The sequence below is a fragment of the Streptomyces sp. NBC_00647 genome, from assembly GCF_045207245.1.
Lineage (GTDB): Bacteria > Actinomycetota > Actinomycetes > Streptomycetales > Streptomycetaceae > Streptomyces.
Genome location: NZ_CP109040.1, coordinates 5041717 through 5157059, shown reverse-complemented (window position 1 = coordinate 5157059; position 115343 = coordinate 5041717). Strand labels below are relative to the sequence as shown.

At 70.3% G+C, this 115343-nt stretch carries 89 protein-coding genes, 10 tRNA genes, 3 rRNA genes, 1 other RNA gene, 3 pseudogenes and 1 riboswitch (1 of these 107 running past the window's edge); of the genes and pseudogenes, 52 read left to right on the top strand and 54 right to left on the bottom strand.

Translation table 11 applies throughout. The features are described 5' to 3' along the window. Positions 1 to 7: 7 nt before the first annotated feature. Positions 8 to 139, top strand: a pseudogene (locus OG788_RS22590) (GNAT family N-acetyltransferase); the annotation flags it as partial. 13 nt (positions 140 to 152) lie between these two features. On the opposite strand, the pseudogene OG788_RS22585 reads toward OG788_RS22590, so the two are convergent. Further along, positions 153 to 650 (bottom strand): annotated as a pseudogene (locus tag OG788_RS22585) (IS630 family transposase); the annotation flags it as partial. Between OG788_RS22585 and OG788_RS22580 the strand changes: the two are divergent. Further along, a pseudogene (locus tag OG788_RS22580) lies at positions 644 to 1603 on the top strand (site-specific integrase); the annotation flags it as partial. The pseudogenes OG788_RS22585 and OG788_RS22580 overlap by 7 nt on opposite strands. A 62-nt stretch (positions 1604 to 1665) precedes the next feature. Here OG788_RS22580 and OG788_RS22575 read toward each other — a convergent pair. Then, positions 1666 to 1753 (bottom strand) — tRNA-Ser (locus OG788_RS22575). 72 nt (positions 1754 to 1825) lie between these two features. Here OG788_RS22575 and ffs point away from each other — a divergent pair. From ffs to OG788_RS22545, 6 genes are all read left to right on the top strand, one after another. Continuing rightward, positions 1826 to 1924, top strand: an RNA gene (gene ffs, locus OG788_RS22570) — signal recognition particle sRNA small type. A gap of 107 nt (positions 1925 to 2031) precedes the next feature. Next, positions 2032 to 4377 carry a DNA polymerase III subunit gamma and tau gene (locus OG788_RS22565; protein ID WP_406373029.1) on the top strand — a complete coding sequence of 782 codons (2346 nt, stop codon included), beginning with the start codon at positions 2032 to 2034 and terminating at the stop codon, positions 4375 to 4377. A 642-nt stretch (positions 4378 to 5019) separates the two neighbouring features. Next, the gene (purD, locus tag OG788_RS22560; RefSeq protein WP_406373027.1) at positions 5020 to 6273 is read left to right on the top strand and encodes a phosphoribosylamine--glycine ligase; all 1254 of its coding nucleotides are present in this window, start codon (positions 5020 to 5022) and stop codon (positions 6271 to 6273) included. Positions 6274 to 6636: 363 nt separating this feature from the next. Then, entirely contained in the window at positions 6637 to 8505 is a 1869-nt protein-coding gene (locus tag OG788_RS22555) for a hypothetical protein (protein WP_406376817.1), read from the top strand. Positions 8506 to 8689: 184 nt separating this feature from the next. Beyond that, entirely contained in the window at positions 8690 to 10219 is a 1530-nt protein-coding gene (locus tag OG788_RS22550; protein WP_406373025.1) for a N,N-dimethylformamidase beta subunit family domain-containing protein, read from the top strand. A gap of 133 nt (positions 10220 to 10352) precedes the next feature. Further along, positions 10353 to 11252 carry a phosphoribosylaminoimidazolesuccinocarboxamide synthase gene (locus tag OG788_RS22545; protein ID WP_266760335.1) on the top strand — a complete coding sequence of 300 codons (900 nt, stop codon included), beginning with the start codon at positions 10353 to 10355 and terminating at the stop codon, positions 11250 to 11252. A gap of 126 nt (positions 11253 to 11378) precedes the next feature. On the opposite strand, the gene OG788_RS22540 is transcribed toward OG788_RS22545, so the two are convergent. The 8 genes from OG788_RS22540 to OG788_RS22505 all read right to left on the bottom strand — a co-directional run bounded on the left by OG788_RS22540 (position 11379) and on the right by OG788_RS22505 (position 16154). Next, positions 11379 to 11451, bottom strand: a tRNA-Gly gene (locus OG788_RS22540). Between the two features lie 22 nt (positions 11452 to 11473). Further along, entirely contained in the window at positions 11474 to 12118 is a 645-nt protein-coding gene (locus OG788_RS22535) for a response regulator (protein WP_406373023.1), read from the bottom strand. Then, on the bottom strand, positions 12115 to 13413 hold the full coding sequence (locus OG788_RS22530; protein ID WP_406376816.1) for a sensor histidine kinase: 1299 nt from the start codon (positions 13411 to 13413) through the stop codon (positions 12115 to 12117). The genes OG788_RS22535 and OG788_RS22530 overlap by 4 nt, the downstream gene beginning before the upstream one ends. 20 nt (positions 13414 to 13433) lie before the next feature. Further along, a complete protein-coding gene (locus OG788_RS22525) occupies positions 13434 to 14237 on the bottom strand; it encodes an ABC transporter permease (RefSeq protein WP_406373021.1) in 804 nt (267 codons plus the stop codon). Next, positions 14234 to 15265: an ABC transporter ATP-binding protein gene (locus OG788_RS22520; protein WP_406373019.1), complete on the bottom strand. Its 1032-nt coding sequence runs from the start codon at positions 15263 to 15265 to the stop codon at positions 14234 to 14236. Before OG788_RS22520 ends, OG788_RS22525 begins: the two co-directional genes overlap by 4 nt. 205 nt (positions 15266 to 15470) lie before the next feature. After that, positions 15471 to 15546, bottom strand: a tRNA-Gly gene (locus OG788_RS22515). Positions 15547 to 15625: 79 nt separating this feature from the next. Next, positions 15626 to 15697, bottom strand: a tRNA-Gly gene (locus tag OG788_RS22510). A 139-nt stretch (positions 15698 to 15836) separates the two neighbouring features. Beyond that, entirely contained in the window at positions 15837 to 16154 is a 318-nt protein-coding gene (locus OG788_RS22505; RefSeq protein WP_351548671.1) for an Lsr2 family protein, read from the bottom strand. 361 nt (positions 16155 to 16515) lie between these two features. On the opposite strand from OG788_RS22505, the gene purS reads away from it, so the two are divergent. The 7 genes from purS to purM all read left to right on the top strand — a co-directional run bounded on the left by purS (position 16516) and on the right by purM (position 24279). Beyond that, the gene (gene purS, locus OG788_RS22500) at positions 16516 to 16779 is read left to right on the top strand and encodes a phosphoribosylformylglycinamidine synthase subunit PurS (protein ID WP_005482678.1); all 264 of its coding nucleotides are present in this window, start codon (positions 16516 to 16518) and stop codon (positions 16777 to 16779) included. Further along, complete coding sequence (gene purQ / locus OG788_RS22495; RefSeq protein WP_406373018.1) at positions 16776 to 17456, top strand: phosphoribosylformylglycinamidine synthase subunit PurQ; 681 nt, start codon at positions 16776 to 16778, stop codon at positions 17454 to 17456. Before purS ends, purQ begins: the two co-directional genes overlap by 4 nt. After that, on the top strand, positions 17453 to 19729 hold the full coding sequence (gene purL, locus OG788_RS22490) for a phosphoribosylformylglycinamidine synthase subunit PurL (protein ID WP_406373017.1): 2277 nt from the start codon (positions 17453 to 17455) through the stop codon (positions 19727 to 19729). The genes purQ and purL overlap by 4 nt, the downstream gene beginning before the upstream one ends. Positions 19730 to 19879: 150 nt before the next feature. Beyond that, positions 19880 to 20677, top strand: coding sequence for a sterol carrier family protein (locus OG788_RS22485; RefSeq protein WP_406373015.1), 798 nt, complete (start codon positions 19880 to 19882; stop codon positions 20675 to 20677). 106 nt (positions 20678 to 20783) lie between these two features. Then, positions 20784 to 21575 (top strand): META domain-containing protein, encoded by a 792-nt coding sequence (locus OG788_RS22480; protein ID WP_406373014.1) that lies wholly within the window; start codon positions 20784 to 20786, stop codon positions 21573 to 21575. Positions 21576 to 21636: 61 nt separating this feature from the next. Next, positions 21637 to 23163 carry an amidophosphoribosyltransferase gene (gene purF, locus OG788_RS22475; protein WP_356753173.1) on the top strand — a complete coding sequence of 509 codons (1527 nt, stop codon included), beginning with the start codon at positions 21637 to 21639 and terminating at the stop codon, positions 23161 to 23163. A gap of 42 nt (positions 23164 to 23205) precedes the next feature. Continuing rightward, on the top strand, positions 23206 to 24279 hold the full coding sequence (gene purM, locus OG788_RS22470) for a phosphoribosylformylglycinamidine cyclo-ligase (protein ID WP_351548688.1): 1074 nt from the start codon (positions 23206 to 23208) through the stop codon (positions 24277 to 24279). Positions 24280 to 24439: 160 nt separating this feature from the next. Here purM and OG788_RS22465 read toward each other — a convergent pair whose 3' ends face one another. Further along, a complete protein-coding gene (locus OG788_RS22465; protein ID WP_037615441.1) occupies positions 24440 to 24694 on the bottom strand; it encodes a DUF3073 domain-containing protein in 255 nt (84 codons plus the stop codon). 301 nt (positions 24695 to 24995) lie between these two features. Then, a complete protein-coding gene (locus OG788_RS22460) occupies positions 24996 to 26090 on the bottom strand; it encodes a Glu/Leu/Phe/Val dehydrogenase dimerization domain-containing protein (RefSeq protein WP_351548691.1) in 1095 nt (364 codons plus the stop codon). 222 nt (positions 26091 to 26312) lie between these two features. Between OG788_RS22460 and OG788_RS22455 the strand changes: the two genes are divergently transcribed. Then, on the top strand, positions 26313 to 27161 hold the full coding sequence (locus OG788_RS22455) for a hypothetical protein (protein ID WP_406373013.1): 849 nt from the start codon (positions 26313 to 26315) through the stop codon (positions 27159 to 27161). Positions 27162 to 27773: 612 nt separating this feature from the next. Next, positions 27774 to 27980: a developmental transcriptional regulator BldC gene (gene bldC, locus OG788_RS22450; RefSeq protein WP_003949541.1), complete on the top strand. Its 207-nt coding sequence runs from the start codon at positions 27774 to 27776 to the stop codon at positions 27978 to 27980. Positions 27981 to 28447: 467 nt separating this feature from the next. Here the strand turns inward: bldC and OG788_RS22445 are convergent, their stop codons facing one another. From OG788_RS22445 to OG788_RS22405, 9 genes are all read right to left on the bottom strand, one after another. After that, a complete protein-coding gene (locus OG788_RS22445; RefSeq protein ID WP_351548697.1) occupies positions 28448 to 28639 on the bottom strand; it encodes a DUF6274 family protein in 192 nt (63 codons plus the stop codon). Positions 28640 to 28915: 276 nt separating this feature from the next. After that, positions 28916 to 28990, bottom strand: a tRNA-Asp gene (locus OG788_RS22440). A gap of 95 nt (positions 28991 to 29085) precedes the next feature. Continuing rightward, positions 29086 to 33063: an ATP-dependent RNA helicase HrpA gene (gene hrpA / locus OG788_RS22435; protein ID WP_406373012.1), complete on the bottom strand. Its 3978-nt coding sequence runs from the start codon at positions 33061 to 33063 to the stop codon at positions 29086 to 29088. 161 nt (positions 33064 to 33224) lie between these two features. Beyond that, the gene (locus OG788_RS22430) at positions 33225 to 33476 is read right to left on the bottom strand and encodes a hypothetical protein (protein ID WP_351548702.1); all 252 of its coding nucleotides are present in this window, start codon (positions 33474 to 33476) and stop codon (positions 33225 to 33227) included. 166 nt (positions 33477 to 33642) lie between these two features. Beyond that, positions 33643 to 33716, bottom strand: a tRNA-Phe gene (locus OG788_RS22425). A 24-nt stretch (positions 33717 to 33740) separates the two neighbouring features. After that, a tRNA-Asp gene (locus OG788_RS22420) sits at positions 33741 to 33815 on the bottom strand. Positions 33816 to 33861: 46 nt separating this feature from the next. After that, a tRNA-Glu gene (locus tag OG788_RS22415) sits at positions 33862 to 33934 on the bottom strand. Between the two features lie 199 nt (positions 33935 to 34133). Further along, a complete protein-coding gene (locus OG788_RS22410; protein ID WP_406373010.1) occupies positions 34134 to 35666 on the bottom strand; it encodes a metallophosphoesterase in 1533 nt (510 codons plus the stop codon). 68 nt (positions 35667 to 35734) lie between these two features. After that, positions 35735 to 36085 carry a metallopeptidase family protein gene (locus OG788_RS22405; RefSeq protein WP_356753162.1) on the bottom strand — a complete coding sequence of 117 codons (351 nt, stop codon included), beginning with the start codon at positions 36083 to 36085 and terminating at the stop codon, positions 35735 to 35737. Between the two features lie 185 nt (positions 36086 to 36270). Here OG788_RS22405 and OG788_RS22400 point away from each other — a divergent pair, with 185 nt between their 5' ends. The 6 genes from OG788_RS22400 to OG788_RS22375 all read left to right on the top strand — a co-directional run bounded on the left by OG788_RS22400 (position 36271) and on the right by OG788_RS22375 (position 43011). Further along, positions 36271 to 37518, top strand: a complete 1248-nt coding sequence (locus OG788_RS22400; RefSeq protein WP_406373009.1) for a serine hydrolase domain-containing protein — start codon at positions 36271 to 36273, stop codon at positions 37516 to 37518. Between the two features lie 192 nt (positions 37519 to 37710). Next, the gene (locus OG788_RS22395) at positions 37711 to 38223 is read left to right on the top strand and encodes a hypothetical protein (RefSeq protein ID WP_351548713.1); all 513 of its coding nucleotides are present in this window, start codon (positions 37711 to 37713) and stop codon (positions 38221 to 38223) included. Positions 38224 to 38712: 489 nt separating this feature from the next. Next, positions 38713 to 40941: a DEAD/DEAH box helicase gene (locus tag OG788_RS22390; protein WP_406373007.1), complete on the top strand. Its 2229-nt coding sequence runs from the start codon at positions 38713 to 38715 to the stop codon at positions 40939 to 40941. 90 nt (positions 40942 to 41031) lie between these two features. After that, positions 41032 to 41292 carry an FG-GAP repeat domain-containing protein gene (locus OG788_RS22385; RefSeq protein ID WP_406373005.1) on the top strand — a complete coding sequence of 87 codons (261 nt, stop codon included), beginning with the start codon at positions 41032 to 41034 and terminating at the stop codon, positions 41290 to 41292. Beyond that, positions 41282 to 42817 carry an amino acid permease gene (locus OG788_RS22380; protein WP_406373003.1) on the top strand — a complete coding sequence of 512 codons (1536 nt, stop codon included), beginning with the start codon at positions 41282 to 41284 and terminating at the stop codon, positions 42815 to 42817. The genes OG788_RS22385 and OG788_RS22380 overlap by 11 nt, the downstream gene beginning before the upstream one ends. Before the next feature lie 121 nt (positions 42818 to 42938). Continuing rightward, positions 42939 to 43011: transfer RNA gene (locus OG788_RS22375), tRNA-Lys, on the top strand. Between the two features lie 115 nt (positions 43012 to 43126). On the opposite strand, the gene ribA is transcribed toward OG788_RS22375, so the two are convergent. Continuing rightward, positions 43127 to 43771 (bottom strand): GTP cyclohydrolase II, encoded by a 645-nt coding sequence (ribA, locus tag OG788_RS22370; protein WP_351548729.1) that lies wholly within the window; start codon positions 43769 to 43771, stop codon positions 43127 to 43129. A gap of 123 nt (positions 43772 to 43894) precedes the next feature. Further along, on the bottom strand, positions 43895 to 44404 hold the full coding sequence (locus OG788_RS22365; protein WP_356753148.1) for a MarR family transcriptional regulator: 510 nt from the start codon (positions 44402 to 44404) through the stop codon (positions 43895 to 43897). Between the two features lie 66 nt (positions 44405 to 44470). Here OG788_RS22365 and OG788_RS22360 point away from each other — a divergent pair, with 66 nt between their 5' ends. The 5 genes from OG788_RS22360 to OG788_RS22340 all read left to right on the top strand — a co-directional run bounded on the left by OG788_RS22360 (position 44471) and on the right by OG788_RS22340 (position 49891). Beyond that, complete coding sequence (locus OG788_RS22360; RefSeq protein ID WP_406373001.1) at positions 44471 to 45610, top strand: dihydrofolate reductase family protein; 1140 nt, start codon at positions 44471 to 44473, stop codon at positions 45608 to 45610. A gap of 81 nt (positions 45611 to 45691) precedes the next feature. Then, positions 45692 to 45765: transfer RNA gene (locus tag OG788_RS22355), tRNA-Met, on the top strand. Between the two features lie 190 nt (positions 45766 to 45955). Continuing rightward, on the top strand, positions 45956 to 47131 hold the full coding sequence (locus tag OG788_RS22350; protein WP_406372999.1) for a PP2C family protein-serine/threonine phosphatase: 1176 nt from the start codon (positions 45956 to 45958) through the stop codon (positions 47129 to 47131). 302 nt (positions 47132 to 47433) lie between these two features. Then, a riboswitch (cyclic di-AMP (ydaO/yuaA leader) is annotated at positions 47434 to 47591 on the top strand. A gap of 11 nt (positions 47592 to 47602) precedes the next feature. Continuing rightward, positions 47603 to 48643, top strand: a complete 1041-nt coding sequence (locus OG788_RS22345; protein WP_351548738.1) for a M23 family metallopeptidase — start codon at positions 47603 to 47605, stop codon at positions 48641 to 48643. 303 nt (positions 48644 to 48946) lie between these two features. After that, positions 48947 to 49891, top strand: coding sequence for an aldo/keto reductase (locus OG788_RS22340; RefSeq protein WP_406372998.1), 945 nt, complete (start codon positions 48947 to 48949; stop codon positions 49889 to 49891). 142 nt (positions 49892 to 50033) lie between these two features. Here OG788_RS22340 and OG788_RS22335 read toward each other — a convergent pair whose 3' ends face one another. The 4 genes from OG788_RS22335 to OG788_RS22320 form a co-directional block, all read right to left on the bottom strand. Continuing rightward, on the bottom strand, positions 50034 to 51374 hold the full coding sequence (locus OG788_RS22335) for a PrsW family intramembrane metalloprotease (protein ID WP_406372996.1): 1341 nt from the start codon (positions 51372 to 51374) through the stop codon (positions 50034 to 50036). A 91-nt stretch (positions 51375 to 51465) separates the two neighbouring features. Next, the gene (gene trmB / locus OG788_RS22330; RefSeq protein WP_406372994.1) at positions 51466 to 52302 is read right to left on the bottom strand and encodes a tRNA (guanosine(46)-N7)-methyltransferase TrmB; all 837 of its coding nucleotides are present in this window, start codon (positions 52300 to 52302) and stop codon (positions 51466 to 51468) included. 43 nt (positions 52303 to 52345) lie between these two features. Continuing rightward, positions 52346 to 53560: an L-2-hydroxyglutarate oxidase gene (lhgO, locus tag OG788_RS22325; protein ID WP_406376815.1), complete on the bottom strand. Its 1215-nt coding sequence runs from the start codon at positions 53558 to 53560 to the stop codon at positions 52346 to 52348. 98 nt (positions 53561 to 53658) lie between these two features. Next, positions 53659 to 55083 (bottom strand): MFS transporter, encoded by a 1425-nt coding sequence (locus OG788_RS22320; RefSeq protein ID WP_266760283.1) that lies wholly within the window; start codon positions 55081 to 55083, stop codon positions 53659 to 53661. A 1213-nt stretch (positions 55084 to 56296) separates the two neighbouring features. On the opposite strand from OG788_RS22320, the gene OG788_RS22315 reads away from it, so the two are divergent. Together OG788_RS22315 and OG788_RS22310 are read left to right on the top strand one after the other, a co-directional pair. Next, complete coding sequence (locus OG788_RS22315; RefSeq protein ID WP_406372992.1) at positions 56297 to 58396, top strand: asparagine synthase-related protein; 2100 nt, start codon at positions 56297 to 56299, stop codon at positions 58394 to 58396. A gap of 515 nt (positions 58397 to 58911) precedes the next feature. Further along, positions 58912 to 62565 carry a BTAD domain-containing putative transcriptional regulator gene (locus OG788_RS22310; protein ID WP_406372991.1) on the top strand — a complete coding sequence of 1218 codons (3654 nt, stop codon included), beginning with the start codon at positions 58912 to 58914 and terminating at the stop codon, positions 62563 to 62565. Positions 62566 to 62575: 10 nt separating this feature from the next. Here OG788_RS22310 and OG788_RS22305 read toward each other — a convergent pair whose 3' ends face one another. Next, entirely contained in the window at positions 62576 to 64657 is a 2082-nt protein-coding gene (locus OG788_RS22305; protein WP_406372989.1) for a sigma-70 family RNA polymerase sigma factor, read from the bottom strand. 381 nt (positions 64658 to 65038) lie between these two features. Then, on the bottom strand, positions 65039 to 65818 hold the full coding sequence (locus tag OG788_RS22300) for a helix-turn-helix domain-containing protein (protein WP_356759356.1): 780 nt from the start codon (positions 65816 to 65818) through the stop codon (positions 65039 to 65041). Positions 65819 to 66191: 373 nt separating this feature from the next. On the opposite strand from OG788_RS22300, the gene OG788_RS22295 reads away from it, so the two are divergent. The 3 genes from OG788_RS22295 to OG788_RS22285 all read left to right on the top strand — a co-directional run bounded on the left by OG788_RS22295 (position 66192) and on the right by OG788_RS22285 (position 70256). Continuing rightward, positions 66192 to 67556 (top strand): NAD(P)/FAD-dependent oxidoreductase, encoded by a 1365-nt coding sequence (locus tag OG788_RS22295; protein WP_406372987.1) that lies wholly within the window; start codon positions 66192 to 66194, stop codon positions 67554 to 67556. A 130-nt stretch (positions 67557 to 67686) separates the two neighbouring features. Continuing rightward, the gene (locus OG788_RS22290; RefSeq protein WP_351556565.1) at positions 67687 to 69354 is read left to right on the top strand and encodes a SpoIIE family protein phosphatase; all 1668 of its coding nucleotides are present in this window, start codon (positions 67687 to 67689) and stop codon (positions 69352 to 69354) included. A gap of 86 nt (positions 69355 to 69440) precedes the next feature. Next, positions 69441 to 70256 carry a class I SAM-dependent methyltransferase gene (locus OG788_RS22285; protein ID WP_406372985.1) on the top strand — a complete coding sequence of 272 codons (816 nt, stop codon included), beginning with the start codon at positions 69441 to 69443 and terminating at the stop codon, positions 70254 to 70256. A gap of 101 nt (positions 70257 to 70357) precedes the next feature. On the opposite strand, the gene OG788_RS22280 is transcribed toward OG788_RS22285, so the two are convergent. Next, complete coding sequence (locus OG788_RS22280) at positions 70358 to 71632, bottom strand: MFS transporter (protein ID WP_406372984.1); 1275 nt, start codon at positions 71630 to 71632, stop codon at positions 70358 to 70360. Between the two features lie 185 nt (positions 71633 to 71817). Between OG788_RS22280 and OG788_RS22275 the strand changes: the two genes are divergently transcribed. The 4 genes from OG788_RS22275 (at position 71818) to rrf (ending at position 78190) form a co-directional block, all read left to right on the top strand. Beyond that, a complete protein-coding gene (locus tag OG788_RS22275) occupies positions 71818 to 72366 on the top strand; it encodes a MarR family winged helix-turn-helix transcriptional regulator (RefSeq protein ID WP_266760269.1) in 549 nt (182 codons plus the stop codon). A gap of 655 nt (positions 72367 to 73021) precedes the next feature. After that, a 16S ribosomal RNA gene (locus OG788_RS22270) occupies positions 73022 to 74547 on the top strand. Between the two features lie 317 nt (positions 74548 to 74864). Beyond that, a 23S ribosomal RNA gene (locus OG788_RS22265) occupies positions 74865 to 77987 on the top strand. A gap of 86 nt (positions 77988 to 78073) precedes the next feature. Further along, positions 78074 to 78190: ribosomal RNA gene (gene rrf / locus OG788_RS22260) — 5S ribosomal RNA — on the top strand. Together the 16S, 23S and 5S rRNA genes form the textbook arrangement of a ribosomal RNA operon. 261 nt (positions 78191 to 78451) lie before the next feature. Here the strand turns inward: rrf and OG788_RS22255 are convergent. Continuing rightward, positions 78452 to 79366, bottom strand: a complete 915-nt coding sequence (locus tag OG788_RS22255) for a CDP-alcohol phosphatidyltransferase family protein (RefSeq protein ID WP_406372982.1) — start codon at positions 79364 to 79366, stop codon at positions 78452 to 78454. On the opposite strand from OG788_RS22255, the gene OG788_RS22250 reads away from it, so the two are divergent. Further along, positions 79365 to 79916 carry a GNAT family N-acetyltransferase gene (locus OG788_RS22250; RefSeq protein ID WP_406372980.1) on the top strand — a complete coding sequence of 184 codons (552 nt, stop codon included), beginning with the start codon at positions 79365 to 79367 and terminating at the stop codon, positions 79914 to 79916. The genes OG788_RS22255 and OG788_RS22250 overlap by 2 nt on opposite strands. 63 nt (positions 79917 to 79979) lie before the next feature. On the opposite strand, the gene OG788_RS22245 is transcribed toward OG788_RS22250, so the two are convergent. The 6 genes from OG788_RS22245 to OG788_RS22220 all read right to left on the bottom strand — a co-directional run bounded on the left by OG788_RS22245 (position 79980) and on the right by OG788_RS22220 (position 87246). Beyond that, positions 79980 to 81563, bottom strand: a complete 1584-nt coding sequence (locus tag OG788_RS22245; protein ID WP_406372978.1) for a type IV secretory system conjugative DNA transfer family protein — start codon at positions 81561 to 81563, stop codon at positions 79980 to 79982. 1 nt (position 81564) lies between these two features. Continuing rightward, complete coding sequence (locus OG788_RS22240) at positions 81565 to 82992, bottom strand: ATP-binding protein (RefSeq protein ID WP_406372977.1); 1428 nt, start codon at positions 82990 to 82992, stop codon at positions 81565 to 81567. A 14-nt stretch (positions 82993 to 83006) separates the two neighbouring features. Beyond that, positions 83007 to 84566: an SCO6880 family protein gene (locus OG788_RS22235; protein WP_351536918.1), complete on the bottom strand. Its 1560-nt coding sequence runs from the start codon at positions 84564 to 84566 to the stop codon at positions 83007 to 83009. Beyond that, the gene (locus OG788_RS22230; RefSeq protein WP_406372975.1) at positions 84563 to 85888 is read right to left on the bottom strand and encodes a hypothetical protein; all 1326 of its coding nucleotides are present in this window, start codon (positions 85886 to 85888) and stop codon (positions 84563 to 84565) included. The genes OG788_RS22235 and OG788_RS22230 overlap by 4 nt, the downstream gene beginning before the upstream one ends. After that, positions 85878 to 86729 (bottom strand): hypothetical protein, encoded by an 852-nt coding sequence (locus OG788_RS22225; RefSeq protein ID WP_406372973.1) that lies wholly within the window; start codon positions 86727 to 86729, stop codon positions 85878 to 85880. The genes OG788_RS22230 and OG788_RS22225 overlap by 11 nt, the downstream gene beginning before the upstream one ends. 208 nt (positions 86730 to 86937) lie before the next feature. After that, on the bottom strand, positions 86938 to 87246 hold the full coding sequence (locus OG788_RS22220) for a hypothetical protein (RefSeq protein ID WP_037622434.1): 309 nt from the start codon (positions 87244 to 87246) through the stop codon (positions 86938 to 86940). Between the two features lie 497 nt (positions 87247 to 87743). On the opposite strand from OG788_RS22220, the gene OG788_RS22215 reads away from it, so the two are divergent. Both OG788_RS22215 and OG788_RS22210 read left to right on the top strand, forming a co-directional pair. Beyond that, a complete protein-coding gene (locus OG788_RS22215; protein WP_351536927.1) occupies positions 87744 to 88118 on the top strand; it encodes a metalloregulator ArsR/SmtB family transcription factor in 375 nt (124 codons plus the stop codon). Next, the gene (locus tag OG788_RS22210) at positions 88115 to 88753 is read left to right on the top strand and encodes an SRPBCC family protein (RefSeq protein ID WP_406372972.1); all 639 of its coding nucleotides are present in this window, start codon (positions 88115 to 88117) and stop codon (positions 88751 to 88753) included. The genes OG788_RS22215 and OG788_RS22210 overlap by 4 nt, the downstream gene beginning before the upstream one ends. Before the next feature lie 17 nt (positions 88754 to 88770). On the opposite strand, the gene OG788_RS22205 is transcribed toward OG788_RS22210, so the two are convergent. Genes OG788_RS22205 through OG788_RS22195 form a run of 3 tightly spaced genes read right to left on the bottom strand, consistent with a single transcriptional unit; the run spans position 88771 to position 90084 of the window. Further along, positions 88771 to 89031 (bottom strand): DUF397 domain-containing protein, encoded by a 261-nt coding sequence (locus OG788_RS22205; RefSeq protein ID WP_406372970.1) that lies wholly within the window; start codon positions 89029 to 89031, stop codon positions 88771 to 88773. Further along, positions 89024 to 89227 (bottom strand): DUF397 domain-containing protein, encoded by a 204-nt coding sequence (locus OG788_RS22200; RefSeq protein WP_351536934.1) that lies wholly within the window; start codon positions 89225 to 89227, stop codon positions 89024 to 89026. The genes OG788_RS22205 and OG788_RS22200 overlap by 8 nt, the downstream gene beginning before the upstream one ends. An 11-nt stretch (positions 89228 to 89238) precedes the next feature. After that, positions 89239 to 90084, bottom strand: a complete 846-nt coding sequence (locus OG788_RS22195; protein ID WP_406372968.1) for a helix-turn-helix domain-containing protein — start codon at positions 90082 to 90084, stop codon at positions 89239 to 89241. Between the two features lie 209 nt (positions 90085 to 90293). Here OG788_RS22195 and OG788_RS22190 point away from each other — a divergent pair, with 209 nt between their 5' ends. The 4 genes from OG788_RS22190 to OG788_RS22175 all read left to right on the top strand — a co-directional run bounded on the left by OG788_RS22190 (position 90294) and on the right by OG788_RS22175 (position 93641). After that, entirely contained in the window at positions 90294 to 90743 is a 450-nt protein-coding gene (locus OG788_RS22190) for an ATP-binding protein (RefSeq protein ID WP_406372967.1), read from the top strand. Between the two features lie 113 nt (positions 90744 to 90856). Beyond that, on the top strand, positions 90857 to 91636 hold the full coding sequence (locus OG788_RS22185) for a trypsin-like serine peptidase (RefSeq protein WP_406372966.1): 780 nt from the start codon (positions 90857 to 90859) through the stop codon (positions 91634 to 91636). A gap of 104 nt (positions 91637 to 91740) precedes the next feature. Beyond that, positions 91741 to 92748 (top strand): NlpC/P60 family protein, encoded by a 1008-nt coding sequence (locus OG788_RS22180; RefSeq protein ID WP_406372964.1) that lies wholly within the window; start codon positions 91741 to 91743, stop codon positions 92746 to 92748. Positions 92749 to 92939: 191 nt separating this feature from the next. After that, a complete protein-coding gene (locus OG788_RS22175; RefSeq protein ID WP_406372962.1) occupies positions 92940 to 93641 on the top strand; it encodes a phosphatase PAP2 family protein in 702 nt (233 codons plus the stop codon). A gap of 158 nt (positions 93642 to 93799) precedes the next feature. Here OG788_RS22175 and OG788_RS22170 read toward each other — a convergent pair whose 3' ends face one another. Further along, the gene (locus tag OG788_RS22170; protein WP_406372960.1) at positions 93800 to 95371 is read right to left on the bottom strand and encodes an FAD-binding oxidoreductase; all 1572 of its coding nucleotides are present in this window, start codon (positions 95369 to 95371) and stop codon (positions 93800 to 93802) included. 178 nt (positions 95372 to 95549) lie between these two features. Beyond that, on the bottom strand, positions 95550 to 95720 hold the full coding sequence (locus OG788_RS22165; protein WP_351536953.1) for a hypothetical protein: 171 nt from the start codon (positions 95718 to 95720) through the stop codon (positions 95550 to 95552). 118 nt (positions 95721 to 95838) lie between these two features. Here OG788_RS22165 and OG788_RS22160 point away from each other — a divergent pair, with 118 nt between their 5' ends. After that, positions 95839 to 96669 (top strand): hypothetical protein, encoded by an 831-nt coding sequence (locus OG788_RS22160; RefSeq protein WP_406372959.1) that lies wholly within the window; start codon positions 95839 to 95841, stop codon positions 96667 to 96669. Positions 96670 to 96802: 133 nt separating this feature from the next. Continuing rightward, the gene (locus OG788_RS22155) at positions 96803 to 96988 is read left to right on the top strand and encodes a hypothetical protein (RefSeq protein WP_266760236.1); all 186 of its coding nucleotides are present in this window, start codon (positions 96803 to 96805) and stop codon (positions 96986 to 96988) included. Between the two features lie 312 nt (positions 96989 to 97300). Here the strand turns inward: OG788_RS22155 and OG788_RS22150 are convergent, their stop codons facing one another. Further along, on the bottom strand, positions 97301 to 97657 hold the full coding sequence (locus tag OG788_RS22150) for a metal-sensitive transcriptional regulator (protein ID WP_261702111.1): 357 nt from the start codon (positions 97655 to 97657) through the stop codon (positions 97301 to 97303). Between the two features lie 237 nt (positions 97658 to 97894). On the opposite strand from OG788_RS22150, the gene OG788_RS22145 reads away from it, so the two are divergent. Further along, a complete protein-coding gene (locus tag OG788_RS22145) occupies positions 97895 to 98515 on the top strand; it encodes a DUF47 domain-containing protein (protein ID WP_266760234.1) in 621 nt (206 codons plus the stop codon). A 7-nt stretch (positions 98516 to 98522) separates the two neighbouring features. After that, positions 98523 to 99521, top strand: coding sequence for an inorganic phosphate transporter (locus OG788_RS22140; protein ID WP_351536960.1), 999 nt, complete (start codon positions 98523 to 98525; stop codon positions 99519 to 99521). Positions 99522 to 99983: 462 nt separating this feature from the next. Here OG788_RS22140 and pstB read toward each other — a convergent pair whose 3' ends face one another. The 11 genes from pstB to OG788_RS22085 all read right to left on the bottom strand — a co-directional run bounded on the left by pstB (position 99984) and on the right by OG788_RS22085 (position 111731). Then, on the bottom strand, positions 99984 to 100760 hold the full coding sequence (pstB, locus tag OG788_RS22135; protein WP_351536965.1) for a phosphate ABC transporter ATP-binding protein PstB: 777 nt from the start codon (positions 100758 to 100760) through the stop codon (positions 99984 to 99986). 48 nt (positions 100761 to 100808) lie between these two features. Continuing rightward, positions 100809 to 101867, bottom strand: coding sequence for a phosphate ABC transporter permease PstA (pstA, locus tag OG788_RS22130; RefSeq protein WP_406372957.1), 1059 nt, complete (start codon positions 101865 to 101867; stop codon positions 100809 to 100811). Next, the gene (gene pstC / locus OG788_RS22125; RefSeq protein ID WP_351536971.1) at positions 101864 to 102871 is read right to left on the bottom strand and encodes a phosphate ABC transporter permease subunit PstC; all 1008 of its coding nucleotides are present in this window, start codon (positions 102869 to 102871) and stop codon (positions 101864 to 101866) included. The genes pstA and pstC overlap by 4 nt, the downstream gene beginning before the upstream one ends. Positions 102872 to 102971: 100 nt before the next feature. Next, a complete protein-coding gene (pstS, locus tag OG788_RS22120; protein WP_351536974.1) occupies positions 102972 to 104102 on the bottom strand; it encodes a phosphate ABC transporter substrate-binding protein PstS in 1131 nt (376 codons plus the stop codon). 382 nt (positions 104103 to 104484) lie between these two features. Further along, the gene (locus OG788_RS22115) at positions 104485 to 104898 is read right to left on the bottom strand and encodes an NUDIX hydrolase (RefSeq protein ID WP_356758094.1); all 414 of its coding nucleotides are present in this window, start codon (positions 104896 to 104898) and stop codon (positions 104485 to 104487) included. A gap of 10 nt (positions 104899 to 104908) precedes the next feature. Beyond that, positions 104909 to 105976 (bottom strand): CHAD domain-containing protein, encoded by a 1068-nt coding sequence (locus tag OG788_RS22110; protein WP_351536980.1) that lies wholly within the window; start codon positions 105974 to 105976, stop codon positions 104909 to 104911. Next, positions 105957 to 108188 carry an RNA degradosome polyphosphate kinase gene (locus tag OG788_RS22105; protein ID WP_351536983.1) on the bottom strand — a complete coding sequence of 744 codons (2232 nt, stop codon included), beginning with the start codon at positions 108186 to 108188 and terminating at the stop codon, positions 105957 to 105959. The genes OG788_RS22110 and OG788_RS22105 overlap by 20 nt, the downstream gene beginning before the upstream one ends. Positions 108189 to 108503: 315 nt before the next feature. Further along, a complete protein-coding gene (locus OG788_RS22100; protein ID WP_406372953.1) occupies positions 108504 to 109478 on the bottom strand; it encodes a hypothetical protein in 975 nt (324 codons plus the stop codon). After that, a complete protein-coding gene (locus OG788_RS22095; protein ID WP_406372951.1) occupies positions 109475 to 110428 on the bottom strand; it encodes a hypothetical protein in 954 nt (317 codons plus the stop codon). Before OG788_RS22095 ends, OG788_RS22100 begins: the two co-directional genes overlap by 4 nt. After that, positions 110425 to 111348 (bottom strand): ABC transporter ATP-binding protein, encoded by a 924-nt coding sequence (locus OG788_RS22090; RefSeq protein WP_406372950.1) that lies wholly within the window; start codon positions 111346 to 111348, stop codon positions 110425 to 110427. Before OG788_RS22090 ends, OG788_RS22095 begins: the two co-directional genes overlap by 4 nt. Further along, complete coding sequence (locus tag OG788_RS22085) at positions 111345 to 111731, bottom strand: GntR family transcriptional regulator (RefSeq protein WP_351536997.1); 387 nt, start codon at positions 111729 to 111731, stop codon at positions 111345 to 111347. The genes OG788_RS22090 and OG788_RS22085 overlap by 4 nt, the downstream gene beginning before the upstream one ends. A gap of 189 nt (positions 111732 to 111920) precedes the next feature. Here OG788_RS22085 and OG788_RS22080 point away from each other — a divergent pair, with 189 nt between their 5' ends. The 4 genes in view from OG788_RS22080 to OG788_RS22065 are tightly spaced (each overlapping or abutting the next) and all read left to right on the top strand, a layout consistent with a single transcriptional unit that may run on beyond the window. Next, positions 111921 to 112463 (top strand): RNA polymerase sigma factor, encoded by a 543-nt coding sequence (locus OG788_RS22080; protein WP_406372948.1) that lies wholly within the window; start codon positions 111921 to 111923, stop codon positions 112461 to 112463. Continuing rightward, on the top strand, positions 112460 to 113371 hold the full coding sequence (locus tag OG788_RS22075; RefSeq protein WP_406372946.1) for a zf-HC2 domain-containing protein: 912 nt from the start codon (positions 112460 to 112462) through the stop codon (positions 113369 to 113371). Before OG788_RS22080 ends, OG788_RS22075 begins: the two co-directional genes overlap by 4 nt. Then, on the top strand, positions 113368 to 114228 hold the full coding sequence (locus tag OG788_RS22070; RefSeq protein ID WP_406372945.1) for an ABC transporter ATP-binding protein: 861 nt from the start codon (positions 113368 to 113370) through the stop codon (positions 114226 to 114228). Before OG788_RS22075 ends, OG788_RS22070 begins: the two co-directional genes overlap by 4 nt. Continuing rightward, positions 114225 to 115343, top strand: the 5' portion of a protein-coding gene (locus OG788_RS22065) for an ABC transporter permease (protein ID WP_406372943.1). Its footprint extends 453 nt past the window's final position; the window shows 1119 of its 1572 coding nt (coding positions 1–1119); its start codon is at positions 114225 to 114227; the stop codon falls past the right edge of the window. The genes OG788_RS22070 and OG788_RS22065 overlap by 4 nt, the downstream gene beginning before the upstream one ends.

Genomic DNA, 115343 nt, shown 5'->3' with positions numbered 1-115343 from the left:
GTCGTAGGCCAACCCGGCATCGTGCCGAGTGGCGACCAAGGCCGGCTTCTCCGTCGAAGGCACTATGCGCAGCGCGCTACTGCATGAAGACGGATGGCACGACCAGCATTTGCACGCCCTGGTCCAGGGCGACATCTGACTAATCCGGGTAGTCAGGCCACGGCCTGAAGCGGACGTCCGCCCCAGCGGATGCCCTTCTCGCTTCGGATGCGGGCGCGTTCCTTGCGTTCGGCGGCCAGGACGTCGCGTTGGCGTTACGCCAGCGTAAGCAGGCGTGCAGGGCCCGGGTCTGCGCGGTGTGGTTGCGGTGGTGGGAGTTGGCGATGGTGACTGCCGCAGCGGTCCGAAGTGGGCCCCGGGAAGCGGTCCACTGCTTCCTCGATGCGGTCGAGTTTGGCGTCGTGGTCGGGGTCCGGGGATTCCTTCCAGGCCTTGGTGCGCTGGAAGGTGATGCCGCGGCGGGCGAGCAGGCAACGTAATGCTTCGCGGCCGATCCGGAGGACCCGGTCGTGGACCTTGCGCAGGTAGGCGACGAGTTTCCGCAGCGACCAGCGGGTGAAGGGTTGTCCGAGCTTGGCCGGTCGGGTGGTGGCCGTCTGGATGACGAAGTCTTCGTCGTCAGAGCTGAGTTGGCGGGGACGGCCGCTCGCTGGAGAAGCAGCGCGACGAGGGTTCGGCGCAGCAGCCCGGCAAGCCGTTGACGGTCGAGAAGTGGCTCCTGCACTGGGTCGGGAACATCGCCAGGCCGGTCATCAGCGAGAACACCTACGACGGCTACGAGGTAGCGGTTCGCGTCCACCTCGTGCCAGGTCTCGGCAAGCACCGCATCGACCGCTTGGAGCCCGAACACCTGGAAAGCCTGTACCGCCGGACGCAGAGCAGCGGGAGCAAGGCCGGTACAGCTCACCAAGCACACCGCACCATCCGGACCGCCCTCGGTGAAGCGGCGCGGCGCGGTCACGTGGCGAAGAACGCCGCTGCGTTGGCGAAGCCGCCACGGATGGGAGAGGCGGAAGACGAGGTCGAGCCCAGGTCGAGCCCTACTCGCTGGAAGAGGTGCAGAGCCCGCTGCTCGAAGTAGACAAGCGCCGGAACAGCGCTCGCTGGATGCTGGCCCTGGCGCTCGGTCTGCGGCAGGGCGAGACGCTCGGTCTGCGCCGGTCCGACGTCGACCTGGACAACGAGTACCTCAAACTGCGCCGGAACCGTCTGCGCCCCAGGTACGAGCACGGATGCCCGGACGCCTCACCTGCGGCCGGAAGCCGGGGTACTGCCGGACCGGGTTCAGGTCCGGCGCGAGACCAAGAACACCAAATCCCGAGCGGGCCGCCGCGCGGTATCGCTGCCCGGCCCGCTGGTCGCCATGCTCCGCTCGCACGCGGAGTCACAAGCGCGCGAGCGCAAGACCGCGGGCCTCGGTGTCCCCGGCCCGGGTCATCGACCAGATCACGGGATGGGAGCCGGGCACGTCGGCCCGCATGCGGGCCGACGTGATCTCCACGTTCCGGACGCCATGCTCAAGGACGTCGCCCAGAAGATCGCCGATGCCATCTGGGGGCCCTCGGAACCTCTTGTGGACAAAAACCAGGACAACGAGGGCTGAGGACAACGAAGCAGGGCCCCACCTTGCGGTGGGGCCCTGCGACATCGTGCCCGGTGAGGCACTGGCGGAGGATACGAGATTCGAACTCGTGAGGGGTTGCCCCCAACACGCTTTCCAAGCGTGCGCCCTAGGCCACTAGGCGAATCCTCCGGGGCAAACAATACAAGACGTTGAGGAGTGCTCGCGAACTCGTTCCCACCCCCCACGATCCTGTACTCTTTGCGGAGCCCCTCACGTGGCGCTATCTGACTGAACTCCCCCAGGGCCGGAAGGCAGCAAGGGTAGGTTGGCTCTGGCGGGTGCGTGGGGGGCGCTTGCGTTTCCGGGACGGCCGCGGGGCCGGCCGGGGACGGGATACCGCCGGGGTCGCGCCCGGGATGCGCTCAGGGCGGTCCTTGATGTCAGTGGGCGCCTATAACCTCGTAAGCGTGTCGTCTCTCGCGCTGTACCGCCGCTATCGCCCGGAGTCGTTCGCCGAGGTCATCGGGCAGGAGCATGTCACCGACCCGTTGCAGCAGGCGCTGCGGAACAACCGGGTCAATCACGCGTACCTGTTCAGCGGTCCGCGCGGGTGCGGCAAGACCACGAGCGCGCGCATCCTTGCCCGCTGTCTGAACTGCGAGCAGGGGCCCACACCGACCCCCTGCGGGGAGTGCCAGTCCTGTCAGGACCTCGCCCGCAACGGCCGGGGCTCCATCGACGTCATCGAGATCGACGCGGCTTCGCACGGCGGTGTGGACGACGCCCGTGACCTGCGGGAAAAGGCCTTCTTCGGGCCCGCGAGCAGCCGGTACAAGATCTACATCATCGACGAGGCCCACATGGTCACGCCGGCCGGATTCAACGCGCTGCTGAAGGTCGTCGAGGAACCCCCGGAGCACCTCAAGTTCATCTTCGCCACGACCGAGCCCGAGAAGGTCATCGGGACGATCCGGTCGCGGACCCACCACTACCCGTTCCGGCTGGTGCCGCCCGGGACCCTGCGTGAATACCTGGGCGAGGTCTGCGGGCAGGAGGGCATTCCCGTCGCGGACGGCGTGCTTCCCCTGGTCGTACGGGCGGGAGCGGGCTCCGTGCGTGACTCCATGTCCGTGATGGACCAGCTGCTCGCGGGTGCCGCCGACGCCGGTGTGACGTACGCCATGGCGACCTCGCTGCTCGGGTACACGGACGGCTCGCTGCTGGACGCCGTCGTCGAGGCGTTCGCGGCGGGGGACGGCGCCGCCGCCTTCGAGGTGGTGGACACCGTCATCGAAGGCGGAAACGACCCGCGGCGGTTCGTCGCCGACCTGCTGGAGCGGTTGCGGGACCTGGTCATCCTGGCGGCCGTTCCGGACGCGGCGGAGAAGGGGCTCATCGACGCCCCGGTCAACGTGGTGGAGCGCATGCAGGCGCAGGCCGGGGTGTTCGGCGCCGCCGAGCTGAGCCGCGCCGCCGACCTCGTCAACGACGGGCTGACGGAGATGCGGGGAGCCACCTCACCGCGCCTCCAGCTCGAACTCATCTGCGCGCGCGTCCTGCTGCCCGCCGCCTATGGGGACGAGCGCTCCGTCATGGCCCGGCTCGACCGTATCGAGCGCGGGGTGCACTTCTCCGGCGGCGGAGCGGCGCCCGCCATGGGCTACGTGCCCGGGCCCGAGGCGCACGGCGCGGCGCCGGTCCCGCAGCCCGGACCGGCGGTTCCTCCGGGAGGCGGCCCCGCGGCGGCCCGTGCCGCGGCTCGCGGAGCAGGACAGGGAGCGGTGCAAGGGGGAGCCGGCGCGAGTGCCGGGGCCGTGCCGGGAGAGACACCCGGGACAGCCGCCCCCGTCGCGCCTGCGGCACCAGTCGTCCCCGTGGCACCCGCGGCGTCCGTGACTCCTCAGGCCGCTCCGGCGGGCCCGCCTGCCCACGCTCCCGCGGCGCCCGAGCAGCCCGCGGCCCCGGCCGGTGCTCCCACGGGGGCCGCGCCCGGTGCCTGGCCCACCGCGACGGCCGCCGGCAGCGGCCGGCGCCCCGGCGGCTGGCCGACGGCGACACCCGCGGGCGGCGGCCAGGCTCCGGCCCAGTCCGCTCCGGCCCCGGCCACCCCCCCTGCCCCGCCCGCCGCCGCCCCGGGAGCGCCCCAGACCCCGGCCGGGCCACCGGCGGCAGGTGGCCTCGACCCCCGCACGCTGTGGCCGAACATCCTGGAGGCGGTGAAGAACCGCCGCCGGTTCACCTGGATCCTGCTCAGCCAGAACGCCCAGGTGACGGCGTTCGACGGCACGACCCTCCAGATCGGCTTCGTGAACGCCGGTGCGCGGGACAACTTCGCGAGCAGCGGCAGCGAGGACGTGCTGCGGCAGGCGCTCGCGGAGCAGTTCAACGTGCAGTGGAAGGTCGAGGCGATCGTGGACGCCTCGGGCGGTCCGGTACCGCCGGCCGCTCCGGCGGGCTCCGGATTCGGCGGTGGAGCTGGTCACGGCGGCGGAGGAGGTGGCTACGGAGGCGGTGGCGCCGGTGGCTACGGCGGGTCTCCGGCCGGCCAGCGCCCCGCGCCCCAGCAGTCCTCGGCTCCGGCCTCGCAGCCCCCGGCCCCGCAGTCCGGCCCGTCCGCGGGCCACACCCAGGGCCGGGGCATGTCCGCGCCCGCGTCGGCCCCGCCCGCGGCATACGACCCGCCGCCGGTCGCCCCCGAGGACGACACCCCGGAGGACGACGACCCAGACCTGGACGAGTCCGCCCTCTCGGGCCACGACCTGATCGTCCGCGAGCTGGGGGCGACGGTGGTGGAGGAGTTCTCGAACGAGTGAGGGAGCGGGACCGGGACGCCGCTTCCCGACACGTCGGACCCCCGGGAAGCACCCTCGCGTGACGGGTCCCACCCCTCCGCCCGGCCCTTGCGGCCGTTCCTCGGGCCGCGGCTCCGGGAGGTCCGGGAGCCGCGCCGGGCGGGACGACCGGGCCGACCCGGGACCCGCTCACTCGACCAGGACCCGCTTACCCGACTGGGACCCGCTCACTCGACCAGGACCCGCTTACCCGACTGGGACCCGCTCACTCGACCGGGACCGCTCTCGGTACCGGACTCTGCCTTCAGGAACGGACTCCCCTTTGGGGTCGGGCCCCGCACCCGCCTTGGGACCGCCTCGCCTTCCGGATCGGACCTGCTCGGGATCGGACCTGCTCGGGATCTGACCTGCTCGGGTTCAGACCCGCTCGGGATCTGACTCGCTCGGGACCGGACCCGCCGTCGGGGAAGGGCACGCCCTCGGCCTGGGGCCGCGCTTCCAGGAGCGGCCTCGGCCGAGAGATGCCGCCCACGGGAGGGCCCCTCGGTGACGGTTCCCGGCGCCTCGGAGGCGGCCCGGTTTGGAGGATCGCACCAGCTCCGCGCCCCCCTCTCTTCGGAAGCCCCCACAAGGGCACCCTCGTGCGGCGGTTAGGCTGACCCCGTGAAGGTCCTTGTCATCGGTGGCGGCGCCCGCGAACACGCCCTGTGCCGCTCCCTGTCCCTCGACCCCGACGTCACCGCCCTGTACTGCGCCCCCGGTAACGCGGGGATCGCGGAGGTGGCGGAGCTGCACGCGGTCGACGCTCTCGACGGCACCGCCGTGGCCGCGCTGGCCACGGAGCTCGGCGCCGAGCTGGTGATCGTGGGCCCGGAGGCCCCGCTGGTCGCCGGTGTCGCCGACGCCGTGCGCGCGGCGGGCATCCCCTGCTTCGGCCCCTCCGAGGAGGCCGCGCAGCTGGAGGGCTCCAAGGCGTTCGCGAAGGACGTGATGGCGGGTGCCGGCGTCCCCACGGCACGCTCGTACGTCTGCGTGACGCCGGCGGAGGTCGAGGAGGCGCTCGACGCGTTCGGAGCGCCGTATGTCGTGAAGGACGACGGGCTGGCCGCCGGCAAGGGTGTCGTCGTGACCGACGACCTCGACGCGGCGCGCGCGCACGCCAACGCCTGCGACCGCGTCGTCATCGAGGAGTTCCTCGACGGCCCCGAGGTCTCCCTCTTCGCGATCACCGACGGCACGACCGTCGTCCCGCTCCAGCCCGCCCAGGACTTCAAGCGCGCGCTGGACGGCGACGAAGGCCCGAACACCGGCGGCATGGGCGCCTACTCGCCGCTGCCCTGGGCGGACCCGAAGCTCGTCGACGAGGTCATGGAGACCGTCCTCCAGCCGACCGTCGACGAACTGCGCCGCCGCGGCACACCGTTCGCCGGACTGCTGTACGCCGGTCTGGCGATCACCAGCCGTGGCGTGCGGGTCATCGAGTTCAACGCCCGCTTCGGCGACCCCGAGACCCAGGTCGTCCTCGCCCGTCTGAAGACCCCGCTCGCCGGTGTCCTGCTGGCGTCCGCGAACGGCACCCTCGCCGATCTCGAACCGCTGCGCTGGAGCGAGAAGGCCGCGGTCACCGTGGTCGTGGCCTCGCACAACTACCCGGACACCCCGCGCACCGGCGACCCGATCACCGGGCTCGACGACGTGGCCGCCGAGGACGCCCCGCACGCGTACGTCCTGCACGCCGGCACCCGGCACGAGGGCGGAGCGGTGGTGAGCGCGGGCGGTCGCGTGCTGTCCGTCACGGCGATCGGATCTGACCTCACCGAGGCCCGTGAGCGCGCCTACACGGCGGTCGCCCGCATCGGCCTCGAGGGTGCGCAGCACCGCACGGACATCGCCGCGAAGGCGGCGGCGGAGGCGTAGCCGGTCCCCATAGCATCACCGGGCCCCGGATTCCGTACGGAATCCGGGGCTCTGTCGTGAGGGAACCGGCCCCTTCCACCTGCGGGTTTCTGTACGGAACCGGGGGCCTGATCATGGCCCACCGTCATCCACCTTTCCCCAGAGCCATTCCATCGAGTGACCGATGCCCCAACCGGCTGACTAGGGCCGAGGCCCCAACTAGGGTGCGGCGAAAGCATTCCGGCACTTGGCCCACCGGCATTGCGATGTCGGTGGCGGGTGCCACAGTGGGGGAGTGAGCAACGCCAGGGCATCCGTCGGCACCGGCAGTGGAAAGGCCGGGGCCCGGCGGACAACAGGGGGTGACGTCCGGTCGTGACCGGTATGGGTGTGGGTGTGGAGGCGGGCGCGCAGACCGCGCGCTCCCGGGCTCTCGCTGTGCTGCGCATCCGCAGCAGGGCGCTGGCCGTCGCCCTGCTGCCCGCGGCCGCGGCCGTCGTGCTGCTCGTCGGTGGCTCCACCGGCCGTATCACCGGCGAGCCCTGGGGGACCGCGCGGTGGATCGTGACGGTCGTCGCCGTCGTCGTCCTTCTGGCGGCGGCGGGCATCGCGCTCGTCGTGGCCCGCGCCCGGCCCGCGATGAGCCCCACGGTCGCCGTCACCGAGGCATCGGCCCCCGATCTCTACCGGATGGTCCGTGACCTGGCCGACCGTCTCGACGTGCCGGCCCCCTCGGCGATAGCGCTCACCCCGGACTGCGACAGCTGGCTGGAGGACCGCACCCACCGGGCCCACGGCCGGTCCGCGTCGGGCAGCGGGGACGTGTCGGACCCCGCGGACGGCGGGCGGGGCGGCCTGGGAGTGCCCGGACTGACGAACCGTGCCCGCCGAGTCCCCGTCGCCCCCGTCCTCGTCATCGGCTCCCCCTTCCTGTGGTGGATGAGGGTCGGTGAGCTGCGGGCGGTCCTCGCCCCGGTCGTCGCCGGTACGGGCCCGTCGGCGCACCCGGACATAGCCGCGGCCCGCCGTTTCGTACGGGGCCTGGACGCGGCGGTTGCCGTGGCCTCGGCACCCGGCCGCGGCCCGCTGTCCCGCACGGTCCTGGCCGGTGTGGGCTGGGTGACCCGTCTCATGCTGCGCAGCTGCCGGGGCCATGCCGCCGAGATGGAGCGGGGGGTGGCGTCCGCGGCGGCCGAGCGCGCACAGGCTGTGGACTACGGCGTGCGTATCGTCGCCCAGGAACAGGTGGGTCTGGCGTACGCGGGCTGGGACCGTCTGCTGACCCGTGTCGCGCTGCCCGCCTGGCGCATGGGCCGCTGGCCCTCCCGGCTGGACGTGGGCGTCGTCGCGGCACTGACCGAGCTGTCCCGCCGCGACCGTCTGGCCGAGGGCTTCACCTCCCGCCTCGGCGAACGCCCCGCCTGCGACCTGCTCGAAGAGCCCGGCACCGTGGACGAGGCGGCTTCGCTGCTCGCCGCCCGCCTCTTCCACGGCGGTCCCGCCGAGGCCGGCCCCGACTGGGCGCCGGTCGACTGGCAGGACTACCCGGACGAGGTCGTCGACCGCAAGTGGCGTACGGACGCGGCCCGCCTCCACCGTGTCCTGGACGCGCTCGGCGTCCGGCACCCCGCCGACCCCGCGCTGCCCGAGGCGGACGGTCCGACGCTGGCCCGGGTGATGGACCATCTGACCTCGCCGACGGCGCACCTGCCCGCGCCGGCGGACGACAGGCTCGCCCCGGCCCCGGCTCCCGACCCGGATGCCGCCCTCGCCGCGCACCGCACGGAGGCGTACGGCGAGATGGGCATCGCCGAGAGCGACGACCCGGACCTCGCCGTGGGGAACGAAAGGTCGGCCGCTCTCGCGGCCCGGCTCACCGCGGAACTGGCCCGTGAGGAGGCGTCCGCCCCGGCGCCGCATCCGCCCGCCGGGGGCGCCGAGCAGCAGGGCCCCGACCACGCCCTCTGGGACGACGGGGTGCTTCCGCTGTTCCCCCTCCAACCGCCCCGGACCGGTCGCGAGCTGCTGGCCGACCACGTCACGGCGATGGTCTGCTGCGCGGCGATGGACACCGCAGGGGCGACCCCCGGACTCGACTGGCTGGACGGCCCGTCCCTCCTCGTCGCGGGGGAACGAGCCGCCGACCTCGGGCCCCGGGTCCTCACCCTGATAGAGACCGGTGATCCGGCACCCCTGCGGGACTGGCTCCGTCACCTCGGCGTCCGCCCGGAGAAACCGGTCCGCCTGGTCTGACGCCCTTCCGGCGGCCACCCCCCACTGTTCGCCGCTGCCTCCGCCCGGCGGAGGCAGCCGTTCCACTCACGTCAATTCGCGACGAACGGTGACGGACTGCGTGCGTAATGTGATGTGCTGGGACCGATCGCGCACGGCGCAAGGGCTTACCAGAACGACGGGGGCACCAGGGAGGGGAGCAGCCATGGGATCGGAGCAGATCCGCCGCTGGGAGTCGGGAGCACTCGCGCACGCCGTCACGGATCCCTTCGGCCAGGGTCCCGTTCCCTGGCTCCGCGGCAGTGAGACCTATTTCGACGACACCGGGCATGTCGTCCCCTGGTACCTGGACACCGACGCGGCCCAGCCGCCGCACCCGGCGACCGGTGCGTCCAGGATCCCGGGCCCGCGCTCCACCCCCGGCACCCGCGCGCGCTCCGGCACCGGAGGCCCCCGCTCCGCGGACGACGTCCACCGCCAGATCAAGGGCTTCACCGCCACGGGTGCCGCCGCTCCCGGCGAGTCCATCGACTTCCATGTCACCGTGGACCCGCCGCAGGAGTTCAGCGTCGACATCTACCGCATCGGCCACTACGGCGGGGACGGCGCCTGCAAGATCACCACGAGCCCCCGTCTCTCCGGCATCGTCCAGCCGCCGCCGCTCACGGCCGACCGCACGGTCTCCTGCCATCACTGGTGGCTGTCCTGGCGCCTCCAGATCCCGTCCTACTGGAGCGTCGGCGCCTATGTCGCCGTCCTCACCACCGCCGACGGCTACCGCTCGCACGTCCCCTTCACCGTCCGCAATCACCAGACGGCCGACCTCCTCCTGCTGCTCCCGGACATCACCTGGCAGGCGTACAACCTGTATCCGGAGGACGGCCACACCGGCGCCAGCCTCTACCACGCCTGGGACGAGAACGGCCGGCTGCTCGGCGAGGCCGACGCCGCGACGACCGTCTCCTTCGACCGCCCGTACGCGGGCGCGGGTCTCCCCCTCCATGTGGGCCACGCCTACGACTTCATCCGCTGGGCGGAGCGTTACGGCTACGACCTCGCGTACGCCGACGCCCGCGACCTGCACGCCGGACGCGTCGACCCCACCCGCTACCGCGGCCTGGTCTTCCCGGGCCACGACGAGTACTGGTCGCCGCAGATGCGCCGCACCACGGAACTCGCCCGCGAGCACGGCACCTCGCTCGTCTTCCTCTCCGCCAACACCATGTACTGGCAGGTGGAGTTGGGACCGTCCCCCTCGGGTGTCGCCGACCGGCTGCTGACCTGCCGGAAGCGCCGGGGTCCGGGCAGGCCCGCCCTGTGGCGCGAGATCGACCGTCCGGAGCAGCAGCTCATCGGCATCCAGTACGCGGGACGGGTTCCCGAGCCGCACCCCCTGATCGTCCGCAACGCCGACCACTGGCTGTGGGAGGCGACCGGCGCGCACGAGGGCGACGAAGTGGAGGGCATGGTCGCCGGCGAGGCGGACCGTTACTTCCCGCGCACCCCACTGCCGGAGCACCAGGGCCGGATCCTGCTCGCGCACTCCCCGTACCCGGACAGCGAGGGCACGCCCCGGCATCAGGAGACCTCGCTCTACCGGGCCCCGTCCGGCGCCCTGGTCTTCGCGTCCGGGACGTTCGCGTGGTCCCCGGCCCTCGATCGCCCCGGCCACGTGGATCCGCGTATCCAGCGGGCGACCGCCAATCTCCTCGACCGCATCTGCAAACACGACTGAGGAAGCTCCGCCGGGAGTTCCGCGACACACCGGTACTGCGGGCACCCGGGCCCGCTCGCCACGCCCCCTGTCCAAAGGTGCTCGGCCCGTACGGGAGAATCGAGCCATTCAGACAGAACCACGGGGAGGAACCGTGTCCGGATTCGTCGAAAAGCCCGAGCCCCTTCAGGTGCCGGGTCTGGTACATCTGCACACCGGCAAGGTGCGCGACCTGTACCAGAACGAGGCGGGCGACCTCGTGATGGTCGCCAGCGACCGCATCTCCGCCTACGACTGGGTTCTCCCCACCGAGATCCCCGACAAGGGCCGCACGCTCACCCAGCTCTCCCTGTGGTGGTTCGACCAGCTCTCCGAACTGGCGCCCAACCACGTGCTGAGCACCGAACTCCCGCCGGGCGCCCCCGCCGACTGGGCCGGCCGCACCCTGATCTGCAAGTCCCTGCGGATGACCCCGGTCGAGTGCGTCGCCCGCGGCTACCTGACCGGCTCGGGTCTCGTCGAGTACAACGAGACCCGCACCGTCTGCGGCCTCGCGCTGCCCGAGGGTCTCGTCGACGGCTCGGAACTCCCCGCGCCGATCTTCACCCCCGCCACCAAGGCCGCGGTCGGCGAACACGACGAGAACGTCTCGTACGAGGAGGTCGCCCGTCAGGTCGGCGCCGACACCGCCGCCGAACTGCGCCAGGCGACCCTCGCCATCTACAGCCGCGCCCGCGACATCGCCCGCGAGCGGGGCATCATCCTCGCGGACACGAAGTTCGAGTTCGGCTACGAGGGCGAGACCCTCGTCCTCGCCGACGAGGTGCTGACCCCCGACTCCTCGCGCTTCTGGCCCGCCGACGTGTGGGAGCCGGGCCACGCGCAGCCGTCCTTCGACAAGCAGTACGTCCGCGACTGGCTGACGTCCGCGGAATCCGGCTGGGACCGCAAGAGCGAGCAGCCGCCGCCCGCCCTGCCCGAGCACGTCGTGGAAGCCACCCGCGCCAAGTACATCGAGGCCTACGAGCGGCTGACGGGCATCCGCTGGTCCTGACCTCGTCACGGGCCCGGCCACCGGCCGGGCCCGGCAGCCACCCGAGCCGCGCGGCCCGAAGGGCTTCCCGCCGCGGCAGGCAGACACGAAGAAGCCCCCGACCTGAGGTCGGGGGCTTCTTTCCGGAGCGGACGACCAGGTTCGAACTGGCGACCTCAACCTTGGCAAGGTTGCGCTCTACCAACTGAGCTACGTCCGCATGCGCCGTGGCGCGACAGCCACTATACCCAACCTCGCTCCCTCGCGAGACGCACCGCCGCGTGCCGGTTCTCCGCCCCCAGCTTGGACGCGGCCGACGACAGATAGTTCCGCACGGTCCCCTGGGACAGCGCGGCCCGCTCCGCGATCTCCGCCACGGGTGCCCCGTCGGCCGCCAATTCGAGCACCTCGGCCTCGCGTGCGGTCAGCGGCGAGTCCCCGGCGGAGATCGCGTCGGCGGCCAACTCCGGGTCCACATAACGGTTTCCCGCGTGCACGGTACGGATGATCTCGGCAAGCCGCCGCGCACTGACCGTCTTCGGGACGAACCCGCGTACACCGGCCGCAAGCGCTCGCTTCAGATGCCCCGGCCGCCCGTGACTCGTCACGATCAGCACCTGGCAGCCCGGCAGTTCGGCCCGCAGGGATGTGGCCACGCTCACACCGTCCGCCCCCGGCATCTGAAGATCCAGGACGGCGACATCGGGCACATGCGCCCGCGCCATCGCCAGCGCCTCCGGCCCGGTCGCCGCCTCGGCCACCACGACCAGGTCGTCCTCCAGCCCGAGCAGCGCGGCCAGGGCTCCCCGGATCAGATGCTCGTCGTCGGCGAGCAGCAGCCGCACGGGAGGCTCGGGCGTCGAAGCGCCCGGCGGCACGGCCGTCATGGGGTGGCCTCCGTCGCCTGATGCGGAACGGACGGGAGGGGCGGCCGTTCTCCGTCGGGGGCGGGCGACAGCGGTACGTCCGCCGTCAGCCGGAACACTCCACCGCTCGCGCCGGCCCGCAGCACTCCGTCCACCTCCCCCAGTCGCTCCCGCAGTCCCACGAGTCCGGAGCCTCTCCTCGGTCCCGAGCCCTCGTCCGGCCCGGGACCCGGCTCCGTCCCGTCCGGCGCCCCGTCGTTCTCGACGGTGAGTGTCACCCGCTCCTCCGTCACCCGCAGGGCCAGCGCACAGCTTCTGGCGTCCCCGTGCCGCAGCACGTTCGTGGTCGCCTCCCGGACGACCCAGCCGAGCGCCGACTGGACCGGTGCGGGCAGATCCGCGGCCGTGCCGGTGATGACGCAGTCGATGCCCGCCGCGGTCAGCACGCCCTGCGCCCCGGCCAGTTCGGTGGTCAGGTCGGCGTCGCGGTATCCCCGTACGACCTCACGCACCTCCCGCTGGGACTCCCGGGCTATCCGCTGCACCTCGGTCATCTGGTCCACGGCCTCGGTGCGCCCTCGCCTGGCCAGCTGCACGGCGAGCTCGCTCTTGAGGGCGATCACCGCGAGGTTGCGGCCCATCACGTCGTGCAGATCGCGGCCGAAACGCAGCCGCTCCTCGGCGACGGCGAGCCGAGCGCGGGTCTCGCGGGCCTCGTCGAGTTCGTAGACGGCGTTGAGCAGCCAGACGGAGAAGGCCGCGGTGAAGGTGAGGAATCCGGCGGTGAGCAGGACGAGGAAGGCGGTGATCAGTGCGGCGGGGCCCGTGAAGCCGAGGGGCAGGGAGAGCGCGCCGGCACCCGCGGACGCGCCGAGCACGGCGTACGTCATCCGGCGTCTGTCGCGTGTCCCGAGCGCGAACGTGCCCGTGCCGAACGCCGTGACACCGACGAACAGGGAGGAGGCGACCAGGAACTCGCCGTCGTCGGCGGGGCGCCAGGGGGTGCCCGAGAGGACGGCCCCCACGACGGCCACCACGGCGGTGCCCACGGCCAGCGCGAGCAGCGTCCGCCCGATCTCCTTCCTGGCGCCGCGCGTCCGGTCCAGCGCTCGCGAGGCGGTTACCGCGCAGAGCACGGAGTGTCCGCACACCAGCAGGAAGAGGGTCCAGGACCGTGCCGTCGAGAGCTTCCCGAAGATCGGCAGCCCGATCGAGGCGGCCTCGATCACGGCGAAGAAGTGGAACGACCACCGTGTGTACGTCTCGACCTTCGCCGGTGTGCTCTTGCCGCGCCACCAGCCCGCCGGTCTGGTCATGCCCGCCCCCGCGTCCGTGGTCATCGCCGCGGCTCCCAGCGGAACCACCGGCGTACAGCAAACACCGCGATCACGGTCCAGGCCACCGCGGTGACGACGGCGCCCACGGTGTCGTGGGCGGAGAGGTGCCCGGTCCAGCCGCCGCGGATCAGGGTGATCACCGGGGTGAGGGGCAGCAGTTCGCAGAAGGAGGCCATGCCGTCGGGCAGCATCTCCAGGGGGACGAAAGTCCCTGAGCCGACCAGCGACACCAGGGTCAGGGGCACGGCCGCGACCTGGGCGCCCTCGATGCTCCTGCTGAAGCCGGCGGTGAGGGCAGCGAGCGCGGGCCAGGTGACGAGCGCCGACAGCAGCCCCAGCACGACGAGATGGGGTGCCCCGGGTGCTCCGACGCCGAGTGTCAGCCGGCAGGCGACGGCCAGGATCAGGCACTGGGCGAGACCGATCGCCACCGAGGGCAGCGCGGCGCCCGCGAGGATCTCCGTGTCCCGCAGTTCACCGGTGCGCAGCCGCTTGAGGACGAGTTCTTCGCGGCGGGCCGCGTACACGGTCACCAGGGAGCCGTAGACGGCGAAGAGGAGCGAGAAGCCGATCGAGGAGGGGAGCAGGATCGCGCCGACGGTGAGTCCGGTGCCCTTCAGGTCCATCTGGTCGACCGTCGAGCGGAGCGTGAACGGCAACGTCAGTGGCACGAACAGCGCTGCGGCCAGGGTCGCCTTGGTGCGGCCGAGCAGCGTCAGCTCGGCGCGTGCCAGCGCGACCGTCCGTCCCACGGTCGTGGTGCCGGCCGTGCCGGTCCCGGTCGTGACTGCCGTTCCGGTCATGCCGCTGTCCCCCTGTTCCGGGTGCCCGAGATCGGCCCCGCCGTCCTCGCGGCGGGTGGCCCCGCGGTCGTTGTCCGCTCGGAGCCCCGCGCGCCCGCCTCGCGCGCGATCCGCAGGAACGCCTCCTCCAGGGAGGCCGGGCGCACATCGAGCCCCCGCAGCTCGACCCGCGCCCGCTCGGCCCACACCAGCAGGGCGGTCGCCGTCCGTTGCAGCTCGTTGGTGCGCAGCTTGATCACACGGCCCGCCGTCTCATGGCAGCTCACCCCGAGTTCGGCCAGCGGGGGCAGGTCGCCGGGGAAGTAGCCGTCGGGCAGTTCGAAGGAGATGCGCGACGGCTGGGAGGCGGTGACCTCGGCCGGGGTGCCGATGGCCGCGATGGTTCCTTCGTGGAGGATCGCCAGCCGGTCGGCGAGTTCCTCCGCCTCTTCCAGATAGTGGGTGGTCAGCAGGACCGTGGTCCCGCCGTCGCGCAGCTCGCGCACCAACTCCCAGGTGCTCCGGCGGCCTTCCACGTCGAGTCCGGTCGTCGGCTCGTCGAGGAAGAGGATCTCGGGGCGGCCGAGCAGCGCGAGCGCCAGGTCCAGGCGCCGTTTCTCGCCCCCGGACAACTGCTTCACGCGTACGTCGGACCGGTGCGCGAGGCCGACCGGCTCCAGCGCCTGTTCGGTGGGCCGGGCTCCGCTGGTGCACGCCGCCCACATGCGGATGGTCTCCGCGACCGTCAGCTCGGAGGGGAAGCCGCCCTCCTGAAGCATCACACCGATGCGGGGCCGTACGGCCGCCCGGTGCGTGTAGGGATCGTGCCCGAGGACCCGTACGCGTCCGCCGGCCGGGGGAGCGAGACCCTCGATCAGCTCGACGGTGGATGTCTTTCCCGCGCCGTTGGTACCGAGGAGAGCGAACAGCTCACCGCGGCCCACGGAGAAGGTGACTCCGCGCACCGCTTCGAAATCTCTTCCGTCGCCCCCGTACACGCGCCGCAGATCAGTGACCTCGATCACGTCATCGTGCTCGTTCGTGTTCATGAAATCAGCGTCCCGGCGGACGGGTTCCGGCAGCAGTGCGCGGTGTCATCACTCCGCATGACAAATGTCAGACGGCACCCCGCGCGAGCGGACGGCGATACGAGGGAGGAAGTGGATAGCGAGCGGACATCCGCGCGCGGACGAAGATCCCGGGCCACGCGAACACGAGAAAGACCCCGGTCGACTGACCGGGGTCTTTGCTTCCTGGAGCGGACGACGAGGCTCGAACTCGCGACCTCAACCTTGGCAAGGTTGCGCTCTACCAACTGAGCTACGTCCGCATTGCCTCCGACCGGCTTTCACCGGTCGGCGCGAGCACCACCCTACCTGATCCACAAGAGCGGTAGGTAAGGGATGCGGAGCGGGTGACAGGAATTGCACACTGCGCCTTCCCCCTGGAAGGGGGATGTTCTACTACTGAACTACACCCGCACGACCCTGGGGTTCCGGCTTTCCGGCCGGGCCCCTCGGCGTGCTCCAGACTCTAGCTGATCTGCGGGGGGTCAGCGCAAGTCGGTTGTTCCGGGGGTCCGGTGGAGGGGTCGGTGGGCGCCCCGCGCGGGGCGCCGGCTCAGTGCGACTCGGCGAACGCCTCGTAGACCTTCTTGGGGATCCGGCCGCGCGGCGGCACGTCCATCTTGTTGGAGCGGGCCCAGGCGCGGACCGCGGCCGGGTCGGGCGTCAGTGCGGTGTGCGTGTACGCCTTCCCGGACTTCGACTGCTTGCGGCCGGCCTCGAGGTAGGGCTCGAGCGCCTTACGCAGTTTCTTGGCATTGGCTGGATTGAGGTCGATCTCGTACGACTTGCCGTCGAGTCCGAAGGCGATCGTCTCCGCCGCTTCCGAGCCGTCGATGTCGTCAAAGAGAGTGACCACGACACGCTGCGCCACGAATATCGGTCCCTTCGTGCGACACCTCTGCGACCAACGGTCATGACGTGCGCGGACGTCACGGAGTTGTCGGAGAGATGTCGACTGTCCGGCTGTTATTGAGCAAAGTATCGGCTATTGCCAATTCCTTTGTACAGTGCCCGGCATTGCATTGTGAAGCCCGACTAAATCCTTCCGCGTGTCCGAAGGCAATGGGGTCCTGCCGTTCTTCTGCGGTTTTTCCCAGGATTTTCCGTGCATGCCCCCGCGCCGATGCGGGATCGTGATCGGGGTCACGTAGGATTCTACGAATCTACGCGAGTAGAAATTTTGTGCGGGTAGTCTGAAGGGACCTGCTCAGCACCACACACCGGGAGTGCCAGTGGCACGCGTCGTAGTCGACGTCATGCTCAAGCCGGAGATCCTCGACCCCCAGGGCCAGGCGGTGCAGCGTGCACTGCCGCGCCTCGGTTTCGAAGGTGTCTCCGACGTCCGTCAGGGAAAGCGATTCGAACTGGAAGTGGACGGACCGGTGGACGACGCCGCGCTCGCCCGCATCCATGAACTGGCGGAATCCTTCCTCGCCAACACCGTGATCGAGGACTTCACCGTCAAGGTCGAGGAAGTCGCGGAGGCCGGAAAGTGACCGCTCGTATTGGAGTCGTCACCTTTCCGGGCAGCCTCGACGACCGCGACACGCAGCGCGCGATCAAGCTGGCCGGTGCCGAACCCGTCGCTCTCTGGCACAAGGACAAGGACCTCAAGCAGGTCGACGCCGTGGTGCTGCCCGGCGGTTTCTCGTACGGCGACTATCTGCGGGCGGGTGCCATCTCGCGCTTCTCGCCGGTGATGGAGACCGTCATCGAGCAGGCGAAGTCCGGAATGCCGGTTCTCGGCATCTGCAACGGCTTCCAGGTCCTCACCGAGGCGCACCTCCTCCCCGGCGCGATGCTCGGCAACAACCACCTCCACTTCATCTGCCGCGACCAGAAGCTGCGCGTGGAGAGCACGGGAACCGCCTGGACCGCCGACTACACGGCCGGCCAGGAGATCCACATCCCGCTGAAGAACATGGACGGGCGGTACGTCGCCGACGAGCACACGCTCGACATGCTGGAGGCCGAGGGCCGGGTCGCGTTCCGTTATCTGGACGTCAACCCGAACGGCTCGCTGCGCGACATCGCCGGCATCACGAACGAGGCGGGCAACGTCGTCGGTCTGATGCCGCACCCGGAGCACGCCGTCGAGCCGCTCGTCGGCTCCGGCCGCACCGACGGCCTCCCCTTCTTCACCTCGATCCTCAAGAAGCTGGTCAACGCATGAGCCGCACGCCTCTGGACACGGTCGAGAACGCGGCCGCGACCCCCGATGTCGAGCTGCCCTGGGCCGAACTGGGCCTGAAGAAGGACGAGTACGAGCGCGTCGTCGAGATCCTCGGCCGCCGGCCCACCGGCGCCGAGCTCGCGATGTACTCCGTGATGTGGTCCGAGCACTGCTCCTACAAGTCCTCGAAGGTGCACCTCCGCCAGTTCGGCGAGAAGGCCCCGCAGTCCGACGCGCTGCTCGTCGGCATCGGAGAGAACGCCGGTGTCGTCGACGTCGGCCAGGGCTACGCGGTCACCTTCAAGGTCGAGTCGCACAACCACCCGTCGTACGTCGAGCCCTACCAGGGCGCGGCCACCGGCGTCGGCGGCATCGTGCGCGACATCATCGCGATGGGCGCCCGTCCGGTCGCGGTCGTCGACCCGCTGCGTTTCGGCGCGGCCGACCACCCCGACACCAAGCGCGTCCTGCCGGGCGTCGTCGCGGGCATCGGCGGTTACGGCAACTGCCTGGGCCTGCCCAACATCGGCGGCGAGGTCGTCTTCGACGCCTGTTACCAGGGCAACCCGCTCGTCAACGCCGGCGCCATCGGCGTCATGCGGCACGAGGACATCCACCTCGCGAAGGCGTCCGGCACGGGCAACAAGGTCATCCTGTACGGGGCCCGCACGGGCGGCGACGGCATCGGCGGCGCGTCGATCCTCGCCTCGGAGACCTTCGACGACGCCAAGCCGTCGAAGCGTCCCGCCGTCCAGGTCGGTGACCCCTTCCAGGAGAAGCTCCTCATCGAGTGCACCCTGGAGGCCTTCGCCGAGAAGCTGGTCGTCGGCATCCAGGACCTCGGCGCGGCCGGTCTGTCCTGCGCCACCAGCGAGTTGGCGTCCAACGGCTCCGGCGGCATGCGCGTCACCCTGGACGACGTACCGCTGCGCGACTCCACGCTCTCGCCCGAGGAGATCCTCATGAGCGAGTCGCAGGAACGCATGTGCGCGGTCGTCGAGCCGGCGAAGGTCGACCGGTTCCTCGAGATCTGCGACAAGTGGGACGTCATCGCCACCGTCATCGGTGAGGTCACCGACGGCGACCGGCTGGAGATCTTCTGGCACGGCGGCAAGATCGTCGACGTCGACCCGCGCACGGTCGCGCACGACGGCCCGGTCTACGAGCGCCCCTACGCCCGCCCGTCCTGGCAGGACGCGCTCCAGGCCGACGACGCGAACAAGCTGCCCCGCCCGGCGACGGGCGAGGAGCTGAAGGACCAGGTCCTCCGGCTGGTGTCCTCCCCGAACCAGGCCTCCAAGTCCTGGATCACCTCCCAGTACGACCACTTCGTGCAGGGCAACACGGTGCTGGCCCAGCCCGAGGACTCGGGCATGATCCGCATCGACGAGGAGACCGGGCTCGGCGTCGCCATCGCGACCGACGGCAACGGCCGCTACGCCAAGCTCGACCCGTACACGGGCGCGCAGCTGGCCCTCGCCGAGGCGTATCGGAACGTCGCCACGACCGGTGCGAAGCCGCTCGCCGTCTCCGACTGCCTGAACTTCGGCTCGCCCGAGGACCCGGCCGTCATGTGGCAGTTCGCCGAGGCGATCCGTGGTCTGGCCGACGCCTGCCAGCAGCTGGGCACCCCGGTGACCGGCGGCAACGTCTCGCTGTACAACCAGACCGGCGAGGTCGCCATCCATCCGACTCCGGTCGTGGCCGTGCTGGGCGTCATCGACGACGTCGCCCGCCGCACCCCGGTCGCCTTCCAGGAAGAGGGCCAGCTCCTCTACCTGCTCGGCGACACCCGCGAGGAGTTCGGCGGCTCGGCCTGGTCGCAGGTCGTCCACGACCACCTCGGCGGTCTGCCGCCGAAGGTCGACCTGGAGCGCGAGCGGCTGCTCGCCGAGATCCTCATCTCGGCCTCCCGCGACGGCATGATCGACTCCGCGCACGACCTGTCCGACGGCGGTCTGATCCAGGCCGTGGTCGAGTCGGCGCTGCAGGGCGGCAAGGGCGCACGGCTGATCGTGCCCGACGGTCTCGACGCGTTCACCTTCCTCTTCTCGGAGTCGGCGGGCCGCGCGGTCGTCGCCGTCCCGCGCTCGGAGGAGCTCCGCTTCAACGACATGTGCGGTGCCCGGGGTCTGCCCGTCACCCGTATCGGTGTCGTCGACGGCACCGAGTCCGACGCGACCGCGGTGGTCGACGTCCAGGGCGCGTTCGTGCTCTCCCTGGCCGAGCTGCGCACGGCCCATGAGGGAACGATCCCCGCGCTGCTGGCATAACCCGAGGGTGTGTGCGAAGGCCCCGTCCGGATTCCGGGCGGGGCCTTCGCCTGTCCCGGCCGTCCGGAACCCGGCTCCGAGCGGCGGACCCGGCGGCCCGGAGACGAAAATGCCGACGGCCGCCCCTCCCCCGGATCTAGGGTGAGGATCATGCCCCCGGCCAAGAAGCGCGCCCGTACGTACGACTCCGCCAAGATCCGTGCCGCGGTTCTCGCGCAGTTCGGGAACGTAGGGGAAGGTGTCCGCGCCCTGAGCGAGGAGCAGTCGGCGCTCCCCACGCACCTCGGCGCGTGGACCGTGCGGGAGCTGGCCGCACACGTCACCCTGGCCGTCGAGTCCGTGAGCCGGAACCTCGGCCGGCCGGAGCCCGCCAGCAGGGAACTCGCGCTGCTCGACTGGCCGTTCGCCACCGCCGCGCGGGCCGGGGACATCGCCGACGACAGCCGCGATCTGGCGGAGCGGAACCCGGACCTCGACGCGCTGTACGCCCGTACCGGGCAGCGGATCACCGAGTGTCTGGCCACGGCCCCGGACGGACGGCTCCTCGCCACCCGCACCGGCGCCATGACCCTCGCCGACTACCTGGTCACCCGGACCGTGGAACTCGTCGTCCACACCGACGACCTGAACCGCGCGGTGCCGGGCCTCGACATCCCGTACGACCGCCAGGCCCTCGCAGCCTGCACCCGCTTGCTCGCCGACGCGATCGCCGTGAAGGCGCCCGGCGCGTCGACGGAGGTCAGGATCCCGCCGTACGCCGTCGTCCAGTGCGTGGAGGGGCCCCGGCACACCCGTGGCACCCCGCCGAACGTCGTCGAGACGGACCCGCTGACCTGGATCCGGCTCGCGACGGGACGTACGGAGTGGAAGGCGGCGCTGAACGACGCGAAGGTCAGTGCGAGCGGCGACCGCGCCGACCTGGGCGGACTGCTCCCTCTGATGGGCTGACCTCCCCCGTGGAGGCACCCCGTGCCCACACAGGCACCCGGGGGCGGCCCCGGCGGGGATTCCGGCCCGAGGGGAACCACCCCCTCACCCCTCCCGTCACATCGGCATGGACAAGCAGCGAACGACCCTCGGTGTCCTGACCCTGCTTCCCCTGGCCGTGGCGTGCGGCAGTCAGACGGCGGGGAGCGGTTCCGCCCGGACGGATGCGGCACCGGTGACCGGCGTCCACTGGACGGTCGACAGCCTCACCGTGGACGGAAAGACCGCGCGGGCACCGTCCGGCGCGTACCTGAAGATCGGGGAGGACGGTCGCGTCAGCGGCAACCTCGGCTGCAACGGGTTCGGTTCGAAGGCCACCCTCAAGGGTGATCGTGTCGAGTTCGGCGAGATCCAGACGACCGACATGGGCTGCGAGAAGGGCCCGATGAGCTTCGAGCGGAGCCTGAGCCGCATGTTCGCGGACGCGAGCGCGTTCACGACGAAGGCCGACGGCGACCGGCTGACTCTCACCGCCGACAGCGGCGACCGGATCGGCCTCACCAAGGAGCCGGACGCGCCCCTGCGAGGGACGAAGTGGACGGTCACGGCACTCGGTGACAAGAACGTGGCCCAGTCGCTCCCGAAGGGCACCGAGGCGTACTTCGTCCTCGGCGAGAACGGCACCTTCGACGGCCGGCTCGGCTGCAACCACGCGTCCGCCCAGGCCACCGTGCGCGACGGACATATCACCCTCGGCCCGGTCCGGACCACCCGCATGATGTGCCAAGGCTCACTCATGAGGACCGAGAAGTCGCTGCTGAAGCTCTTCGACGGCAAGGTCGACTACGACTTGGATCATCGTGGCATCACGCTGACCAGCGAAAACGGCACTGTCGTCAGTGCGGTGGCCGACGAGTGATCCACGAGGGCGCCGAATCCCCAATTCGGACCAGTGGTCGATCTCGCCTACACTCGGTGCCGTGCCACGTGGTGACGGTCGACTCAATCATGATCTGCTCCCCGGTGAGAAAGGCCCCCAGGACGCTTGCGGCGTCTTCGGTGTCTGGGCTCCGGGCGAAGAGGTCGCCAAGCTCACTTACTTCGGGCTCTACGCCCTCCAGCATCGGGGTCAGGAATCCGCGGGAATCGCGGTCAGCAACGGCTCCCAGATCCTCGTCTTCAAGGACATGGGCCTTGTGTCCCAGGTCTTCGACGAAACCTCGCTCGGTTCGCTCCAGGGTCATATCGCGGTCGGTCACGCCCGCTACTCGACCACCGGTGCGTCCGTGTGGGAGAACGCGCAGCCGACGTTCCGTGCCACCGCGCACGGTTCCATCGCGCTCGGTCACAACGGCAACCTCGTCAACACGGCGCAGCTCGCCGAGATGGTCGCCGACCTGCCCAAGCAGGAAGGCCGCACCACTCGTGTGGCGGCCACCAACGACACCGACCTGCTCACCGCGCTCCTCGCGGCCCAGGTCGACGACGACGGCAAGCCGCTGACCATCGAAGAGGCCTCCACAAAGGTCCTCCCGCAGGTCATGGGCGCCTTCAGCCTCGTCTTCATGAACGAGCACACCCTCTACGCCGCCCGTGACCCGCAGGGCATCCGCCCGCTGGTCCTCGGCCGCCTGGAGCGCGGCTGGGTGGTGGCCTCCGAGTCCGCCGCCCTCGACATCTGCGGCGCCAGCTATGTGCGCGAGATCGAGCCGGGCGAGTTCGTCGCCATCGACGAGAACGGCCTGCGGAGCTCTCGATTCGCGGAAGCGAAGCCCAAGGGCTGCATCTTCGAGTACGTCTATCTGGCCCGCCCGGACACGGACATCGCCGGTCGGAACGTGTACCTCTCGCGCGTCGAGATGGGCCGCAAACTCGCCAAGGAAGCCCCTGTGGAGGCCGACCTGGTGATAGCGACCCCGGAGTCCGGGACGCCCGCCGCGATCGGTTACGCGGAGGCCTCCGGCATCCCGTTCGGCGCCGGCCTGGTCAAGAACGCGTATGTGGGCCGGACCTTCATCCAGCCCTCGCAGACGATCCGCCAGCTCGGTATCCGCCTGAAGCTGAATCCGCTCAAGGAAGTCATCAAGGGCAAGCGCCTGGTCGTCGTCGACGACTCGATCGTGCGCGGCAACACCCAGCGCGCCCTGGTCCGGATGCTTCGTGAGGCGGGTGCCGCCGAGGTCCACATCCGGATCTCCTCGCCGCCCGTGAAGTGGCCCTGCTTCTTCGGCATCGACTTCGCGACCCGCGCCGAGCTGATCGCGAACGGCATGACCATCGAGGAGATCGGCACCTCGCTCGGCGCCGACTCCCTCTCGTACATCTCCATCGACGGGATGATCGAGGCCACCACGATCGACAAGCCGAACCTGTGCCGCGCCTGCTTCGACGGCGAGTACCCGATGGACCTTCCGGACCCCGAACTGCTCGGCAAGCAGCTCCTGGAGACCGAGCTGGCCGCGGGTCCCGCAGCCACGGCCGCGGCTGACGCCATCCGTCGCCCGTAGCGCCGCAGAGCCCCGTTTCACCAACCCGAAAGATCCCAGGCAATGTCTGAGACCAGTGCTTCCGGTGCGTCCTACGCGGCTGCCGGAGTCGACATCGAGGCGGGCGACCGCGCCGTAGAGCTGATGAAGGAGTGGGTGAAGAAGACGCAGCGCCCCGAGGTCCTCGGTGGCCTCGGCGGCTTCGCCGGCCTCTTCGACGCCTCCGCCCTCAAGCGTTTCGAGCGTCCGCTGCTCGCCTCCGCCACGGACGGCGTGGGCACCAAGGTGGACATCGCCCGCCAGCTGGGCGTGTACGACACGATCGGCCACGACCTCGTCGCGATGGTCATGGACGACATCGTGGTGTGCGGCGCCGAGCCGCTCTTCATGACCGACTACATCTGCGTGGGCAAGGTCCACCCGGAGCGTGTGGCGGCCATCGTGAAGGGCATCGCCGAGGGCTGTGTCCTCGCGGGCTGCGCCCTGGTGGGCGGCGAGACGGCCGAGCACCCCGGTCTGCTGGGTCCGGACGACTTCGACGTCGCGGGCGCCGGTACGGGCGTGGTCGAGGCCGACGAGCTGCTCGGCCCGGATCGCATCCGTAAGGGTGACGCGGTGATCGCCATGGCGGCCTCCGGTCTTCACTCGAACGGGTACTCGCTCGTCCGGCACGTCCTCTTCGACCGGGCGAACCTGAGCCTGGACCGGCACATCGAGGAGTTCGGCCGCACGCTCGGCGAGGAGCTCCTGGAGCCGACCAAGATCTACTCGCTGGACTGCCTGACGCTGACGAAGACCACCGCGGTGCACGCGTTCAGCCACATCACCGGAGGCGGTCTCGCGGCCAACCTGGCCCGTGTCGTCCCGGACGGTCTGCACGCCGTGGTCGACCGCGAGACCTGGACCCCGGCGCCGGTGTTCGACCTGGTCGGCAGGACGGGCGGAGTCGAGCGCCTGGAGCTGGAGAAGACGCTGAACATGGGCGTCGGCATGATGGCGATCGTCCCCGAGGAATCGGCCGAGGTCGCCCTCGCCACCCTCGCGGACCGCGGAGTGGACGCCTGGATCGCCGGTGAGATCACCGAGCGCGGCGACCACGCGACGGGCGCGGCGCTCATCGGTGACTACGCGGGCTGAAGCCCCTGAGGCAGCACGAAACCCGGTCCGGTGGTGAAACCCCGGACCGGGTGAGGTGCAGTCGCTACGAGAAATACGCCAGGCGAGATCTACCAGAAACCCACGGCAGGAGATCCGCTACGAAGAAGAGGTCGCGGAAACTGCGAGGGACGCTGTTGCGTCAAGCGCCGCGACGTTGCGACTGGGGACCGGACTGGTCGTCCTCGTCCTCGTCGTCGTCGTTGTAGAGATCCGCGTACTGTGCGTACGGGTCGTCTTCCTCGTCGTCGTCCTCGAACGGCTCGCCATTCGGCGGCTGGCTCGAAGTCGAAGCGCCCAGCTCATTGGCCAGACGCGAGAGGTCAGTCCCGCCGCTGCTGTACTTCAGCTGGCGGGCGACCTTCGTCTGCTTGGCCTTTGCCCGGCCGCGCCCCATGGCTCGACCCCCTCGGATACGGGGCTCGACGGCCCCAGAGTCTTGACACGCGTTCATGATCTGGAACGGACTCTCCGTGGAGAGACCGGTCCGTAGGGCTTCCACGGTACCTGAGCCCGCGCCCATACGGTACGTCGCCCGCAGCACGCGCCTTCACCCAGAACCCGCGAGGTGCCCTGTCCTCGCTGGTCAACCGCGATTTTAACCTCTTCTCGGCGTACGACCCGCCGACAGACGTGAGAGTTCTCTCCCAACCGGCCGTCGGCGGGTCCCTGACAAGCAGGTATGGCCTCGGAAGGCGTCAGTGACGCCGTGCCTCCGCCATCCGCTGCTCGGCGATCCGGTCGGCCGCCGCGGCCGGCGGAATCCCGTCCTGCTTCGCACGTGCGAATATGGCCAGCGTGGTGTCGAAGATCTTCGACGCCTTGGCCTTGCACCGGTCGAAGTCGAAGCCGTGCAGTTCGTCGGCGACCTGGATGACCCCGCCGGCGTTCACCACGTAGTCGGGGGCGTACAGGATGCCGCGGTCCGCGAGGTCCTTCTCCACGCCCGGGTGCGCCAGCTGGTTGTTGGCGGCACCGCACACGATCCTGGCGGTGAGCACCGGCACGGAGTCGTCGTTGAGCGCTCCGCCCAGCGCGCACGGCGCGTAGATGTCGAGGCCCTCGGTGCGGATGAGTGCCTCGGTGTCCGCGACGGCGGTCACGCCGGACGGGTGCCGGTCCAGAATCCGCCGCACCGAGTCGGCGCGTACGTCCGTGATCACGACCTCGGCGCCGTCCGCGCGCAGGTGATCGACCAGGTGGTGGCCCACCTTGCCGACGCCGGCGACGCCGACCTTGCGGCCGCGCAGCGTCGGGTCGCCCCACAGGTGCTGGGCGGAGGCCCGCATGCCCTGGAAGACACCGAAGGCGGTCAGGACCGACGAGTCGCCCGCGCCGCCGTTCTCCGGGGAGCGGCCGGTCGTCCAGCGGCACTCGCGCGCCACGACGTCCATGTCGGCGACGTACGTGCCGACGTCGCACGCGGTGACGTACCGGCCGCCGAGCGAGGCGACGAACCGGCCGTACGCGAGGAGCAGCTCCTCGGACTTGATCTGCTCGGGGTCGCCGATGATGACGGCCTTGCCGCCGCCGTGGTCGAGTCCGGCCATGGCGTTCTTGTACGACATCCCGCGCGCGAGGTTGAGGGCGTCGGCGACGGCCTCCTGCTCACTCGCGTACGGATAGAAGCGCGTGCCGCCCAGGGCCGGGCCCAGGGCGGTGGAGTGGATGGCGATGACGGCCTTGAGGCCGCTGGCGCGGTCCTGGCAGAGCACGACTTGCTCATGACCACCCTGGTCCGAATGGAACAGGGTGTGCAGTACATCAGCAGGCGCGCCGGTTACGTCGGTCACTGTGGTGACTCCCAGGTAAAAAGCGGCGGTTGGGTGCGGGGCCCGTGCGGATGGCGGGCTCCGTGGGAATGAGACTAGAGCCTGCGCCGATCCGCCTTCGGCGCAGTGTTCAGGATCACCCATGGGCGGGGTACAGCCATGGTTCGATTTGCATAGATTTCTCTTCAGGTTATGAGCGGTTCTCGCTGGTTTTCCCGGTGGTCGACGGGGGAGGGAGCAGGCGTGCCCAAGGTGTCCGCGGTGATCGTCCCGTACGCGTCGTATCTGCGCGTGTACGAGCCACTGGCCGCGTTCCCGGAGTCCGAGCGCGCCCACTGGACGCGCTACGCCCGGCGCACCGAGCGCCCCTCCTACCAGGACGAACTGCGTCGCTCGCTGGCGGACTTGCTGCCCACCCCGCCGGTCCCCGTACCGGTGCACGAGAGCGGCGACGCGTTCGTGGCCGAGATCGACGGGGTGGTGTGCGTCTGCCCGTGGCGCACCCGGCTGCGCGGCTGGCAGGCCCTGGACGAGCTGGGCGAGGAGCTCCCGGCGTCCGTCCTCGACGCGGTCCTGCCGCCGCTGGTCCGCCGTCAGGCCGTGCTGGACTACGAGCGCTGGCTGGCCCGCAACCCGGACGCCCGCCCGTGGATCCGCACCTCGACCTGGCAGGTGCCGCTGAACTGGTTCGTGCTCGTCACCGACGAGGAGCGGGAGTACGAGAAGGGGACCGGCCCCGGTGGGGCCGCGCCGCTGCTGCGCTACCGGACACCGATGGTGCAGGCGCGGCGGCGCACGGCGCGGGCCCTGAGGACACTCAGGGACGCGCTGGACGAGGGTCCGCTCATCGAGGGCCTGGTGGACGTGGGGCGCTGGCTCGAGGAGTTCCATCCGCGCTCGCTGGTCGAGCTGGACTACGGCGGGCTCGTGCACGTGCTGCCCGCGGGGCACCTCGAGGGCGACCACTCCGCCGCGGATGTCGCCGAGGGCATCGAGGCGCTGCGCACCGGGGACGGGGCGACGGCGGGCGAGGCGTACGGGCGGCTGGTGGAGCGCTGGCGGTCGGTCAGGGAGCGGCGTTCGTCGAACTGAGGCGGGGCCGCCGGCGAGCGGGCCGGGCGGGGCTCCTCCGGGTTGGTTCGCGTGGGGCGGACGTGGCTCCTGGGTCCGAAGTCCAGTGTGATCTGCTTCTCACTGGTTCCGGGTCGAACTCGCGTATGGTCCTCACACGCTGAAGAACCCTCACGTCCAGGACGTAGGTCCCGATCCGGGCTTATGCGTCAACGGGTGTCAAGCGTGATGGATGGCACTTACCTGGCTCTTGCATCGCTTGCCCCTCCTCGTGCCAAAATAGGACAAGGAGTCCGGGGGAGGGCTCTCTCCGCCCACGTATGGGTGGAATCTCAGCATTGCACGCTATGGGGGGTCTGATGACTCCTGATCGCCCTGTGACTGATCGTCACAGCGGCGTGACTGTCCGCTATGGCATGGTCCATCGGCTTCCGTCGCTGATGAACACCTGGGAGGGCAATTCCATCGGTTTGGCCGACGCGGCTGGACGGATGGTGTAGTTGTAGTGCCGAGGACAAGCCGTTCGTCCTATAACCGACTCGACTCGCGTCCGCCATTTCGGGCAACGCGGGTCAAGGTGCAGAATTTAGAGGAAAGAACCGAGAAGGTTCGGTTCTCCCGAGGAGGCCGCTCATGACCGCTCGCACCCCTGATGCCGAGCCGCTGCTGACCCCGGCTGAGGTCGCCACGATGTTCCGCGTCGACCCCAAGACGGTCACGCGGTGGGCGAAGGCCGGCAAGCTTACGTCCATCCGCACGCTCGGCGGGCATCGCCGTTACCGCGAGGCTGAGGTCCGCGCACTGCTCGCGGGTATCCCGCAGCAGCGCAGCGAAGCCTGAACCATCGCATAACCGGACAATTCGACGGATCCCCCAACCCGTCGAGGCGTCCACACCACAGCTCCAAGCGACGCGGGTTCTGCCCCAACAGAGCTCACGCCCAAGTTTTATTGCCACTTGAACAGGGTGCGTCGTAGATCGCGCTGGACTCCGCCGGGTCCAGCGCGATCTTTTTTGTGCGGTCTCCACGTCTGGTCGACCGGCCTGTGAGCGGCCTTGTCGGAGTCTGGGGGCGGGTGTCGGATCGGCTGTGGATACCCTCGACGAGTGGTGCAATTGCACATATTAAATTGACTGGTTGTAGGAGAGGGGTAAGTTCCGCACTTCTGAAAACATATGCGGTGACTCCCGTCACATGCCACAGTCCTTGTCGCACGCGAGCCTTCTGCGCTAGAGGAGTTGGGGTTGCGTGCCGTCGGATCGCGGCAGTGCGCGCAGCGGGTGGCGCGCGTGCCCGCGGCCCTCGGTCACGCCGTGGAGGGGCTCTCGTCCTCCGGAGCGCCCTCGGGGTCCTGTTCGTCGTGCGGGGAGGGTTCCATGGCCAGCCGCAGGAGCTGATGGCAGATCGGACAGTGCCGCGTCAGGTGGCGGTACCCGGAGGCGGCCGCCAGATGGGCTCGGAGCAGAGCCCGGGTCTCGTGCCGAGCGGACACCGCCATATGCACCTCCAGAGGGCCGGCAGGGCGAGAGCCCTGGTTTCCGGGGTACCTGCGGAATGTGACGCCGTCAAGGGACGGGAACGGGCCTCCGGAGCACCTCCTGAGGCCCTGGCGGCCGCACAACGGCCGGTGCGCGCACGCGATGGGCCGGGACGGGGCGCACGGCGGTGAGCTCGTACGCGAGGGGAAACGCACTTGGCGGTCAGGGCGCACCCGGCGCTCCGGGAGCAGGCATGCGAAAAGGCCCGGAGCCGAAGCTCCGGGCCTTTCCTCACGCGGTCCTGACGGGATTTGAACCCGCGGCCTCCACCTTGACAGGGTGGCGAGCACTCCAAACTGCTCCACAGGACCTGGTTTCGCAGCGACTTGTTCTTGCGCTGTGCTGCGAAATGAGACTGTACAGGAGGGCGGGCCCAGGGTCGAACTCACCGCCCGTGCGGACGCCGTTACGGGACAGCGGCGTCGATCGCCTTCACGATCCGCTTGTCGGAGACGGGGTACGCCGTGCCCAGCGCGTGGGCGAAATAGCTGACCCGGAGCTCCTCGATCATCCAGCGGATGTCCAGGACCGACGAGGGCACCGGCCGGCCCTGCGGCAGCTGTTCCAGGAGCCAGGCGTACTCGTCCTGCATCTCGTGGACCTTCTCCATGCGGGTGGTGTCCCGCTGGACACTGGTCGGCATCTGCTGGAGGCGGCGGTCCGCAGCGACCAGATAGCGCATCAGGTCCGGCAGGCGCCGCAGTCCGGTAGCCGTGACGAAACCGGGCTTCACCAGGGCGTCCAGCTGCCCCCGCACGTCCGTGAGGTTCGCGAGCAGGGTCGGGCTCTTGACCGCCTTCAGGCGGCGCTCACAGGCCTGCCAGGCGGCGAGCACCTGCTGCACCTGCCCGACCGTGCGCACGGTCGTGTCGACGATCTCGGCACGCACCTTGTCGTACAGCTTCCGGTAGGACTCCTCGTCCCACGCCGGGCCGCCGAAGTCCGCGATGAGCTTGTCCGCGGCGGCCATCGCGCAGTCGTCGAAGAGAGCCTGGACCGAACCGTGCGGGTTCGCGGACAGGGCGAGCTTCTGGGCGTTGGTGAGCTTGTCCGAGGCGAACTTGCCAGGGTTCACCGGGATGTTCCGCAGGATCAGCCGACGGGTGCCCTTCCACATGGCCTCGGCCTGCTCGGCCTCGGTGTCGAAGAGCTGTACGGAGACGGTGTTCGCCGCCGGTCCGTCGTCGACCAGTGCCGGGTACGCCTTCACCGGCTGGCCCGCCCGGCGTGTCTCGAAGAGGCGGCTGAGCGAGCCGATCGTCCACTCCGTCAGCCCCGTGCGTTCCAGGGACTCGCCGCCCTCGCGCTCGGCCGTCGCCGCGGCGGCCTGCGAGATCGCCTGGCGCGCCTTGGGCTTCAGCCGGAGCTGGAGGGCTTCCAGGTCCTTGTCCTCGGCGAGCTTGCGGCGTCGCTCGTCGACGATCCGGAAAGTGACCTTCAGATGGTCGGGCAGCCGTGACCAGTCGAAGTCGTCGGCGGTCAGCGGGACTCCGACCATGCGCTTGAGCTCGCGCGCCATGGTCAGCGTCAGCGGTTCCTGGAGCGGTACCGCCCGCTCCAGGAACTTCTGGGCGAAGTTGGGGGCGGGAACGTAGTTCCGCCGGATCGGCTTCGGGAGGGAACGGATCAGCTCCGTCACCACTTCCTCCCGCAGCCCCGGGATCTGCCAGTCGAAGCCCTCGTCCGTGACCTGGTTCAGGACCTGGAGCGGGATGTGGACGGTCACGCCGTCCGCGTCCGCACCCGGCTCGAACTGGTAGGTCACCCGGAACTTCAGCCGCCCCTGGAGCCAGGAGTCGGGGTAGTCGTCCTTCGACACCGCCCCGGCGCGGTCGTTGATGAGCATCGAGCGCTCGAAGTCGAGGAGTTCGGGCTCCTCGTGGCGCTTGTGCTTCCACCAGGAGTCGAAGTGCGCCCCGGACACGACGTGTTCGGGCACCCGCTGGTCGTAGAAGTCGTACAGGGTCTCGTCGTCGACCAGGATGTCCCGGCGGCGGGCGCGGTGCTCCAGCTCCTCGACCTCGGTGAGGAGCTTGCGGTTGTCGGCGAAGAACTTGTGGTGCGTACGCCAGTCACCCTCGACGAGCGCGTTGCGGATGAACAGCTCCCGGCTGGCCTCCGGATCGATCCGCCCGTAGTTGACCTTCCGCTGCGCGACGATCGGTACGCCGTACAGCGTGACCTTCTCGTACGCCATCACGGCGGCCTGGTCCTTCTCCCAGTGCGGTTCGCTGTACGTCCGCTTGAGGAGATGGCCGGCCAGCGGCTCGACCCACTCCGGCTCGATCCTGGCGTTGACGCGCGCCCAGAGCCGCGAGGTCTCGACCAGCTCGGCGGACATCACGAAACGCGGGGGCTTCTTGAAGAGCGCCGAGCCCGGGAAGATCGCGAACTTGGCGCTGCGCGCGCCCAGGTACTCGTTCTTCCCCGTGCTCCTGCCGCTCTCCCCGCCGGTCTCCTTCACGTCCTTCATGCCGACGTGCGAGAGCAGACCGGCGAGCAGCGACACATGGACGCTCTGCTCGGGCGCGTCCTCCTCGTTGAGGGGGATGCCCATCTGCTTGGCGACGGTCCGCAGCTGGCTGTAGATGTCCTGCCATTCGCGGATGCGCAGGAAGTTCAGGTACTCCTGCTTGCACATCCGGCGGAACGCGGACGAGCCGCGCTCCTTCTGCTGCTCGCGGATGTAGCGCCACAGGTTGAGGAAGGCGAGGAAGTCGGACGTCTCGTCCTTGAAGCGGGCGTGCTGCTGGTCGGCCTGCGCCTGCTTCTCGGAGGGCCGCTCGCGCGGGTCCTGGATGGAGAGCGCCGCCGCGATCACCATGACCTCGCGCGCACAGCCGTTCTTCTCGGCCTCCAGGACCATCCGGGCGAGCCGGGGGTCCACGGGCAGCTGGGCGAGCTTGCGGCCGGTCGGCGTGAGCCGCTTGCGGACGTCCCTCTCCGTCGGGTCCAGAGCGTTCAGTTCCTGGAGGAGCTGGACGCCGTCGCGGATGTTGCGGTGGTCCGGCGGGTCGATGAACGGGAACTTCTCGATGTCGCCGAGCCCGGCCGCGGTCATCTGGAGGATGACGGAGGCGAGGTTCGTCCGGAGGATCTCGGCGTCGGTGAACTCCGGGCGGGCGAGGAAGTCGTCCTCGGAGTACAGCCGGATGCAGATGCCGTCGGACGTACGGCCGCAGCGGCCCTTGCGCTGATTGGCGCTGGCCTGCGAGACGGGCTCGATGGGCAGCCGCTGCACCTTCGTGCGGTGGCTGTACCGCGAGATGCGCGCGGTGCCCGGGTCGATGACGTACTTGATGCCCGGGACGGTCAGGGAGGTCTCGGCGACGTTGGTCGCCAGAACGATCCTGCGGCCGGTGTGCTGCTGGAAGACGCGGTGCTGCTCGGCGTGCGAGAGCCGTGCGTACAGGGGCAGCACTTCGGTGAAGCGGTAGTTCTTCTTCGTCAGCGCGTCGGCCGTGTCGCGGATCTCGCGCTCGCCCGACAGGAAGACGAGGATGTCCCCCTTGCCCTCGGCCTGGAGCTCCTCGACGGCGTCGCAGATCGCGGTGATCTGGTCGCGGTCCGCGTCCTCGGAGTCCTCCTCCAGGAGCGGCCGGTAACGCACCTCCACGGGATACGTCCGCCCGCTGACCTCGACGATCGGGGCGTCGCCGAAATGCCGGGAGAAGCGATCCGGGTCGATGGTCGCGGAGGTGATCACGACCTTGAGGTCGGGCCGCTTGGGCAGCAGCTGGGCGAGGTAGCCGAGCAGGAAGTCGATGTTGAGGGACCGCTCGTGGGCCTCGTCGATGATGATCGTGTCGTACGCGCGCAGCTCGCGGTCCGTCTGGATCTCGGCGAGCAGGATGCCGTCCGTCATGAGCTTGACGAAGGTGGCGTCCGGATTCACCTGATCGGTGAAGCGGACCTTCCACCCGACGGCCTCGCCGAGCGGCGTGTCCAGCTCGTCGGCCACCCGCTCGGCGACCGTACGGGCGGCGATACGACGGGGCTGGGTGTGCCCGATCATGCCGCGGACGCCCCGGCCCAGCTCCATACAGATCTTCGGGATCTGCGTGGTCTTGCCGGACCCGGTCTCACCGGCGACGATCACGACCTGGTGATCACGGATGGCGTCCGCGATCACGTCCTTCTTCTGGCTGACCGGCAGCTGCTCGGGATAGGTGACGGCGGGTACGCGGGCGCGGCGCTCGGCCATGCGGACCTCGCCCTTGGCGACCTCCGCCTCGATCTCGGCGAACACGGCGGAGCGGGCCTCGGGCTTGCGGATCTTGCGCGCGCCTTCGAGCCTGCGCCCGAGCCGGTGCGCGTCGCGCAGGGACAGCTGGGCCAGACGGGCGGCGAGATCGCCGAGGGCGGGGGCGGGGTGCGTAGACATACGCGGTCCAGGATCTCACCTCGGCGAAATGACTGGCGAACGCTTTTGCGCGCCCCGGCCGTCCGGCCCCGCCCGCACCGCCTTCCGGACCCCGCGGGACGGCTCGGCGGCGGGTCCCCGGGGGCGTCGCCGGCCCTCGGTGCAGCGGCCTCTCGGGGGAACTACTCCCGGGGCGGGGACTCGCGGTGAGCCATGGCCTTGGCGGTGTTCGAGACCGCCTTGATGCCCAGGTAGGCCGTGGTCGTGCTGCTCACAGCGGTGAAGGCGGCGGTCAGCACGCCTACGGTCACCGCCTTGTCGCCGTGCAGCTGCCAGACCCCGAAGATCGTGACGCCGACGATCGCGAGGTTGCTCATGACGACCGCCGTCAGCCCGTAGCGGGCGCGGTAGCGCTCCAGATCCAGTTCGCGCATCGGCTTCGACCTGTCACCGTTCAACACCACTCGTTCCCCCGCCCGAGACACCCGCGTCCGCCGGCCAGAACGTAGCGCCGTGCACGGGACATGCCAAGTCGAGGACGAGTGGACGCCTGGAGCGCACACGGAAAAGGCCCCGATCCGAAGATCGAGGCCTTTGCTGTGGCTGGGGCCGGGGTCGAACCGGCGACCTATCGCTTTTCAGGCGATCGCTCGTACCAACTGAGCTACCCAGCCACGAGGTTTCCGGGGAAACCTCAGCGGTCCTGACGGGATTTGAACCCGCGGCCTCCACCTTGACAGGGTGGCGAGCACTCCAAACTGCTCCACAGGACCAAGCTGTTGCGTGCGACGTGTAACCAGTGTCTCACACGGTGTTGCGTACCCCCAACGGGATTCGAACCCGTGCTACCGCCTTGAAAGGGCGGCGTCCTAGGCCGCTAGACGATGAGGGCGAGCCAGTACCGCTCTGCTTCGTCTTCGCGTTCCCGAAGGGACGTGAGAAGCATGTGACTTCACTTTCCCCCGAAGGGTTCCGCTTTTCCTTCGCTTCGACAGAAGCTCGGGACGGTCAAGCCCTGACCGGCGCCCTTGGGCACGAACAGACTGTACTACGTGGCCCGGACGTGGACCAAACCAGATAGGAAGGGGGGCTCAGGGCCGGTTCTCCTCGGGGAGATGGCGGCTGATCTCGGCCGTCGTGAGGCCGAGACCGCCCAGCTTGATCTCGTCCCAGGCCTGGAGATGACGGGTGTCCCGGTCGAAGTAGAGGACCGAGGCCTCGATCGGGTCCGGGTACTGGCCCTCGACGGCGCGCAGCCCGCTGCCTCCGGTCGAGCCCTCGACGCGCAGCCTGGTCCCGTACTTCATGACCTCCATGTCCTCGTGGTGCAGATGGCCGGCCAGCGCCAGGGGCGCCACGCCGTCCGTCCCGCGGGCTGCCGACGGTTCGTGGGCGACGGCGATGTCGACCGGGGTGCCGGCGGCCCGCTGGTCGCGCAGGGCCGAGGCCAGGCGGGCGCCCGCGAGGTCCTCCGCCGCGTCGCCACCCGGCGTGTTCGAGCGGTCCGGGGTGAACTGCGGGTCGCCGATGCCGGCGAAACGCAGGCCCGCGATCGTGACCGCCCGGCCGTCGTCGAGGACGTGCACGTTCTTCATGCGCCGCAGGTACTTCTGTGTCTCGCGCGAGTCGTGGTTGCCGCGGACCCAGACGTACGGGGCGCCCAGGTCCGGGATCGGGTCCAGGAAGCCGTTCTCGGCCGCCGAGCCGTGGTCCATGGTGTCGCCGGAGTCGACGATCACGTCGATGGCGTACTGCTGGACGAGCGAGGAGATGATCTTCCAGCTCGCCGGGTTCAGATGGATGTCGGAGACGTGCAGGACCCGGATCGTGGTCGGGTCGGGCTGGTAGACGGGAAGGGTGGACGTGACGTCGTACAGCTTCGTCACGTTCCGCACCAGGCGCGCCAACTCCTTCTGGTAGACGTCGAATTCGCTGACGATGTTGCGGGCGTCGCCGACCAGGGAGGGCGCGGAGGAGAGCAGCCCGGAGTACTTCGGCTCCAGGACCGACTTGGGGTTCCAGGTGGCGAAGGCCGTCGCTCCCGAGGTGGCCAGCAGGGCGAGGGCGAGGCCGCCGGCGGTGAGGGCCCGGCGCGGGCGGCGGTAGACCGCGAGGCCGAGGGCGGTGGCGCCGGCGACCACCGCTATGCAGGAGCGGACGGCCAGGTCGAGGGTGCCGTGCTCGACGTCCCGCGTCACCTCGTCCTGGAGGCCGGAGAGGCGCTCCGGGTGGTCAACGAGGGCCTGGGAGCGTTCCGGGTCGAGCTGGTCCACGTCGACGTCGAGGCGCAGCGGGGCCTCGTGGCTGCGCAGTTCGAGTGCGCCGAGCGGGGAGATGTTGATCTTCGTGCCGCCGGTGAGCGAGGGGCGCAGGGTCATGGTGGTGTTCATGGGGCCGACCGGGACGCGGACGTTGCCCACGACCAGCAGTCCCAGCCAGGCGCCGAGCAGCACCACGCACAGAAGTCCGAAGGCGCGGGCGTACGGGTTCGGCCGGGGTGCGAGCTCCAGCACCGGGCGCTTGCGCCGGCCGTGGCGGCGGCGGGCGAGGGTGTGCAGCGCCGGGCGGGCGCGGTCGGTCAGGCGGCGGACGGCGGCGGTTGCGGCAACGGGGACGCGGACCATTGGTCCCGTATGCCCAAGTGCCGGGCCGGGTATGCGGGCGCCCCGCCGCCGTGCCGGGCGGGTGTCGGTCAGCCCCAGCCCAGCTCGTGCAGCCGCTCGTCGTCGATACCGAAATGGTGGGCGACCTCGTGGATCACGGTCACGGCGACCTCGTGGACCACGGCGTCCGGGGTCTCGCACATGCGCAGGGTGGGGCCCATGTAGATCGAGATGCGGTCGGGGAGCACGCCCGCGTACCACTCTCCGCGGTCGGTGAGCGGCGTGCCTTCGTAGAGGCCCAGCAGTTCGGGGTCGTCGGCCGGGGGCTCGTCCTCGACGAACACGGCGACGTTGTCCATGACCCGGGTCAGCTCGGGCGGGATCTGGTCGAGGGCCTGGCTCACGAGCTCTTCGAAGGTTTCGCGCGTCATCTCCAGCACAAGGCCATTGTCAGGGACGGCACGCTCCCGGCGGAGACCCGCGGAGACCCGCGGAGGCTCCCGAAGGGCCGGATCGGGCCGGGCGCGACCGCGAGCGACCGGCCTCCTGCCCCACATGGGGTGTCTCATACCAGTTCCGGAGTGTTCTAGCCAATTGCCACGACTCGTCCGGACATAGTGCGGGCATGACACGCACCCCCTCCCCGACGCGTTCCCGCACGCGTTCCGGCGCCGGCAAAGCCCTCCTCTGCGCCGCCCTCCTCGCCGTCACGGTCTCTACCGCCGCCGCACCGGCGTTCGCCGGGGGGACCGGAAGTCGCGACGCACGCGACTGCGTGAGGACCGAGAGACCACTCGACGGCCAGGCCCGCACGGTCCTGGACATCACCCGCAAGGCCAAGGCCGAGTTCCATCTGAATTCCGTGGAGCTGAAGGTCACCAGGGACGGCAACGAGATCCTCACCGACGCGCTCGGCGAGTCCATGACCGGTGTCCCGGCCCAGCCGGACATGCACTTCCGTGCCGGTTCGGTGGCCTTCTCCTACGTCGGCACGGCCCTCCTCCAGCTGGTCGCGGAGGGCAGGGTGCGCCTCGACGACACGGTGGAGCGCTGGCTGCCCGGCGTGCCCAAGGCGAACAAGATCACGCTGCGGATGCTGGCCACCAACACCACCGGCCTGCACGACTACGTCACCGACCCGGCCTTCCTGGCCGAGCTGGAGGCCCACCCGTTCCGCCACTGGACTCCGCAGGAGCTGCTGGCCTACCCCTACAGCCACCCGTTCTGGTACGAGCCGGGCACCAACTGGAGCTACTCCCACGCCAACTACGTGCTGCTGATCGAGGCGCTGGAGAAGATCACCGGCACCCGGATCGACAGGTTCCTGAAGGAGCGGGTCACGGGCCCGCTGGGCCTCGACAACACCCGGAACAACTTCACGCCCGACATCCCGCGGCCGGTCCTGCACGCCTTCACGGCCGATCGCGGCCTGTACGAGGAGTCGACCTTCTGGAACCCGTCGTGGACCACCGCGCCCGGCGCGGTCATCACCACCCACATCTGTGACCTGGCCCGTTCGGCCGAGGGCATCGGCAGCGGCGAGCTCCTCTCGCGCCGCTCGTACCGCACCCTGCTCAACCCGGGGACGGTCGGTCTCGGCCACGCGACCGCCACCTGTCCCGCCACGATCTGCCTGGAGCAGACCGAGGCCAGGCACTTCGGGCTCGGCGTCATCGTGATCAACGGATGGGTCGTGCAGAACCCCTCGTTCTCGGGTTACGCGGCGATCCAGGCGTATCTCCCCTCGGACCGTCTCGCGATCGCGGTCAACGCCACCAAGACCAAGGACACACCCGACGGCAACATGGCCGAAGTGGTCGCCCGGCGGATCGCGGCCGCGCTCGCCCCGGAGACTCCGCTGGCGATCGACTGACCCGGGGAACGTCCCGCTTGACGCCTCGTCACCCATGAGGGGCACGTTCCCTGCAAGCCCCCGGGCCCGGTTGGGCCCGGGGGCCGCGTGTCCTCCGGCGGGCGGCGGGAGTTGAACGGGGAGAACTCCCGTTCCTCCCCACGCTCTCGGCCCCGGTCGAGCGGGGGACGCCCCGTTCGGAGGTGGCCGCCCGTGCGCGCCTTGTACGTACCCGTCCGTCTGGCCGCCGCGGTCGTCGCCGTAGCCGCTGCCGCCGGCTGCATGAGCGTCGGCGACGACGGGGAGCGGCCGGGACCCTCGCACTCGGCGGGTCAGCGGGCCGGGGAGGCGCCCGGCGGCGGGACCGCCGTGGGCGGCGGCGGAGTCGGGTCCCACGGCGCGAAGGGCGGCAAGGGCGGCAAGTCCTCGGCGAAGCCGGGGGAGTCCGCGTCCGGCGACGCGTCTCCGTCGGCGTCGGGGTCCGAGGGGGCGAAGCCGTCCGCGAAGGCGACGGAGAAGGGCGGCGGGCCGTCCACGGACACCGTGCCGCCCGGCGAGCCGAGTCCCACGCGTACGACGGCGGAGCCCACACCCGAACCCCCGCCCACCTCCTCGCCGCCCGCGCCCGATCCCGGCTCGGCGGAGCCGTCGTCCTCGGCGCACGAGCAGCAGGCGACGCAGCTGGTGCAGCGGGAGCCGGCCCCCGAGGCGGGCGCACCGGTGTAGCGGGCGCGGGGGGTCAGGAGACGGGGCGGGTCCGGCCGTGGGGACCGGAACCGGACCGGCCGAGGGAGGAATGGGCCGGGGGTGCGCCCGGTGTCGGTCGCGAAGGATGGTCTGCGGCCGTCGGCGCGGGTCGGCGTGGAGGGCGGTCCGTCGGTGTCGGCCGTCGTGAGTGTGGCGGGGTTCACGGGTTTCGGTGGCCTGGATGTGGCCGGTTCAACAGCGCGGTCGGCCGGGCCGAGGTAGCTTTGTGGGAGTGAGCAGGTGGCGAGGAAACCACCGTGACCTGCTCGTACGGGACTCGGTTTGCCTTCAGGGGGGCCGGGTGCGTATGGTAGTAGATCGTTTGATCCCATTTGCCCGGCGCCGCCGCAGAGAGCGCCGCGTGGCGCGTACTCTCCCTTGCCGTGGCCGGACCGCATAGAGGCGGTCGTTTGCGACTTCACGGAGTTTGGGCGCGTGCCGAAGAACTCCGGAAGGTTCGCATTTCGCATGTCTGTTTCCAGTACTGATCACGTCGTCGTGCCCGAGAACAACGAGAACAACGACGCGGTCGAGGCCGTCGAGGTCATCGAGACCGTAGAGACCGTCGAGTCCGCCCCCGAGCTCACGTTCGAGGACCTCGGTCTCCCCGAGGGTGTCGTCCGCAAGCTCGCGCAGAACGGCGTGACCAGCCCCTTCCCGATCCAGGCCGCGACCATCCCGGACGCCCTGGCCGGCAAGGACATCCTCGGCCGTGGCCGCACCGGCTCCGGCAAGACCCTCTCCTTCGGTCTGCCGACCCTCGCGCAGCTCGCCGGTGGTCACACCGAGAAGAAGAAGCCGCGCGCCGTCATCCTCACGCCGACCCGTGAGCTGGCCATGCAGGTCGCCGACGCGCTGCAGCCCTACGGCGACGTCCTCGGCCTGAAGATGAAGGTCGTCTGCGGCGGTACGTCGATGGGCAACCAGATCTACGCCCTGGAGCGCGGCGTCGACGTCCTCGTCGCCACCCCGGGCCGTCTGCGCGACATCATCAACCGCGGCGCCTGCTCGCTGGAGAACACCCAGATCGCCGTCCTCGACGAGGCCGACCAGATGTCGGACCTGGGCTTCCTGCCCGAGGTCACCGAGCTGCTCGACCAGATCCCGGCCGGCGGCCAGCGCATGCTGTTCTCCGCCACGATGGAGAACGAGATCTCCACGCTGGTCAAGCGCTACCTGACGAACCCGGTGACGCACGAGGTCGACAGCGCCCAGGGCAACGTCACGACGATGTCGCACCACATCCTCATCGTGAAGCCCAAGGACAAGGCGCCGGTCACCGCCGCGATCGCCTCCCGCAAGGGCCGCACGATCATCTTCGTCCGTACCCAGCTGGGCGCCGACCGCATCGCCGAGCAGCTCCGCGACGCCGGTGTGAAGGCCGACGCGCTGCACGGCGGCATGACGCAGGGCGCCCGGACCCGGACGCTGGCCGACTTCAAGGACGGTTACGTCAACGCGCTCGTCGCGACCGACGTCGCCGCCCGCGGTATCCACGTCGACGGCATCGACCTCGTCCTGAACGTGGACCCGGCCGGTGACCACAAGGACTACCTGCACCGCTCCGGCCGTACGGCCCGCGCCGGCCGCTCCGGCACCGTCGTGTCGCTGTCGCTGCCGCACCAGCGCCGCCAGATCTTCCGGCTGATGGAGGACGCGGGCGTCGACGCCGCGCGTCACATCATCAACTCGGGCACGGCCTTCGAGCCCGAGGTCGCCGAGATCACCGGCGCCCGTTCGATGACCGAGGTCCAGGCCCAGTCCGCGGGCGACGCCGCCCAGCAGGCCGAGCGTGAGGTCACGCAGCTCACCAAGGAGCTGGAGCGCGCGCAGCGTCGTGCCGCCGAGCTCCGCGGGGAGGCCGACCGTCTGGTCGCCCGTGCCGCGCGTGAGCGGGGCGAGGACCCGGAGGTGGCCGTCGCCGAGGCCGCCGAGGCCGCCGAGCAGGCAGTCGTCGAGGCCCCGGCAGCCGAGGCCGTCGCCGCCGAGCCGGCCGAGCGTCCCGCGTACGAGCCGCGTCAGCGCCGCGACGAGCGGGGCAACTACGAGCGTCGTGACAACGACCGTGGCGGTTTCCGCCGTGACGACAACCGTGGTGGCGGCTTCAACCGCGACGACCGCGGCGGCCGTCGTGACGACCGTGGCGGCGACCGTGGTGGTTTCCGTCGTGACGACAACCGTGGTGGCGGCTTCAACCGCGATGACCGTGGCGGCCGTTCTTTCGAGCGTCGTGACGACAACCGCGGCGGTGGCTTCAACCGCGACAACCGTGGTGGCGGCTTCAACCGTGACAACGACCGCGGCGGTTTCCGTCGTGACGACAACCGTGGTGGCGGCTTCAACCGCGATGACCGTGGCGGCCGTTCTTTCGAGCGTCGTGACGACAACCGTGGTGGCGGCTTCAACCGCGATGACCGTGGCGGCCGTTCTTTCGAGCGTCGTGACGACAACCGCGGCGGTGGCTTCAACCGTGACAACCGTGGTGGCGGCTTCAACCGTGACGACCGTGGCGGCCACCGGGGCAGCGACCGTCCCTTCAACCGTGACCGTCAGGGCGACCGTCCCACGGGCGGCAGCTTCCGCTCCGGCCACGACCGCCCGACCGGCCGTCGCGACGACCACCGCACGACCGGCACCGGCACCGCTCCCGGTTCGTTCCGCCGTGACGAGAAGCCCCGCTGGAAGCGCAACGGCTGACCGTCGCTGACCTAGCCAAGTGATGTGGCCCTCACCCGAGTTCGGGGTGGGGGCCACTTCGCTGTCCGCGCGGGAGCGCGCGGAAGACGCGTGTTCCCCGACTGGGGCGCGTCGTACAGCGCGATCGTCGGGGTCGGCGACGTCACCGGCGACGGGAAGAAAGACCTGGTCGAGCGCGACACCTCGGGGAACGTCTACCGCAACGCCGGCACGGGGACGGGCTCGTTCGGTTCCCGGGTGAAGATCGCCGGCGGCCGGCAGGGCTGCAAGGGTCTTTTCTGGCCAACTTGGTCGCTCTGGTGGCGCATGTCATGCCCCCGACGAGGGAATCGCTGGGGGCATGACAGATGACGCCAGAGCGACTGGGCTGTCGGACGAAGAGCGGCTCGCCCAGCTCGGTTACACGCAGGTTCTCGCCCGCCGCATGTCGGCGTTCTCCAACTACGCGGTCTCCTTCACGATCATCTCGGTCCTGTCGGGCTGCCTGACGCTCTATCTGTTCGGCATGAACACCGGCGGTCCCGCCGTGATCACCTGGGGCTGGGTCGCGGTCGGACTGATGACGCTGTTCGTCGGGCTCGCGATGGCCGAGATCTGTTCGGCCTATCCGACGTCCGCCGGGCTGTACTTCTGGGCGCACCGGCTCGCCCCGGAGCGCAGCGCGGCCGCCTGGGCGTGGTTCACGGGCTGGTTCAACGTCCTCGGACAGGTCGCCGTGACCGCGGGCATCGACTTCGGCGCCGCGTCCTTCCTCGGCGCCTATCTGAACCTCCAGTTCGACTTCGAGGTGACACCGGGCCGCACGGTCCTGCTGTTCGCCGGAATCCTGATCCTGCACGGCCTTCTGAACACCTTCGGCGTGGGGATCGTCGCCCTCCTCAACAGCATCAGCGTCTGGTGGCACGTCATCGGCGTCGCCGTCATCGTCGGCGCGCTGACCTTCGTGCCGGACCACCACCAGTCGGCCGGCTTCGTGTTCACGAAGTTCGTGAACAACACGGGCTGGGGCAGCGGGGTCTACGTCGTCCTCATCGGACTCCTCATGGCGCAGTACACGTTCACCGGGTACGACGCCTCCGCCCATATGACGGAGGAGACCCACGACGCCTCCACGGCCGGCCCGAAGGGCATCGTGCGGTCCATCTGGACCTCGTGGATCGCCGGATTCGTCCTTCTCCTCGGCTTCACCTTCGCCATCCAGTCGTACGACAAGGAGTTGGGCTCGGCGACCGGCGCGCCCCCGGCGCAGATCCTGCTGGACGCGCTCGGGGCGACGTCCGGGAAGCTCCTGCTGCTGGTCGTGATCGGCGCGCAGCTGTTCTGCGGCATGGCGTCGGTGACGGCCAACAGCCGCATGATCTACGCCTTTTCGCGCGACGGAGCGCTGCCGTTCTCCTCGGTGTGGCACACGGTGCATCCGCGCACCCGGACCCCCGTCGCGGCCGTCTGGCTGGCCGCGCTGGGCGCCCTCGTGCTCGGCCTGCCGTACCTCATCAACTACGCGGCCTACGCCGCCGTGACGTCGATCGCGGTGATCGGCCTCTACGTCGCGTACGTCATCCCGACGCTGCTGCGGGTGCGCAAGGGGGACGCCTTCGAGCGCGGGCCCTGGCATCTGGGCCGCTGGTCCCGCCCCGTGGGGGTTGTCGCGGTCGGCTGGGTGGCCGTCATCACGGTCCTGTTCATGCTGCCCCAGGTCTCCCCGGTCACCTGGGAGACGTTCAACTACGCCCCGATCGCGGTCCTGGCCGTCCTCGGCTTCGCCGCGGCCTGGTGGACGGCCTCGGCCCGGCACTGGTTCCTCAACCCCGACCACCAGCGCACGATCGCCCGTGAGGCCGCCCGCAAGGGCGCACCCGAACCGGTCGATCCCTGACCTTGTGCGCTTTTGACGTGGCCGGGTCCCCGATACCCGATCGGAGTCCCGGCCACGTCCCGCTATGCTCGGGGATGCATCGGCGCGGTTCGGTGCGCCGTACCGGCGTTGTCCGGTGCGGGGACCCTTAGCTCAATTGGCAGAGCAGTGGACTTTTAATCCATTGGTTGTGGGTTCGAGTCCCACAGGGTCTACGGAAGAGCCCCCGTCTCGGAGTGATCTGAGACAGGGGCTCGCTTCGTTGTCGGGGCGTCCCGCGCGGTCCCGCCGACCCGCTGTCCGCCCTCTGCCGGCCCGAGGGCGCGGGCGTCAGCCCGTCGAGAGGCCGGTGAGCTCGGTGAGTTCCGTCAGCGGGAGCGTGTGCTGGGTCTGGAGGACCTTGGCGCGCAGGTAGCGCACGTTGTGGGCGGTGGTGAAGACGCCCGTCGGGACGCGGTGGGAGACCGTGATGCCGAGTTCGCGGAGCTGTTCGGCCTTGTCGGGGTTGTTGGAGAGCAGGTCGAGGGAGTCGATGCCGAGGGCCCGGAGCATCTGGGCGGCCGCCGTGTAGTCGCGGTCGTCCTCGGGCAGGCCGAGGGCGGCGTTGGCGGCGTAGGTGTCGAGACCCTGGTCCTGGAGGGCGTACGCGTCGAGCTTGTTGTAGAGGCCGATGCCGCGGCCCTCCTGGCGCAGATAGAGAAGGACGCCGCCCCGGTCCGCGATCTGCTCCACCGCCTCGCGCAGCTGTGGTCCGCAGTCGCAGCGGGCCGAGCCGAAGACGTCGCCGGTCAGGCACTCGGAGTGCAGCCGCACCAGTGGGTCCGGTCCGGGCTCGCCGAGGACGACGGCCAGGTGTTCCTTCTCGTCGTCGAGGCCGTGGAAGGTGACGAGTTCCGCGTCGACGGAGTAGCCGTCGCCGAAGCGCAGGGGCACGCGGACGCGGGTGCGCACGGTGGCGGTGGGGTGGTCGCGCATGGGGTCTCTCCGTCCGGCGGGTTCGTACGAGATGGTGCTTCAGATTTGAAGCACTGTCCTGGAAGGAGACACTACATCTGCTTAAAACTTCAAGCAATGGGGTTCACGTCCCCCTCGCGTCCCTCACGAGGAGCAGGAACGCCGCCGCCACGGCAGATCTTCCCCGGGCGCCCCGGAATTTCCGCCCTGGATGGCCCGGGTGATGGTCCCGCAGATCTCGTCCAGCTGTTCCACCTGCTCAGGCGTCAGATGGTCGAAGATCGCCGTCCGCACCGTCTCGACGTGTCCCGGTGCGACCCGCTCCAGGAGGGTCATGCCCGCGTCGGTGAGGACGGCCATGTGCCCGCGCTTGTCGGTGGGGCAGCCCTCCCGGCGCACGGTGCCGTCCTTCTCCAGCCGGGTCACCGCGTACGTCAGACGGCTGCGGGTGATCTTCTGGGCCTCGGCGAGGTCGGTCATCCGCAGCCGCCGGTCCGGCGCCTCGGACAACTTGGCCAGGATGGAGTAGTAAAGGTGGGGCATCCCCGCCTCCGCCTGCAGCCGGCGGTCGATGGCGTCCTCCAGCAGGGAGGTCGCGGAGAGGTACGAGCGCCAGGCGCGCTGTTCGGCGGCGGAGAGCCAGCGGGTCGTCATGGACCCAGTCTAGGTATTGTTTAAAACTTGAACCACTGTGCCCGTGCGACCGGAGGATGCGCCCCGATGCCCCGTCCCTACGTCCTGTTGTCCGCCGCCGTCTCCCTCGACGGCTTCCTGGACGACACCGGCCCCGAGCGGCTGCTGCTCTCGGGCGCGGCCGACTTCGACCGGGTCGACGAGGTGCGGGCGTCCAGCGACGCGATCCTGGTGGGCGCAGGCACCCTGCGCACGGACAATCCGCGGCTCCTGGTCAACTCCGCCGACCGGCGCGCGGCCCGCGTCGCCGCCGGCCGCCCCGAGTACCCGCTGAAGGTCACCGTCAGCGGCTCCGGCGACCTCGACCCGAAGGCACAGTTCTGGCACACGGGCGGCGAAAAGGTCGTCTACACGACCGACGAGGGCGCGCCCCGCGCGGCCGCCCGGCTGCACGGCATCCCGGGCGTCGCTGTCGTCACGACCGGCCCCGAACTCGACTGGCGTGTGCTGCTGGAACACCTCCACGACGAACGGGGCGTGGGTCGGCTCATGGTCGAAGGGGGCGGGAAGGTCCACACCCAGCTCGTGCGGGAGGGCCTCGCCGACGAACTGCAGCTCGCCGTCGCCCCCCTCTTCGTCGGACAGCCGGACGCGCCGCGGCTGTTCGGAACGGGGACGTATCCCCCCGGCCGGATGCGGCTGGTGGAGACCCGGCCCGTCGGTGACGTCGTGCTCATCCGGTACGTCCCCACCGCGCCCGGCACCGGCTCGCTCGCCTCCGCGGCGGACCGGCGGTGGCTGGAGCTCGCCTGCGAGCTGGCGGCGCTGTGCCCGCCCTCGGAGACCGCGTTCAGCGTGGGCGCCGTGGTCGTCGCGGCCGACGGGACCGAGCTGGCCCGGGGTCACTCCCGCGAGGGCGACGACCCCGTCGTGCACGCCGAGGAGGCCGCCCTCGCCAAGATCGACCCGGCCGATCCGCGGCTGGCGGACGCCACCGTCTACAGCAGCCTGGAACCGTGCGCCCGCCGCGCCTCCCGGCCCGCGCCCTGCGCCCGGCTCATCCTCGACGCCGGTGTGCGACGGGTCGTCACCGCCTGGCGCGAGCCCGACACGTTCGTCGCGGACGCCGACGGGAACGGGCTCCTCGCCGCCGCGGGCGCCGACGTCGTCGTCCTCCCCGAGTACGCGGAACGCGCCCAGGCCCCCAACCTGCATCTCCCGGACTAGCCCACCCGCGGCCTCTCTGATGGGGCGCGTTTGAACGCGTGTGCTTCGGGTCCCGCGGATGGCGTACACTGGTCTCAACGACGCGGGGTGGAGCAGCTCGGTAGCTCGCTGGGCTCATAACCCAGAGGTCGCAGGTTCAAATCCTGTCCCCGCTACTGAAGGCCAAGGGCCGGAACTCGGATTCACGAGTTCCGGCCCTTGGTGTTGTGCCCTCCGGCCGGTTCTCCGCGGAATCGTTCGCCTCCCGGCCGGTGCTGCGGACAGGTCCACCTCCGGCCACCGGTGACGTCCCCCGGTCGGGCCACACGGGTCGCCCGCCGTCCCCGCTCCCGGTCTTCTGGACGGGTGGGGCAGCCAGGAGGTGAGCAGCGAACCGGAGAACCGCGTGACCGCGCCGACGGGTCGTCGCCCGGGGGCGCCCGGCTGCCCGGTCCGGCGGGAGCGGCTCCCCGCAGGATCTCCTTCGCGCGCACCTTGCTCCGGACCCTGCCGGTGCTGCTCGTGGTCGCCGGGATCATCTACGACTACTTCACGCCGTCGGACTTCACCGCGGCCCCCCTCTTCACGGCCGCGCCCCTGGTCGCCGCGTCCCTCTATTCGCTGCGCGGCACCGTCCTCACCGGCGTTCTCGCCGTCGGCGCGGTGCTGCTGGTCCACTACCTGCTCGACATCGCCCTGAAGGTCGACGCGGTCACCGAATCGGTCACCGTGGCGACGGCCGCCGTGCTCGCGGCCCTCATCAACATCCTCGTCCGGCGCAGCGACGAGCGGCTCGCCTCCGTGCGGGAGATCGCCGAGTTCGCGCAGCGTGCCGTGCTGCCCGAGCCCGAGGCGCGGATCGACGGCCTCGACGTCGCGGCGCGGTACGAGGCGGCGCAGGCGGACGCGTTCATCGGCGGTGACCTGTACGCGGTGCAGGACTCGCCGTACGGCGTGCGGATGGTCGTCGGCGACGTACGCGGGAAGGGGATGGCCGCCGTCGCCGCCGTCGCCGTCGTGATCGGGGCGTTCCGGGAGGCGGCCGAGCAGGAGGAGTCCCTGGTGGCGGTCGCACGGCGCCTGGAGCGGGCGCTGACGCGCCCGGGCACGCGGCACGAGAGCCCCGACGCGTTCGAGGAGTTCACCACCGCCGTCCTCGCGGAGATCCCGGGCGACGAGGACATCGTGCGCATCGTCAACCGCGGCCATCCGCCGCCCCTGCTCCTGCATCCCGACGGCACGATCGTCGCGCTCGTCGCCGAGTCCTTCGCGCTGCCCCTCGGGATGGGCGAGCTGGGGACCTGGCCCGACCGCGTGCTGACGGCCCGCTTTCCGCGCGGGACGACGATGCTCCTGCACACCGACGGTCTGTCCGAGGCCCGCGATCCGCGCGGGGAGTTCTACGATCCGGCCGAGCGGCTGGCGGGACGGGCCTTTCCCGGCCCCGACGCGCTGCTGACCGCCCTCGCCGAGGAGGTCCGCCGGCACACCGGCGGCGCCCTGACGGACGACATGGCGCTGCTCGCCGTCCGGCGCGTCTGAGGTGGGCCCGGCGAGCGGTCCAGGGGCTGCTCGGGGGTCGTCACCCGCGACGCGTACGGCCTTCTCGACCGTTGTCACGAGGAGTGATCGGACGATGCCCCTCCGCATAACATCTGACGCACCGTCAAATAAATCCGTGCCGATGCCGGGTGGTCAACTCGCCCGTTTTTCATCGTCCATGACCCCAAAGTCCTGGCCAAAAGCTGTTAATGATCAGTCGGAACAGCTTGGAATCCGGTGCCTGAGTCTATTAACGTTCGATAACGCAGCGCGGTCGTCCCAGCCGTCACAAGAGATGGCTCCGTGCGCACGTGCCGAATCCTGCAAAGGAACCGGGGAACCACCTACTTGGGGTGAATCGAGCGTATTGCGCCGTGGAAGCACGGTGGTTATACGCGCGTAGGAGACCTTCCTGCTCCGAACCCGTCAGCTAACCCGGTAGGCGACAGGGAAGGAAAGGAGTGCGCCCACGTGGCGTCCAACCGGCCTGCTCAGCCAACCTCGTTCGCGCCGAATGACACTCACACCTTCGGCTATGCCTCCGGCAAGGACGAGGGAACCTGGGAAGAGTGGAACCCCACCGAGGATTCCGTTCTTCCCGTCCGCGGCCGGCACCGCGTAGGCAAGCAGCGCGGCGGAGGACTCGCCCGCAGCTCCACCGTTCTCGGCGTGGGTGTCATAGCCGCCGTCGGTGCGGGTGGCATGGCCACCGCCGCGCCGGGCAAGGCGCCCGTCTCGATCTCGCTGCCCGACCTGTCGTCGGTCACCGAGTCCGCCAAGGCCCTGATATCGGACGGCGGATCCAGCGCTCCCAAGGGTTCCACCACTCCGCTGACGAGCGCCGGTCTGACCAGCGTCGACACGGCGCAGGGCGCCACGGACGCCGGTGAGGCGCTGCGCGCCCGCATCATGCAGCAGGCCGAGTCGCAGCAGAACCAGGTCGACACCGCCGCCCAGCAGGCCGCCCAGGCCGCCGCCGCGAAGAAGGCCGTCGCGCTCGCCGCCAAGCAGCAGGACGACGCGGAGGCCAAGGCCGCCGCGGTGAAGAAGAAGGCGGAGGACGCGGCCAAGGCGAAGGCCGAGGCCGAGCGCCTCGCCGAGCTCGCCAAGAGCTACTCGCTGCCGACCTCCTCGTACACCCTGACCTCGACCTTCGGCGAGGCCGGCTCCATGTGGTCCTCCGGGTACCACACCGGACTGGACTTCGCGGCGCCCACCGGAACGCTCATCAAGGCGATCCACAGCGGCACCATCACGGAGGCCGGCTGGGCCGGATCGTACGGCTACCGCACGATCCTCACCCTCGACGACGGTACGGAGCTGTGGTTCTGCCACCAGTCGTCCATCAGCGTCAGCGTGGGCCAGAAGGTCGCCACCGGTGATGTCATCGGGCGCGTCGGTGCGACGGGCAATGTCACCGGGCCGCACCTGCACCTCGAGGTGCACCCCGGCGGCGCCGCCACCGGCATCGACCCGATGGCGTGGCTCCAGAGCAAGGGCCTCAACCCCTGACCCGTACGACTTCCGACCCGTACGGGCTCCTGATCCCGTACGAGCTCTGAGCCGTATGACCTCTGAGCCGTACGCGCGCTGATCCGTACGCGCGACCCCTCATGCCCGAGGGTTCGTGGTCCGTGTGCCTCGCGGCGCGTGCGGCTCCTGGCCGTACGCGCGGCTCTCCTTGTCTCCGGCGGTCCTGACGACACCCCCCCGACGTCAGGGCTGCCGGTCCGCCGTGTGTGGACGCACCCTCTCACCAGGCCCGCAGGAGTGGGTGCGGAATACATGCATCAGGTGGGGGCGTTGACGTCGGGCATGACTTCTCTTCGCAAGCTCGGTTCGTCCGACCTCGAGGTCTTCCCGCTCTCCCTCGGTGGCAACGTCTTCGGCTGGACGGCCGACGAGACCCGGTCCTTCGCGGTGCTCGACGCCTACGCGGCCGCCGGCGGCAACTTCCTCGACACGGCCGACTCCTACTCGTCGTGGGTCGAGGGCAACGAGGGCGGCGAGTCCGAGACCATCATCGGCAAGTGGCTGAAGACCCGCGGCAACCGCGCGGACATCGTGGTCGCCACGAAGGTCAGCCAGCACCCCGCGTACCCGGGCCTGTCCGGCGCCAACATCAAGGCCGCGGCCGACGCGTCGCTGCGCCGCCTGGGTACCGACCACATCGACCTCTACTACACGCATTTCGACAAGCCTGAGGTGCCGGTCGACGAGATCATCGGCGCCCTCGACGAGCTGGTGACGGCGGGCAAGGTGCGGCACATCGCCGCCTCCAACATCTCGCCCGAGCGGCTCCTGGAGTCCCTGGAGTTCTCCGACCGCGAGGGCCTCGCGCGATATGTCGCGCTCCAGCCGCAGTACAACCTGGTCTCGCGCGACACCTACGAGGGCGCCCGGCGGGACATCGCCTCCCGGGCCGGCCTGGCCGCCGTCCCCTACTTCGGGCTCGCCGCCGGCTTCCTCACCGGCAAATACCGCCCGGGCACGACGGTCGACTCGCCCCGCGCGGGGGCCGCGGCCAAGCACCTCGACACGGAACGCGGGCAGCGGGTCCTCGCCGCCCTCGACGAGGTGGCCGAGGCCCATGGCACCGAGGTCGCGACGGTCGCCCTCGCCTGGCTGGCCGCCCAGCCGACGGTCGCCGCGCCGATCGCCTCCGCCCGGACGCTGGAGCAGCTCCCGGCCCTGCTGGGGGTCGCGGACCTGGTCCTGACGGACGACGAACTGACGCGGTTGTCCAAGGCGTCGGCGTAACCGCCGGAGGACAGGGCGCACGGCACCGCCGGTATCGACCGGCGGTGCCGAGCCGACGGGGATGCCGGGCCCCGGCGGTGCCCTGCCGGTGATGCCGTTTCCCGCCGGCGTCGGGGCCGGCGGTGCCGGTGCGGTGCCGCGTCTACGAGCGGTACGGGTTGTACGCGGGATAAGGCACCGGCGGGGCGTACGGCTGTGCGTGCTGGGTGGCGTACCCGTAGCTGTGCGCGTACCCGTGGGCCGGCCAGGGCGGCGGCGCGGGCACCGGTGTCGTCGCGCGGGCCGCGTAGGCGAGGGCCGGGCGGGCGATCCCCCGGCGGCGCCACAGCTCGTCGAGCAACTCGCGCTCCCGTACGACGAAATCGGCGCCCGCGCGGCCGAGGCGTCCCCGGTGGCGCAGGAACGCCAGCGAGGTCGCGAAGGCCTCGTACTCCGCCACCGAGCGCGCTGCGGCCTTCCCGAAGTGGTGGCCGGCGTACTCGCGGGCGAGCCGCCGTGCCCGCATCGAGCCGAGCGCCCACGGCTCCGTCGCGCCCAGCCACCCGGCGACGGTGTACGCGGGCAGTTCCGCGCGCACGGTGCGCAGCTCACGCTGCCGGGTCCAGACGGCCAGCCAGGTCAGCAGCCCGAACGCGGGCACCATGAACGCGGCGTACACCCCGAAGAACCCCCACTCGCCGAAGCCCGACGAGCCGTTCCAGATCGCGTGCATGCCCATCGCGAGCAGCAGTCCGGTCAGGGGGAACAGCACGCGGCGCACATGCCGGCGCTCGGCGGACAGCGCCGCGAAACCGAAGCCGATGCCGGTCAGCACGGTGAACAGCGGATGCGCGAAGGGCGACATCACCACGCGTACGAAGAAGGTCGCGGCGGTGACGGAGGCGAGCCCGCTGTCCCCGCTGAGCTGGTCGGTGCCGAAGGCGGTGCCGAGATAGAGGATGTTCTCGGTGAACGCGAAACCGGTGGCGGTGACCCCGGCGATCACGACGCCGTCGACGATCCCGGTGAAGTCCCGTCTGCGGAAGAGGAAGACCAGCAGGACGGCCGCCGCCTTCGCCGACTCCTCGACGACGGGCGCTATGACGGTCGCGCCGAGGGTGTCGGCGCTGGATGGATCCGCGGTCGCGATCGCTATCCACCGGGTCGCGAAACTGTTGGCGACGATCGCTATGAGCGCGGCCGCGCAGGCACCCCAGGCGAAGGAGAAGAGCAGGTTGTGCCAGGGGCCCGGCTCGACCCGGTCCAGCCACCGGAAGGCGGCGATGAGCAGCGGCACGGGGAACACGGCCAGTCCGAGGCCGACCAGGAAGCCCTCCGTGCCGGTCTGTTCGCGGACGAGGGCGAGGATCACGAGACCGGACATCGCGAGCAGCGTGATCAGCGATCCGTACCGGACCCATCTGCGCTGCCACCAGTGCGGGTGTCTCAGCGCAGGTCCGGCGGGGCCGCCGGGCTGTGTCGGGTACGGAGGATGGATGGCCACGGCATTGACCCTAACGAGGGAGGGCGTGGCCCGCGACGGTGACCGGGGTCGTCCCGGGATTCCCGGGAGACACCAGAGCGCCGCGTGCGGGTCAGTCGCCCGGGGTGTGCTGGTCTCGATGCTGTACGCGCCGGAACAGGAGGTCGTTCACCACATGACCCTTGTCCAGTCCCTGGCCCTCGAAACGGGTCAGCGGCCGGAACTCCGGACGCGGCGCGAAACCGCCGTCCGGCCGGGTGTTCTCGAAGTCGGGGTGCGCGCTCAGCACTTCGAGCATCTGTTCCGCATACGGTTCCCAGTCCGTCGCACAGTGCACGAGCGCGCCCGGGGCGAGGCGGGTCGCGGCGAGATCCAGGAACTCCGGCTGGATCAGCCGCCGCTTGTGGTGGCGCTTCTTGGGCCACGGGTCGGGGAAGTAGACGCGCAGGCCGGTGAGGGACGCGGGCGGGAGCATCTCGCGGAGCAGGATGATCGCGTCGCCGTTGGCGACCCGGATGTTGGTCAGGCCGTTCCGCTCGGCGAGGTTGAGCAGGTTGCCCTGACCGGGTGTGTGCACGTCCACGGCGAGGATTCCGGTCCCCTGGTCCTCGGCCGCCATCTGCGCGGTGGCCTCGCCCATGCCGAAGCCGATCTCCAGCACGACGGGGCAGTCCGTCCCGAACAGCTCCGCCAGGTCGAGCTTCCGCTGTCCGTCGATGTCCAGACCCCACTTGGGCCACAGACGCTGCAACGCGTCCGCCTGTCCGGTCGTCACCCGGCTCCGCCGCGGCTGGAAACTCCGGATCCGCCGCTCGAAGTGCGAGCCGGCGGGATCGGGCTGCGGGCCCTCGGGGAAGCGGGGCTCGCCCTTGGCGCGGTGGTGACGCAGCGAGCCGTCCTCGGCGGAGGCGGGCCGGGTCTCTTCGGGGGAGTCAAGGAAGTCAGACACAGTGGGGTCGATTTTACGGGCGGCCGTGGTGCGGGTGGTCCGGTCAGGCCCCTGCCAGGGCCGCCAGGGCTCGGCGGGCGACCTCGCGGCCGATCGGGAGCGAGGCCGTGGCCGCGGGGGACGGCGCGTTCAGGACGTGCACCGTCCGCGGGCCCTCCTTGATCAGGAAGTCGTCGACCAGGGTGCCGTCCCGCAGGACCGCCTGGGCGCGGACTCCGGCGGCGGAGGGGACCAGGTCCTCCGGGGTCACCGCGGGCAGCAGCCGTCGTACCGCCTCCGTGAACGCCGCCTTCGACACCGACCGGCGCAGCTCCCCGGCTCCGTAGCGCCAGTGCCGTCGGGCTATCCGCCAGGAACCCGGCCAGGACAGGGTCGCGCCCAGCTCCCGGGGCCGGACGACCCCCCACCCGTACCCCTCCCGGGCGAGCGCGGGCACCGCGTTCGGGCCGATGTGGACGCCGCCGTCGATGCCCCGGGTCAGATGGACGCCGAGGAAGGGGAACGCCGGGTCCGGAACCGGGTACACCAGGCCCCGCACCAGCTCCGGCCGCGCGAGCGTGTAGTACTCGCCCCGGAACGGCACGATCCGCATGCCGGGGTCGTCCCCCGTGAGCCGGGCCATCTCGTCGCAGTGCAGCCCCGCGCAGTTGACGAGCACCCGCCCGCGGACGATCGTCCCGTCCGCGGTGCGCACGGCGACACCGAGGCCGGGGCGGCGGTCGGCGCGCACGACGTCCGCCCCGTACCGGATCTCCGCCCCCGAGGCCTCCGCGAGCCGCCGGGCCACCGCCACGAAGTCGCAGACGCCCGTCGTGCTGACGTGGATGGCGGCGAGACCGCGGACCTCGGGCTCGTGCTCGGTGAGCTGGGCGGGGCCCAGCTCCCTGACCGGAATGCCGTTCTCCCGGCCGCGCTGCACCAGGCTGTGCAGCCGGGGGAGCTCCTCCCTCTCCGTCGCGACGATCAGCTTGCCGGTGACGGCGTGCGCGATGTCGTACTCCGCGCAGAACTTGACCATCTCGGCGGCGCCCCGCACCGCGTACCGCGCCTTCAGGGAGCCCGGGCGGTAGTAGATCCCGCTGTGGATCACCCCGCTGTTGCGCCCGGTCTGATGCCGGGCGGGCCCCTGCTCCTTCTCCAGCACCGTCACACGGGTGCCCGGCGCCGCGCGCGTGATGGCGTACGCCGTCGACAGGCCGACGATTCCGCCGCCGATCACCAGCACGTCGCAGTCGTACGCGCTCCGCACCTGCACCACCTCCCGGCTTCGATAGTGCACTGCGCCACTGACAATGCCCTCAAACCCGAGAAACACGGCCCCGTGCCGTTTCGGGCCTCGGGGCCGTCGCGCCCTGTCTACGCCGGAGCCATCAGCAGCGGCCGCGCCCGCTCCCGCAGCTCCACCACGCGCGGTTCGTCGCCGTAGGGCTCCAGCCGGTGCAGCAGGTCCTTCACGTACTCGGTGGTGCGCGCGGAGGAGATGCGTCCCGCGACCTCCACCGCTCGTACGCCCTGCTCGCACGCCGCGTCCAGATTGCCCGATTCCAGCTCGGCGACCGCCGACACCACCAGGCGCAGCCCGTGCGAGCGTACGAACTCCTCCGTCGGCTTCGACAGCGCCTGTTCGGTGAAGCGGCGCACCTGGCGCGGCGCCTTCAGGTCGCGGTAGCACTCGGCGGCGTCGGCCGCGAAGCGGTCGTACGAGTAGAAGCCGAGCCAGGACGGGTCGTGGTCGCCGTCGCGGGCCCGCTCCAGCCAGCCCTCGGCCGCCTTCAGCGCCGCGCCGGCCGCCTGGGCGTCACCCGCGCGCGCGTGGGCCCGGGCCTCGACGAGCCGGAAGAAGCTCATGGTGCGGGCCGTGGCGAGTCCGCGGTTGCGCTCCAGAGCGGCCTGGGCGAGGTCGACGCCCTCGTCCCCGAAGCCCCGGTAGGTCGCCTGGAGGGACATGGAGGCCAGGACATAGCCCCCGAGGGGCACGTCGGCGGCGGCCCGGGCCAGCCGCAGGGCCTGGATGTAGTAGCGCTGCGCGGCCTCCTGCTGGCCCGTGTCGAAGGCCATCCAGCCCGCGAGACGGGTGAGCTCGGCCGACGCGCCGAAGAGCGCTCTGCCGACCTCGTCGGAGTAGGAGCCGAGCAGCAGGGGTGCCGCCTCGACCCGCAGACACTCGGGCACCATGGACGAACGCCAGTCGCCACCTCCGTACTTGGAGTCCCAGCGCCTGGCGTCCTCGGCTGCCTCACGGAGCTTCAGCACATCGCTGTGGCCGACTTTCAGTGGTGCTCCGGAGCCCTCACCGGGGCTCACCTCGCGCGCCACCGAACTGTCGGCCGGGGTTATCAGCCAGCGTGAGGCGGGAGTCGCGTACGCGCTCACGGCGAAGGAGCCGGCCAGCGACTGCCAGATGCCACCCCCGCCGGCCCGGCGTCCGGCGAGGTCGAGGCGGTACAGCTCCGTCGCCGACCGCACCGCCTGCCCGACGTCACGGGGGAAGGCGAGGCCCACTTCCGGCGCGGGATCCGCGTCCGCCAGGCCGATCTCGTGGAGCGGCACCGGACGGCCGAGCTTCTGGCCGATGGCGGCCGCGATGAGGTGCGGCGCGGCGCCCTGGGGCACCATGCCCTTCGACACCCAGCGCGCCACCGACGTCTTGTCGTAGCGAAGTGTCAACCCGCGTTGAGCGCCAAGGTCGTTGACGCGACGCGCGAGTCCTGCGTTGCTGATTCCCGCGAGGGCGAGAACGGCGCCGAGTTTTTCGTTCGGCCCGCGTTGCTCCCTGGACATGCGCCACCCCTCGACACAGACGGCTGCCGCACTGGCATAACCACGCGGCATTCGTAAACCCAGCGTAGTTCGCCCGATCCCCAGCGTTAAGGGGCGTAGGTCCGGTTGGCGGGATTGTGGTCCGTACGACTGTACGGACGGTGGTGACGTGCTCCCGTTGTGTGGCCGTGCGCCCGTCCGTGCGCTCTTCTCCGGCCATCGGGGGAGCGCTTCCATGGAACGTGCGTGGGTCGGCCCGCTGTACTGGATCCAGTGGGCTGGGGGACACCGCCGCCTACATCCCCGCGGGCGGCGGACCGGTCCGGGAGGCGAACTCCGCCTCCCGGACTGTGCGTTGCCGAAGCGGTGCGCAAGGCCTGTACGGAGCGTGTCCGCGCTTGTCCGTCCATCGCCGATTTGGCCGAAAATCGACGGTGGCCTCGAAGGGTGATCAGGGCTCTCACCATGCCAGTTGAGGGCGCGAAGGGCGTCCTGAGGGAGCGTAACGGGGGCGCATTCGCGTCGACCCGACGGGGGTCGGGTGGTGCGAGAGGGGCCCTCGCGGGGGTTGTCGATGTGCTGGTCGGGGCGTCGGACGGGCGCCGGCCCGGGGGCTCGCAGGGGTGCCCCTCGGGGTGCTCGCCGGGTCCACGGCTGCGGCGACGGGTGGTGGTGGGCGGCGGCGGGCGGCGCGCGGGCATTGCGCGGGGTGTCGGGGCCGCCCGAGGGGCCCGGTCGATCTCCTCGCGGGTCTCCTCGCGGGCCTCCTCGCGGTGCCTCCTCGCGGTGTCTCCTCGCGGTGTCGCGTCGTGCCGGATCGGATGCCGGCCCAGTGGCGGTCGCTTCGCTCCGGCAGGTGTCGGCTCAGGCGTCCGGTCGGCCGGCGAGTCGGGTATCGCGTCGGGTGCCGGGTGCCGGGTGCCGGGTGCCGGGTGCCGGGTGCCGGGTGCCGGGCGGAGGTCGGAGGGCGGTTCGGCGGCGGGCTGGTGGCGGCTCGGTGGTGACTCGGGGGGATTCCCGGGGGTGCTCGCTGCGGTTCCGGTTGTCTCAACAAGCCTTGCCCGAGGGGCATTTGTCCGTGGTGTGACCGCCTCACGTCGGCGCTGGCGTCCGCATGGGGGCGCACTTCGGGGAGCGCAAGCCGTCGCAGGGACCCTCCCACACGCTTCCTTCGTGGCAGCATGGTGCCGAGTTCGTACGGTGCACTGGTTGTCCACAGCCTGTGGAGGCGACGATGCGATGGTTGGTGGGGTGGAGCAGCACCGTCGCCAAAGCGTCCGAGATCGGCTCGGCGGGCGCCACGGGGAGCAACGGCGAGACCGTGCACCCGGTGGGCTCCCAACTCCTGTGGGGCGACCCCGATCCGCTGTGGGCCGTCGGCGACTGGCGCCCCGACGAGGTGCGCGTGTTCAAGGCCGACGCGCAGAACCGCATCGCGGTCCTCGGCACCTGCGGAGCCTCCGACGAAGAGCTGAAGGTCGGGTTGTTCGCCGCGCGCGGAGGCGCACTTCGCCACCTCACCAACTGGTCCGGCAGCTACACCGCGGTCGTCCAGGTCGGCCGCCGGGTGACCGTCTGCGGTGACCTCGCCGGCGCGCGGCCCGTGTTCTACACCCCTTGGGCGGGCGGCACGGCCTACGCGACCGCCGCGCTTCCCCTCGCCGACCTCATCGAGGCCAACCTCGACTTCGGGCACCTGGCCGCGATGCTCGCCGCCCCCGACGTACCGGCCGCGGTGCACGACTCCACCCCGTACGAAGGCGTGCGCCGCATTCCGCCGGGCCACACACTCATCCTGCGCGCCGGGGCCCGAGAGATCGCCGGGTACGAGCCCGTCGCCTCCCTCGCCGTCGCCGCGCCCATCGCCGATCCGGCGATCGCCGTGGACGCCGTGCGGGACGCCCTCGTGGAAGCCGTCCGCGCCCGCCTCTCCGCGCCGCGCCATGTGCCGGGCATCGATGTGGACCCCGGTCCCGTGCCCGGCATGGGACCCGCCGAGCGGCGCGCCGCGCGCGGGACGCCGGTGCCCGGCATCGGAGCCGACCTCTCCGGAGGGCCCGCCTCGGGGACCCTCGCGCTCCTCGCCGCCGGACTTCCCGGGGCGCCCGGCACGGTCCTCGGACACGGCACGGGAGCCGGGGAACGGCTCCTGGCGGTGACCTTCAACGACCTCGCCGTGCGGGGGCGCGAGGCCGAGCTCGAGCGGGCCGGGACGCTGGCCGCCAATCCCCGGCTGCACCATGTGGTCGTCGCCGGGGGCGAAGAGACCCTTCCCTACGCCGACTTGGAGGGGCCGCTGACCGACGAGCCGGGGCCGTCCCTGGTGACGGCGGCGCGGCACCGCGCGCGGCTCGCCTCCGGCAGCGCGGACCACTTCACGGGCTATGGCGCGCGGCAGGTGCTGGACGCCCATCCGGCCCGGCTCGCCGACCTGCTCATGGACCGCAAGCGGCGCCATCTGGTGCGGCCCGTCGCCGCGTTGGCGAAGGCCGACGGCTCGGTGATGGTCCCGGCGCGCGTGTACGGCGCGGCGCGCAAGCTCGCCCGTACGCCGTACCGCGCCGGAGTCGACGGCCTCGCCGACCGCTTGCTGCACCGGCGGTTCGAGGAGCCCGGAGGTGCGGTGGGGGCGTCGCTGGCGGCGCTCAGCTGGGCCAGACCCGGGCCCGCCGCGCGGTGGCTGACCGGGGAGGCGCTGGCTGAAGTATCGGTTCGCCTCCAGGCGGGCGGGGGGCGGCTGAACGTCGGTCCCGGGCAGCGGCCGGGAGACTTCCGCGCGCGCGCCGCGCTGGCCCGCCACGCGGCGGACGTACGCGTCCTCGAGCAGGCCGCCGAGATCCGCTTCCAGCGGCTGCACACGCCGTTCCTGGACAACCAGGTCGTCCGGGCGTGCCGGGAGCTGCCGGAGGCGCTACGGGTGCAGCCGGGGGCGCGGGCGGCAATTCTGCGTACGGTGCTGGAGGGGGCCGGAGTGGCCGATCTGCCCCCCGGGTGGGGGGCTCCGTCCCACGCGTCGTCCGCGGCGGCGGCCCGTACGGGGTTGCGGGTGGCGGCCGATTCGCTCGTCTCCCTGTTCGACACGCCGTTGCTCGCGCAGGCCGGGCTGGTCGAGGCGCGAGTCGTCCGTAAGGCGCTGCGCGCGGCGGCGGAGGGGGCGGCGCTGCCCCTCGACGGGCTGGCCGATCTCGTCTCGCTCGAACTGTGGCTGCGGCGGTTGCTGGCCCGGCGCGGGACGTGCTGGACGGGGACACCGGCGCGGCAGCGGGCCGTTCCGGCGGGGATCGTTCCGCAGGGGCGGGCGTTGGGGGCCGGGGCGGCGGCTCGACAGGGCTGAACTTCGCCTCCGGGGGCTGATCTTGCGTGGCGGTCCGGTGGGTGGGTCGGGGCCGTGCCGGTACATCCCAGTCCGTCGCCGTTGGATCAGACGTGAGTGCATGAGGGAGCCGCTGCTCGATCCGGACGTAAGCGACGGACATTTGGGATGTACCGGCACGGCCCCTCCCGTGTGCTGCCGACTGCGGGCGGTCCGTGGCTTGGGGGTCGCCCCACCGGCGCAGTTTCTTTGGCTGCGGGCGCGATTCCGCTTTCCACGCCGGCCGCGGGGGATTCCTTCCGGCTCCGGGGCAAATTTCAGCCCCTCCGGGGGTCGGCAATTTCAGCCCCTCCGGCGTTTGAGGAGCGGGGTCTGGGGCGGAGCCCCAGGTACGGGACGGGTAGGGGCGGAGGGGGCGAAAGAAGGTTGTTGCCGGGCCTCCGTGCCGGGGGACTTGGGGGAAATCGGTGGAGGCGCAGGCGGGCTTGCCGGGGCGAAGCGGTGACCTGGGGTGGGGCGGCGGTGAGAATGGGGGTGTGCGGTACAGGATTCTGGGGGTTGCCCAGGTGGAGAACGACCGGGGGGCCCTGGTCACTGTGGGCGGCCCCCGGGTACGCGCGCTGCTCACAGCCCTGGCCCGCCACCCCACCCGCACCACCGCCCCGGACACCCTGATCGACGAGGTGTGGGCGCACGACCCTCCCCAGGACGCCCCGGCCGCGCTGCAGGCCCTGGTCGGCCGCCTCCGCCGGGCCATCGGCAAGGACGCGGTCACCTCGGAGGTCGGCGGCTACCGGCTCCGCGCCGCCAAGGACGACGTGGACCTGTTCGTGTTCGAGCGGCTCGTCGCGGAGGGCAGGTCCGCGCTCGACCGCGGCGACGCCCCCACCGCAGCCACCCGCCTGCGCGAAGCCCTCGCCCTGTGGCGCGGCCCCGCCCTCGCGGACCTCCCCGACCGCACCGCCGCGACCCGTCCAGAGGCCCTGCGACGGGAGGCGACGCGCAGCCGCGCCGAGGCGGACCTGAGACTCGGCCGCGCCTGTGACCTCGTACCGGAGTTGACGGAGCTGACGGCGGCCCACCCGTACGACGAGGCGCTGCACGTTCTGCTCATCCGCGCCCTGCGTGAGGCCGGGCGTGGTGCCGACGCGCTGGCCGCGTACGAGGACGTGCGCCGTGGGCTGCAGGACGGGCTCGGGGCGGATCCCGGGCCGGAACTCCGGGCCCTGCACGCCGCGTTGCTGGACCCGCGGGACCCGCACGGCCCGCAGGAACCCCAAGCCCGCACGGGCGGCACCGCGGTGTCCGGTCCGGCGCTCGGCCGCAACCCCGCGGAACCCTCCCGCGCCCAGCGAACGGGCAACATTCGTCCCCGTCTGAACTCTTTCGTGGGGCGGGAACGCGAGCTTGGGGCCATCCGTTCGGATGTGCAGAGGGCACGCCTGGTCACGCTGACCGGACCAGGTGGTTCGGGGAAGACCCGCCTCGCCGAGGAAGCCGCCGCCGGGCTTCCGCAGGCGTGGCCGGTCGAGCTGGCCCCGCTCGACCGGCCCGAGGCGGTCCCGGGTGCGGTGGTCAGCGCCCTCGGTCTGCGCGAGACCGTGCTGATCACCAACGAGATGGCGGTTCCGCAGGACGACCCGGTCGCCCTGCTCGTCGAGTACTGCGCCCCGCGCAGCCAGCTCCTGATCCTTGACAACTGCGAGCATGTCATCGGCGCGGCCGCCGAACTCGCCGAGACGCTGCTGACCCGCTGCCCGGGGCTCACGATCCTCGCCACCAGTCGCGAACCCCTCGGCGTCCCCGGCGAGTTGGTGCGTCCGGTCGAGCCCCTCCTGCCCGATTCCGCGCACCGCCTCTTCATGGAACGGGCCTCGGTCGTGCGACCCGACGCCGGCACCGCACCCCACGAGTCCGACGCCGTGGACGAGATCTGCCGACGGCTCGACGGCCTGCCCCTGGCCATCGAGCTCGCCGCCGCCCGGTTGCGACTGCTCACTCCGCGCCAGATCGCCGACCGGCTCGACGACCGCTTCCGGCTGCTCACTTCCGGAAGCCGCACGGTGCTGCCCCGCCAGCAGACCCTGCGCGCCGTCGTCGACTGGTCCTGGGACCTGCTCGACGAGCAGGAACGGACCGTACTGCGCGAGGCGTCGGTGTTCGCGGGCGGCTGGGACCTGGCGGCCGCGGAGGCCGTGTGCACGGGGCCCGCGGCCGACCTCATCGGCGCGCTCGTCGACAAGTCCCTCGTCGTCGCCACCCCGGACGGGATGGCTGGCATGGACGGCATGGACGGCATGGAGGGCAGGGGTGGTGGCGACCGGACTGGTCGCTTGGACGGTGCGGACCGTGATCGCCACGGCGGTGAGCATGGCGGTGAATACGGCGGGCGTGATCTCCGGGGCGGCGGAGGAGCCGACGGGGGCGGTGGCGCCGGGAGTTCGGGGAGCGGTGCGGGTGGTGTCGGTGGGGGGATGCGCTATCGCATGCTGGAGACCATCCACGAGTACGCCACCGAGCGCGCCGCCGAGGTTCCGGAGCTGCGTGCCGCTGCCGAGCGGCGTCACGGCGCGTGGGTGCGCGCCCTCGTGGAGGAGGCCGAGCCCCAGTTGCGCTCGGCCGCTCAACTCCCCTGGATCCGGCACCTGGAGGCCGAGCTCGACAACATCCGGGCGGCCCTCCACCGCGCGATCGTCGCCCGTGACGAGGAAGGGGCGGGTGCTCTCGTCCTCGCCATGGGCTGGTTCTGGTGGCTGCGCAACTTCCGTCGCGAGGGCACGGATTGGACGGAACTCGCTCTGCGGCTGGGCGCGTTGCTCGACACCTCGACCAGCGGCCTCAGGGGGACCGCGGGCCTGACGGCGACCGGCGGTGACGCGGGCGGCGGCCGTCACGGTGGCAGCGGCCGGCCCGACACGGCCGGTATCGCGGTGCCCGTCGCCGACGCGGGGAGTCCGGCCGGTGACGGCCTCTTCCCCGAGCTCGCGGGCGTCGATCCGGTCGCCCTCTTCCTCGATCGCCCCGAGCGGGACGAGCGGCATCCGCTGCACGCCATGCGGATGCGGCTGCGCATGTTCCACCTGTTCATGAAGGTGGATGTCGTGCCGCTGGACGAGTGGGGGGAGGGACGGCTGCCGGAGTACGTCGCGCGGGTGCGGGCCGCGTTCGAGAAGGGCGGTCCGGACGCCGCGCGGATGCCGGGGATCGTCTGGCCGCTGGCCGCGCACTTCCTGGGCGCCGTGGGCGACGTGCAGCCCGCGATGGACGAGGCGGTCGCCAACTGCCGTGAGTACGGCGGGGAATGGGAGATCGGCGTCGCCCTGATGCTCCGTACGCACATGGTCGTCGACGCCCCGGGCGGCATGCCCGGGGTGGACGAGGACCTGGAGGAACTGCGCGGGATCAGCCGGCGGGTGGGCGACCGCTGGATGCGGGCCCAGGTGTGCAGCGCGGCCGGAGAGGCGGCGATGGCGCGCAGCCGGTTCGACGAGGCGGAGGGCGAGTACGCGGAGGCGCTGCGGCTCGCCTATGAGGTGAGGGCGTACGCGGAGGTGCCCTTCCTGATGGCGCGGCTGGCCGAGATCGCCTACCGCGCGGGAGACCGGACCGGGGCCCTGGCCACCCTGGACGAGGCGAGCGCCGCCGCCGACCTGTACGGGGTGATGGACTCCCGGGCGTTCGTCCTTCTGCTGCGTGCCCAAGTGGTCCTGGACGACGGGGAGGTCGGCCTCGCGCGCGAGCTGTTCGAGAGGGCGCGTGAGGAGAGTGCCCGGGGTACTCCGCCGCCGCAGTTCATCGCGGCACTGAACTGGGTCGACGCCCTTGTCACGGCCGCCGAGTCCGGCCCGGTGCGGGGCCTGCGGAAGCTGAACACCGCCGTGCGGGAGGCGGTGGACGACCGGTGCGCCGATGTGGTGGCGGCGGGTCTCGTCGAAGTCGCGGCCCGTCTCCTCACCGAGTTGGAGGCGCACCCGGTGGCGACCCGGCTGCTGGCCGCCGGCACCCGCTGGCGCGGAGGAGATCCGCGTCCTCCGCGGGAGAGCACCGATGCCGGGCGGACCGAAGCCGCGGCCCTCGCGGCGCTCGGCCCCGCCCGTTACGAGTCCGAGCGCGTCCGGGGTTCCGGCTACGGCAAGGAAGAGGCCCTGAGCGATCTGGCAGAGGCGCTCGAGGAGTACGCCGTCGAGTAGGCGCCGGCGTTCACCGGCACAGGAACTTCGACTCCGCCCAGTCCCCGAGCGCAGCCGAGCCGAACGGCGTGCGGGGTTCGACGACGAGCCGGATCGTCCGGTGGCCGGTGAGGTTCACATGGGCGGGGACCGGCCGGTCCCCGCCCGCGATCAGCGGTGACTGCCACAGGGGGGATCCGTCCGCGTAGACGGAGAACCGCATCCTGCCCAGGCCCAGCGTGAGGTCGTCGACGCCGACCATCGCGTCGTACGCGCTGCAACTGCGGTTGAGGTCGATGGTCACGGAGGACTGGCCGTGGACGGTCACGCCGTCCGCGTACCGGGAGTCCGCGATCTTCATCTCGTTGCGCTGCCAGACCCAGCTGCTCTCGCCCAGCCGCATCTCCGGCTCGGTGTGGTCGCCGCTGACGTCGTACTCCAGCTCGCTCCACCGGTAGACGGACACGGCGGGCGCGGGAGGCGTCGGGGCCGGCGGTGGCTTCGGCTCGGCCCTGGAAGGGGTGGGCTTCGGGGCCGGTGTCGGGGTCGGAGCCGGTTTCGGCGGGGAGGGCGGGTTCGGAGTCGCCCTGGGCGTCGGCTTCGGGGTGGGCTTCGGTGCTGTCGAGGGGGGTGGGGTGGGTGTCGGCCTGTGGACCACCACCGGCGGATTCGGCGCGGGCTCCTTCTTGGGCGGCTTCGGCACCGGCGCTTCGACGGCCGGTGAGGCGGCCGGTCCGGCCTCGGGGTGCCGGGCGGGGCTGTCGTTGCCGGCCAGGGCGAGTGCCACGGCCGCCGCGGCCACGGCGACCACACCCGCCGCGATACCGGCCTTGACCGGTGCGCCGATTCCCTCGGAGACCGCGGCGCCGCCTCCGGCGCTCGCCCCTCCCGCGCCGCCGCCCGCCGCGGCTGCGGCGCCCGCGGCTCCGGCCGCGCCCGCTCCGGCGCCACCGGCGACGAGCGCGAGGGCCTTCGCATAGCCGGCGGCCCCGAACCAGCCGATGACCGCGACCGGCACGACCGCGGGGATCCCGCCGGCGACTTCCTTGATCTGCCCTGCGGCCAGGCGGCACCTGGCGCATTCGTCCAGGTGCTTGCGCAGCCCCCGTTCGGCCCGGGTGCGCAGGCCGCCGCGAGCGTGGGCGCCGAGCCGGTCGGCGTAGCGCGCGCACTCCTCGTCCATGGTGAGCGTGGTGCTGACGTGCGCCTGGAGATAGGCCTGTTTGAGGCCCTCGCGGGCGCGACTGGCGAGCACACCGGTGCCGTTGGCGTCGAGGCCGAAGAGCGTGGCCACCTCGCTCGGGGACTCGTCCTCGACCTCGGTGTGCCACAGGACCGCCTGCCAGCGCTCCGGCAGCGAGCGGAAGGCCCGCATGGCCATGGACTGTTCGGCCTCGTGCATCGCCCGCACGTCCGCGCCGAGGTCGAGGGTGTCGTCGTCGGAGATCTCGGAGCCGCGGGCGGCCTGTGCGGCGAACACCGCGAAATCGTCGACCAGTTGTTCCCGCTTGGCCGTCTTCGTCCAGTTCGCGGCGACCCGGCGGACAGTGGTGAGGAGATACGCGCGCACGGCGTGCTCGGGGCCGCTGCCGCCACGTACGGCCTGGAGCATGCGGGCGAAGACCTCGGCCGTGAGGTCGTCGGCGGTGTGGGAGTCGCGGCAGCAGGTGCGGGCATAGCGCCGGACGGCTTCGGCGTGCCGGCGGTACAGCTCCTCGTACGCCGTGTCGTCGCCCGCGCGCATCCGCGCGATCAGACCGGCGTCCGGGGGCGGCAGATCCACCGGGGACGGCAGATCCACCGGGGGCGGCAGAACGCTGCCGTCACGCCGGTCGAACCGGTCGCGCTGCGAAGGCACGCCGGGGTCGGCCGCGTCGGCGTTCGAGGAGGGATCGGTGCGTCCGAAAGTGCGCGCGTCACCGGGCAGGGTGCCCGGCTCAGGGACGTTCGGGCCTCCGCTGCGCGGGCCGCTGCCGTGGGGGCCGACACTGTGCGGGCCGACACTGTGCGGGCCGCCCTGGCTCGGCACCTGTCGCGACGGTGAGCCGCCGGTTTCCGTGCCACCGTCGGGACCACCGTCACCGGGTGACTCGTCCCGCCCGTCAAAGCTCATCGCGGAAAGCCCCCGCCTGCACACTCGGACCGAATACCGGGACAGAGTGCCACAGGCTCCCCGAGCGGGACCTCCTCGTCCGGACCAACCACTCGTCCGAGGGGATTTATCGCGCGGGAGTACTAACCATCACCTGTTCGGGGAATGGTCAACGACTTTCTTGTGCCCGGGGGTTGCCGTTCTGTGCCGGAATGACGGGATGCCGAAGTGGCGGCATGCCGAGGCGACAGGAGGCCGAAGTGACGGGATGACCGCTGGTCGGTATGACGACCGAGGTCCCCGGTGCGCGAGTGACAGCGCACTCGCGCCCGGGAACACCCTCGTGCTCGGCAACAACCCCGCGACCGGGACGCATCCGCGTCGAAGTGGCCTCCGGACGGTTCAGGCCGGACGCGAGCGCAGGCCCTCCAGCAGGATGTCCAGGAGCCGCGCCGAGGCCGCCGCCTGCTGGGCCGCGTCCGGCAGCGAGGGTGCCGCCGTCGCGATGACCAGCAGCACGTCCGCCACGGTGACATCGGCGCGCAGCTCGCCCGCCGCGCGGGCCCGGTCCACCAGCCGGCCGACCACTTCGAGCAGTGCCGCCGCGCCGGCGTCGTCCACCGCCGCGATCACCTGCTCGTCCTCGCGCGCGGGCCGCTGCTCCACGAGCCGCAGCTCGGGCGCGAGCTGGGACCGCTGCTGCGGCACCCGTGCCCCGTCCGTCTCGGCTCCGTCCTCCGCGACGCCGACCCGCAGCACCTGCGGCGGCAGCAGCCGTCCGGCACCCGAGGCCACCGACGTCCGCAGGAAGCGCGAGAGCGCCGACCACGGTTCGTCCTCCTGGCCGAGCGCGGCGCGCGCCTGGTCGGTCAGCCGGGAAGTCTCCTCCTCGGCTATCCGGCGCACCAGGACGTCCTTGCTCGGGAAGCGCCGGTACACCGTGCCGACGCCGACCCTCGCGCGCCGTGCGACGTCTTCCATCGGCGCGCCGTATCCCAGCTCGCCGAAGACCTCGCGCGCCGCGCGCAGTACGTGTTCCAGATTGCGCTGTGCGTCCACGCGCAACGGCGTCGTGCGCGATCCGTCAGCCGGACCACGGCCGTTGCCGCCCGTCGCCGCGCCGATCGCACCACCAGGTGCGATGGCGGACGCGGAAGACCAATGAGAGTCCTGAATGTGCATAAGCGTTCCCCCGGTAATGACGTCTCCCCCCGGAGACTCTCCCCGCCATTGATGGCCGGAGCGTGTGGAACAAGCTTGTGCACGAGCCCGTCGTACGGACTCGCCGAGCGCATCCCCCTACACCCCGTCGTCACACGAACATAGTTGAGAGGGGGTCAATTCAGAAGGGGCAGGTTCCGCACGGAGCGCCCCCCGATCGGAGTACGGGCCGGTTACGTCCCGGTTGCGCCCCCTCCGAGTACCCCCCTCGCCCACCCTGACCTGCGCTTTCTCTCTGGACTCAGGCAAATCGGCCAACCGTGCACGTTGTCGGCGAGCGGTCACACAAATTGCTGGGGCTGTGGACAAACTCCGGACAGGGGTGCGTCATGGGATGGTGAAGGAACGTGCGCGCATTCTCATTGTCGGCGGCGGCTACGTCGGGATGTACACCGCTCTGCGCCTCCAGCGGCAGTTGAAGCCCGAACTGAAGAGGGGCGAGGTCGAGATCACGATCGTCTCGCCCGACCCTTATATGACGTATCAGCCGTTCCTTCCCGAAGCCGCCGCGGGCTTGATCTCGCCGCGTCACGTGGTCGTTCCGCTGCGCCGGGTCCTCGGCCAGTGCCGGATCATCATCGGTGAGGTCCGGTCGATCGACCACGCCAAGCGCACGGCGACGCTCACCACGCTCGCCACCGAGGAGGAGGGCGCGGGCGCGGAACAGATCACGTACGACGAACTCGTGCTCGCCCCCGGCTCGATCGCGCGCACCCTGCCGATCCCCGGACTCGCCGAGTACGCCATCGGCTTCAAGACGGTCGAGGAAGCCATCGGCCTGCGCAATCACGTCATCGAGCAGATGGACATCGCCTCCTCCACCCGCGACCCCGCGATCCGCGACGCCGCCCTGACCTTCGTCTTCGTAGGCGGCGGCTACGCCGGTGTAGAGGCGCTCGGCGAGCTCGAGGACATGGCCCGCTACGCCGCGCGGTACTACCACAACGTCAAGCCCGAGGACATGAAGTGGATCCTCGTCGAGGCCTCGGACCGGATCCTGCCCGAGGTCGGCGAGGAGATGGGCCGGCACACGGTCAGCCAGCTCCGCCGCCGCAACATCGACGTACGCCTGGAGACCCGCCTCAACAGCTGCGCGGACCGGGTCGCGGTCCTCAGTGACGGCGCGCGCTTCCCGACGCGCACCGTCGTCTGGACGGCCGGCGTGAAACCGCACCCGATCCTCGCCGCGACCGACCTCCCCCTGAACGAGCGCGGCCGGCTCAAGTGCACCCCCCAGCTCGCCGTCGACGGCGCCCCGCACGCGTGGGCCGCCGGAGACGCCGCCGCCGTTCCCGACGTGACCGCGGAGCCCGGCAAGGAGACCGCGCCCAACGCCCAGCACGCCGTCCGCCAGGCGAAGGTCCTCGGTGACAACCTCGCGCACACCCTGCGCGGCGAACCCCTGGAGACGTACTCCCACAAGTACGTCGGTTCCGTCGCGTCCCTGGGACTGCACAAGGGAGTCGCACACGTCTACGGGCGCAAGCTGAGGGGCTATCCTGCCTGGTTCATGCACCGCGTCTACCACCTCAGCAGGGTGCCGACCTTCAACCGCAAGGCCCGTGTACTCGCCGAATGGACCCTGGCGGGTCTCTTCAAGCGGGAGATCGTGTCCCTCGGTTCACTCGAACACCCCCGTGCGGAGTTCGAACTGGCGGCCGGGGGAAAGCCTCCTACCGACCCGAAGGGGTCGTCCTGACCGGACCGCGGAACTCCACGGGCAGGGACGGCGTCTGAAGGATGTCGGCCCGGTCGGTCAGACTGCCAGACAGGTCCACGACTTTGGGCGGGTGAACCGCTCGCCCTTCTAACACGAGGCTTTCCCCACTGTGAACTTCACGCGCTGGAGCGCCCGGCTCCCCGGAACGCAGCGCCGCGCCGCAGCGCGGACCGAGCACACGGCCGCGCACAGGGCCGCCCCGGACCGGCGCGGGGAAGGCTCCGTGCCGGCCGCCCGCGTCGAGCAGCTGACCGACGACATGCCACCGGGACTCGCCGTCGACGAACTGCCGGTGCGCGCGGTCCTCGACCGCGTTCCCGCGCTCGTCGCGCTCGTGCACGGCCCCGAGCACCGCGTCTCCTACGTCAACGACGCCTACACGGCGGCCTTCGGTGCCCGCCCCGTCGGCGAGCCCGCGCGCGAGGCACTGCCGGAGCTGGACGAACTCGGCCTGCTGCCGCTCCTCGACCAGGTCCTGCGCAGCGCCAAGCCCCGCACCGTCAAGTCCCGAAAGGTGTCGACCGGCCGCTCCTACACGTTCACGTGCACCCCCGTCGACACCTCTCCGGAGGACCACGGCCGCGGCGTACTCGTCTTCGCCACCGACGTCACCGATCACGCGGAGGCCGCCGAGCGGCTGCGCGCCAGCGAGCGCCGCCAGCGCGAGACCGCCGTCACCCTCCAGCGCTCCCTGCTCCCGCAGGAGTTGGAGGAGCCCGACGACCTGCGCATCGCCGCCACCTACCTGCCCGGCGGCACGGAGGCGGCGGTCGGCGGCGACTGGTACGACGTCATCACCCTCGGCGGCGGCCGCACCGCCCTCGTCATCGGCGACGTCATGGGCCGCGGGGTCCGGGCGGCGGCCGTCATGGGCCAGCTGCGCACCGCCGTCCGCGCCTACGCCCGTCTCGACCTGCCGCCGCACGAGGTCCTGCAGCTCCTCGACGGCCTCGCCATCGAGATCGACGCCAACCAGATCGCCACGTGCGTGTACGCCGTCCACGACCCGAACGAGGGCCGGCTGGTGTACGCCTCCGCCGGCCACCTGCCCATCCTCGTCCGCGACGAGAACGGCACCATCCACCGTGCCGACGAGCCGACCGGGCCGCCGCTCGGCACCGGCGGCTGGCTGCACGCCTCCGGCTCGGTGCCCCTCGGCCCCGGCTCCACCGCGGTCCTCTACACGGACGGTCTGGTCGAGCGCCGCGACGAGGACCTGGACGAGGGCATCGCGTCCCTGGAGCGCGCCCTGGCCGGGGCCACGGGCACCCCCCAGGTGATCTGCGACCGCCTGGTCCGCGCGGCCGGCGTCACCGCCGACCACGACGACGACGTCGCGGTCCTGGTTCTCCAGCACCCTTCCCGTACGGGTCCCGACGGCGAGCTCTTCCGCAACGCCGCGCTGGAACTGCTCGGTGGCGTGGAAGCGGCCCCCCGCGCGCGTGCCTTCGCCTCCGGCGTGCTGGCCAGCTGGCGGTTCCCGGCCGAACTGCACGACCTCGGCGTCCTCGCCGCCAGCGAACTCGTCGCCAACTCGCTCCAGCACGGCACCCCGCCGATGCGGCTGCGGCTGCGCCGTACCGACCGTCGCCTGATCATCGAGGTCACCGACGGAGACGACCACCTCCCGCGCCGCCGCCGCGCCGAACCCGCCGACGAAGCGGGCCGCGGCATCGCGATCGTGGCCACGATCGCCTCCGGCTGGGGCTCCCGCCGCACACCGGGCGGCGGCAAGGCGGTGTGGTGCGAGTTCGCGCTTCCGCGCGCGGGGAGCTGAATCGGGGCGCGTCCCGTACGCCCTTCTTCCGGCCGTACTCCGCGCGTCCTCTGGCCGACCGGGCCGCCCGGTGCTAAGAGCTCCCCATGGCAGACGAATCGGGCTTTCAGCTCAATGGAAGTGCTCCCGAACGCTACGAGCGGTACGCCGCGCCGTTCATGACGCCCTTCGTGGACGCGATCCTGGACGCGGTCGACCTGTTCCCCGGCGCCAAGGTGCTCGACCTGGCCTGCGGCACCGGCTTCGCGGCCCGCGCGGCGGCGGCCCGGGTCGGGCCCGCGGGACGGGTCTCGGGGGCGGACGTCAACCCGGGCATGATCAGGGTGGCCGGGGAGCACGCGCCCCGCATGTATCCGGACATCGAGTTCACCGTCGCTCCCGCGGACAAGCTCCCCTATGAGGACGCGGCCTTCGACGCGGTCGTCTGCCAGCAGGGCGTCCAGTTCTTCCCCGACCTGGACACCGCCTTCGCCGAGACGGCCCGCGTGACCCGCCCCGGCGGCCGCTTCGCCGCCACCGCCTGGGCCGCCCGGGAATCGATCCCGTATTTCGTCGCCCAGTACGAGGCCGTCGCGGAGTACGGCGGTCCCGAGGTCGCCGCGGACTACGAGGGAGCCTTCTCCGGCACCCCCGAGCGCCTCTCCGCCGCGTTGCGAGGCGCCGGCTTCCACGACGTCGCCGTCCGCCAGGTCGGCTTCGGCATCGCCTTCCCACCCCTCGCCGCGTACGCCCCCGGCCAGCTCTCGTCCACATCCTGGGGGCAGGCGATCGTCGACGCCGCGGGCGAGGACGCGCTCCTCCGCGCCGGCCGGGCCATGCAGACCCGCCTCGCCGACCGCACCGCCCCCGACGGCAGCGCGACGCTCCCCTTCACGGCCAACCTGCTGACCGGCGTCCGCTGAGACCCGCGACCCCGCACACGAAACGGCCGCCACCACGTCGCAACGTGATGGCGGCCGTCGTCCGTCCGTCCGCGTCCCGGGCCGGCCCGCGGGCCCGGCCGTCAGGCGCTCGCCGGCACCGGTTCCGCCGGAGCACCGCCCTGCGCGACCACCCGGCTCCTGGCGAGCGACGGCTGATTCTGTACGGGGGTGAGCTGCCGCCCGAGCCGCACGGCCAGGAAGGTGATCCCGAGCGAGAAGAGAAGGAACGTCGCGATGTACGGGCCGTGCAGTGACGCGCCCAGCGGACCGCCCACCGCGGGGCCGATCGCCAGCGCGAGCTGCTTCACCAGGGCGAAGGCGGAGTTGTACTGACCCGCCATGCCCGACGGCGCCAGATCGGCGACCAGCGGCGCGACCGTCGGCGAGAGCATCGCCTCACCGAGCCCGAAGAGCGCGTACGTCGAGACGAAGGCCGCCGTGGCCATGGTCTGACTGCCGTGCCCGAGGCCCGCGTACCCGGCCGCCACCCACGCGACGGCCCAGATGAGCCCGACCGCGGCGATCACCCGGGACCGCTTGCGGCGCTCGACGAACTTCAGCACCGCGAACTGCGCGACCACGATCATCGCCGTGTTCGCCGCCATCGCCGTGCCGAGCGCGGACGTGGAGATCCCGGCCGCCTCCACGCCGTACGCGGAAAGACCCGACTCGAACTGCCCGTAGCAGGCGAAGAACAGCACGAAGCCCAGCACGGACAGCTGCACCATGGCCCGGTTGCCGAGGAGCTGCTTCCAGCTGCCACCCCTGGCCTGCGGGGTGTTCCCGTCGATCCGCGGCGCGTGCGGCATCCGCACGGTCGCCATCAGCACGACCAGCACCAGGAACATCGCGGCCTCGATCGCGAACAGCAGCGTGAACGAGCTCGCCCGGTTCGGGTCGACGATGTGACCGCCGATGAGACCGCCGACACCAAGGCCCAGGTTCTGCAGGAAGAACTGCGTAGCGAAGGCGCGCGAGCGGGTGTCCGCCGTGGAGCAGTCCACGATCATCGTCGCGAGCGACGGCTGCATCACCGCCTGGCCGGCACCGAGCGCGGCCGCCGACAGGACCACGGTCGTCGCGCTGTTCGCCAGCCCGAGGCTCAGTGCCCCGAGCGCGGCGGTGACCAGGGCGGCGAGCAGGACCGGCAGCGGGCCGCGCCGGACGATCGCCCGCCCGGCGAACGGCAGCACGACGAGAGCGGCCACGGCGAAGACGGCGAGCACGACGCCCGCCGTCATGGAGCCGAGTCCCCGCACCTGCGCCACATAGACGTAGAGGAAGGGGACGGTAAAGCCGAGCCCGAACGCACTGAGTGCGTTGCCCACGTGGATCCGGCGCATCGCTGCGCCCATCGCCCTGGTCACTTTCACCTGCCTTGGTCGCGAAGCCGTGGCGGTCCGCCCGTGCCCGGCACCGTGTTCGCGACACGTTCCTCGTGCATGGATGCAGACCTGAAGACTTCGAAGCTAAAGTTTGAGCTTGAACTGTACACCTCGAAGGACTTCGACGCCAAGCCACGTCATGCGATACTCGGGCCATGGGCGACACCCCCGGCGTCAGTGAGCCGACACTCGAAGAACAGATCGCCGCCTACCAGCGCGAGTTCCAGGACCTCGACCCCCAGGTCGAGAAGATCGTCTCGGCGCTGTCCCGCCTGAACCGGCGGATGAACGTCGCCTACGGCCGCCAGACCGCCGCGCTCGGCATCAGCAACGCCGAGTGGGAGGTCCTGAAGGCGCTCGTCCTGGCCGGCGCCCCGTACCGCCTCGGCCCGAGCGAGCTCGCCAAGCGCCTCGGCCTCACTCCGGCCGCCATGACCCACCGCATCGACCGCATGGTCGCGGAGGGGCTGGTCACCCGGGAGCGCGACGAGTCCAACCGCGTGCGCGTGATCGTCGAGCTGACGGACGAGGGCCGCGAGAAGTGGCTCGAGGCGATGCGTCTCGCCACGGTCTTCGAGGAGGACCTGCTCCAGGACCTGTCCGCCGAGGACCGGAGTGTCCTGGGCGAGGTTCTGACCCGTCTTCTGCGACGAGTGGAGGACGCCCAGCCGGACGCCGGCGGGCGGCTCAGCGACCTCGATTAAAGATCTTGACAGGGGAGGTTGACACGGCCCTGGCGGATCCGTAAGGTTCTTCGAGTTGCCACGGGGCCGTAACGGTTCTGCGACAGCACCTCCGCCGCTGATGCGGCACTCAAACCACCAGCACGATCTCCCAACCGGGACGAATTCGGCGTGCCCGAATTCAATTCGATTTGGGCGCGGCGGCCCGATTAGGAACTGCCGAGAAGATCCGCTAAAGTTTGAGACGTCGGAACGGCCCAACAGCCGCGAAGACAAGCCCCGCTGACTGGGAGTCAGGCCCGAAAGGATCTGATAGAGTCGGACTCGCCGGAAAGGGAAACGCGGAAGCGGGAACCTGGAAAGCACCGAGGAAATCGGATACGGAAACGGTCTGATAGAGTCGGAAACGCAAGACCGAAGGGAAGCGCCCGGAGGAAAGCCCGAGAGGGTGAGTACAAAGGAAGCGTCCGTTCCTTGAGAACTCAACAGCGTGCCAAAAATCAACGCCAGATATGTTGATACCCCGTCTCCGGCCGATCGGTCGGGACGAGGTTCCTTTGAAAAAGTCCTGCCGGGCACTGCCTGGTAGGCGCATCAGCGAGGACGCTGTGAACGCCGGTCCTATTCCGACCGGTTGTTCCGCTCTCATGATGTTTCACCGGATTACCGGTAAACATTCACGGAGAGTTTGATCCTGGCTCAGGACGAACGCTGGCGGCGTGCTTAACACATGCAAGTCGAACGATGAAGCCCTTCGGGGTGGATTAGTGGCGAACGGGTGAGTAACACGTGGGCAATCTGCCCTTCACTCTGGGACAAGCCCTGGAAACGGGGTCTAATACCGGATAACACTCCTGCCTGCATGGGTGGGGGTTAAAAGCTCCGGCGGTGAAGGATGAGCCCGCGGCCTATCAGCTTGTTGGTGAGGTAGTGGCTCACCAAGGCGACGACGGGTAGCCGGCCTGAGAGGGCGACCGGCCACACTGGGACTGAGACACGGCCCAGACTCCTACGGGAGGCAGCAGTGGGGAATATTGCACAATGGGCGAAAGCCTGATGCAGCGACGCCGCGTGAGGGATGACGGCCTTCGGGTTGTAAACCTCTTTCAGCAGGGAAGAAGCGAAAGTGACGGTACCTGCAGAAGAAGCGCCGGCTAACTACGTGCCAGCAGCCGCGGTAATACGTAGGGCGCAAGCGTTGTCCGGAATTATTGGGCGTAAAGAGCTCGTAGGCGGCTTGTCACGTCGGTTGTGAAAGCCCGGGGCTTAACCCCGGGTCTGCAGTCGATACGGGCAGGCTAGAGTGTGGTAGGGGAGATCGGAATTCCTGGTGTAGCGGTGAAATGCGCAGATATCAGGAGGAACACCGGTGGCGAAGGCGGATCTCTGGGCCATTACTGACGCTGAGGAGCGAAAGCGTGGGGAGCGAACAGGATTAGATACCCTGGTAGTCCACGCCGTAAACGGTGGGAACTAGGTGTTGGCGACATTCCACGTCGTCGGTGCCGCAGCTAACGCATTAAGTTCCCCGCCTGGGGAGTACGGCCGCAAGGCTAAAACTCAAAGGAATTGACGGGGGCCCGCACAAGCAGCGGAGCATGTGGCTTAATTCGACGCAACGCGAAGAACCTTACCAAGGCTTGACATACACCGGAAAGCATTAGAGATAGTGCCCCCCTTGTGGTCGGTGTACAGGTGGTGCATGGCTGTCGTCAGCTCGTGTCGTGAGATGTTGGGTTAAGTCCCGCAACGAGCGCAACCCTTGTTCTGTGTTGCCAGCATGCCCTTCGGGGTGATGGGGACTCACAGGAGACTGCCGGGGTCAACTCGGAGGAAGGTGGGGACGACGTCAAGTCATCATGCCCCTTATGTCTTGGGCTGCACACGTGCTACAATGGCAGGTACAAAGAGCTGCGAAGCCGCGAGGCGGAGCGAATCTCAAAAAGCCTGTCTCAGTTCGGATTGGGGTCTGCAACTCGACCCCATGAAGTCGGAGTTGCTAGTAATCGCAGATCAGCATTGCTGCGGTGAATACGTTCCCGGGCCTTGTACACACCGCCCGTCACGTCACGAAAGTCGGTAACACCCGAAGCCGGTGGCCCAACCCCTTGTGGGAGGGAGCTGTCGAAGGTGGGACTGGCGATTGGGACGAAGTCGTAACAAGGTAGCCGTACCGGAAGGTGCGGCTGGATCACCTCCTTTCTAAGGAGCACTTCTTACCGATCCCTCCGGGGTGAGGTCAGAGGCCAGAACACCGGCGAATGTCCGGTGCTGGTTGCTCATGGGTGGAACGTTGATTATTCGGCACTCTCAGTCATCTCGGGCTGCAAGTACTGTTCTTCGGAGCGTGGAAAGCTGATCATGAGTGGCGAGGGTGTCGGGCACGCTGTTGGGTGTCTGAAGGTACGGCCGAATGTTGGCTGCCTTCAGTGCCGGCCCCAGTGCACTCGAACTACTGGTTCGGGGTGATGGGTGGTTGGTCGTTGTTTGAGAACTGCACAGTGGACGCGAGCATCTGTGGCCAAGTTTTTAAGGGCGCACGGTGGATGCCTTGGCACCAGGAACCGATGAAGGACGTGGGAGGCCACGATAGTCCCCGGGGAGCCGTCAACCAGGCTTTGATCCGGGGGTTTCCGAATGGGGAAACCCGGCAGTCGTCATGGGCTGTCACCCACTGCTGAACACATAGGCAGTGTGGAGGGAACGCGGGGAAGTGAAACATCTCAGTACCCGCAGGAAGAGAAAACAACCGTGATTCCGGGAGTAGTGGCGAGCGAAACCGGATGAGGCCAAACCTTGTATGTGTGAGACCCGGCAGGGGTTGCATGCAAGGGGTTGTGGGATCTCTCTTTCACAGTCTGCCGGCTGTGAGGCGAGTCAGAAACCGTTGATGTAGGCGAAGGACATGCGAAAGGTCCGGCGTAGAGGGTAAGACCCCCGTAGTCGAAACATCAACGGCTCGTTTGAGAGACACCCAAGTAGCACGGGGCCCGAGAAATCCCGTGTGAATCTGGCGGGACCACCCGCTAAGCCTAAATATTCCCTGGTGACCGATAGCGGATAGTACCGTGAGGGAATGGTGAAAAGTACCGCGGGAGCGGAGTGAAATAGTACCTGAAACCGTGTGCCTACAAGCCGTGGGAGCGTCGCGCATTGAGTTTACTCAATGCGTCGTGACTGCGTGCCTTTTGAAGAATGAGCCTGCGAGTTTGCGGTGCGTTGCGAGGTTAACCCGTGTGGGGAAGCCGTAGCGAAAGCGAGTCCGAATAGGGCGATTCAGTAGCGCGCTCAAGACCCGAAGCGGAGTGATCTAGCCATGGGCAGGTTGAAGCGGCTGTAAGAGGTCGTGGAGGACCGAACCCACCAGGGTTGAAAACCTGGGGGATGACCTGTGGTTAGGGGTGAAAGGCCAATCAAACTCCGTGATAGCTGGTTCTCCCCGAAATGCATTTAGGTGCAGCGTCGTGTGTTTCTTGCCGGAGGTAGAGCACTGGATAGGCGATGGGCCCTACCGGGTTACTGACCTTAGCCAAACTCCGAATGCCGGTAAGTGAGAGCGCGGCAGTGAGACTGTGGGGGATAAGCTCCATGGTCGAGAGGGAAACAGCCCAGAGCATCGACTAAGGCCCCTAAGCGTACGCTAAGTGGGAAAGGATGTGGAGTCGCACAGACAACCAGGAGGTTGGCTTAGAAGCAGCCACCCTTGAAAGAGTGCGTAATAGCTCACTGGTCTAGTGATTCCGCGCCGACAATGTAGCGGGGCTCAAGCGTACCGCCGAAGTCGTGTCATTGCAGCAATAGGGCCAACGCCCGCTGTGATGGGTAGGGGAGCGTCGTGTGCCGGGTGAAGCCGCGCCGGAAGGCAGTGGTGGACGGTTCACGAGTGAGAATGCAGGCATGAGTAGCGATACACACGTGAGAAACGTGTGCGCCGATTGACTAAGGGTTCCTGGGTCAAGCTGATCTGCCCAGGGTAAGTCGGGACCTAAGGCGAGGCCGACAGGCGTAGTCGATGGATAACCGGTTGATATTCCGGTACCCGCTGTGAAGCGTCAAACATTGAACCAGGCGATGCTAAGTCCGTGAAGCCGCCCCGGAGCCTTCGGGCAAAGGGGAGTGGTGGAGCCGACGGACCAGACCTGCAGTAGGTGAGTGATGGGGTGACGCAGGAAGGTAGTCCATCCCGGGCGGTGGTTGTCCCGGGGTAAGGGTGTAGGCCGTGTGATAGGCAAATCCGTCACACATCAAGGCTGAGACCTGATGCCGAGCCGATTGTGGTGAAGTGGATGATCCTATGCTGTCGAGAAAAGCCTCTAGCGAGTTTCATGGCGGCCCGTACCCTAAACCGACTCAGGTGGTCAGGTAGAGAATACCGAGGCGTTCGGGTGAACTATGGTTAAGGAACTCGGCAAAATGCCCCCGTAACTTCGGGAGAAGGGGGGCCATCACTGGTGATCCGATTTACTCGGTGAGCTGGGGGTGGCCGCAGAGACCAGCGAGAAGCGACTGTTTACTAAAAACACAGGTCCGTGCGAAGCCGTAAGGCGATGTATACGGACTGACGCCTGCCCGGTGCTGGAACGTTAAGGGGACCGGTTAGTCACTCTTCGGGGTGGCGAAGCTGAGAACTTAAGCGCCAGTAAACGGCGGTGGTAACTATAACCATCCTAAGGTAGCGAAATTCCTTGTCGGGTAAGTTCCGACCTGCACGAATGGCGTAACGACTTCTCGACTGTCTCAACCATAGGCCCGGTGAAATTGCACTACGAGTAAAGATGCTCGTTTCGCGCAGCAGGACGGAAAGACCCCGGGACCTTTACTACAGTTTGATATTGGTGTTCGGTTCGGCTTGTGTAGGATAGGTGGGAGACTGTGAAGTCATGGCGCCAGCCATGGTGGAGTCGCCGTTGAAATACCACTCTGGTCGTGCTGGATGTCTAACCTGGGTCCGTGATCCGGATCAGGGACAGTGTCTGATGGGTAGTTTAACTGGGGCGGTTGCCTCCTAAAGAGTAACGGAGGCGCCCAAAGGTTCCCTCAGCCTGGTTGGTAATCAGGTGTTGAGTGTAAGTGCACAAGGGAGCTTGACTGTGAGACCGACGGGTCGAGCAGGGACGAAAGTCGGGACTAGTGATCCGGCGGTGGCTTGTGGAAGCGCCGTCGCTCAACGGATAAAAGGTACCCCGGGGATAACAGGCTGATCTTCCCCAAGAGTCCATATCGACGGGATGGTTTGGCACCTCGATGTCGGCTCGTCGCATCCTGGGGCTGGAGTCGGTCCCAAGGGTTGGGCTGTTCGCCCATTAAAGCGGTACGCGAGCTGGGTTTAGAACGTCGTGAGACAGTTCGGTCCCTATCCGCTGTGCGCGTAGGAATATTGAGAAGGGCTGTCCCTAGTACGAGAGGACCGGGACGGACGAACCTCTGGTGTGCCAGTTGTCCTGCCAAGGGCATGGCTGGTTGGCTACGTTCGGGAGGGATAACCGCTGAAAGCATCTAAGCGGGAAGCCTGCTTCGAGATGAGTATTCCCACCCCCTTGAGGGGTTAAGGCTCCCAGTAGACGACTGGGTTGATAGGCCAGATCTGGAAGGCGGGCAACCGCTGGAGGTGACTGGTACTAATAGGCCGAGGGCTTGTCCTCAGTTGCTCGCGTCCACTGTGTTGGTTCTGAAACCACGAACAACCGTCGTAGCTATGCCACGGCTCCGGTTGACAGTTTCATAGTGTTTCGGTGGTCATAGCGTGAGGGAAACGCCCGGTTACATTCCGAACCCGGAAGCTAAGCCTCACAGCGCCGATGGTACTGCAGGGGGGACCCTGTGGGAGAGTAGGACGCCGCCGAACAATTTTTGAAGAAAACCCCCGTACCGGGAAACCGGTGACGGGGGTTTTCTGCGTTTGTGGTCCTTTTCCCGGGACCCCAAAGGGCACAGACGTAGAGATACAGGGGCACTCAGACGTAGAGAGATAAGGGCACTCAGGCTTAGGGATATGAGGGACCTCGAGGGCCCGGGCCGAGGTATGACGGACCCGAGGGCCGGGGTGCAGGGGGATGAGAAAGGGGGCGGTCTCCTCGTGGAGACCGCCCCCTTTCTCGTGGTGCGGTTACTTCAGGCGGGACGACGCGACGATCGAGACGATGTGGGCGGGTACGAGCAGCCACACGATCGCCGTCACCGCGACGGTCGCGATCCGCGTGGCTGTCAGGTCGCCGAGGGCCAGGTCGATGACCGCGGTGACGAGCAGCAGGATGGTGCACTCGATGCCGTTGACCAGGCGGTGGAGGCCGACGGCCGAGGCCAGCCGGCGGATCTGGGCGAGTCCGCTGGAGCGCGGGACGACGGACGCGTCGGTCGCCTTCTGCATGCCGCTGTCGGATCGGGCCACGTGGACGAGGTCGGAGGACGACTTCAGGAGCAGGACGCCGATGGCGGCGGCCAGGCCGGCCACCAGATAGAGGTCGAGGCCGAGTTGGGCGGCGCGGATGCCCATGCCGACCATCACGGCGGCGTCGGCGAGGTAGGCGCCGAGACGGTCCAGGTAGACGCCGAGCGGGCTGAACTGGCGCCGCCAGCGGGCCACTTCGCCGTCGACGCAGTCGAGCAGGAGGTACAGCTGCATGAAGAGGACGGAGAGTACGGCACCGCCGAGGCCCGGCAGGATCAGGGCGACTCCGGAGAGCACCCCCGCGAAGACCATGATCACGGTGATCTGGTTCGGCGAGATGCGGGTGTCGACGAGGTGGCGGGTCACACGGAGGGAGAGGGACCTCATGTAGAGGCGGCCCGCCCAGTGTTCGGCCCTGCTGTCCAGCTTGCCCGTGGGGTGAATGACGGTGCGGAGTTCCTCTAGTTGAACCTTGGGCATGCGGCGTTTCTCCCTGGCGAGCTGGCAGGTGACCGGATCGGTCGGCTGGCGATGTCGTACAGGGAAGAGCATGACGGGGGTCCGGGCGGCGGTGATCGGCAGGGTGGATATCGGGTGAGCCCGGCCGTACGCCCGTACTACGGTGATCCCCATGACCCAGATGATCCGTTCCATACGCCCCGACGAGTGGCGCCAGGTGAAGGAGCTGAGACTCGACGCCCTGCGGGACCCCGTCGCGCATCTCGCGTTCCTGGAAACGCATGAGGAGGCGGCGGCCAAGTCCGATGCCTTCTGGCAGGATCGGGCGGCCGGAGCGGCCGTCGGTGTCACGGAGCGGCAGCAGATCGTGGCCGTGGCCGAGGACGGGGTGTGGACCGGGTCCGTCACCGTGCTGGTCGAGAAGGCCGGGGAGCGGGATCCGTTCGGGAAGGTGACCGAGCTGGACCAGGGCCATCTGGTGGGGGTGTTCGTACGCCCCGAGTACCGGGGGAGCGAGGCCGGCGTGACCCGGGCGCTCTTCGAGGCCGCTCTCGCGTGGTCCTGGGGGATCGGGCTCGACCGTGTGCGGCTCTTCGTGCACGAGAAGAACGGCCGCGCCGAGGCGTTCTACCGCAAGGCGGGTTTCGTGCCCACCGGAGCGACCGTCCCGATGCCCGGGGACACCGGGGAGCTCGAGCTGGAGTTCGTGATCACTCGGGGGTAGGGCGGCCCGCGTGGACAGCGGCCGGCTCGGTCGGTCCGGGTGCGGGCGGGGACGGGCCCGGTGTCAGACCGGAAGCTCGTACTGCGGCCAGCGCGACCGGAGTTGTTCGCGGGAGCGGAGGAGCGCCAGGGTCGGCAGGCCGCGGGCCGTTCCCGTGGTCAGGAGGTCCGGGAGCTGAGGGAGTGGAGCGACCGCCGCGACGTCGTCGAGGACGAGCGTGAGTGGTGGGTCGAGGCGACCGGAGGATGACCGTTCGGCCATGCGCCGGCCACGCTCGACCACGCTTGCGGCGAGAGCCGTGAGGAGCGGCATGGCGCCGGGGTTCGCCTTGGGGTCCTCGATGGGTTCGCCGACCACATAAAGCGTGCCCCCTTCGTTGACGAAGGAATCCAAGGCGAGGCTGTCAGTTCGGTTCGGAGTGCAGGACTCACGGATGTTGACCGTGCCGAAGGACGAAAGCGCACGCGCCGTCAGCTCCTGCGCGATGTCGCGGCGTTCGGGGTGCGAGATGAGGGCGGCCTCCAGCTCGCCGGCGGCGCCGGACGCGGCCTTGGGATTCGTCCGCAGGGCTCGTACCGCGTCCTGCACCTGGGAGCCCTGGGCCCAGCGGTGGACATGGCGGAAGGTCTTGCCCTCCACGGCAGCGGCGTGCAGATAGCTGCGCATGAGCGTTTCCGCTACATCGGCCATCGCCTGGTCCGCCTTGGCGGTGGGGCGCACCGGTGCGAGGAGCGCGGCAGCCCGGGCGGCCGCCGTCTCCTTGTCCTCGCAGCCTCCCGCGGGGGACCAGTGGAGCCGGGCCGGGGTGTCGCAGAGGTGGGCCGGGTCGTAGAGGAGGACGGGCCCCAGTTTGGCGCGGGCGTCCTTGGTCTCCGACCAGGTGCGGGGGTCGGAGGTGATGACGAGGGCGGGCCCCTCGGCGTCGCGTACGGCCTGGGCCGCGGTGGGGTGGCGGGTCTCGGCGGGGGCGAGGACGACGGCGCGGGTGGATGTCCACGGGGGCTTCGGCTGGGCTGCCTCCGCGGGTCGGGCTGCCGCGGCGGGTCCGGGTGCCGGTGCCCCGGTGGGGACGGCCTCCCAGCCGCCCGTACGTTCGCCCGTACGTTCGCCCGTAGGTTCGTGCGTCCACTCGCCCGCTCGCTCGGCCTCTGCTGCCGTGTAAGCGGCTTCCAGGGGTTGCGCCGGCATTGGCTGCCTCGTGGTGGGCCGCTGTTCCGTCCTGGCCGGCGGGACCAGCGGGCCGGGGGCGTCCGCGGACGCGGCGGCCTGTGCCCGTCTTCGGGTGCGTCCTGCCCGCCAGCGTGCCACCGTCCCCATCACGAACACCGTGAGGACCAGCAGCACCATCAACTGGCCGATGAACAGGCCCCAGAAGAGGCCGTAGCCGGACAGCTGCGCGGCGGGGGTGTCGGGCCAGGCACCGGGGATGTCGTGCGGCGCGCCGATCAGGTGCCGCATGGCCAGCGGCGTACGGGCGAAGGTGATCGTGTCCGGCCAGGCGCCGCGGGAGAACCAGCCCGCGAGGCCCGTCGCCGTCCACACCATCAGCGTCATGCCGAGAAGGAAGCCCAGCACCCCGACCAGCAGGCCGTCGGGGATGCCGCCCGCTGTCTCGCGCCGGGGCTCGTGCCGGTCGTCCTGTCTCATCTCACGCCACCGTGGACTCGGAGGAGCCGTCGAGATCGCTGAGGTGCTGCTCCATGAAGGCGGCCGCCCGTTCCTCGGCCTCCAGTTCGGCGGCGCGCATCGCGTCGTCGGAGAGGAGGAGGTCGGCGGACGACTCCGTCATCGCCCGGTCGGTGAAGACCAGCGGGCGTTCGGTCTCGGTGATGAGGTGCTTGACCACCTGGACGTTGCCGTTGACGTCCCAGACCGCGATGCCCGGGGTCAGCGTCGGGATGATCTCGACCGCCCAGCGGGGCAGGCCGAGGACCCGGCCCGTGGACCGTGCCTCGTCCGCCTTCTGCGCGTAGATGGTCCTCGTCGACGCCATCTTCAGGATCGCGGCGGCTTCCTTGGCCGCCGCTCCGTCGACCACGTCAGACAGATGGTGGACCACCGCCACGAAGGACAGACCGAGGCGCCGCCCGAACTTCAGCAGACGCTGGAACAGCTGTGCCACGAAGGGGCTGTTGATGATGTGCCACGCCTCCTCCACCAGGAAGATGCGCTTCTTGCGGTCGGGCCGGATCCAGGTGTGCTCCAGCCACACACCCACGATCGCCATCAGGATCGGCATGGCGATCGAGTTCCGGTCGATGTGCGACAGGTCGAAGACGGTGAGGGGGGCGTCCAGGTCGATGCCCACCGTCGTCGGGCCGTCGAACATGCCTCTCAGGTCACCGTCGACCAGCCGGTCCAGGACCAGTGCGACGTCCAGGCCCCATGCCCGTACGTCGTCTATGGCGACGTTCATCGCCTCGGCCGACTCCGGTTCGGGGTGGCGCAGTTGCTCCACGATGTCGGTGAGCACGGGCTGGCGCTCGACGATCGTCTCGTTGACGTAGGCGTGCGCGACCTTCAGGGCGAAGCCGGACCGCTCGTCGAGGCCGTGCCCCATCGCGACCTCGATGATGGTGCGCAGCAGCGCGAGCTGGCCCGTGGTCGTGATCGCGGGGTCGAGCGGGTTGAGCCGGATTCCCATGTCCAGGGCGGCCGTGGGGTCGAGCCGGATGGGAGTTATCCCCAGCTCTTCCGCGATGAGGTTCCATTCGCCGACACCGTCCTCGCCCTGGGCGTCGAGGACGACGACCTGGCGGTCGCGGAAGCGCAGCTGCCGCAGGACGTACGTCTTCTCCAGGGCGGACTTGCCGTTGCCGGACTCGCCGAGGACCAGCCAGTGCGGGGCCGGGAGCTGCTGCCCGTACAGCTGGAAGGGGTCGTAGATGTAGCCCTTGCCGGAGTACACCTCGCGGCCGATGATGACGCCCGAGTCGCCGAGGCCCGGTGCGGCGGTGGGCAGGTAGACCGCCTGTGCCTGGCCCGTGGACGTGCGGACGGGCAGGCGGGTCGTCTCGACCTTGCCGAAGAGGAAGGACGTGAAGGCGTCCGTCGCGGCGGACAGCGGATCCCGCATCAGTGCATCAGCCCCTACCTGCGGATTCCGGTGGCGAACGGGAGGGTGTTGACGAAGGCCCGGTGGTGCTCGCGGTCGCACCACTCCAGCTTCAGGTACGACTTGCCGGCCGAGGCGCGGATGGTGCGCTTGTCGCGCGCGAGGGCCTCGGGGGAGCGGGAGGAGACGGTGATGTAGCCGACGAGGTTGACGCCCGCGGCGCCGCTCGCGAGGTCCTCGCCCCGCTGGTCGAGGCGGTTGTGCGAGGCGACGTCGCGCGGGTCGACGGTCCGGTTCATCTTGGCGGCGCGGCTGGCCTCGGCCTCGTCGTTCGTCTTCTCGGTCAGCATGCGTTCGATGGCGATCTCGGTGGGTTCGAGGTCCATGGTCACGGCGACCGTGCGGATGACGTCGGGGGTGTGGACGAGGAGCGGGGCGAGGAAGTTGACGCCCACCGGGGTCATCGGCCACTCCTTCACCCAGGCCGTGGCGTGGCACCAGGGCGCGCGGGTGGAGGACTCGCGGGTCTTCGCCTGGAGGTACGTCGGCTCCATGGCGTCCAGCTCGGCCGGCCAGGCGTTGCGCTTGGTCATCGCCTGGATGTGGTCGATGGGGTGGTCCGGGTCGTACATCGAGTGCACGAGGGAGGCCAGTCGCCCCTGACCGAGCGGCTGGCGTACGCGGATGTCGGCTTCCTGGAGCCGGGAGCAGATGTCGGTCAGCTCGCGGGCCATGACGACGGCGAGTCCGGCGTCCCGGTCGAGCTTCCGCCCGCCCTGCGGCCGCGCCGCCCGTGCCATGGCCTGTGCCTCGGAGGCCAGTTCGCGCGAGTAGTGCATGCAGGCGACGAGATAGGCCCGGTGCTGCTCGCTGCTCGTGGACACCATCGACTGGAGCTGGTCGTAGGACTGCTGGAGCCATCCGGGAGCCCGCTCGTCGCCGCGTACGGCGACGTCCTTGGCGTGGGCGTCCGGGTCGGCGGGGAGGGTGCGGGCGAGCATCTGGAGGCGGGTGACGAAGCCGTCGCCGTTCGCCACGTGCTTGAGCAGCGTGCCGAAACGGTCGACGAGGGCCTCCTGGTCCTCACTGTCGCGCAGACCGACACCCGGCCCCTCGATCTCGATCGCGGCCGTCACGGTCCGCCGGTCGGCGTGCAGCAGCACGGCGATCTCGTCGGGTCCGAACGGGGCGGCGAGCCAGGAGATCCGCCCGATGCCGGGCGGCGGTCCGATCTCGATCTCCTTCCCGTCGACGCGGGTACCGGCCTCCATCACACGGCTGCGGTACTCCGTTCCCCGGCGCAGGCTCCGCTTGTAACTGCGGTTGATCTCGAACCACTTGTAGAACGTGCGGCGCTTGTACGGGACGTACACCGCGGCGAGCGCGAGCAGGGGGAAGCCCATGAGCAGCACGATCCGCAGGGACAGGACCGGGACGAGCAGGCCGCACATCATGCCCAGGAACGCGCCCCCGATGATGAGCGCGATCTCGCCGGACTCACGATTCCGGCCGACGATCGCGTTCGGCCGGGCGCGGCCGATCAGATATGTACGGCGGGGCGTGACCGGATGGGACACGTGGGACTCGGTCGTCAACGCCCTTCACCTCCCGTGCGGTTGGTACTGCTGTTGCGGGTATTGCTCGCGTGCGGGGTGTTGACCGGGCTGGTACGCGGTGGGGGTGCGGCGGAGGGGACAGATCCGCCGCCTCCGTTCGGCGTACGACTGCTGTGCGCGGCCACACCGCCGGACGCGGGGTTGGAGGGGCGCGCCTGGCTGTTGCCGCCCCCTCCACCGTTGTTGTCGGCGCGCGTGCTGTGCGTCTTGATGCCCTGTGCGACCAGGGTGGCCGGCGAGCTGATCACGGCGGCGGCCTTGCCTTCGGCGCCCTGCATGATGCGGTTGTTGCGGGAGCCGGCGATCTCGTCGCCGAAGCCCGGTACGAAGCGGTAGATCATCGCGCTGGCGAAGATGGCGAGCAGGATGATGGCGAGCCCGGAGACGACGGCGGAGAACGCGTCGGGTCCGCTGTCGGTGCTGAGGGCTCCGGCGAGGCCGAGCACTATCACGATGACCGGTTTGACCAGGATCACCGCGATCATGATGCCCGCCCAGCGGCGGACGTGGCCCCACAGGTTCTTGTCGACGATGCCGGAGTAGACGACGGTGCCGAGGAGGGCGCCGACGTAGAGCAGGGCGGCCCGGATGACCAGCTCCAGCCAGAGGACTCCGGCGGCGAGGATCGAGACCAGCGAGACGACGATCAGCATGATGGGGCCGCCGCCGATGTCGTCGCCCTTGTTCAGCGCGCCGGAGAACGTCCCGAAGAACGTGTCCGTCTGGTTGCCGGTCGTCTTGGCCAGCACCTCCGTCACGCCGTCCGTCGCCGAGACCACCGTGTAGAGGATCAGCGGCGTGAACGCCGAGGCCAGCACCGTCAGCCAGAGGAAGCCGATCGCCTCGGAGAGGGCGGTGCTGAGGGGGACACCTCGCACGGCCCGCTTCGCCACGGCCAGCAGCCACAGCAGCAGGGTCAGGATCGAGGACGCCGCGAAGACGACGGCGTACTGCTGGAGGAACTTGGGGTTCGTGAAGTCCACGTTGGCGGTGTCGTTCACGGCGGCCGAGAGTTTGTCGACGGTCCAGGAGGCGGCGTCGGCACAGCCCTTGGCCAGGGAGGAGAGGGGGTCCAGCGTGGACCCGAGCCCGGGGTTGTCACTCAGGCCTGACCGGCCGGATCCCTTGTTGTCGCTCTCGCAGTACTTTTTGGCAGGGCCGCGGACGAGATCGCAGGCGTTGCCGCTGGGAGTCGGGCTGGGGGCCGCGACGGCCTTGGTGGCCATCAGGACGGCAGCCGATTGCACCGCTGCCACCGTGGCGGCGAGCGAAAGGACACGGCGCTGCTTGTTAGCGGGCATACGTGAACCCTCCGTACTCCTCGACGGCCTTGGTCATGTCGTCCGCGGTGGAGGCCTTCTGGTCCCGTCCGACCGGGACGGGCCCGTCCTTCTGCGTGAAGTCGGTGACCTTCCAGTCCCCATTGACCCACTTCAGCTGGTAGGTCGTCGTGTACCAGCTCTCCGACACCGGGTTGGTGGACCCCTCGCCGGACAGGCCGAAGAGCGATGTGTACCAGAGCTCGACCGTGGCGCTGTTCGTGCTGGAGGCCTTGAGCTTGGTGCCGACGGGGATGATGCGGGAGATGAAGGTCTGACCGGCCGGCGCGGCACCGTTCTTGTCCAGACCGATGTTCGTCAGGAACTTCTCACTCGAGTACGCCGCGTCCAGGTCGGGCTGCCGTGCGGTGGCCACGTCGGGCACGTACACGGCGTCGACGATCGCGTGCCGCTGTTCGGTGTCGAACATGCCGGTCGACCCCAGCGCGACCCCGTAGTTGGTCGCCGCGCTCTGTGCGCCCTCGGCGGTGTGGGGGAAGCCCGAGGGGATGCCCGCGACTTTCGAGTCCACCGGGTGGTCGCCGGAGGCCGCCGTGGGAGAGGTCTTCGCCTTGTCGCCACTCTCACCGCCCGAGGAGGGCGAGTCGTCGCCGCGGTTCGCGAAGGCGATCGCGGCGATGAGGAGGACGACCACGCCGACCACCGTGATCAGGCTCCGCGAGGAGGATCCGCGGCGACGCGCGCCGCCGTAGACGTCGCCCGGGCGGTCGGGAAGGCGGGTGCGGGTCTGGCCGGAGCCTCCGTACCCCCCGTCCTCGCCGCGCGAGGCGTCGCCGTACCCGGGTTCGTCACCGAGACTCATGCCGCGTACGCCCCCTCAACCTCTCGCTGAACCAAGTAGTACGACGGTAGCCGTGCTGGTTCCCGCGCGGGCGCGGTGTGGTGACTCGACATCAGGGAAACGCAACCTCAGCCGGTGGGCACGACGGACGGGTGGGTCGGAGTGGAGAGAATCCGGGCGCGCCCGGCCGGGGACTGACGGTGCGCCAGGGGTGGCGCGCCCGGCCGGGCTACACGGCCATGCCGTACACGATGGTGAAGAGCGTGCCGAGGGATCCGATGATGAAGACTCCCGTGAGCCCGGCGATGATGAGGCCCTTGCCCTGTTCGGCGCTGAAGGTGTCGCGGAGGGCGGTCGCGCCGATGCGCTGTTTGGCCGCGCCCCAGATCGCGATGCCGAGGCAGAGCAGGATGGCGACCGCCATCACCACCTCGACCATCACCTTCGCTTCGTTGCCCAGGCTGCCGAAGGGGCCCCAGTCTGGGGCGATTCCACCGATGATTGTGTTGATGTCGCCCTTGTCGGCTGCGAAAAGCATGTAAGTCACCGCCCCTAGTGGGTAGTTCTGCACCCCCTGCCACTGCGCAGAGGTCGGGCCCATTCTCGCCGACAATGACGCCGTCGTATGTCGACTTGACGTCATTGGTTGGCGGGATTCGTACGAATTCCTTGTCACCGGCGTACGCGGGACCCTCGTGGGAGGCGTACGGCGGTATACGAAGAGTCGTATGGTCACTCTGTGTATCACGGCCGGTCACGCCGGGCAATGAAGTGGGAGCGAAACCTCGCGCGTGGTTCCGTCGTTGTCCCCTTCTACGGCTCACGCGCGGGACGCATTCGAACGGACGCGGCCCCGCGGTACCGCTTCTGACGGTCCGTCGAGCCGGTGTTCCCCGGGTCGCCGCGTCTGCGTGAGGTGGACGCAGTACGCCGAACCGATGATCCAAAGGTAGCTCCCTCCGGAGTGCCCCCGGACTTGCGCCCCTGCGGATATCGGTACAGGCTTATATAAGCGAGAGACGATAAGGTGAGGGCGTGCACGCATTCGACGTACTCGGGGACCCTGTGCGCCGCAGGATTCTGGAGCTGCTCGCCGACGGCGAGATGAGCTCAGGGGCGGTGTGCGAGGTCATCAGGGAAGAGTTCGGGATATCGCAGCCCGCCGTCTCGCAGCATCTGAAGGTGCTGCGGGAGAACGGCTTCGCGACGGTGCGGCCGGAGGGGGCCCGGCGGCTGTACGCGGTGGACTCGGAGCCGCTGCGGGACATCGACGTGTGGCTGGACCGGTTCCGCCGCTTCTGGACACCGCATCTGGACGCCCTGGGGACCGAGCTGGCACGGGGGAAGCGGGAGCGTCGCCTGCGGGAGTCCGGCGATGCCAAGGGAAGACCTCCGGAGGAGCAACCGTGATCGACGTGACCTACCAGATCAACGCCGTGCGCCGCACCGTCGGCACGCGCGAGTTCAAGGCGGGCGAGGCCCGTGTGGTGACGCTGAGTCAGACCTACGACGCGACGGTCGAGGACGTCTGGGACGCCTGCACCAGCGCCGGGCGCATCCCCCGCTGGTTCCTGCCCGTCTCCGGCGACCTCCGCCTCGGCGGGACCTACCAGCTGGAGGGCAACGCGGGCGGCACGATCGAGCGCTGCGAGCCGCCGGAGAGCTTCGCCGCGACCTGGGAGTACGGCGGCGAGGTCAGCTGGATCGAGGTCCGCGTGACCCCGGAGGGGGATCGCACCCGCTTCGAGCTCGAGCACATCGCCCACGTCGGCGACGAACGCTGGGAGCAGTTCGGGCCCGGCGCGGTCGGCGTCGGCTGGGACCTCGGCCTGATGGGCCTGGCCGGCCATCTCGGTTCCCCGGGGGGCTCCCTGGACCCGAAGGAGAGCATGGCCTGGCTCGCCTCCGACGAGGGCCTCCGCTTCATCACGCTGAGCAGCGAGAGCTGGTACGAGGCGAACGTCGCCGGTGGCGAGCCGGAGGAGGCCGCGCGGGCCTCGGCGGACCGGACCACGGCGGCGTACACGGGGGCCGAATCGGCGTGAGGCCGCCCGTCCTCACCTCATGAGCTGCCCTCGGCGGGAGCCGGGGGCGGCCCGTCCTCCAGCCCCGCCACGAAGTGGTCGAACTCGCCCGCCTGGACGCCCAGGACGAACGCGTCCCACTTCCTGCGGGTGGTGGTGACGACGTTCCCGGGGTCGCCGGTCTCCCGGATGTAGACCAGGTCGTCCTCGCCGAAGGCGAGTTCTATCCAGGGGCCCGGACCCGTCGCGCCCTCCGGGGCGGCGCGCACCCAGTCGAGGTTCGGGGGGATGTCAGTCACGGTCCTGCTCCTCCTCGCCCTGCTTGAGGGTACGGAGCAGAGAGCGGAAGGCCGCGGGAGCGGCGGTCAGTATCGCCCCGCTCGGGTCGCCGGACTCCGTGAGGTGGATCGCGCCGGAGGCGCGCTCTCCGGCCAGGTGGAGGCAGGCTTCTCCCTCGCCGCAGTACGAGGACTTCTGCCAGGTGGGGGTGGGCATGTCGGGTCCCTTCACAGGTCCTGGGCGATGGCGTGGATGAACTCGCGTGACTCGTGGGCGCCGAGGGCGAGGCCCGTCATGCGCTCCAGGAGTACGCGGTACTTGTCGAGCTGGGCCTCGGCGTCGAGCAGCGCGGAGCCGTGGGACTGGTCGAGGTGCACGGTGTCGAGCTGGGGGACCGCTCCGTGGGCGTACAGGATCGACTGCCCCGAGCCGGGGTAGGCGCCGACGGCGAACGGGATGACCTGGACGGTGATGTGCGCGTGCTCGCTCATGTCGAGGATGTGCCGGAGCTGCTTCGTCGCGACGGCGGGGCCGCCGAACTGCATGCGCAGGGCGGCTTCGTGGATGACGGCCCGATACGGCGTGGGGGAGTCCTTGAAGAGGACGGTCTGACGCTTGATCCGGAACGACAGCCGGTGTTCGACGTCGGGGGGTGAGAGCTCCGGTACGACCTGGCGGAAGACCTCGCGGGCGTGGTCGTGGATCTGGAGCAGGCCGGGCACATGGGCGGTGACTCCGGCGGACAGCCGGGTGGCGTGGTGCTCCATCTCGGCCAGGTCGATCAGGCCGCCCGGGAGGATCTCGCGGTACTCCTCCCACCAGCCGCGGATGCGCTCGGTGGCCATGTAGCCGAGCGCCTCGACGAGGGCTTTGTCGCCACAGTCGTAATGGGAGGCCAGGGTCCGCACTCGCTCTGGGCTCACCCCGGCGCGTCCGGCTTCCACGTTGCTGATCTGGTTCTGCTGGACGCCGAGCAGCTTGCCGGCCTGCGTGGAGGTCAGACCTGCACGCTCCCGGAGCTTGCGCAACTCGGTACCCAATCGGAGTTGGCGGCCCGTCGGGTTGCTTCTCACGGGGCTGGCCCGCCTCCCTCGCGCAGCAGGTCACCCACACGGGTGATAGATCATCACTTTCACAGAAACCGTGTAAGACCTTTTATGGATGCCGCTACTTTATAGCTCGGGCCTCGCCCAGAAGCACCCCGCTCGACGGAGCGGCCGCGGTCACTGGGCAACGTAGCGACACGACACCACCCAACTCCCCTCCGTGATCGGAGACTTCCATGGCAACCGTATCCCCGCCCTGGTCCTACACCCTCCAACTCCCGCACGATCCCCGTGCCCCGGGCGTCGCCCGTGCCACCCTGCGTGCCGTTCTCGCCGCCCATGGGCTCACCGAACTCGCTCCCACGGCCGAGCTGTTGGCCTCCGAACTGCTCACCAACGCCCATCTGCACGCACCCGGCCCCTCCGCTCTACGGGTCCTCTCGGCGGAGCCGGACCGGCTGCGGGTCGCCGTGTGGGACTCGGACCCGACCGTCCCGGCCGGGTTCCGGGAGGGCGTCCCCGCCGGCCCGGCCCCGGAGGACGGCGAGCACGGCCGGGGGCTGCACCTCGTCCGGGCCTGCGCCGACGCCTGGGGCGTCGCCGTGCTGCGCGAGCTGGGGGCGTCGCGGGGCGGGAAGCTGCTGTGGGCGGAGTGCCGGGGTGCCGGCCGGGGGGCTCGGGGCTGAAGCGGTGCGTGGTGGCCGCCGGGCACCGGTGGCCGGGCGGGGCGGGCTCTCACAGGTGATACTCGGACGGGTCCGAGGGTTTTGCTCACCCGCTCGGGGCAAGGTGAGAGGCGATGAAGCGCACCCGCGTCACCCGTCCCCCCGGCGCCCGGCGGCCCGCGCTGCTCGGTGCGGCGGCCCTGCTGCTGGCCGCGACGTCCGCGTCCGTGGCGGCGGCCGACGACGGCCCGGGACCGTTCGGCGTGACCGTCCAGGCCGCAGAGAACGGCCGGACCGCCCGAGTGGGTGCCCTGTTCCACGGGAGCGCCGCGAGCGGCGCCGACGGCGGGCACTTCTGCACCGCCTCCGTCGTGCACAGCGAGGGGCGGGATCTCGTGCTCACCGCCGCCCACTGCCTGGACGGGGCAGGAGCGCTCTCGTTCGCGCCCGGCTACCGGGACGGCAGCGCGCCGTACGGGTTCTGGGACGTCGAGGGGGTCTTCCTTCCCGAGGGGTGGACGGACGGCCAGGACGAGGACAGCGACATCGCCTTCGCCGTCCTCGGTACCCGCGACGGCAAGGAGGTCGAGGACGCCGTCGGGGGCGGGAACGCCTTCGCCGCGCACCGCGCCACCGGGGCCACCGCCGTCACCGCCACCGGGTACCCCAGCTCCGCAGACGCCCCCGTCACCTGCACGGACAAGCCCACCGCGCACAGCCGTACGCAGCAGCGCGTCGCGTGTCCCGCCTTCACCGGCGGGACCAGCGGAAGTCCCTGGGTGAACGGCGACGGGGCGGTCGTCGGGGTGATCGGCGGCCACGAACAGGGCGGGAACACCGCCGACGTCTCGTACAGCGCCGTGTTCGGGACCGAGGCCGCGAACCTCTACCGCGAGGCCGGCCGGGCGGGTTAGGGCCTGTCCGGCGCAATATGCGGCCGGCCTTGTGCGCGACAGCCCTGTCGCGCGGGGGCCGCCTCTACACTGACGTCGGCGGACTCCTGTGCGGTGAGGGGCGGTTGACGGTGCGTAAGGCATGGATCGCGGCGACCCTTGCCCTCGGAGCGGCGCTCAGCCTTGTGATGCTGCTCGTCGTCGGCGTCTACATGGTGGCCGGGAACCTCGCCAACGGGATCGGCGGCGGATCGGTCGGACTCGCCAAGGGAGCCGTACCCGCCGCGTACCAGCCGCTCGTTCAGAAGTGGGGCAATCTCTGCGGCGCGATCAACCCCGCGCTGCTCGCCGCCCAGCTGTATCAGGAGAGCGGATTCAATCCGAACGCGAAGAGTCCGGCGAAAGCGGAAGGGATAGCGCAATTCATTCCGGGGACCTGGGCCACGCACGGAGTCGACGGCGACGGGGACGGCGACCGCGACGTATGGGACCCGAATGACGCGATTCCGTCGGCCGCCTCGTACGACTGCCAGCTCGCCTCCTATGTGAAGGACGCGCCGGGGAACGTCACCGAGAACATGCTCGCCGCCTACAACGCGGGCGCCTACGCGGTCATCAAGTACGGGGGCGTGCCGCCGTACAAGGAGACCCGGAACTATGTGAAGACGATCACCACGCTCTCGAAGAGCTTCGCCGCGCCGGTGACCCGCGTGGACCCCTCGAAGCAGGCCGCCGCCGCCATCACGTACGCGCAGAAGAAGCTCGGCACGCCCTATCTGTGGGGCGGCAACGGCACCGCTGACCAGGGTGGACGCTTCGACTGCTCGGGGCTCACCAAGGCCGCGTACGAGAGTGTCGGGGTCACCCTGCCGCGCGTCGCCAACGACCAGTACAACGCCGGGCCGCACCCGAAGCGGGAGGAGTTGCTGCCAGGGGATCTGGTCTTCTTCTCGGACGACCTCACCGACTCCCGTGCCATCCGGCACGTGGGCATCTATGTGGGCGGCGGCTACATGATCGACGCCCCCAGGCCGGGTGCCGTCATCCGCTTCGATCCCGTCGACACACCCGACTACTTCGGGGCCACCCGGGTGACGGAGGATGGCGCGAAAGCGTTGCCCACTTCGGTCTGAACCCACCCTGATCTGCGACGATGTATCTCTCTTCGATAACGTCTGCGTGATCATTCCGTGGAGTGTGGAACGTAGTGGAGGGGACTGTGCGTTCCTTTTGACGTAGAGAACGGATCTACACCACGGGGGTGGATGGAGCGGCACGCGAAAGGGCGTGTCCGCGGGAAAGACGACGAAGGGGCCGCAGCACCATGGCTGGACTCGCCGAATCCGGTTCGAACCCCGACGTCGACCTGCTGTACGACATCAATGGCCTGGCCAAGGACGCGCCGCACTGGTTCGACCGGATCATGGAGTTCGTCGGCGAGTGGGGTCTCCTGCTCGCGATGGTCCTGCTGGTCGTGTGGTGCTGGTGGAGCGTCCGGCGCCGGGCCGACGCGGACGCGGCGTCGTCCGTGGCCGGACTCGTCTGGGCACCGCTCGCGGCCGGTATCGCGCTCCTCGTGAACGTTCCGATACGGGGTTTCGTGGAGCGCCCCCGCCCCTTCGTCGACCACCAGGGCCTCGACGTCCTCGTGAGCGGCAAGACCGACTTCTCCTTCGTCAGCGACCACGCGACGCTCACCATGGCGATGGGCGTCGGACTCTTCGTCGCCAACCGGAAGTTCGGACTCGCGGGGATAGGGCTCGCGCTGCTCGAAGGGTTCTGCCGGGTCTACATGGGCGTGCACTACCCGACGGACGTCATCGGCGGCTTCGCGCTCGGCACGGCCGTCGTCCTGCTGCTGTCGCCGCTCGCCATGGCGCTGCTGACCCCGGTCATGAAGGCCGTCGAGAAGGCTCCGCGCGCCGGCCTGCTGATCCGTGCGCGCGGCGCCGTGCCGGCTGGGCGGGAGACCCTGATCCCGGGGGCGCGGGCCGAGCACTCCGAGGAGCGGGACCTCGCGGCGTAGCGTCCGAGCCGCCCGGCCCTCCGGGCAGTGGGCGGCTGTGGCGCGAGGGCGCCGCAGCGACCGCGCCCCGGCGCGTACTGCCGGGGCGCGCGCCGCTCCCGCTCGGAGCGGCCCTGCCGTACCGGCCCTGCCCGTAGCGGCCCGGTGCCTGCCCGCGGTTACAGCGCCTGGGGGAACGAGAAGAAGCGGTCCGGGTCGTAGCGGTGCTTCAGGGTTGTGAGGCGCGTGGCCGCGTCGCCGTAGTACGCCTTGCGCCAGTCGGTCAGCGTCGCGTCCGTGTAGTTCTGGTAGGCCGCGCCCGAGGCGTGGCGGGCCATCGCGTTGTGGGCGCCGGTCAGCCAGGACTGGGCGGTGGTGCCGGAGGTGCCCGCCCGCCAGGAGGCGATGTACTGGGCGAGCATGCGCGAGCGGCGGTGCACGAACGCCGTGGACGTGGGTGAGACGCGGTTGACGGCGCCGCCGAGCGCGGTGAGGGCGATGCTGCCCGCGCCGCCGCGGACCGCGGATATCTGACTCAGGAGCGTCTGTACGCCGGCCGCCGATATCGAGCGGTCGAAGAAGTCCGAGCGGGCGGCGTACGTCTCGCGGCCGAGGGCGCCCTGCGGGCTGCGGCCCGGCGTCGAGCCCGGGAGGTGGCACTGGGCGTCGGCGGAGAAGGACGAGCAGCCCGCGTACACCTCCATCGAGTCCTCGTACGAGCGCCGCTTGAGGGTGACACTGCGCGCGGGGGAGCCGATCTTGTCGGCCAGCCGGTCCACGGCGTTCTGGAGTTCGCCGTAGGTGCCGAGGGAGAAGGCGGCCACGGAGACGGTGGGCGTGCCGCCGGCCGCGCTGGACAGGTGGCAGGACGACCAGATCTCGTCCGGCTGGCTCGGACCCCACTCCTGCCAGGCCTTCACCACGGCGGCCGCCTTGGCCCACGGCCAGGTCATGTACGCCGTGACCCCCTGCGGGGCCGGGTGGGTCTTGAAGCGGAGCTCGGTGACGACGCCGAAGTTGCCGTTGCCGGCGCCGCGCAGGGCCCAGAACAGGTCCTTGTTCTCGGCGGCGTTCGCGACGAGCTGCTTGCCGTCGGCGGTGATCAGCGTCGCCTGGGTGAGGCTGTCGCAGGTCAGTCCGTACGCCCGTGACACGACGCCGTGGCCGCCGCCGAGGGTCAGGCCGGAGACGCCCACGGTGGGGCAGGAACCCGCCGGGATGGTGACGCCCTTCGCGGCCAGCGCGCGGTACACGTCGATCAGCTTGGAACCCGCGCCGACGACCGCTTCGTTCGCCGACGCCCGGATCTTGTTCAGCTTGGACACGTCGATGACCAGGCGGCCGTTGCCGGAGGACCAACCGGCGTACGAGTGACCGCCGTTGCGGATCGACACCTTCACACCGTGGGCGCGGGCGTACTCCATGGTGGTGCGGATGTCGTCGGCGTGCGCGACATAGGCGACGGCGGCGGGCTTCAGGTTGTCGAAGCGCGTGTTGTACAGCTGGTGGGCGGCCGGCCAGCTGCGGTCGCCGGGGCGGACGAGGGCGCCGTCCAGCTGATGGGACAGCCCGGTCCAGTTGGCGGCCGCGCGGTTGGCGGAGGTCGCCGTGCGGATGCCGGTGCTCTCGGCGCCCGTGCTCTCGGCCGTGCCGGAGGCGCTGCCGCCGCCACTGTCGCTGCCGTTGCACGCGGACGTCGCCGCCGTCGCGAGGACGGCGGTGGCTCCGCCGATGAACGTACGCCGTTGCATGTGCGCCTCCCGTGGGTTCCGTGGAACGAGACGGGCGCCCGGGCCCTGGGGTTCCACGCGCGCATGTCGCAGAACCGCTACAGCACTCCGCATCCCAGCACGCGCGCACCGGACCGGGCACGGCGGGGTGGGTACGAGCGAGGGGTGGGTGCAATCGAGGGGTGGGGAGGAACGGGCCCTAGGCGATCACGGTCGCGATGTGGGCCACTCCGTCCGTACGGGCCTGGCTTCTGGCGCGACGAGCGGGGCCCTGCCAGCCACAGGTGCAGCGGGCCAGGCAGAACCGGCCCTGTTCGATCGTCGTCGTGAGGTGTTCGGGGGAAGCGTCCACGTGCTTCTGCTGCTCCACACCGACAACGTTACCCAAGGCAAGTGAACGGACTCCTCCCGCGTGACGAGCGCTCCCACCCGTCGTTAAGCGGAACGACAGGAAGGCCCAGGACGGACCGGCTGGGGGTCGGCGGACGATGGTGGCGCAGCAGCAGGGGCGGGCGGTCGTGGTCGCGCTCGCCGCGGCGGGGCTCATGGTCTGTGGCACCGGATGCTCGGGCGGCGGTGCCGTCGCCGACGACGTCCGCACCGGCCCCGGCACCGTCGAGACGCTGCGTCAGGCCGCGGGCGCGCTCGAGCGCGCGGGCACGGCGAAGGCCAGTACGTCGATGGAGATGGCCACCGGCGGGACCCGGGTCACCATCCGGGGGCAGGGCGTGTACGACTTCAGGAAGCAGACGGGGCGGCTGAAGGTGATGCTGCCGCAGGACCCCGCGGGGACGGCGGAGCACCGGCCGATCACCGAACTTCTCGCCCCGGGCGCTCTGTTCATGAAGAACCGGGGCGCAGGAGTGCCCGCCGACAAGTGGGTCCGCGTGGCGACGGGCGGTCTCACGGACGGGAACCTGGTCACGGGCGGCGCCACCGACCCGTACGCCGCCGCCGAACTGCTGCGCGGCGCGCGGACGGTGACCTACGTGGGGAAGACCGAGCTGGCCGGGGTCCCGGTACGGCACTATCGCGGGACCGCCGACCTGGACATCGCCGCGCGGGACGCCTCGCGGGGGCAGCGGCCGGCGCTGAGGGCGGCGGCGAAAGGGTTCGCCACCACCGAGGTGCCGTTCGACGCCTACCTCGACGACCAGGGGCGGCTGCGGAAGGTCCGGCACCGGTTCAGCTTCGTCAACGGGCAGCAGGAGGGCACCGTCGCGGTCGCCTCGACCATCCTGCTGTACGAGTTCGGCAGTCCCGCCGACGTACGGCTGCCGGATTCCGCGGACATCTTCGCCGGGAAGATCGCGGAGTAGTGGGTTCCGGAGAAATGGGCAAGAGCATCCGGAGCCGTAGCTTCACAGGAGGGCCGGAAATGGCCCTTCCGTGCCATGCGCTGTGCGTAGGCCGCTCCCTACTCTAGGAAGTCGGTGACGGCAGGAAGAGGTGATGCACGTGGCTCCGGTCGGCGGTACGGCAGTTCAGGACCACGTGGCCCTCGCCGAGATCGAGCTGTGCGGCGAGCTGATCATCGCGGCCTCGGCCGCCCACGAGGACCGGCTCAGCCTCGAGAGCATCGACGAGGTGCTGAAAGTGGCCGAAGAACGCACCCGTGAGCGGGGTGCGGCGGAGTAGTCCTTCCCCGGTTCTTCCCGGGGACCGGAGCTCCGTTCCTACGCCCCGCCCGGCGTCTCGCACGGCGTTCCGCCCGCTCGGAAGGCGCGCGACCCGCGCCTCACACGCATCGCGGATGTCCTGAACACCCCGCCGGCGTCCCGAACACCCCACTGTGCGCCGTACGGCACATATGTCATCAGCGTCCGATTCGTCGTACGTGTCGGATACATCGCATGCGTCGTATCTCTCACTTCCCCGTGGTCCGCGTCGCTCACCCCGCGGCCCACGCGGCCCACGCGGCCCACGCGGCCCACGCAGCCCACGCGTCTCTCATGTGCGGAGCAGGCGGCCGATCGCCTTCGTCGCTTCCTCGACCTTCGCGTCGATCTCGTCGCCGCCCTTGAGGGCCGCGTCCGCGACGCAGTGGCGCAGGTGCTCCTCCAGGAGCTGGAGGGCGAAGGACTGGAGGGCCTTCGTGGAGGCGGAGACCTGGGTGAGTATGTCGATGCAGTAGACGTCCTCGTCGACCATCCGCTGGAGACCGCGGATCTGCCCCTCGATGCGGCGCAGCCGCTTCAGGTGCTCGTCCTTCTGCTGGTGGTAGCCGTGGATGCCGCGGTCGTGGTCGGTCACGATCTCCTGCGCGTCGCCGGAGGGCGCCGTCGCGCCGGCCTCGGTGGTCGTCATCGCGTCCTCCTGCTGGATCCGATCGGCGATCATGTCTGAAACGCCACATACATATACCCCTGGTGGGTATATGGTATCGAACTTTGCTGGGTATGGAGCCCTTGCCCGGCGCCGGTACCGGACCCCGTGCTGATCACTGTGATTGATGGGCGACACTGGGGGACGGCCCATTAGCCGTGGCCGGATGATGCGCCTAGCATCAGCCTGACCGAACCGAAGCACCCCGAGGACCCCAACGTGCGCTTTCGTCTGACCCCCAGGGAGACGAGCTTCTACGACATGTTCTCCGCATCCGCGGACAACATCGTCACGGGCTCGAAACTCCTCATGGAACTGCTCGGGGCGGACGCGTCCGCCCGGGCCGAGATCGCAGAGCGTATGCGGGCCGCGGAACACGCCGGTGACGACGCGACACACGCGATCTTCCACCAGCTGAACTCCTCCTTCATCACGCCGTTCGACCGCGAGGACATCTACAACCTCGCCTCCTCCCTCGACGACATCATGGACTTCATGGAGGAGGCCGTCGATCTGGTCGTCCTGTACCAGGTCGAGGAACTGCCCAAGGGCGTCGAGCAGCAGATCGAGGTGCTGGCGAGAGCCGCGGAGCTGACCGCCGAGGCCATGCCGAACCTGCGGACCATGGACAACCTCACCGAGTACTGGATCGAGGTCAACCGTCTGGAGAACCAGGCCGACCAGATCCACCGGAAGCTGCTGGCCCACCTCTTCAACGGCAAGTACGACGCCATGGAGGTGCTGAAGCTCAAGCAGATCGTGGATGTGCTGGAGGAAGCGGCCGACGCGTTCGAGCATGTGGCGAACACGGTGGAGACCATCGCCGTCAAGGAGTCCTGACCCGTTCATGGACACCTTCGCTTTGATCGTGACCATTGGGGTCGCGCTCGGATTCACGTACACGAACGGCTTCCACGATTCGGCGAACGCCATCGCCACATCCGTGTCCACGCGTGCCCTGACGCCGCGGGCCGCGCTCGCCATGGCCGCGGTGATGAACCTCGCCGGCGCGTTCCTCGGCAGCGGGGTCGCCAAGACCGTCAGTGAGGGGCTGATCCAGACGCCCGAGGGCTCGAAGGGGATGGGCATCCTCTTCGCGGCGCTCGTCGGCGCGATCACCTGGAACCTGATCACCTGGTACTTCGGTCTGCCGTCCTCGTCCTCGCACGCCCTGTTCGGCGGCATGGTCGGCGCGGCGCTGGCCGGGGGGACGACGGTCTACTGGAGCGGGCTGCTCGACAAGGTCATCATCCCGATGTTCCTGTCGCCGGTCATCGGTCTGCTCGTCGGCTATCTCGTGATGACCGCGATCATGTGGATGTTCCGGCGGTCCAACCCGCACAAGACCAAGCGCGGATTCCGTATCGCGCAGACGGTGTCCGCGGCCGGCATGGCGCTCGGGCACGGTCTCCAGGACGCCCAGAAGACGATGGGCATCGTGGTGATGGCGCTGGTCATCGCCGGCGAACAGGGGCCGAACGACCCGATCCCGGTCTGGGTGAAGATCGTCTGTGCGGCGATGCTGTCGCTGGGTACGTACGCGGGTGGCTGGCGCATCATGCGGACGCTCGGGCGGAAGATCATCGAGCTCGATCCTCCGCAGGGCTTCGCCGCGGAGACGACCGGTGCGTCGATCATGTTCGCGTCGGCCTACCTCTTCAAGGCGCCGATCTCCACGACCCATGTCATCACCTCGGCGATCATGGGTGTCGGGGCGACGAAGCGGGTGAACGCCGTGCGGTGGGGTGTCGCCAAGAACATCGTCCTCGGCTGGTTCATCACCATGCCGGCGGCGGCGGTCGTCGCGGCGGCCGCCTTCTGGGTCGTGAACCTGGCGTTCCTGTAGGAGCGGGGCGCTCCTACGGCGCCCAGTTTTCAAGGGCCGGTCCTCAGGGGCCGGCCCTTGGTGTTTTCGCCCCCTCCGCCCCTGCCCTTCCCGACCCCGGGGGCTGCGCCCCCAGACCCCCCTTCGGCCTGAACGGCCTCGTCCTCAAGCGCCGGACGGGCTGGAGGGTGCCTGTTCGTCGGGAGGGGGAGTGCCGGACGGGGTGGGCGGTGCCTGCTTGTCGGGAGGGCGAGTGCCGGACGGGCTCAGGGTGGAAGGTGCCTGTTCGTCGGGAGGGGGAGTGCCGGACGGGGTGCGTCGGCGGTGCGGTCAGGGTGACGACCCGGGTGCCGGCGGGCCTGGTGGAGAGGTGGTGCGGGGAAAACGAGCGGGCCCGCCCCCGGGAGCCAGGGGCGGGCCCTTCTCGTCCTCGCGGTGGCACCGCCATGCAGCACCGCGAGGGGTCTTCGGGAGGAGGTCCGGTCAGCCGAAGCGACCGGAGATGTAGTCCTCCGTGGCCTGGACGGACGGGTTGGAGAAGATGCGCTCCGTGTCGTCTATCTCGATGAGGCGGCCGGGCTGGCCGACCGCGGACAGGTTGAAGAACGCGGTGCGGTCGGAGACGCGGGCGGCCTGCTGCATGTTGTGCGTCACGATGACGATCGTGAAGCGCTCCTTCAGCTCACCGATCAGGTCCTCGATGGCGAGGGTGGAGATCGGGTCCAGGGCCGAGCAGGGCTCGTCCATGAGGAGGACCTGCGGCTCCACCGCGATCGCCCGCGCGATGCACAGACGCTGCTGCTGACCGCCGGACAGGCCGGACCCGGGCTTGTTCAGCCGGTCCTTGACCTCGTTCCAGAGGTTCGCGCCCTTGAGGGACTTCTCGACGATGTCGCCGAGCTCGGCCTTCTTGTACGAGCCGTTGAGCTTGAGGCCCGCCGCCACGTTGTCGAAGATCGACATCGTGGGGAAGGGGTTGGGACGCTGGAAGACCATGCCGATGGTGCGGCGCACGGCGACGGGGTCGATCCCGCTGCCGTACAGGTCCTCGTCGTCCAGCAGCACCTTGCCCTCGACACGTCCGCCGGGGGTGACCTCGTGCATGCGGTTCAGGGTGCGCAGGAAGGTCGACTTGCCGCAGCCGGAGGGGCCGATGAAGGCCGTCACCGAGCGGGGCTCGACCGTCATGGAGATGTCTTCGATCGCCTTGTGGGCGCTGTAGTAGGCGGTCAGACCGCTTACGTCGATTCGCTTGGCCATGTCAGTCACTGCTTCTTTCGCGAAGGTTCGGGTCGCTGATCGGCCGCGTCAGCGGCCCGTCTTGGGCGCTTTCCAGCGTGCGATGGCGCGCGCACCCATGTTGAGGATCATGACGAAGAGGATGAGCGCCAGTGCTGCCGCCCAGGCTCGGTCGGTGGCCACGTCGGTTCCCGCGCTGTACTGACGGTAGATGTACAGCGGGAGCGAGGCCTGCGGGCCGTCGAACGGGTTGCTGTTGATGAAGTTCGTACCCCACACCAACAGCAGCACAGGGGCGGTCTCGCCGGCGATACGCGCGACGGCGAGCATCACACCCGTGGTGATACCGCCGATGGACGTCGGCAGGACCACCTTGATGATGGTGCGCCACTTCGGGATGCCGAGCGCGAGGGAGGCCTCGCGCAGCTCGTTCGGGACGAGCTTGAGCATCTCCTCGGTGGAGCGGACCACCACGGGCATCATCAGGATCGACAGGGCGAGCGCGCCGGCGAAACCGGAGTAGCCCATGTCGAGGATCAGGATCCAGAGGCTGAGAATGAACAGGCCGGCGACGATCGACGGGACACCGGTCATCACGTCGACGAAGAAGGTGACCGCCCTGGCGAGCTTGCCCCGTCCGTACTCGACGAGGTAGATCGCGGTCAGCACGCCGATCGGCACGGCGATCAGGGTCGCGATGCCCACCTGCTCCAGGGTGCCGAGGAGCGCGTGGTAGATACCGCCACCGGGCTCGTTGTCGGCGATCACACCCATGGAGTGGCTCAGGAAGTACATGTCGAAGGCCTTCACGCCACGCTTGACGGTCTCCCAGATCAGGGAGGCCAGCGGGATGACGGCGATGACGAAGCAGGCCCACACCAGGTTCGTGGCGACGCGGTCCTTGGCCTTGCGGCGGCCCTCGACGCGCGCGGCGACGACGTACGTACCGAGGACGAAGAGGATCGCGGCGATCAGGCCCCACTGGACCTTGCTGTCCAGGCCGGCGGCCAGACCGATACCGGCGGCCACGACGAGGGCCCCCGCGGCGATGGCCCAGGCGGACCACTTGGGGAGGCTGCCGCCGCGCAGGCTGCTGGCGTGCTTGCGGGTGACGGGTGCGTTGCTCATGCGTTGGCCCCCGAGTACTCCTTGCGGCGGTTGATGATGTAGCGCGCCGCGCCGTTGACCAGCAGGGTGATGACGAACAGGACGAGACCCGAGGCGATCAGGGCGTCCTGGCCGAACTCGTTGGCCTCGTTGAACTTGCTCGCGATGTTCTGCGCGAAGGTGCCGCCGCCCGGGTCGAGCAGGCTGGCGTTGATCTCGAAGGTCGGGGAGAGCACGGTGGCGACGGCCATCGTCTCGCCGAGCGCGCGGCCGAGGCCGAGCATCGAGGCGGAGATCACGCCGGAGCGGCCGAAGGGCAGCACCGACATACGGATGACCTCCCAGCGCGTGGCGCCGAGGGCCAGCGCGGCTTCCTGGTGCATCTGCGGTGCCTGCCGGAAGACCTCACGGCTGACGTTGGTGATGATCGGGAGGATCATGATCGCGAGCAGGATGCCGACGGTGAGCATCGAGCGGGGCGCTCCGCCCTGCCACTCGAAGATGCCGGTCCAGCCGAAGTAGTGGTCGAGCCAGCCGAACAGGCCGGTCATGTGCGGCACGAGGACGATGGCGCCCCAGAGGCCGTACACGATGGACGGGACGGCGGCGAGCAGGTCGATCACGTACGCGATGGGTCCGCCGAGCCTGCGCGGCGCGTAGTGCGTGATGAACAGGGCGATGCCGACCGCGACCGGGACCGCGAGGGCCATGGCGATGATCGCGGAGACCACCGTGCCGAAGGCCAGCACCGCGATGCCGAAGACCGGCGGTACGAGGTTGGTGTTCCACTCGAACGTGGTGAGGAAGTTCCCCTCGTTCTTGCTCAGCGCGAGGGAGGCGCGGTAGGTGAGGAAGACCGCGATGGCGGCCATGATCACCAGGAGCAGGATGCCGGAACCGCGGGAGAGCGCGAGGAAGACGCGGTCGCCGGGGCGGGTCGCGCCGCGGGCCGCGCGCTTCTGCAGGGCATCGGAAGGCGGGGGGGTCGGGGGAGGTGCTTCGGTGTTCTGTGTCGATATGTCCATCAGGAGTCTCCGGTCTGCGGAGCCGGATCGAGTGGCGGCTCCAGGCGGCGGTGCACCGGACGGTGCGGCCCGCCTCGGCGAGGCGGGCCGCACACTCGGGTCAGCTCAGGTTCGAGAGGGTGCTGCGAACCTTGGTGATGATCTCGTCGGGGATCGGCGCGTACTGCGCGGCGGTCAGCTGCTTCTGGCCGTCCTCGCTCGCGATGTAGGTGAGGAAGGACTTGGTGGCGGCCAGGGTGTCGGCCTTGTTGCCCTTCTCGCAGACGATCTCGTAGGTGACCAGCGTGAGCGGGTAGGCGCCCTCGGCGGTCGGCTTGTAGTTCAGCTCCAGGGCCAGGTCGTTGCCGACGCCGGCGACCTTGGCGGTGGAGATGGCCTTGGTGGCGTTCTCGACGGTGGCCTTGACCGGGGTGGGGGCGTCCGTCTTCAGGTCGACGGTCTTGATGCCGTCGGCGGCGTAGGAGAGCTCGAAGTACGAGATCGCGCCCGAGGTCTGCTTCACCTGCTGGGCCAGGCCGGAGGAGCCCTGCGCGGACTGGCCGCCCTTGGCCTGCCAGGCCTTGCCGCCGGAGTAGCTCCAGTCGGAGGGGGCGACGGCCTTCAGGTACTTGGTGAAGTTGTCGGTGGTGCCGGACTCGTCCGAGCGGTGGAACGCCTGGATCTTGGTGCTGGGGAGCTTCGCGTCGGGGTTCAGGTCCGCGATCGCCTTGTCGTCCCACGTCTTGATCTTGCCGTCGAAGATCTTGGCGATCGTGGAGGCGTCCAGCACGAGGTTGTCGACACCGTCGACGTTGTAGCCGAGCGCGATGGGGCCGCCGACCATGGGCAGGTCGACCGCGGGGTTGCCGTCGCAGACCTTCTTGGCGGCCGTGATCTCCTCGGGCTTGAGGGGCGAGTCCGAACCGGCGAACGCGGTCTGGCCCTGGGTGAACGCCGTGACACCGGCGCCCGAGCCCGTCGGGTTGTAGTTGATCTGGACGTCCTTGCAGGCGGCCGTGTAGGCCTTCACCCAGGCGTCGATCGCGTTCTTCTGCGCGGAGGAGCCGGAGGCCTGCAGCTGACCCTTGGCGTCGTCGCACTTGATGGAGCCCGCGGCCGCGGTCGGCGCCGAGCTGCCGCCACTGCTGCTGTTGCCCGTGTCGTCAGAGCCGCACGCCGTGAGGGCCAGGGCGCCGGAGACGGCGAGAGCACCGAGGGTGAGGGCCCGCCGGTTCATGCGCTGAAGCTTCACTTCGGGAGTTCCTTCCAGGAGCCGCCGTCTGGTGGCGGCGTGCGAGGTCTGTGTCATGCGGTCCGTAGCGATGCGGTGAGAACGTCCAGGACGTCCCTCGCACCGGGTAAGGCCGAAATTAGGCAGATCAGGTGAAGGCGCCGATGGCCATAAGTGAACGGGGGGTGAACCCCTGACGGCGGTGCGGTGAGGTCACGGAACGCTTACGTCGAGGACACGGCTGCATCCCGGCTCAGGGGGCCGGAAGGGAAACTCTAGGTAATCGAACGGGGCCGCCCGTGTTTCTCAGGGCACATGCTTCCGGCATCCCTCATTCGCCTCACTTTTCCCTTGAGTACCGGCGAGTGGCGGTGCTCACCACGAAGAGTGAGCTCGGGCGGCGTCAGGCCAGCCGCAGCGCGTTCAGCAGCGCGTCCACGAGATCGCAGTCGCGCGGCTGGGAGAGACGGTGGCGGGCGGCGGCGGGGGAGAGCCAGAGGACACGGTCGACCTCGTCGTTCGGGGTGAAGTGACCGTCGGCCGCCTCGGCCGCCCAGTAGCGGACCTCCTTCGGGCGGCCGCCGACGAGGTACTGGAGGGTGGGCAGGACCGCCCCGGGGACGGCGCCGTAGCCCGTCTCCTCCTCGACCTCGCGGAGCGCGCCGGCCAGGGTGTCCTCGCCGCGTTTCAGCTTGCCCTTCGGGTGCGACCAGTCGTCGTACTTGGGCCGGTGGACGAGACAGATCTCCAGCGCGGAGTCCACCGGGGAGCGGCGCCACAGGACGCAGCCCGCCGCTTGGATGGTGTCGTCGGCCATGGGGCCTCCCTCAAGGGATGCGTACGGCTTCCTTCTGCCAGGTCTGCTGGAACGCGAACCGCGCCGCCTCCACCTCGTGCCGCTGGTCGGCGTGCAGCACACCGAGCGCGTACGCCGTGGCCGGCGCGATGCGCGGGGTGCGGGCCGCCGACGCCGCGGCGGCCGCCGCCTCCGCGGCGTCCCGGTGCCGGTTGAGCGCCTGGCCGGCGCCGAGCAGGCGTACGTCGACGGGGCACTCCCCGTGGTGCAGCACCTCGCGGGCGTAGCGGTGCAGCCGCAGCAGCAGCCGGACCTGGTGCCAGGGCGCGTCCTGCGGCTGGGGAGCGGTGTCGGCGGAGAGGCCGTGCACGAGGGCCTCCGCGTTGTAGGGGTGGCCCGCGGTGACCAGCGGCAGCGCGGTGACGGCGTCGGTCAGCCGGTCCCGGGCCGCGGCGGCCAGCGGGCGCAGGTCGGCCGAGTCCGCGGACGGGGTCAGCGGGACCTCGCTGGCGAGTACGGCGACGCTGTCGGCGACGGCGTGGAAGCGGGAGGAACCGAGCGCCTGGAGGGCCGCAGAGTGGGCGCGGGTCCGCGCGAGCGTCAGCTGGCGGTCGAGGAGCGCGCCCGCCTTCGCCGCGCCGATGGTCAGATTGCCCTTGGGGGCCGGGGCCCGTCCGGCCTGGGCGGGCAGCACGGCCGTGCCCGACAGCCGGTTCAGCGCGCCGAGCAGCCGCTCCAGGCGGGCGGCATAGGCGTGTTCGCGCGCCAGCGTGCCCGACAGCCAGGCAAGTTCGGGCCGCATCCCCTCCGACCAGTCCGCGTCGAGCAGCGGCCGGAAGGTGTGCAGGCTGCCGCTGATGCGGCGGGCGGAGCGGCGCAGGGAACGCGCCGCGTCGCCGGACTCCCCGGCACCGCTCGCCGCGGCACCGGTCTCCCGGTGCTGGCGCAGTGAGCGGAGGAACTCCGTGGCCTGGGACCGCAGATAGCCCGCCAGGGCGTCACCGATGGGGGCACCTCCCTCGTCGAGGGGGGCCGGGGCTGCCCTGGGGGCCGTCCCGGCCGCGGAGTCGGTGGGGGGATCAAGGTGCTGCTGTGCCACGCCGGCGCCTCCGGGCGTCTATGAGCATCTCCTGGACGTTCCGCAGGGGCTGGCCATCCGCGTCGGTCGCGTGTCGGGTCCACTCGCCGTCGGGGCCGAGGTGCCAGGAGGCCGTGGTGTCGGACATGCCGGTCTCCAGCAGCCGGTTGAGGGCTGCCCGGTGAGCCGGGTCGGTGACCCTGACCAGGGCCTCGATCCGCCGGTCGAGGTTGCGGTGCATCATGTCGGCGCTGCCGATCCACACCTCGGGTTCGCCGCCGTTGCCGAAGGTGAAGACCCGGGAGTGCTCCAGGAAGCGGCCGAGGACGGAGCGGACCCGTATGTTCTCGGACAGGCCCGTGACGCCGGGTCGGACGGCGCAGATTCCGCGCACCCAGATGTCGACCGGCACGCCGGCCTGGGAGGCGCGGTACAGCGAGTCGATGAGCGCCTCGTCCACCATCGAGTTGACCTTGATGCGGACGAAGGCGGGACGCCCGGCGTTGTGGTGCTGGACTTCCTTGTTGATCCGTGCGATCAGGCCGTCGCGCAGGGACTTGGGAGCGACGAGCAGACGGCGGTAGGTCTCGCGGCGCGAGTAGCCCGAGAGCCGGTTGAAGAGGTCGGAGAGGTCGGCGCCGACCTGCGGATCGGCGGTGAGCAGTCCCAGGTCCTCGTACAGCCGGGCGGTCTTCGGGTGGTAGTTGCCGGTGCCGACATGGGAGTAGCGGCGCAGGGTGTCGCCCTCCTGCCGGACCACGAGCGACAGCTTGCAGTGGGTCTTCAGACCGACGAGGCCGTACACCACGTGGCAGCCGGACTCCTCGAGCTTCCTGGCCCACTTGATGTTGGCCTGCTCGTCGAAGCGGGCCTTGATCTCGACCAGGACGAGGACCTGCTTGCCGGACTCGGCCGCGTCTATCAGCGCGTCCACGATCGGCGAGTCGCCGGAGGTCCGGTAGAGCGTCTGCTTGATGGCGAGCACGTCCGGGTCGGCCGCGGCCTGCTCCAGGAACGCCTGCACGGAGGTGGAGAAAGAGTCGTACGGGTGGTGCAGCAGGACGTCGCGCTCGCGCAGCGCGGCGAAGATGTCGGGCGGGGACGCCGACTCGACCTCCGCGAGATCGCGGTGGGTGCCCGCGATGAACTTGGGGTACTTCAGCTCGGGCCGGTCCAGGGCCCCTATGCCGAAGAGGCCGGTGAGGTCCAGGGGACCCGGCAGCGGGTACACCTCGGCCTCGGAGATCTTCAGTTCGCGTACGAGGAGATCGAGGACGTACCGGTCGATGGACTCCTCGACCTCGAGGCGCACCGGCGGACCGAAGCGGCGCCGCATGAGCTCCTTCTCCAGGGCCTGGAGCAGGTTCTCGGCGTCGTCCTCCTCGACCTCCAGGTCCTCGTTCCGGGTGAGGCGGAAGGTGTGGTGCTCCAGCACCTCCATGCCGGGGAAGAGCTCCTCCAGGTGGGCCGCGATCACGTCCTCGATGGGGACGTAGCGGTTCGGGGAGGCCTCCAGGAAGCGGGAGAGCAGCGGCGGGACCTTGACGCGTGCGAAGTGGCGGTGGCCGCTGACCGGGTTCCGTACGACGACGGCGAGGTTCAGGGACAGGCCCGAGATGTACGGGAAGGGGTGCGCGGGGTCGACCGCCAGCGGGGTCAGGACCGGGAAGATCTGGTGCCGGAAGAGAGTGAACAGGCGGGCCTGCTCCTTCTCGGTCAGCTCGCTCCAGCGGACCAGGTGGACGCCCTCCTCCGCGAGCGCGGGGGCCACGTCCTCCTGGTAGCAGGCCGCGTGCCGGGCCATGAGCTCGCGGGAGCGGGCCCAGATCATCTCCAGGACCTCGCGGGGCTGGAGGCCCGACGCGGACTTGGTGGCGACACCGGTGGCGATACGGCGCTTCAGGCCGGCCACCCGGACCATGAAGAACTCGTCCAGGTTGCTGGCGAAGATCGCCAGGAAGTTGGCGCGCTCCAGGAGGGGTGTGTTCGGGTCCTCCGCGAGTTCCAGAACGCGCTCGTTGAACGCCAGCCAGCTGCGCTCACGGTCCAGGAACCGGCCTTGCGGCAGCATGATCCCGTCCTGCACCGTGTCCTCGTACTCGTCGAGGTCGGCGTCGAGGTCGGGCTCCAGGTCGGAGACATTGGCGGCGACCGTGTGCGGACGATGCGCGGCGATGGAGCCGACGGAGGGCTGCGGGTGCTGCACGGGTGCCTGGGCGCTTGGCTGGTTCATGGACCCATTCTTCCGTGCCGAAGGCGAGACCGGCGCGTCGGAGAGGGCGGGGGCCAGCGCGGCGATGCGGAAATTCCCGTTCCGCATGGCTGGCGTACGCTCACTCCCCGTCGACGGTGAGGACTCGTTCTCCGGCGGGGGAGAAGGCTCGGGCAGGGCGGGCTGCATTCCCTGAGCGTCGCAAGGTCACCTGAATCGATGGTTACGGGGACATGACGTGCGGGCTATCGGGGGGCGGCTCCCGGACGTCCGCACGCCCGGGAACCGTGCACACACCCACCCCCGTGAGGTGCGTGCAGCCCCCGCCGCCACGGGTCACGGAGTGCGACGGCGCAACAGGTTGAACGCGGCGGCGGTCGCGAGTCCCACGACGGCCAGGAGCAGGCCGCTCTCCACGAGCTGGAGGGGCCAGAAGTGCGACTCGGGCTGATAGGTGGCCCAGAAATCGGTCAGTCCGGTTCTCTGCATGCACCGGCTGATCTCGCTGGAACCGTCGAGGCCGACGCAGGCCAGGTCGTTGCCCAGGCGCTCGCCGTTCCTCGTGACGGCACCGTTTTCGAGGGCCAGGGCGTCGGGCGGGAGGTGGAGGGCCGCCCGCCCGGTGACCGTCGAGGCGGGCCACAGGCTCATCCGGAACCGGTCCAGCACGTTGTACAGGACGAGCGTCACGGCGAACGCGGCTCCGGCGGCGGGCAGGGCCTTGCGCAGGACCAGGCCCGCGAGGGCGCCGAGGGTGAGACCGGCGAGGACGTACGCGACGGCGACCGGTCCGGTCGAGATGTAGGCGTCCGAGCCGTACCAGTGGCCGACCAGGGTCGGGTTGTCGTCGCGGCGGGCCCACACCTCGAGCAGGACCGCCAGTGTGGTGCCCGCGGTGAGCAGGGCGGCCGGGACGGCGAGCTTGGCGACCAGCCAGCGCACGGGGGTGACGGACTGGGTCCAGGCCAGCTGCGCCGTGCCGTTCTCCAGTTCGCGGCCGACCAGCGCGCCTCCCGCCCAGGCGGCCACCGGGAACATCAGATACGACACGGCGGTGGAGATCAGGCCGATGCCGATGCCGTAGGTCTCGTCCGTGCCGATGGCCCGGAGGTCCTCGCAGTCCGGCAGTCCGGTGCCCGGTGAGCCGCAGGGGCCGATGGCCGCGCGGGCGTCCGGGCCGATGACGTACATCCAGGTCAGGACCGCGGCGGTGGCCAGCAGCGCGGCGCCCCAGGCGTACAGGGCCGCGCGGTGCAGGCGCAGCACGGTCCAGGTGAGGCCGGACGGGCGGTGCAGGGTCGGGGCGCTCATGAGGTGGACGTCCTTTTCAGGACGCCGAAGGCGACGGCGACCAGGATCGCGGTGGCGGCCAGCAGGACACCCGTCTCCAGGAGCTGGCGGGGCCAGTAGTCGGGGGAGGGGAGGTACTCGCGGGTGAAGCCGACGACGTCGTGCCGGGCGAGACAGGGGCGGCTGTAGTAGCAGCCCGGGTCGGGGATCTCCGCGCCGGTGGAGGTGATCGCCCGGCTCCGGACGGAGAGCTCGGGCTGCTGGTAATCGCCCTGGAACGGCCAGGAGTTGGCGCGGAAGGCGATGGCCGCGGATTGGGCGATACCGGCGACGGCGAGGGCGGGCAGGGTGCGGCGCAGCACGAGACCGGCGAGAACGCCGACGGCCAGACCGAAGAGCGGCAGGGCGACCGTGCCCGGGCCGAGGGCGAAATAGAGGGCGCGCGGTCCGATGCCGGCCAGCAGGAGGTCGCTGTGGGCGGACCACAGCATCCGGTACAGCGCGACCAGCAGGCCCGTGCCCACGGTGATGAACAGCGCGGGCACCGCCAGTTTGGCGGCGAGCCAGCGGGCCGGGCTGACGGACTGGGTCCAGGCCAGCTGGGCGGTGCCGTTCTCCAGCTCGCGGGCGATCAGCGAGCCGCCCGCGAAGACGGCGACGGCGAACGAGGCGATGTTGAGCAGGGAGGCAGGGTCGTAGAAGAGGTCGTTGTAGGCGCCGGAAAAGGGGGAGCCGATGGTGCCGGCGGTCCAGGCGTCTCCTTGCACGCCCGCGTACCCGAAGGTGTCGAGCAGGTGCTGTGTGTGCGTGGCACCCGGGCCGTACAGCCACAGCAGCAGGCCGGCGGTGAGCACCACGAAGGCGGTCCAGATCCACAGGGCGGTGCGGTGCAGACGCAGGACCGTCCAGACCAGGCCGCTCGGCCTGGGCAGAGCGCGGCGCACGGGGGAGGTGAGGGTGGTGGCGCTCATCGGGTCACCGCCGTGGGGGTCGCGGTCGTGCCGGGCGTGAGCAGCGCCGGGGCCGAGGGGGAGCGCAGATGGGCGAGGAGCAGTTCCTCCAGGGACGGTGGCTCCGCCTCCCAGTGATCGTCCACCGGTCCGTCGGTGCGTATCAGGGCGGTGAGACCGCGGCCGGTGGCGCGGGACTCGACGACGAGGTGCGGTGCGAGGTCGGCGGGGGTGCCGCGTCCGGTCACCACGGTGTGCGCGAGGAGCAGGTCGTCCAGGCCGCCGCCGAGCCGGATGCGTCCGCCGCCCAGGAGCAGCAGGTGATCGCAGGCGTCGGCGAGTTCGGCGACGATGTGCGAGGACATCAGCACCGTGGTCCCGCGCTCGGCGGCGTCCGCCATCAGGGTGCCCAGCAGTTCGTGGCGGGCCAGCGGGTCCAGGTCGGCCATCGGTTCGTCCAGCAGCATCAGGTCGGGCCGCTTGCCCAGCGCGAGGGCGAGGGCCACGCGGGTCCGCTGGCCGCCGGACAGGCCCCTGACCCTGGCGCCGGGGTCGAGCGAGCCCTGTTCCACGATCGCCGCGGCGTGCGCGGCGTCCCAGCGGGCCGGGTTGAGTTCGGCGCCCAGACGCAGGGTCTCGGCGATCGTGAGCTGGGGGTGCAACGGCTTGTTCTGGGAGAGGTAGGCGATTCTCTCGCGTGCCTCGGCCGGGGTGGTGCCGAGCACGGTGAGCGTGCCGGCGGCGGGCCGCAGCAGTCCGGCCGCCACCGCCAGCAGGGTCGACTTGCCCGCGCCGTTGGGGCCGACGAGCGCGCTGATCCGCCCGGCCGGGAGGCGGAACGAGCAGTCGTCCAGCGCCGCGGCGGAGCGCCGGCCGTAGCGCACGCTGAGCCCGTGCGCCTCGACGGCGACGGTGGGGCGGGTGGTGCTGGTGGAACTCACTGGTCCCCCTTCGGGAAATGTGCGTCCAGTACGGAGCCGAACAGTGCTGCCACGTCCTCGCGGTCCAGGCCCGCCGAGCGGGCGCTCCGGGCCCAGGCCTCGAGCTCTTCGCGCAGAGGCGAGTCCGCCGGGGCGGCGCCGAGCGTTCTGCGGACGAAGGTGCCGAGGCCGCGCCTGGCCTCGACCAGGCCCTCGCGCTCCAGTTCGCGGTAGGCCTTCAGGACGGTGTTCGGATTGATGGCGGTGGCTTCCACGACCTCGCGGGCCGTGGGGAGCTTGTCGCCCGGTTCGAGGAGGCCGAGGCGCAGGGCCTGCTTGGTCTGCTGGACGATCTGGACGTAGGTGGCGACGCCGCTGCGCCGGTCGATGCGGTACGCGACCACTCGGACAACCACCCTTTCACTAATTGAGTAGTGAAAGGGTGGTGCAAGAGGGTGGTCGTCGTCAAGTGCGGGACGTCCGGACGGTGTTGCGCCGACGGTGGATCCGGCCGCCCACCAGGCACGCAACGGCGTTCGGAAATTCTTGGCCGAGGTGTGAACCGATCGGTGGGTCTCGTCCGATGAGGGGGTGTGAGGGAAACGAGAAGCGACGGAGAGCTGCTGCGGGCCATCGCAGCGGACGGGGACCGTCGCGCCTTCGAAGAGCTGTACCGGCGGTACGCGCCATGGCTGACCGCGCGGCTGCGCGGCCGGTGCGCCGACGCCGGGATCGTCGACGACGTCGTCCAGGAGACCTTCCTCGCGGTCTGGCGCGGCACCGCCCGCTACCGCGAGGAGGGCGACCCGGCCGGCTGGCTGTGGCGCATCGGCTCGCGGCGGCTCGTCGACTCGATGCGCGGCGACGGCGCGCGCGGCCGGCTCCGGAACGCGCTGGCCCGGCTCCGGCACCGCGACGAGGCCTCGGCCGAGGAGCGCGTGCTGGCAGCCGTCGAGCACGGCGACCTGGCGGGCGCGCTGACCAGGCTCTCGCCCGAACTCCGGTCGGTTCTCCAGGCCACGGTGATCGACGGGCTCAGCACCCGGGAAGCGGCCGTCCTGCTCGGTATTCCGCCGGGCACGGTCAAGACGCGGGCACTGCGTGCGCGCAAGCAGTTGCGGGAGGCGTTGGCATGAGCGACGACCGTCGCGGAAGCGATGGCAGCGACCTGAGCGGTGACAGCCGTACGGCCTGGCATGTGCCGGAGGAGGACCTCCGGGCCTATACGCGGGGCGACTTGACGCCGCCCCGCCTGTGGTCCGCCGACACCCACCTCGCCGCGTGCGCGCGGTGCCGCGAGGCGCTGGCCGCGTTCAGCGACCCGGCGGCCCTGGAAGCCGGCTGGGAGCGGCTCGACGCCGAGCTCGACGCTCCGCGTCCGGGTCCGGTCGAGTGGCTGCTCGTCCAGCTCGGCGTCGCCGACCACACGGCGCGGCTGCTGGCCGCCGCCCCCGTCCTGCGCCGTTCCTGGCTGGGCGCGGTCGCCGTCGTCCTCGTCATGACCGTGGCCGCGGCCAACACGGTGCAGGTCGCGAGCGCCCCCACCCTCTTTCTCGCCCTCGCGCCGCTGCTCCCGCTCGCCGGGGTCGCGCTGTCCTACAGTCCGGCGCTCGACCCGACCTACGAGATGGCGGTCGTCTCCCCCATGCACGGCTTCCGGCTCCTGATGATCCGCACGGTCGCGGTCCTCATCGTGGGCCTGGGGCTCAACGGCCTCGCGACCCTCGCCCTCCCCACCTACGGCCTGCACGCCCTGGCCTGGCTGCTGCCGGCCCTGGCCCTCACCGCGACCGGCCTCGCGCTCACCTCCCGGCTCGGTCCCGTCCTCGCCCCCTCCCTGGTCGGCGGCGGCTGGATCGCCCTGCTGGCCGTGGCCCGCGCGACCACGGAGCCCGACGCCACGCTCGCCCCGTTCACCGTGGCCGGGCAGGGCGTCGCCGGGGCCGTCGCGGCGCTGGCCGCCGGACTCCTCTACCTCGCGCGGGACCGGTTCGACGCGTCGCGCCTCCCGCTCACCGACTTCACCGACAGGAACGCCGCATGATCCCCACCGTCTCCGCCTCCGGGCTGACCCTCCGCTTCGGGGGGACGCTCGCCCTCGACGACGTCTCCGTCCGCCTCGGCGAGGGAGTCACCGGACTCCTCGGGCCCAACGGCGCGGGAAAGACCACCCTGTTGCGGGTGCTCGCCACCGCCGTGCCCGCCGACCGGGGCTCCTTCACCGTCCTCGGACACGACCCGGGCACCACCGCCGGACGCATGGACGTACGGCGCTCTCTGGGCTATCTGCCGCAGACGCCAGGGTTCCACCAGGACTTCTCGGCCTTCGAGTTCGTCGATTACGTGGCGATCCTCAAGGAGCTCACGGACCGCACCGCCCGGCACCGTGAGGTGCGCCGGGTACTGGAGGCCGTCGCCCTCTCCGATGTGCGCGGCAAGCGCATCAAGCGGCTGTCCGGCGGTATGCGCCAGCGGGTCGCGCTGGCCGCCGCGCTCGTCGGAGACCCCGGCTTCCTGGTCCTCGACGAGCCGACCGTCGGCCTCGACCCCGAGCAGCGCATGCGCTTCCGGGAGCTGATCGCCCAGGCCGGAGAAGGCCGCACCGTCCTGCTCTCCACCCATCAGACCGAGGACGTCGCGATGCTCTGCCACCAGGTGATCGTCATGGCCGGCGGCCGCATCCGCTTCGAGGGCACCCCCGCCGAGCTGACCGGACGAGCGGCTGGCCGGGTGTGGAGCAGCACCGAGCGCGATCCGGCCGCCAGAGCCGGATGGCGCACGGGCACGGGCGCCTTCCGCAATGTCGGCGACCCGCCCGAGGGCGCGGAACTGCTCGAACCAACCCTGGAGGACGGGTACTTGCTCACTCTCGACGGCGAGTCCGCGGAGGTGGCGGCATGAGCGCCACCACGGGCACGATCGCGCAGGCGGCTCCCACGGGGGTGGAGCCGCCTGCGCGGGGCCGGGAATCGAGGGCCGGCGCGGTCCTGGCCCTGGCCCGCTTCGAGGCGCGCGAACTGCTGCTCCAGATCCCGATCCTGGTCTTCCTCGCGCTGTACGTCGGCTTCACCGGCTGGACGCTGTTCTCCGGCGGCGAGGGCATGGACGACTTCCCGGTCCTCCAGGACGTCGACCGGTCCACCCAGGAAGCCCCCATACTCCTCGGCATCGCCCTGTTCGTCGGCGTCAACCGCGCGGTGCTGCGCTCCCGCCGGCAGTCCACCGACCGGCACTTCGACGTCCTGCCCATGGAGGGGTGGCGGCGCACGGTCGCGCACGCGCTGTCCGTGCTGCCGTTCGTCGCGATCACCGCACTGGTCGTCGGCTTCCAGTTCACCTGGTCGGCGCTGAAGCCGGGTGCCGTCGGCCACGGCTCACCCGCCGAACTGGCCGTGGGCCCCTTGGTGATCCTCCTGTCCGGTGTCCTCGGCGTCCTGCTCGCCCGGCTGATCCCGGTCGGGTTCATCGCACCGCCCTTCGTGATCGGCGCCTACGCCCTCACCGCCATGGTCTCCGCGTCCACGCAGGGAACGCACTGGGTGCGCTGGCTCGGACCGGTCGTCTCCGACCAGGGCGCCGACCCCTTCCCCTCCGAGCTGCTGGGCCGCCCGGCCGCCTGGCACGCGCTCTACCTGACGGGCCTCGCGGTCCTGCTGCTGTGCCTCGCCGTCCTGGTGAGCGGTGGCCGGACGCGCCTGGTCCAGGCGACGACCGTGGTCGCCCTCGCGGTGACGGCCGTCGGCGTGGTGGGACAGTCCCCCGACGAGCCGGCCTCACTGATCGCGGCCCGCACCAAGGCGTCCGCGACCCCGGAGAAGGTGCAGACCTGCGTCCGGCACGGACGGTCCACGTACTGCGCCTACCCGGAGTGGGCCGGCCGCACCGCCGACTGGGCGGAGGCCGTCGACCGCATCCAGTCCCGCGCGGGCGGTTCGGCCGGAGGCCGGCCGCTGACCGTGCGCCAGGTGATCGACGCCCGGTACGGCCTCCAGAGCGACGCCGCGATCCCCGCGTCC

Coding starts and splice junctions, on each gene's coding strand:
- OG788_RS22555 (WP_406376817.1), top strand. CDS start 6,637: ATGGGTGTGGGTGTGGAGGCGGGCGCGCAGACCGCGCGCTCCCGGGCT.
- OG788_RS22550 (WP_406373025.1), top strand. CDS start 8,690: ATGGGATCGGAGCAGATCCGCCGCTGGGAGTCGGGAGCACTCGCGCAC.
- OG788_RS22535 (WP_406373023.1), bottom strand. CDS start 12,118: ATGACGGCCGTGCCGCCGGGCGCTTCGACGCCCGAGCCTCCCGTGCGG.
- OG788_RS22530 (WP_406376816.1), bottom strand. CDS start 13,413: ATGACCAGACCGGCGGGCTGGTGGCGCGGCAAGAGCACACCGGCGAAG.
- OG788_RS22525 (WP_406373021.1), bottom strand. CDS start 14,237: ATGACCGGAACGGCAGTCACGACCGGGACCGGCACGGCCGGCACCACG.
- OG788_RS22520 (WP_406373019.1), bottom strand. CDS start 15,265: ATGAACACGAACGAGCACGATGACGTGATCGAGGTCACTGATCTGCGG.
- purL (WP_406373017.1), top strand. CDS start 17,453: ATGAGCCGCACGCCTCTGGACACGGTCGAGAACGCGGCCGCGACCCCC.
- OG788_RS22485 (WP_406373015.1), top strand. CDS start 19,880: ATGCCCCCGGCCAAGAAGCGCGCCCGTACGTACGACTCCGCCAAGATC.
- OG788_RS22480 (WP_406373014.1), top strand. CDS start 20,784: ATGGACAAGCAGCGAACGACCCTCGGTGTCCTGACCCTGCTTCCCCTG.
- purM (WP_351548688.1), top strand. CDS start 23,206: ATGTCTGAGACCAGTGCTTCCGGTGCGTCCTACGCGGCTGCCGGAGTC.
- OG788_RS22465 (WP_037615441.1), bottom strand. CDS start 24,694: ATGGGGCGCGGCCGGGCAAAGGCCAAGCAGACGAAGGTCGCCCGCCAG.
- bldC (WP_003949541.1), top strand. CDS start 27,774: ATGACCGCTCGCACCCCTGATGCCGAGCCGCTGCTGACCCCGGCTGAG.
- OG788_RS22445 (WP_351548697.1), bottom strand. CDS start 28,639: ATGGCGGTGTCCGCTCGGCACGAGACCCGGGCTCTGCTCCGAGCCCAT.
- hrpA (WP_406373012.1), bottom strand. CDS start 33,063: ATGTCTACGCACCCCGCCCCCGCCCTCGGCGATCTCGCCGCCCGTCTG.
- OG788_RS22430 (WP_351548702.1), bottom strand. CDS start 33,476: ATGCGCGAACTGGATCTGGAGCGCTACCGCGCCCGCTACGGGCTGACG.
- OG788_RS22410 (WP_406373010.1), bottom strand. CDS start 35,666: ATGGTCCGCGTCCCCGTTGCCGCAACCGCCGCCGTCCGCCGCCTGACC.
- OG788_RS22400 (WP_406373009.1), top strand. CDS start 36,271: ATGACACGCACCCCCTCCCCGACGCGTTCCCGCACGCGTTCCGGCGCC.
- OG788_RS22390 (WP_406373007.1), top strand. CDS start 38,713: ATGTCTGTTTCCAGTACTGATCACGTCGTCGTGCCCGAGAACAACGAG.
- OG788_RS22380 (WP_406373003.1), top strand. CDS start 41,282: ATGACAGATGACGCCAGAGCGACTGGGCTGTCGGACGAAGAGCGGCTC.
- ribA (WP_351548729.1), bottom strand. CDS start 43,771: ATGCGCGACCACCCCACCGCCACCGTGCGCACCCGCGTCCGCGTGCCC.
- OG788_RS22365 (WP_356753148.1), bottom strand. CDS start 44,404: ATGACGACCCGCTGGCTCTCCGCCGCCGAACAGCGCGCCTGGCGCTCG.
- OG788_RS22360 (WP_406373001.1), top strand. CDS start 44,471: ATGCCCCGTCCCTACGTCCTGTTGTCCGCCGCCGTCTCCCTCGACGGC.
- OG788_RS22340 (WP_406372998.1), top strand. CDS start 48,947: ATGACTTCTCTTCGCAAGCTCGGTTCGTCCGACCTCGAGGTCTTCCCG.
- OG788_RS22320 (WP_266760283.1), bottom strand. CDS start 55,083: ATGTCCAGGGAGCAACGCGGGCCGAACGAAAAACTCGGCGCCGTTCTC.
- OG788_RS22315 (WP_406372992.1), top strand. CDS start 56,297: ATGCGATGGTTGGTGGGGTGGAGCAGCACCGTCGCCAAAGCGTCCGAG.
- OG788_RS22305 (WP_406372989.1), bottom strand. CDS start 64,657: ATGAGCTTTGACGGGCGGGACGAGTCACCCGGTGACGGTGGTCCCGAC.
- OG788_RS22300 (WP_356759356.1), bottom strand. CDS start 65,818: ATGCACATTCAGGACTCTCATTGGTCTTCCGCGTCCGCCATCGCACCT.
- OG788_RS22295 (WP_406372987.1), top strand. CDS start 66,192: ATGGTGAAGGAACGTGCGCGCATTCTCATTGTCGGCGGCGGCTACGTC.
- OG788_RS22285 (WP_406372985.1), top strand. CDS start 69,441: ATGGCAGACGAATCGGGCTTTCAGCTCAATGGAAGTGCTCCCGAACGC.
- OG788_RS22280 (WP_406372984.1), bottom strand. CDS start 71,632: ATGGGCGCAGCGATGCGCCGGATCCACGTGGGCAACGCACTCAGTGCG.
- OG788_RS22275 (WP_266760269.1), top strand. CDS start 71,818: ATGGGCGACACCCCCGGCGTCAGTGAGCCGACACTCGAAGAACAGATC.
- OG788_RS22250 (WP_406372980.1), top strand. CDS start 79,365: ATGACCCAGATGATCCGTTCCATACGCCCCGACGAGTGGCGCCAGGTG.
- OG788_RS22255 (WP_406372982.1), bottom strand. CDS start 79,366: ATGGGGATCACCGTAGTACGGGCGTACGGCCGGGCTCACCCGATATCC.
- OG788_RS22245 (WP_406372978.1), bottom strand. CDS start 81,563: ATGAGACAGGACGACCGGCACGAGCCCCGGCGCGAGACAGCGGGCGGC.
- OG788_RS22240 (WP_406372977.1), bottom strand. CDS start 82,992: ATGCGGGATCCGCTGTCCGCCGCGACGGACGCCTTCACGTCCTTCCTC.
- OG788_RS22230 (WP_406372975.1), bottom strand. CDS start 85,888: ATGCCCGCTAACAAGCAGCGCCGTGTCCTTTCGCTCGCCGCCACGGTG.
- OG788_RS22225 (WP_406372973.1), bottom strand. CDS start 86,729: ATGAGTCTCGGTGACGAACCCGGGTACGGCGACGCCTCGCGCGGCGAG.
- OG788_RS22220 (WP_037622434.1), bottom strand. CDS start 87,246: ATGCTTTTCGCAGCCGACAAGGGCGACATCAACACAATCATCGGTGGA.
- OG788_RS22200 (WP_351536934.1), bottom strand. CDS start 89,227: ATGCCCACCCCCACCTGGCAGAAGTCCTCGTACTGCGGCGAGGGAGAA.
- OG788_RS22190 (WP_406372967.1), top strand. CDS start 90,294: ATGGCAACCGTATCCCCGCCCTGGTCCTACACCCTCCAACTCCCGCAC.
- OG788_RS22185 (WP_406372966.1), top strand. CDS start 90,857: ATGAAGCGCACCCGCGTCACCCGTCCCCCCGGCGCCCGGCGGCCCGCG.
- OG788_RS22175 (WP_406372962.1), top strand. CDS start 92,940: ATGGCTGGACTCGCCGAATCCGGTTCGAACCCCGACGTCGACCTGCTG.
- OG788_RS22170 (WP_406372960.1), bottom strand. CDS start 95,371: ATGCAACGGCGTACGTTCATCGGCGGAGCCACCGCCGTCCTCGCGACG.
- OG788_RS22160 (WP_406372959.1), top strand. CDS start 95,839: ATGGTGGCGCAGCAGCAGGGGCGGGCGGTCGTGGTCGCGCTCGCCGCG.
- OG788_RS22155 (WP_266760236.1), top strand. CDS start 96,803: ATGCACGTGGCTCCGGTCGGCGGTACGGCAGTTCAGGACCACGTGGCC.
- OG788_RS22150 (WP_261702111.1), bottom strand. CDS start 97,657: ATGACGACCACCGAGGCCGGCGCGACGGCGCCCTCCGGCGACGCGCAG.
- OG788_RS22140 (WP_351536960.1), top strand. CDS start 98,523: ATGGACACCTTCGCTTTGATCGTGACCATTGGGGTCGCGCTCGGATTC.
- pstB (WP_351536965.1), bottom strand. CDS start 100,760: ATGGCCAAGCGAATCGACGTAAGCGGTCTGACCGCCTACTACAGCGCC.
- pstA (WP_406372957.1), bottom strand. CDS start 101,867: ATGAGCAACGCACCCGTCACCCGCAAGCACGCCAGCAGCCTGCGCGGC.
- pstC (WP_351536971.1), bottom strand. CDS start 102,871: ATGGACATATCGACACAGAACACCGAAGCACCTCCCCCGACCCCCCCG.
- OG788_RS22115 (WP_356758094.1), bottom strand. CDS start 104,898: ATGGCCGACGACACCATCCAAGCGGCGGGCTGCGTCCTGTGGCGCCGC.
- OG788_RS22105 (WP_351536983.1), bottom strand. CDS start 108,188: ATGAACCAGCCAAGCGCCCAGGCACCCGTGCAGCACCCGCAGCCCTCC.
- OG788_RS22100 (WP_406372953.1), bottom strand. CDS start 109,478: ATGAGCGCCCCGACCCTGCACCGCCCGTCCGGCCTCACCTGGACCGTG.
- OG788_RS22095 (WP_406372951.1), bottom strand. CDS start 110,428: ATGAGCGCCACCACCCTCACCTCCCCCGTGCGCCGCGCTCTGCCCAGG.
- OG788_RS22075 (WP_406372946.1), top strand. CDS start 112,460: ATGAGCGACGACCGTCGCGGAAGCGATGGCAGCGACCTGAGCGGTGAC.
- OG788_RS22070 (WP_406372945.1), top strand. CDS start 113,368: ATGATCCCCACCGTCTCCGCCTCCGGGCTGACCCTCCGCTTCGGGGGG.